A 115,343-nucleotide genomic window follows, 5' to 3' on the forward strand; every position below is an offset into this window, starting at 1 on the left:
TGCCGTGGTTAATCGTATCGTTTCACTTATGTCTGTAGACAAAATATACCGCGATGAGGAAATATCCTTGAAGTCTTTTTCCGAAAAGCTGCAGTTGACACCTCACCAGGTATCGGAAATCCTCAACAGCAGGCTGGGCATGAATTTCCCTACGTGCATTAATTATTACCGTATCGACGAGGCACGTGATATTTTTGGAAAAGACAGGGATGCCTCTATTGTCACCGTGGCCTATCATGTAGGTTTCAGTTCCCTGTCCTCATTTTATTCCGCCTTCAAGAAAATTACCGGTATGTCGCCGGGCACGTACCAGAAATTCATCAACAAATGATTCCAGGTTTATAAACCCGGTAGACCGAAAATGCGAAGTATGATAGGAACTGCATAATAAAATTCCTGTATTGCCGGTGCTGAACATGAAAAAAAGAAAAACGATCATAGCTGCAGTCCTCATTCTCCCGCTCCTGCTTCTTTTTTCTGCCGGAGCCCTTATGTATGTCAGTGATGTAAGGCAGGCAAAAAACATGGGGCCTGCTCCGCCTCTCATCCATAAAAACTGCCGGACCATATATCCCATCGTCATAGCCCATCACTGGGGACCTCCCCGGCACCGGGAATACGATTCCCGCGGCAAAGTCACGGAGTATTTTTATCGGCCCGTCATCGATGTACTCCGCAGTTGCGGCGCCGATATCCGCGTAGCCGTTTACAGTCACGATTATGACACCACCCCGGCGCGCGCCCAGGAATTAAAAAACTTCATCGTCGCAAATTTTACGGGGAATACAGAGTACATGCGTACATGGCGCCTGGCACACCCCGGTAAAATATTTAAAGTAAACCTGGTGGGACACTCCCAGGGATGCCAGGACAGCCGTTACATGATTTCAAACCTGGGCATGGCGCCCCTTGCAGCAAGCTGGACCGGGCTTGCCGGCGAAAGCAGGGGCACTCCCATGGCCGACCTGGGTATGGCCCTCTACGACAATCCCCTGTTCTCTCTTTTCGCAGACTGCCTTCTCATGTCGCTGTTCCACGACTCCTGCCGCGACAGGGATCACCTGTTCCGGTTCATTGAATCAGTACGCTGCCTGAGCGAGGATTACATGCAGGGCACGGGGGAATACAGCTCCGGTGGGCGGTTCGAGGGCCGGGGATTCACGGCACGGTATGGTCCGACGGTTTACTACCAGAACTGGGCAGCCCGTCTCAGGTGGATGCCCCATGAATGGTCCGCATTATATCCACTCTGGAAATATATCCAGCTCACCCGGGGTGACAATGACATTTACACTCCCCTGTCCTCGCAGATCCACGATGAAAAGTTTGTCAGGAACCGCGGCGTCCTGGACGGAGCGGAATGGTGGGGAGGCGTACACCACATGGCCTTTACGGGATCATTGAACCAGCCAAACCCCGGCTTCAGCCAGGAACAGTTCTGGATAGATATGATTGCCGAGTTGCGCGAAATGGGTTTTTAAAATACAAACAGGAGGAAAAAACATGTCTGAAAAACCGGCACAGATAAAAGGGGGATATATCCGCGCCATGATCGCCGTCGCTGTCATGGCCCTTTTCAGCTGCGAATCGACAATTACCGTACAACCGTCGGAATGGTCCGGGAAGGACCAAAACCTTCAGTCCAATAAAGAGATATTCGGCTACATAAAGGACCTGACCTCCTTCGGATTCCGGCGAACCGGAACGCCTGCGGGGAAAAAATCCGCTGAATACATCAGGGACCGGTTCCGGTCTTTCGGCCTGAAGAACGTAGAGCTGGAGCGATACGATACACACCGATGGGAGGCCCTGGAGTGGAAGCTTGCCGTTGACGGAAAGGCAATAGACTCCTTTTTTATGCCCAACACCATGCGCAAAGAAGAGTTCGGTTCGTTCTCCCTGGGCCCCCGGGGGCTCTCCACGGAAATCGTCTATGTGGGAGAGGGCTCCGACGATGATTATAAAAATATTGATGTGAAGAATAAAATCGTTCTCTGTGACATCCGCTTTTATGATGTGGAGTGGCGGGACTTCAAGGGCATGAGCTATTTCACCTATGATCCGGGAAAAACCCTGGAGAAGGGCATGAAGCACGAGAATCCCTATGTATCAAAAAATTATCCCTCGTGTTATTACCGCGCCCAGAAAAACGGCGCTGCCGCCTTTGTGGGTGTCCTGGTCGATTATTTCGACCGGAACACCTACTATAACGAAGACCTGTCGCTCTCATCGGAATTCGGCATGCATGGATACATGAAGATACCGGGCCTGTATCTGAGCAGATCGCAGGGACAGGCCGTAAAGAATATCCTCAACAACAAAAACAACAGGTGCCCGGCAAATCTGAAATTCTCCGTAAAAATAGAACAGGCCTCGGCGTGGAATGCCGTGGGATATATCCCCGGCAAAAGCAAAGACATCATCCTTATCCATTCCCATCACGATACAGCATTCACCGGGGCCGTGCAGGACGCCTCGGGAGTTGCCGTTGTTCTGGCCATGGCAAAATATTTTGCCCAGGCCCCGGCGGAGCTGCGTGATAAAACACTTCTCTTCGCCGCGCTGGACAGCCATTTCTTCGGTTACACGGCCAACAAGGGTTTCATCAAAAAGCATTCGGACCTGGGTGAAAACATAATCCTCGACGTCTGCGTTGAGCACATTGGCCTGGAGGCGAAGAATATCGACGGCAGGCTGAAGGTCACGGACAAATGCGAACCCCGGGGCCTTATCATATCCGAAAACAGGCAGCTCATATCCATAACAGAGAGCGCCGTGGTGAAAAATAATTACGGGCGTTTTACCCTCATCCCCACCTTTTCACCCCTGGGCGTATGCTCCGATGCCTTTTATATTCACAGGGCCGGCGTACCAGTTGTGAGCCTCATCAGCGCGCCCCTGTATATTTACGACACCTGCGACACCCTGGACATGGTGGCCATTGACGAGCTCAATCCCACGGCAGCGACACTCATCGACATCGTCGAAGCTGCGGATAATCTTCCCACAGAGGAAATAAAGAATACATCGTTGATTTTCCAGCACCGCATAACGTATTACTGGTGGCTCCTGGGGAAAATTGTTGAAATGGTTTTCGGTTGAGACTGTAAAAAAAGATCCCGGCGCTGCCGGGATTTTTATCGTTCACAGCTCTATTGGTTCAAGACTATATCATGTACACCGCACCCAGGGTAATGCCGAAAAAACGGTCACTGGATTTCGGAGGATTCGGCTGATCAGGAACGACCTGTACCTGCTGATACCGAAACCCTCCCTGTATCATGACGTTCTCCATGATAATGTAATTCAGACCGATCTCAGCATTGAAGCCGAGGCCGTTTTTCATGTTCATGGAATCATCGGGCTGGCCCGGAGCTTCCAATTTCAAATCACCCAGTACGGCATAGAGAAAACCGGCCTGAATGCCGGCAATGAGACTATCGGTTAAAGGGTACACAGCAGCAAGTCCCACGGTGGGTATATGCCCCATCATCTTCATGATAAATTTGTCTCCGGTCATAGTATATTCAGTTTTATAGGTCTGTAGTTTATAGCCGGCGAAAACCTTGAAGTACGTTAAAAAAGCATAATTTACGGCGAAATCGAAGTCCATGCGCCTGCAATCGGCATCCATTTTCACAGTGCCGCCGCCACCATCGGGCATCTCCATTTTTTGTTTAAAATAACTCAGTGCCATAATAGCCGCGCTGACAGACCAGGTTCCCCCGTCGGTCTGGTATCCCAGGACCGGTCCTGCCAGAATCCCGATCCCCAGTTCCGCTTCACCCCCAGCGTTTGCCTCCAGATTCTGCCCCATCCAGGAGTCCCACATGGCAGTCCAGGTCTTGACTCCCACAATAAAAGTCCCGGCCTTTCCCTGCGCCGGCATTACACAGATAATACAGGCCACTGCCAGGGCAATAATACTTGTTCTTTTTATCACACTCATCATCGAATACTCCTTGTTTAATTTTATCTTTCACGGCAGAAGGGTCGCCCGCACTGCCCATCATCGCCATTTTTGTTACTACAGTGTCATGGGCACAGCCAGGGCCATCCTGGAAAGGTTCTTCTTCGCCTTTTCATACTCGCTGTCGTAATCCAGGGCCTTTTTAAAGTCTTCTTTGGCCTCTTCCTTTATCTTTTTAACTTCCAGTGCAACGTCTGCTTTTTTCCCGACCTTTGCCTTATTTTCCAGGATTTGAATTTTCTCTAGTTTTTCCTCGCCGCGGTAATTGGCCAGAGACGCCTCCACAACCTTGGTGTCATGACGCTCAAGCAGGGTCTTTTTGGCAGCGTCGTTCATTGCGAGGTTCATCCCTTCGGTAATGGTGATGGCGATATCGTTCTGCAGGGTATAAAAACCGTCCAGCTTGCCTTGTTTGGACGTCTGCACCATTATTTCTCCCGACTCGATTGACATAACCTTGGCATTGATCTGCAGAGTCTCCCTGAAAACTGAAAAAGAGCCCACAACTATATATTGAGCGTTCAGGAGCCTGCCCAGTTCAACCACACCTTTCTGGTCCGTGGCGCCCAGGAGCTGGAATTCCTGCTCTTTGAGTACTTTTTTTACTATATACTCCCGTGATATCACTTTATAATAGGGAATGGCGCCCAACGACTCCATAATCATGTCGGGAATTCCCTGCTGCCATGGCGCATAGTCCTTTGTGCCGATGGACCTGTCCTCAAACCTGGATACCGATATTACTCTTTTCTGATTGTCCGGAACATTAATATTCATCACCGGATCAATTTTTACCGTATTTTCGCCGGTAGCACAACCGGCAAAAATCGTTACACTTAACGTCATCAAGACAATAATCATTTTTTTCATAGCGAAGTCCTTCCAATAATCAGTTATTCCTGCATACACGAAAACTTCAGGCATCTTGATAAAGCTGTAATTTTCCAACCAACGAATAACATACAATTTATTATTTGTATATTTCAAGTAAAGTTTTACCTGTATGTATTTTTTTCCTTGTTTTTAGCAAATTCTCAGGAGTGTATTTTTTTGTGGCGAGGGGGGCATACAAGAATTTTCCACCGTTAAAAACCGTCCCATGGAACTGAATATCTCGTGCCTCTGCCGTGGTTCGACAGTTTTACAAGCCGTTGTAAGCATCCATGATTATTTTTACATCCGCGATGTTCCATTATTGACAAAAGTTCCGGACAGGCAGCGGGATTGTATATCACGAGCAAAAAGGACCTGATTTTTAGAGGTGCCCATAATGAATACGGATAAACATGGACCGGAAATATCCGATCCGCGTTTATCCGTAAATTATTTTCAATAAATCTATTCCTCTCTGAAGGCTCTGACCGCGCGTACCCTCAGATGATTGGTCTTGGCGTTGTTGTCAACAGCGCCATCTTCGAATCCCTGGTACCATGCGTACGCTTCATCGCTTTCCGATGAACTCCAGTATTCGTTATCAGAAAAACCGCCGATCCCTTTTTTCTTCAGGTTGGTATAGAGCAGGCTCAGCTCTTTTTTGGATGGAAGATACCAGTCGGTTATACCGCCGCCCTTGTAATCAGCGCACACCTTGGCCGCATGGGCGCTGCTTCCGTGAACCTGTAAAATTTTTGAGGTATTGGCTGCGCCGGCGCCCAATTCAGTACCCGTTGCGCCCGTTACACCGGTGCTCCCCTCGCTCCAGGCGGCATCAGCACTCTGGTCAATTGGTGCTGCTTCAAGATAGCGCCATCTCTTGAGATCGATGGCCCTGGTGTCGATTCCCCTGTCAAAGAATATAAATCCCCCAGCCGGGCCCCTGTCGCCTATTTTGTAAGTTTTCTTTTCTTCGATCGCCCTGCCCGATACTACAGTTACAGCCGCAATTACCAGAACAGGTACGATAGCTTTGAGATAATGTTTCATTGTTCCTCCAGTATTTTTTTATTTGTCTATCAGAGAAATCACGACGCCAAAAACCGATCCATGAGACTGAATGTGTCTTACGTGCACCATTCAGGAAAGGCTATTTAAATTTTCAGTTTTATACCGTCCATAATACCGGCATTTTTTCCGGCATGTTGCGAAAGCAATGACAGCTCCTATACCGAAAATCAGCCTGTTATATTATGATTAATGCCCATGTCAATTACTTAAAAAGGAACCATTAAGCAATACAACATTTCCACACCGCGGATACTTCAGGCTGCCGGATACAAAAAAGGAAATGTTTTCCTTGCGCATCATTATAAATGCTCAGTTTTTTTATATACAATAAATTCCATAAAAAGTATGGTGCTTTATCTTTTTTATGGAGCCCGGACAATGGAAAAAATACTCATCCCCATCATCATCTTGATTCTGGTCACATGTTTCGCCGCTTGTGCAACTACAGGGGCGGGGGCAGAACGCGGCCGCGTGATAAACCGGACAGACGCCGATATGGATGACCTCTACTGGACCGTCCATTACTCGTGCAAGGGGCGGACCTGGTCCACCATCGGCTACAGCGATGTGGGACGTTGCGGCGAGAGACATCACATAGTAAAACTTGACCGAAAGGGGAACTTTAAAATTCCCTCGGCCATTTTCATCACCATGCTCCTGGAACCGAATGTGGACCGAAGCTGCGCCCTGAGACATCGAGACCAGGAAAATGCTATTTACTTCCCTGTAAGAATACTGAACCCGGAAATCTATAATAAAACCTTTTCACTGATACTCGAAAAGAAAGCCTTCACCTTTACCTTTGATGCAAGGATGGTATCCCGCATCCTGGCCATTCTTAAGAACAACGGATACAATGTTGATGAGGATTCATCGGTGATACTTACCTACAGTTTGAGTTATCATGATGATCAGGAAATATACGACGAATTTTACAGGAACAGTTTCGGGTTCACCTTCAAAGAGCTTCAGGGACAGTCTACAATTTCCTCAACGGGATATATTGCGCGCCCCGATATTAACGGCAGGATGAAGGAAACCTTCAAACTGGAGATAAACACCAAAAACAATTCTTGGCCGCGCTTTGAATATCAGTTTTCCAATGATATAAGCTCCAATGAATTTGCCCGCACCGTATCACTGTCCCCCGATAGTGAAAAACTGGTGGCCTCCTTCAATAAACTCATAGTACAGCGCGGAGCAAATTCCCTTCTTGCCGGCGCCGTTAATAAAGGTGATCTTACTGCCGCAAAAAAGGCCCTGCGTCACGGGGCAGATCCCCGTTGCCGCGAAGGACACGAGGATAACGATGTCCCGGTATTCTGGAGGGCTGTACAGAGACAAAACTATTCAATCATAAAACTGCTCATCGATGCGGGCGCCGATATCAACATCAAGTGGAGAAGTGATGACACACCCATCGGAGAGGCCTTTTTCCAGGCTGATTATAACCGTGATACCGGCAAACCGGTAGATCAGAAAAAAGCAGAAAGAATCATCGAGCTTCTTCTGAGCCACGGTGCCAGAGTCGAGCATGATACGGAACTCATGTGGAAAGCCTGTCAGCTGCATCGCTTTGATTTTATTACGCTCCTGGTAAAAAACGGCGCCGACCTCAATTATCTCCTCAGGGGAAAGGACCGCCGTGATAAACTGATTCCGCTGCACCGGGCGGCATGTTGTGAAAATCCGAAAACTGCACTTCCCATCATTGACTTCCTCCTCCGCAAAGGAGTCCCCGTTGATATCCGGGACGACGAGGGCCGCACCGCCCTGCACAGTGCCATGAGAAGTAATGTAATATTTTCATCGCCTCAACAGCTTGATGTGATAAAAAAACTTGTTTCATATGGCGCTGATGTCAATGCCATAGACAATGAAGGTAATACTCCCCTGCATACACTTGCGCAAAGAACAAGTTTGTACCACCTGGCATGGCTCCGCGGACTAAAACGTGATCCCTCAAAAATTAAGGAAGCCGAGGCGGCCATAGCACCCTTTGTATCTTTTCTTGCTAAAAAAGGTGCTGATCTCAATGTTTTAAACAAGGGAGGGAATACGCCGCTCCATTGCTGCGCCGAAAAGAATAATTCCGAAACAGCACTGGCCCTCATTAAAAACGGCACGAATATAGACAGGCTGACCTCCGGCCCCGGGTATTCATCGGGCTACAGTGCGCTCCACCTGGCCGGATATCGAACAAGCCTCGAGACAATGATGATACTGGCGGAAAATGGGGCCGACCTGAACCTTAAGACCCCGGAAGGAAAGACAATATTTGATATAGCACTATCCCATGACCATCCCGATAACCGAATGAAGAATTATTTACAAAAATTTAATAGAACAGACAAATCTCCCTGAGAATGGTGAACACTTCGAGAGCGCCGAAGCATCGGAACCTGCTCCGGGCAGGCACAGCTCTATAAAATTTGACTTTCTGTATTCTAAATATACTTTGTAAACAGGAGGCATTCCATGAAGCGTTCATTGATTATTATTGTGATCCTCGGCATTACCGCCTATCTTTATTCCCGGGGATTCGATGCCGGGAAATTACCGGACTTAAAAGCCCCGAACGGGCTGGAGCTGAACCGTGCCAACGGATATGACTCCTGGGAGCTGGTTGCAGCTCACATGCGCGTAGACAGGGACGAGATGCATGTAATATGGGGGAACGATACGGCGGCGCGGTCCTACAAAAAGGCCGGCACTCAAAAGCCCTTTTTTGAAAATGGGTCCATTCTGGTGAAACTGGGATATACCCTCGGCCAAAACCCGGATTTCCAATCTTCGATAGAACCGGTGCAGATCATGCGTATAGAGTATATGATCAAGGACGATAAAAAATTCAAAAAAACGGGAGGATGGGGATACGCGCGCTTTCCGTACAATCAAGCCGGGAATACATTTTCGGTTTACGGCGCGGATGCCGATTTTGCCCGGGAGTGTTTCAACTGTCACATGCGCGTAAAAGAGAGGGATTTCGTGTTTACCCGGCACCTGAGTTATCTGAGCGGGAAAGCCGTCGACAAGGTATCGCTTGTAGTTAAAGAACAAAAATGAGGGAGGACTAATTCATCCCTCATCTCCTGCAGAGCATATCTTTTATTGAATCTCTTTCCCGTCTAATTTAAAGAATCCGATTATCGTACTTAAATTTTGCGCTTCTTTATTTAACAATTCAGATGTAGAGGCGAGTTCTTCCGATGCCGATGAATTGGATGTAGCCACGAATCCAAGTTGCTCTACAGTCTCGTTGAATTGTTTAATAGCCGTATCCTGTTCTTCTGAAGAAGCAGCAATATCCTGAATGAACTGTGAGGTTTTATCAATATTAGGCAATATTTCTTTAAACCGGGTACTTGCCTTATCGGCAACAGAGACACCGTTTACTGCAAGCTTGCCGATATCCTGCGCGGCAATCTGACTTTTTTCCGCCAGTTTTCTCACTTCGCCGGCTACGACAGCGAATCCTTTGCCATGCTCTCCCGCTCGTGCCGCTTCAATAGCTGCGTTAAGCGCAAGCAGATTCGTCTGATACGCTATGTCTTCGATAAGAGTGATTTTTTCCGCGATCTGCTTGATTGCCGCGACAGCTTCCAGCACTGCTTTGCCGCCTTCGCTGCTCTGTTCGGCCGTTTTTTTAGCAAGCATGCCGGTTTCTTTTGTGTTTGACGTGTTTATTAAAATACTTGCTGCAATCTCTTCAAGGGAACTTGACATCTCTTCAATGCCCGCTGCCTGTTCATTTGCTCCCTGGCTTAAATTCTGAGCTGTTGCATTTAATTCATCAGACGCGTTTGCAATCGTCGCCGTACTTTGGGAAAATGATGAAATTGTTTCCTGTAATTTTTGTGTTGTGCTGAAAAAAGCTTTTGTTAGCACTCCAAGCTCATCATTTTGTTTTGCAATAGCTTCATCAAAATCAAAATTAATAATTCCTGAAGACATTTCATTGACGCTGTGTATCACTTTATCCAGAGGATTTTTCATTGTTTTCTTGATATAAATGTTGATCACTATAAAATGAGCACAGGCAATCGGAGCAGTCCATGAAATATGCACTAAACCCATGAGTAAGATTATATAGGCGTAATACAGAAGTGTTACTCCCCAGATTAAAAATAAAATAGATATTTTTGCTATAAAAGAACCGCGGAATATTTTCCATATACCATATATGGCTATAATACTTGATATGCCAACACCAAGGCTGTATATAAGTAAAATCGACATATGTTTACCTTCTTTCTGAATTTATTTTGATAAATAACTATTGTAAACAAAGATAATTTACATCCTGGATATTGAATATATTGAAAATTATAAATATATGATATCTCGGTTTAACTTCATTGTCAATAAATAGAATAACAATATTTTTAAACATTGTGCATATATAGTTTTCCCGTAAATCATGTATCTTTGTCACACAGGAATTTCCGCCGCAAAACACGATCCGTGAAACCGAATGCGTCTTATCTGAAACCGTTCCTGGCTACTGAAGAGAAGGGACCAGGTCCCCCAGGACCGGGAGGCATATCAGAATAGGTATCCACGCTAAGAAGAAACGTACTTACAAGCAAAGCAAGAGTGACCTTTATCATTCGCCATAAAAACATTTCTTTGCCTCCATAGTGTTTGATCAAAGTAAAAACACGGCCCCCTTTAAGGGGCCGGTTTTCCCTGCAGCCGCTCTGCATTGTTCAGGGCCTTGCCCCTTAATTCTCCCGTATAACCGGCTTCCGTATATGAGTTATACGCCTTTCTGTAATAATCGCCGGCTTGTTTTCTTTTTTCCCGCTTTTCATATGCTTCGGCAATCCTGAACAGTATGTGAGCATACTGCGCGGTATTCTGAAAATGGTGAATTTCATATAGTTTTGCCGATCGCAGGTAATATGCCAGGGACGTGTCATACCGGCCCTGTGCATACAGGGCGGCCCCCATATATTCCATAACACTTGCATAGCCCATGGTCTTCTGCAGCTTAAGCCGGTCTTTTGTCTCTTTCGATTTCAGGAAATACTCCAGGGCCGTGTCGGGCTTTTTTTTCAACATGAATATGATACCCATGTTGCTCATAAGAACAGCATAGTTGTCAGTATTTCCTATTCGGAGGGTTTCCTGAATTTTCTTTGAACGCGAGTAATACATCAGCGCCCTGTCAGGCATTTTTTTTATGGAGTACGCGTTTCCCATGTTCGTCATAAGACTCGCATATCCCGAGGTGTTCTGCAGGCCCAGATTATCCTGTATTTTACTGGATTTTAAAAAGTATTCCAGTGATTTGTCCGGCTGAGATATATAATAAATATTGCCCATGCTCATCAGGAGGATTGCATAGGCTCCGGTATTCTGCCGACCAAGGGAGTCCAGTATATTCCCTGACCTGGTAAAATATTCCAGGGCTTTATGGGGCTGCTTTTTATCCAGATACACGTTTGCCATATTGGCCATGATCACCGCGTAATGACCGCTCTTTTCCAGCCCGAGGCCATACAATATTTTCATGGAACGGGAATAACTGTCCAGCGCCCTGTCCGTCTCTCCCCGGCTGTGGTACATCATGCCCATGAGCTGCATTAAAACGGCGTATTCCCTTGTATTGGTTTCTCCTTTTTCCCGGTAAAGGATATCTAGTTTTGCCAAGTAACCGAATCCCTCATCATAAAGATTGAGAACATAGCCGGCGGTGAGCCCGGCCTTTGCAAGGGCTTCAGCATAATCGGATTGAATTTTAATCGCCTCTTTGAAATAGCGTAAGGCCCCGCGGGGGTTTGTGTGCAGTATTTCAAGCCCCTTTGAGTAGCGCTCATAGGCGCGCAGATCCGGTTTTGTTGAGGATAGAATTTTATTTTTATCGTTATCACTAACATGTATCCGTTTTATATCGGCGATTTCGATTTTTTCCGTCTCTGCCACAAGGGCCAATACTATCCTGTCCTGGAGGTCAAAAATCTTTTCAATAGTGCCGTCTATTTTTACCGACCTCTCCATGCTTCCCTTCGTCACATCCACCAGATGGGCATTGACGCGTATCCTTTTCCCCAAAACCAGATAGCTCCCGGTGAAAATAATATCGGCTCCCAGGATCTTTCCCGTTTTCCTTGCCTTTTCCTCATCGACAAGACCTGTCATGCTCAATTCCAGTTCTTGTATAGCTTTTAAGCGGTCGGTTTCGGAAATGACCGTGATGTTCCTGATCTTCCAGAGGTCCGATATCACCGTATCGGTCATTCCCGGGGAAATCCATGAATATTTCTGTTCCCCCGTGTTTTTAAAGGGATGCACCAGTATGGTCATGTTCTCCGCGAAAAGCGGGCATGTGATTAAGAGAAGAATGACAGACAAAAGTGTTCCTGTCATTGCAGATATTTCAGGTTGAGATGATGTTCCCAATCGCCTGTCCCCTCTGGAAGAATTTCGAAGGACTCCCCGTTATATGCGAGCCTCACGGGTTGTCCCTTGATCAGCGGGTCCCATCCATGCCCGATGCTGAAACGTATCGCTGACGCCACCATTTCCGGTGTGGGCAGTATATCATGATGGTAGGGATCGATAAAAAGCATTTGGCCATTCTCATGGTCTTTCCTTGCAACAACTATCCAGGAGTTCCTGGTTTCCCAATCGTCGTTCAGATGCCACAGGTATAGCAGGTCATCTACATGGATTTCACGTGTGTTTTTTTGTGGAAATGTCATTGTTCCTGTTTCACAGCGGATTCATTCGTTTTATTTAAAAATACTTATCCACTGGGGACGATCAAGTTTATTTTGGAATAAATGATAAAATTCCGGACAGGCGGAAATTCTTATAATTTTCATGCGCCGAAAAACAGAAATCATGCCGATTTTTTGCGTACTCTCCCGCCCATAAATATATTGACAGACCTCCCTCCCCGTGATACCGGGATATATCAAACTCACACACCGGCAGCAAACCACAACTAAAGGAGACCCCATGAAAGAATGGTTCTACGACGAGATGCGTCAGATCGGCACCGATTACGAAAGCGAAGAGGAAGTACAGAAATACGATGAACGCATGTCACGCTTTCGCAATATTGATGCTGAAATCGTCGAGATCATGGAAGCCACGGGATTGAAGGACGAAGATACCCTGGTGGAATTCGGCTGCGGCACCGGCACCTTCGCCATTGCCTCTGCCAGGATATGTTCCCGAGTGACAGCCGTGGACATCTCTCCGGTAATGCTGGGCCATGTGAAGAACAAGGCCGCGACTGCGGGCCTCTCCAATATCAGTTTCATCAATGCCGGATTCCTGAATTACGAGCATAGCGGTGATCCCGCCGATGTTGTGGTCTCACAGCTGGCCCTCCATCACCTCCCGGACTTCTGGAAAATGGTGGCCCTGAAAAAGATCGGTTCCATGCTGAAGACCGGCGGCAGGTTTTTTCTCAGGGACATTGTCTTTTCCATCAACATGGAAAAGTACGAAAAGAGCATTGATTACGCCGTGGGCCATATGCACGAGACCGCCGGGGAGGACACGGGAAAGAATTTTATCAACCACATTAAAAGTGAATATTCAACCTTTGACTGGATCATGGAGGAGATGCTCTACCGCGCCGGTTTCGAAATCCTTATGGCAGACTATCGTGATAATTTCGTTACCGTGTATTCCTGCGTGAAGGTCCAATCCGGAAAAGAGAAAGCGGCAGTATAATTACAGGTAGGGGGACGGCCATGGGAGAATGGAAACAGACCAGTTGCGTGCTCTGCGCGCAAAACTGCGGCCTTGAGGTTTTCGTCGAGAACAACACGATAGAAAAGGTCCGGGGCGACAAGAAGAATCCCAGGAGCAAAGGCTATGTGTGCAACAAGGGGACAAACATCGCCTTTCATCATCATCACAGCGACCGTCTCACCACTCCCCTGAAAAAAACCGAACAGGGCTTCGTCCCAATTTCATGGGACCAGGCGATCTCTGAAATATCTGAAAAACTGAAAAATATTATCGGCCGGCACGGGCCGCGATCCTTTGCATACATGGGAGGAGGAGGCCAGGGAACCCATTTCGAGGCCGGCTTCGGCATGAGCTTTTTGCGCGGCCTTGGCTCCCGGTATAACTATAACGCCCTCGCCCAGGAGCTCACGGGTTATTTCTGGGTCTGCGGACGCATGATGGGCCGGCAGAACCGTTTCGCCATACCACACGAAGACGGGGCGGATATGATGCTGGCCATCGGCTGGAACGGCATGCAGAGCCACCAGGTTCCCCGTGCTCCCCTGGTGCTCCGTGAATTTGCCCAGAACCCCGACAAACTCCTGGTGGTCATCGACCCGCGCAAATCGGAAACGGCGCGGATAGCCAATATCCACCTTCCGGTGAGGCCCGGCGCCGACGCCCTGCTCTTCCGGGCCATGATCGCCCTTATCCTTGAAAAGGGCTGGGAGGACAGGGAATTTCTGAAAACAAAGGTATCCGGCTTTGACCAGGTCGAGCTCTGGTTCAGGAATTTCGACATCAGGGCAGCCCTGGAAGTCTGCCAGCTCGAATACGACGCGGTGGAGAACCTGTGCGGGCAGCTTGCAACGCGAAAATGGTGCATGCACCCCGACCTGGGCGTGTGGATGAACCGGCACAGCACAGTGACGGCCTACCTCATGATGCTCCTCTCAACTATCTGCGGCAGGTCAGGAGTCCGGGGAGGGAACGTGATCCCGGGAACGGTAGTACCCCTTGGTTCGCACAGTGATGAGCGCGACCCCAAGACCTGGCGCACCGTTCACACGGATTTTCCCGCCATCCTGGGTGCTTTTCCGCCAAACGTTATGCCCGAGGAGATAATGAACGATAATCCCGAGCGGCTCCGCGCGGTGATCACCTGCGCCAGCAATCCCCTTCGCTCCTTTGCCGATACTACGGAATATGAAAAGGCCTTTGCCAGGCTCGACCTCCTGGTTACCATTGAACTGGCCATGACGGAAACGGCGAGAATGGCTCATTACGTGCTTCCCGCCCGAAGCGGCCTGGAGTCCTGGGACTCCACCTTCTTCCAGTGGAACTATCCCGAAATCTATTTTCACCTCCGCAGGCCCGTTGTGGAGCCGGAAGGAGAAAGACAGGAGTGCGGTGAGATATTTACACGCCTGGCCGAGGGCGCGGGCCTGGTACCGGAGATCCCCGAATACCTGAAAAAAGCCGCACAGAAGGACCGCTTCGCCTTTGCCGCAGCCTTCATCTCTTACCTGAAGGCGAACCCAAAAGCCATGAAAAGCCTTCCATTTATCCTGGCGCGGACCCTGGGCGCGAAGTTCGGATCCGCCCACCTTGCCGCGGCATGGGGCATCATCTTCGCCATGCCGGGCCCTTCATGGAAAAATGCCGTGCGCGCCGGGTATCCGATCCGTCCGGCCTTTACCGTACTGTTCCGCCCTCATCATATAGCCAGGGCTATTTTTTACTGCATCAGGTACAGAAGCATCGTGCCCCTTTTCGCCCTGAGCCCGAAAATCGAACAAAGCGAAAGAATATTCCAGGAGCTTCTGGACAAACCCGAGGGGATATGGATCGGCCGGCTCGATCCCGACAGAAACCAAGACGAACTCCGCACGGAAGACGGCAGGATCAATATGTTTATTCCCGAACTCAGTGATTGGGTCATCGGGATCACTCCCGCATCAGAAGCGGCGGAACTGGCCCCGGACCCTGAATATCCCTTCATACTCAACGCGGGGCGTCATACAAACAGGGTGGCCAACACCCTCATGCGCGACCCGGAATGGGTAAGGGGCAAGCGTGCCTGTACCCTGGCAATGAACCCGGAAGACGCCGCCTCTCTCAGCCTTGCCGACGGAGACATGGCCCGTATATCAACGCATGCCGGAAGCGCCGATATAGAAGTTGAATTAACCGATGACACAAGAAAGGGACAGGTTCTTATTCCCCATGGTTTCGGTCTGATCCACGGCGGAAACACCTACGGCGTCAACGTCAACACCCTCACAAAAAACATATGGCGCGACAAACTGGCGGCGACTCCCCTGCATCGGTATGTGCCATGCCGCATCGAGAGAATATCATGAACATGATTGCCGATTATACCTACGAAGAATACCTTGACAGGATACGATCCTTTCACGGCCACCTGGCGCCGGGCATGATAATAGGCGGGTTCATGGTGGACCTTGCCATGAAAAATCTTCCCCCGGGCGAGTTATTTGACGTCATCTGTGAAACGGAAAACTGCCTTCCCGACGCGGTACAGCTTCTTACTCCCTGCACCGTGGGAAACGGGTGGCTCAAAATCATCAATGTGGGAAGATTCGCCCTTTCCTTCTATGACAAGTACACCGGAAAGGGAGTGCGGGTATACATCGACCGGGAACGCCTTGCCGCCCGGCCGGTAATTTACGAGTGGTTCATGAAGCTGAAGACGAAGAAAGAACAGGACAGCGAAGCCCTCTTCAGCCAGATAAAAGAGGCCGGGGCCTCGATCCTCGGCACGTCTCCCCTTCTCATAAGGCGGGACTTCCTGGGAAAAAAATCCTCCGGTCCTGTGGGGGCCTGTCCCTCCTGCGGCGAGCCCTATCCCCTAAACCAGGGCGGAATATGCGGCGGGATGGTGTCGCTTCTGCTCCTGGAAAAACAGACCGCGTTATACTGGTCGGATTTTATAAACATAAATACATTGACACACTTTCTGTCCCGTGATACCGGTCAATAACGGACGCGCAAATCAACAGAAACCGTTGAAAAATCACCATGAAAGAGCAATCTATGACAGTCACCCGCGGCCTCCAGCGGCGGATAAAGCAGCACATAGCGGCCCGCGACCACTCCTTCTTCGCCATTGTACAGCCCGGCTTCGAGGCCGCAGCAGCCCGCGAGCTGGCCGAGCTGGGCATCGGCCCCATGAACGAAACCGTGGAAGGCGGCCTGGAGTTCACCGGGAAACTGGAAGCGTGCTATCGGGTCAACCTCTGTTCCCGAACCATCACGCGTCTTCTCATGAGGATAGCGACATTCCGGGCGGAATACTTCGACAGGTTCCACGACAGGCTGAGGGAAATCCCCTGGGAGCTTTATCTCCGGGACAGAGCCCCTATCTCATTTCACATTACTGCCCATAAATCACGGCTGTACCACACGGGCCGCCTGGCTGAAGAAGCTAAAAAGGCAATAACTTCCCGGTTCAGCGAGTACGGCATGACGCCCTCATGGGAAACCGTTAATGATGAAGCATGGCAGACCGTACACCTGCGCCTGGACCATGACCGGTGCCAGGTAAGCCTGGACACGTCAGGCGATGAATTATACAAACGCGGACAGAAACATCACGTTACCGGGGCGCCCCTGCGGGAGACCCTGGCGGCCCTTATCCTCACCGAGGCCCGCGTGAAGGAATACAACCTGGTCATGGACCCCCTGTGCGGCTCCGGAACCTTCAGCCTGGAAGCGGCGGGCATCCTTTCAGGACAGCTCCCGGCGCCCCGCCGGCATTTCCCCTTCATGGATTGGCCGGCCTTCCGGCCCGCGGCCTACAATCACCTGAAAAAGAGCCTGCAGGCGAAACAGGTCGTGAACCCGGAAGCTCCCTTTATCTTCGCCTCGGACATCAACGACCGGGCCATGGAGGCGGCACGGAAAAATATTTCCGGTGCGGGGCTGGATGGGATAATTTCCCTGGAGAAGCGGGACTTCTTCCGTGAAATACATACGATACCGGCGGAGAAAAAGTGCCTCATCGTATTGAATCCGCCCTACGGGGAACGGCTGCGCAACGATGACGTAAGGGACTTCTATCACCGCCTGGGAAAAACGCTCCGCGAGGATTACGGCCGGTGCGGTGTGGCCGTCATAGTTCCCGGTCTCGAGCAGGAAAAGGCCCTGTCCCTTCACCAGGACAGGAAGATTCTCTTCATGAACGGCGGCATCAGAGTAGCCCTGCTGATCAGGGACGGGTTGTGAATTCCCGTCCCTGGGACTGAATCTTACTTAATCAATACTGTGTTTTTCAATGATCCAGTTGAATGTCACGAAATCGCCATTAATAATGTATTCGTTGCCTGCAAGATACACATGTCCCGCGTTATCAAAAGCGAAGGAGACATAGTCTTTATAAGTGCCGGTCTTCACAAGGGTCAGTTCTCTGGTGAATGCCAGGATGCCATCAGCAGCATATTTTTTTATCACATAGGATGTTCCATCGACCGTCTCAAAATATCCCAGAACATAGACATTATCATCGCCATCGATATACAGGTCCAGGGCAATATCCGAACCTCCGTCAACGCTCTCCGAAGTAGTATTACCAATAAGCATCGAGGCTGGATCATCATCATTCAGGTCGCTATCATATTTTCTTACAGCCCATTCCTGATAAATCGAAGTATTTTGGGAATAATAAGAACCGACCGCATATACTGCATCCGAACCATTTAGGGAAAGTGCCTTTACCTCATCGGGAAGACTGAGAATTCCGGGATAATCCAGGGCTTGTGTGCCCAGGGTCCCGTCATCTCCATTTATCCTGATGATCCACCAGTCACTGTTACTGTTCACATAGGCCGTTCCGGCAGCATAGATATCATCGTTCGCGTTTACATCCAGCGCATAGAGATAATCATGCGTGGATTTATCAAAAGTTGACAGGTACCCGGTAGCCCAAACATATGAATGCGTTTCACCGGCAAATTTCATAATTCCATAATCAACCTCATGATCCGCCGCAGTATTGTAAAAATATCCCCCAACAACAATATTACCATCATGATCAATGACAATACTTGTAGAAATATCATCTCCTGACTGGAAATTATTTTTATAGTCCCACAGCTCGGTGCCCGAAGGATCGAACTCCTTTATCCACCAGTCCATATGGGTCACCGTGGAGCCGCCCGGTTCAACATTCGTTCCATATCCCACAACATAGACATTATCTTCGGCATCAAAAGCCAGGTCACGGATCTCATCGTTGCCGCCGTTGCCGTCGAGTTTCTTTTCCCACTTGAGACTGCCCTTTGGGCTGAACTTTCGCAGCCACCAGTCCATCTTCGTGTCGTCCCCGGCCAGGTTGAATCCCGAACCGGCCAGATACACATTTCCCTCCACATCAACGGCAACTTTTTTCAGGAGGGGGAAATAAACACCGAAATCAGCTACCGGCACCGCACCTGCCGTTACCGTGGTATCCCAGGACGGGCTGTCACCGCACGCCCCCACCGTTGCGGAAACGCAAAACAAGAAAGAAAACCATACAAAAAAACGTTTCATAAAGACTCCATGTATTTATTTTATTAAACTAAACACAATAATGATAATGAACACTATCAATTTTTAACCCATTATCATTATACTATTACCTGCTAAAAGCGACATAAGGACAAGATTTTTTTTATTTTTCCACCATCCCTGTGTCCCTCTTGACCTGCGTCAAGGACAGACTCATCCCTTTCATATTATATTTCAAAGAAATGAGGAGAATAGTATGGTAACCAGAAAACTGAAGGACGCACCGGTAATGGAAAACGCCCACAACGTGGATGCCCGGAACCTCTACAACGAAGAAAGCGCCATGGTGACGATAATCACCCTGAGGCCCGGCCAGTCCCTGAAGCGTCACATAACACCCGTTGACGTGGCCTTTTATGTTCTGAGCGGTACAGGGATCGTGGAAGTCGGCGATGAGAGGGAAGCGGTGAGTGCCAACACCCTGATAGAAAGCCCGAAGGACATCATGCACTGCTGGTACAATGAAAGCGGCGAGGACCTCCGCTTCATGGTCATCAAGGCGCCGAGACCGGCGAAGAAAACCGTTTTTGTGGCGGGATAAAATTTGTTAAATTTTTCCCTGGCTAACCAGCCGGGCGAAGTTTTCAAAAGAACGGTCATAGGTTCTCTCGGCGTCGGCCGGGAAGAAGCAGGCTGGGAGCTGCCTGGACCGGAGATGGTATGCCACACAGTCACAGCATATCCCCTTGCGGGAGCAGGGTTCATAGGAACAATTACAGTTCTTCAGGTTTGTTTCTTTTTTACATTCCATTCATCATACCTCAGGCGCGTTATCGCGGTCCCACAAGCTTATCCATGTTCAGTATATCGCGCAGGGCTAAATGGGAGTTGTGTACGTTTTCGGCGAGAAAATTATAGTTGAGCGTATCAGGCGTATCACCCGGTGTATGGTAATTCTTGTTCCGGTAGTATCCCGAGTCGGAAAGCATAATGGCGGGATATCCCCGGGCAACAAAGGATCGGTGGTCCGAGAGGTCCATGCCCGGAATTGAGGCAGGTCCCACTATATCATATATCTTTCGTTTGGCGGCGGCATTATAGACATCCTTCCAGAGACTGACATAGGGTGAGCTCGAGGGAAGAGAAAAGACTCCCAGGTAATCCCCGAAAGGGGGTTTGTTCCTCTTCATTTCCTCCAGGGGAAATTCCTGGGGACATTTTTTACTGCCGAAGCCGATCATCTCCAGGCATATCATGAGCTCGATATTCTCATTTCTCTTTTTACATCCCGCCGAATACTGCATGCTCCCCATGAGTTCCGAGCTGAAAAAAGGCGGCTCTTCAAGGGTAAAAGCCACGAAGCGCACGGTTTTCTTGTAACGGTACGGCGAAAGCAGCCGGTAGAGTTCCAGAAGACCGGCGATGGCCGAGGCATTGTCATCGGCACCGGGAGAATCTTCTATCGTATCGTAATGGGCACCAACAACGATAATATCATCGGGCCTGTCATAACCCGTGATCTCCACGGCCACATTGGCCACTTCCATGCCGTTGGCCGTGTATTTTTCGTCCCAGGGCTCATGACCGAATTCCCTGAAATAATCTTTAATGTAATACCTGGCATGGTTGAGATGGTCATATTGCCGCAGCGTCCGCTCGCCCAGTTCGCCGGCGAGAAAATATACATGATCCATAACATTGGCCACGAGCTCACGGCGGACCTTCTTGTTTTCCGTTAATAAAACTGATGCAAACATAGGATTACCCTGATTAAATTCTGTATGTACGTACCTGTAACCGGTGTGCACATTATCATAAAGTAAAGTATTATTAATCAAGAAATTAATTCCGACGGGCATATTTATTGCCTAAATACGAAATTCCTCGACTCCACAAACCACCCTTTTTGCTTGACAGTATCCCGCACGTATAAATATATCATTTCCGGATTTAATTTTCCTGAATAGGGTACGGACCGGTTAAATCCTTGACTAAAATGATGTTTCATGATAGAAAATCACTATACATGATATAGAAAACTGACAGAGCTGAGGCACTACAATGGAAATTTTTGATGGTTTCATATCGGCCGTGGCAAGCGAATTCAAAATACGCTTTCACAAGGACAACCAGGGCAACTATACTACGAACATCGAATTCGATAATAACCGCTCACAGGAAATTCTTATCACCCTCACCAGGGATGAGTCGGGCGACCGTATTATCAATTACTACTCAATAATCGGAAAACTTAAAAATGACCTGTGCGAACTTTATAAATACTGTCTTCAGCAGAACACCACGTTTGATTACGGCGGGATAGCGCTGCTTAACGATACGCTCATTCTCAGGAACACCGTCCTGCTTCAGGACTGCGATCCTCACCGCTTCATGAAGTCCCTCACCTACATAGCGGCAAAAGCCGATGAACTGGAGGAGCTTTTCATCAAGGACAATATTTATTGAACGGCGAATGTCCTGTATAAATAGGACAGCTTTTCCGTGATCATCCTGTTGTAAGACCTGTTCCTCGGCTCAACGGGCTTCATTCTCCATGCGGGGCTCACCGCTAAGAGCGCGTCGTAGAGCTGCCACTTGTACTGAAACTCCATCCCTTCAAGAGTCTTAAGGGTCTTCATACGTTCCGACCTGAGCCAGTTGTTTTCCAGTTCCCTGTCCAGGAGCGCGAGGTTCACCCGCATGGGATGGACCTCGGAAAAACCGATGATCCGATCGATTACCCCCTGTTCCAGGCCCATGTCACTTTCCTTAAGCCTTTCGCTGAACGATACGGCGTCATCAAACTCGACATTGACTAAAAGATCAATGGCAGGCACGTATACGTTCTCTTCATGCAGTTTTACCGCCACCTCTGGTGTTATGCGGTAGCTAACGGGATTATACACCACCATATTGAACACATTCTGTATAAAAAAAAGCGAGATAAAACTCAGGAGACAGGCTATTATCGGTGTGGTAACCCATCCCGACGCTATTTTCCCCACGAGTCGGAAGTTGATACCCCTCCCGCCCTGGACTATGCCAATTCCCAGCACGGCACCCACCACGGCCTGAGAGCTCGATACAGGCACCAGGGGAAAGCTGGGGAGATTATAGGCGATAAGCCAGGACTCAAGGGCTTCCGACGCGAAGATGAAGAGCACCAGGCTCGTGGACAGCACCACCACCAGGGCGGCAATGGGGCTCAGTCTTACGATACCACTCCCCACGGTTTTCATCACCCTGTATGAATACGAGGCCACGCCGGCAGCAATGGCTATTCCTCCCAGGATGAAGAGCTGATCTCCCGGAGAAAGACGGACCAGTAATAAATTCAGCGGCCTGAAGGGAGACACGGAGAGAAAGACGCCCATGACATTGGCGATATTATTGGCCCCCAGTGAATAGGAGCCGAAGGCACCGGCGACGATAAAAGCAATCCTGGTATATATGTCCAGTTTCAGCATGTGCATCTTTGACCGGTTCAGCATCCATTTTACGGCTAGATATATCACAATGGAGAAAAGGGCCGCCAGGACCGGAGAGGCTATCCAGGTTATGACAATGCCGCGCAGCGATCCCATGTCCGTCAGGGAACGGGAAAAAAAGTTCCAGCCTATGATGGACCCCACTATGGCCTGCGAGGTCGATACGGGAAGCTGAAGCCTGGTCATCCAGAACACCGTGACTGCGGCGGCCAGGGCAACCATGAAGGCCCCGGCAATCTCATTCACGCTGCCCAGGCGGTCCAGTGTGCCGGCGGCGCCGGCTCCCGATATTCCCGCCCCCAGGATGATGAATATGCTGCCGATTATAGCGGCCGTTCGGAACTTCAGCATCTTGGAACCCACAGCTGACCCGAATACATTGGCCGCGTCATTGGCGCCAAGGGACCAGCCAAGGAAAATACCACTGGATAAATAAAGAAGGAAAGCCACTATACTACCCTTTTAATCGTCGCTATGTTAAGCCGGTCCGCCACCTGCAGCGCCTCATCGGCCAGGTTGTCGATGCGCCTTATGAAACCGCCGAGCTGAGTCTTGCAGGCCAGTTCAATATCCATGGCAAAAAGATCGCGCTTGATTTTTTCCGTCTGCGTATCGGCCTCACGCTCATAAAACTTCACCAGGTGCAGATGGTCCTTCACGGCATTGATGTCATAAAAATAGGCGCGCACCGCGTAGACCAGGGATTCCACGGCCTTGTTCACGGGCTCCGCCAGCTCCAACATTCCTTTCCCGATATTTTCCGGCACCCAGGGTCTTTCGATGGAAAATTCCAGCATGGTGGACTTGGCACTGTCGGCAATATAATCCATGTTCTCCAGGAGGCCCAGAACATCACCGCGCGATTCCGGAATGAGGGTCTGTTCATAGAGCTGGCTCTCAATGTCCTTGCGCACGGCATCGGCCTGATTTTCTATCTGCTTCAAGGATATGAAACGGTTTTCGAACTCATCGTACCGTTTCTCCAGGTAGAGTTTCAGGGCCAGTTTAAAGAGCAGGCTCGATTGGGCCGTCAGATCTATGAACTGGTCTATTTTTCGAATGAGTTCGTTGGTCCGGTTAAAAAGCGTATGCATGGTGTCGCCCTTACCTTTTTGATGACTGTTAAAAACAGATTGTATATAGATGTTGAGGGGCGGTATATATACGTAGGGGCGGGTTTCAAACCCGCCCCTACGTATATATACCGCCCTTTATCATATTATTCTTTTGTCATATAGCTTTCAGCGTACCGGTCATGACCCTGTACCTCGTTGAGAAGTTTCAGGGCCTTGTCCTTCGATGACAGGGGCCCGATCCTGACACGAAAATACTGCCTTCCGTTAACCTTTGTTCCGTCCATGAAGGCGTCATACTGCAGCTTCTTCAGACTGCTTACCTCTCCCTGGGCTTTACTTTTTTTATCATAGGACGCCACCTGAATGACATATCCATGCCCTCCCCTTTCGGACTGGATTTCATCATTGGCCACGGGGACAATGGTGCTCTTCTTTTTCTTCGAGGCGGTGGTTTTATTCCTGTCGGTCTTATTCATTTTTTTCACCACTGCCTTATGCTTATCCGATTTTTTCGCTTTCTCCTTCGGTGGATCAATGACGGCATGGTCCGAACGGCCCACCTGCTTATCATCCCTGGCGGGTTGAATAATCTCATTTATATTATCCGTAGTGAGAATATCGCCATTGCCACGGTTCTCCGTGGCCACGAGGCTGTTATCCCCTTTTTTGTCCTTGCCATCGGTCTTTTCCAGCTCGGCAATGGCGCTGTCTATGGGACCGGGATTCATCTCACTGTGCGGTGGGTTGGGGATATTCTGGTCCGTCAGCCCGGGCACCCTCTGGTCATTAAAAAGCATATCGCTCTGGGAGAGTTTCTCCCCCTCATTTCCGCCATCCTTGATGAAATTCATGCCAAGGAGAAAGGAGATGACGATTAATCCCGTTATCACCGAAGCGAGAATCACGATGCGGGGCGTATCAAGGTGGAGCAGATACATGCTTTTTTCCCTTACTCTCTCGTTATTTGATTCAAAATGTTCCATATTTCCACAACCTGCCTTTTGGTATTTTCCATAGAGCCCGAATTATCTATTATATAATCGGCCATTTTCATTTTTTCTTTTAGCGGAATTTGATGACTCAGGCGGTCCCGTATCTCGCTTTCGGTGATTGCATCCCGTTTCATACCCCTGTCTATGACCTGAATCGGGTCGGCAAAAACAACGATATTCTTGTCCATTTTTTCATTAAAACCGGTCTCAAAGAGAAGCGGCGTATTTATCATATAAATATGGTTCGATTCGGATTCCTCAAGTACGGTTTTGAGAATAAGGGGATGGGTGATGCTATTGAGGCGCCGCACCTTCTCCTCATACTTAAATATCTCCATGGCAAACTCCCTTCTTTTCAGCGTACCGTTCTCATGAAGCCAGGAGTCGCCGAATTCACTGACGATGGCCGCAAGCCCGTCGGTTCCCGGCTCTACAATATTTCGGGCGATGATATCAGTATCAATGACCCGGGCACCCAGTTCCTGGAACATACTGCAGACCGTTCCCTTACCCGATGCGAAAATTCCTGTTACACCGATTCGCATATATCCTTGCCTCCTTTCGGCATGTCATTTCAACAGATCCCGGAGTTTTGTGATAGCCCTTTCGCGCCGGGTATCACGCCCTTCCCCGAGGGAATGCCTCATCACCTCGTCAAAGACATCCCTGTCCCCGAGCAGTGACAAGATGCGCTCACGGGACAGGAGGGAATCCAGTCCCGGCAATCGGCCCGCGGCCCTTTCCGCCAGGGCGGATTTATCCACGGCTGGAGGACATTCCCCGAGAAAATCCTCCATATCAGCATCAGCGGCTCCCCGCAGTCCGATGCGGGAGCCATGGAGCCTGTATATCCTGCCTTTACCGGCCCGGACAATATAATCCTCAAGCCTATCCCTATAATGAATGAAGGCCTTGCGGCTGAATATCCCGTCATGCCGGAATCCCCGGCTCGATTTCATGACATAGTTGAAGTTGGCCGTTTCCACGGGAGACAACCTGTTCTGAAAATAACGGGTGTAGCGGCGCTGATAGGCTGTGCCACGGGCATATATATCATAATTGATAAAGGAAAAATCAAATCCTGCCAGCGCTATGGTGGAAAATCCCATGGAAACGGCAAGACACAACGCGTCACCGGCCACGGACCCCGTTCCCGAATCAACGGACCCCACAACGCCGGGATGCAGTTCCTCCAGGACCTGGCTCAGGGGATGACTGTTCAGGGAAAGCCAGGTCCGGCGGCATTTAATGCGCGTCAGCACCAGGGGATTGGACGACACTGAAACGACAAAAAGGACATCAGGAACCGAAACATCCTGAAAATGCTCGGCGATATAGGGCTGCGGATCGATGCTGATGCATATGTCGGGAACAATACGGGCCTGCTGGAGCACCGGCAGGGCCGAGTCCACGGCGATAATAAAAAAACGACCGGCATGCTCTCTTATTCGATCCAGGCTCTTCTCCAGGGAAGGGCCGGGCGTTACAATGAGAACGGGCATTCCTGCGCAAAGCCCGAAGAGGGACCTGACGGGAAAGAATCCCTCCATGTGTCCCAGCATCTTTATTATATTCCGCATGAAAAGAGGACCGAAGGCCCGTACCGTGGCGCCGCTGCCGGCCTTCCTGTTTATCATGGACTGTATAGCCGATCGGACCCCCGTATAGTATTCGGGGAATATCCTCATGGATGCGGGATGTTCCACGACCCTGATCCCCCGTATCTCGCTAAAATCAATGAGGCTGTCCAGGATAGCCTGCAATTCATGGATGTCCTTTCCCAGGATGAAATGGACATTCCGTGATCCGGTCAGAAAAACGGTAAGGTTATCCCGGGCCACATGCTCCTCCAGGCCCGTAAGAAAATCGATGCACAGGATAAGCCTGTACCGGGAAAGATGTTTTTTCAGCGGCACCAGGTGATATCCCAGTCCTGTTCCCAGGACAATGAGAATATCATGGACACCGGGCTCCAGTTCCTTTTCAAGGGACGCGGCCTCCCGCGACGGATACATTTTACTGTGCAGAGGCCAGGTGCCTTTTTCATCGATTACGATAAGAGTCTGGTGGTCTTCCCTGCTCTCTATCAGCTGATATGTAATATTTTCCCCCATCATCAATCACATTATCGACGAAAGAGGTAAATCACGGAAGAATACGCCCATGATCCGGATAAAAAATCCACTCCTGCGAAAAAAATACCCTGTAGAATGAACTGGTATCGAGAAAATTAAGAATTCATTATTTTTTTAGAAACTTCTAAATAAATTAGTTGACTCTAATATTATTGCTGATTTCACATTTCCCTGATACGCAGTATATTATTAGATAACAAGGATAACAGGCTTTACCATGACACTGGCTGATCTGAAAAATGGTGAAAAGGGAACAATAACGAAAGTCCTGGGACGCGGCGCCTTCAGGAAACGAATCATTGAAATGGGCTTTGTCAGGGGAAAAGAAGTAGAAGTCATTAAAAACGCCCCACTGAAAGACCCCATTGAGTACCGCATCATGGGCTACAATGTATCCCTGAGAAGAAACGAGGCCCGTCTCATCGAAGTATACAGCCAAAAAAAACAGGAACCCCTTCCAAGCAGTCACACCGTGGAAGAAAATTCCAAAATACCGACAGAGCCCAATCCCCATGAGCGTCCGCGATGGGGAAGGCTCATCAACATGATACGGAACGGCGGAGGCAGGCATTATACCGACGAAGCTCCCGACGGCCCGCACACCTTCCGGGGAATTGAAAGGCACCGCAGGTGGAGGGGCCGCCGCTTTAACAGGCTCCACCCTGGCGAGGCTCCGGACCGGGATCTGAATAAAAATGCGCTGCAGAAAATCCGGACGATAAACATTGCCCTCGTGGGAAATCCCAACTGCGGCAAGACAACTCTTTTCAATTATCTCTCGGGGTCCCGTGAAAAGGTGGGTAATTACGGCGGGGTGACCGTGGAGGCCAAGAAGGCGCAGTTCAGGGTGCACTCATATCACTTCAACGTTATCGATCTTCCCGGCACCTATTCCATCACGGAATACACGCCCGAGGAGCTCTTTGTCCGCAATTATATATTCGATGAAAAACCCGATGTGGTAATCAATGTCATCGACTCGTCAAATCTCGAACGGAACCTGTATCTCACCACGCAGCTCATAGACATGGATATTAAAGTCGTCGTGGCCCTTAACATGTTTGACGAGCTGGAGGGGAAAGGTGACACCTTCGATTATGAAACCCTGGGAAGGATGATAGGCATTCCCTTTGTCCGGACCGTAAGTACACGGGGCGACGGTGTCGATGATCTCATTAAAAAGGCCATAGACGTATATGAAGACCGAGACAAAACCGTACGGCACATCCACATCAATTACGGAACCGAAATAGAGAGATCCATCACAGCCATCCAGGACAGAATAAAAATCGAGGAAAACTTTCCTCTGACCGATATCATATCCTCGCGTTTCCTCGCCATCAAACTCCTGGAAAAGGACAAACCCTCGGAAGAGAAAATTTTCCGGCACTGCGCAAACCGCACGGAGATATTCCACGAGACCGCGGCGGAGATCATGCGCCTCGAACAGCTCATAAAAGAGGACAGTGAATCCATCATATCCGACGCAAAATACGCCTTCATCGCCGGCGCGCTGAAGGAGACCTTCAGGCCGGCCCGGCGTCCGCGCATGACCGGCAGTGAAAAAATAGATTATATCGTTACACACAGTCTCTTCGGCATTCCTCTTTTCATATTCTTCATGTGGCTCACATTCCAGATGACCTTCACCCTGGGTGATTACCCCATGGCATGGATAGATACAGCCATGGGACTGCTCTCGGCCTTCGTGTCCCATACCATGCCGGCCGGCCCGCTGAAGTCACTCATCGTGGACGGTATCCTTGCCGGCATCGGTGGTGTTATCATCTTTCTCCCCAATATTCTGATTCTCTTCTTCATGATCTCCTTCATGGAGGACACGGGCTACATGGCCAGGGCCGCCTTCATTATGGACAAGGTGATGCACCGGATCGGGCTGCACGGCAAATCCTTCATTCCCATGCTCATGGGATTCGGATGTAACGTACCGGCCATCATGGCCACTCGCACCATCGAAAGCAGGAACGACCGGCTCCTGACCATGATCATCATACCCTTCATGTCATGCAGCGCCCGGCTGCCCGTATACGTCCTTTTCATCAGCGCCTTTTTTTCCGAAAACAAGGGAAGCATGCTCTTCCTCATATACGCCATAGGCATCCTCACCGCGGCGCTGTCGGGCATACTGCTGAAGAAATCCCTTTTTAAAAGCAGTGATATCCCCTTTGTCATGGAACTTCCTCCTTACCGGATGCCGAAACTACGGACCATCACCAGGCACATGTGGGAGAAGGGAGCGGAATACCTGAAAAAAATCGGGGGCATCATCCTTGTGGCCTCCATTATCATATGGGCCCTGGGCAACTATCCCCTTGATCCAAAGCTGTCCCGCGATTACGAAAAAGAAATTTTTCAGACCGGCGAACGCTACGATGTCATGATCACGGCAGCGCAAAAAAAGGCTGTGAATAACAACAGAACCTTCACCGCGCAGAATCTCCTGCGGGAAAAGGGCGAGAGGATAAATTTGCTAAAATACGATCGTGAGAGCGAGCGGCTTTCCCTGTCATACATAGGCCGCATAGGGCACCTGGTGGAACCCGTCATGCGCCCCCTGGGATTCGACTGGAAAATGAGCGTCAGCATCATGACGGGCCTGGCGGCCAAGGAGGTCGTCGTGGGCACCATGGGCGTGCTCTACCATGCCGGGGGCAGCGACAGCAAGGAGACCAGCACGCTGATAAACAACCTGCGCAATGCCGACAACCACCGTGAAGGCCGGGATCGCGAGGCGGCCCTTACCCCTCTCTCGGCATTCACGTTCGTGCTCTTCATCCTGCTCTATTTCCCCTGCGTGGCCGTACTCGCCACAATCCGCCGTGAATCGGGGACCTGGCGCTGGGCCCTCTTCTCAGCCCTCTATTCCACAACCGTGGCCTGGCTCATTTCATTCATGGTTTACCAGGCGGGAAAATACCTCATAGGGATTTTATGATGATTCAGAACATAACAACAATTATAATTATTGCTCTTGCGGCGCTCTATGCCCTGTGGAAATTGATACGCTTTGTAAGGAGGCCCGATGAAAGCGCCTGCACGCCGGAGAAATGCTCCACGTGCACCATGAAGGGGCCCGGCTGTGAGGAAAAAATAACAGCTACCAAAGATAGAGGATAATACTGCCGCTGACAGGGTAAACATTTTACTCTTTTTTGTACAAAAACATGGGGGGTTTCCCCATAAAAATAATATGCCTTTCCCCAATAAATTATTATATTTTCATCTATTGCTATTCACTACCTGACACAGTACATTAATATTGTAAATTTCTTAAGTTTAGTTTTACCCTGATTTTTTATTTTGTTGTGTGATACTTTTCACAGGGCTGAAGCAATTCAGCCCTTTTTTTTTCCCCGTGTACAACTGCAATCTCCCCAACAGCGCGACGTATAAAAACCAGGATTTTCCCTGTAATCCATAATGATAGATAAAAGGACTTACCGGCCCGGAAGAACACAGAGAATCATGAACAAGAAATCGCAGTTTAAAAACTAGAATTAAGGGGAATAAGCGTCTTTGCAAAAAGGTGACGAGGAATAGAGAAAGTATTCTGAAACAAAGGCGGCCGGCAGCGGGGGTCTGCTGTTTTACCGCCGGCCGCAATATATATTTTTAGAATTTCAGGGGCAACTACGCATTTCCTCTCCGGGTAATAATATTTCCGTCCTCCCCGCTTCGTTTCATCAAGGGAACCGGATCTAATCCGGGGAGGCCTTGTATGGATGATAATATATCCTCATGTCCGTTTTTACCCACTGCCGGCTCTGCTTTAGCACGGGTAATTTTAGCGGCAACATTTGCATAATGGCGTCCCCGGAAAACAAGCTCAATCGCAACAGGCAGCGTGAATATTCCGAACCTGAATGACTTGAGGATAAACCATAACGCCTGGACGCCGAATGATGAGAAGAAAAGTTTTACCAGCTCGATAATGAGCCTCGTCCTGTTGGGATTATTAGTAATCCTTGCCATTGCCAGGTCCCATTTCCACGGCACCGACCGGTCAAAGCCGGTAATTTTCATATCCGGCAGCCTGCTGATGAGCGTCAGTGCGCGGGCGAAATAGTTCCGGGGCTCATAGGTTTCAGATATGACACGACGGTAACCCTCAATCAGTTTGTCCGCCTGCATCCTGGGTATGAAATTAAGGACGGTATCAACGTTGTCGCCGCTGTGCGGGTTTTCCATCACCAGAAGCCTGTCTTCCCGCTCCAGCCGTTTGTACAGATCTGTATTCGGCATCGCCGCCAGCAATCCCGTCATGCTCTGTGCGATTCCATTCTCCCGGACAAACTCCAGCTGCCGGTCGAAGACGTCATCCGTATCGGTATCGAACCCCAGTATAAATCCAGCCATCACCTCTATCCCCGACCGCTGTATTTTTTCGATGGCGGCCTTCATGTCGCAGGAGGCGTTCTGTTTCTTGTTGGTCGCCAGCAGTGTGGCGGAATCGGGCGACTCAATGCCGACAAAAACTGAGGTGAAACCCGATCTCGCCATCAGGTCCAGGAGATCATTGTCAGCTGCCAGGTCAATGCTCGCTTCCGTGAATAAAAGATAGGGATATTTCCGTTCCTGCTGCCAGTCTGCAAGGAGACGGAGCATCTCCTTGACGGTCTTTCTATTGGCTATAAAGTTGTCATCTACGATGAACAGGCGACCGCGATACCCTGTTGCGTAAAGTGCTTCAACCTCTCTCATGAATTGGGCCGGTGACTTGGTTCGCGGAACGCGGCCGAACATCTGGATTATATCACAGAATTCGCAGTTGAACGGGCACCCCCGGGAGAACTGGAGAGCCATCGAGGCGTAATCGTAGGGACGTATCAGGTCAAAACGCGGCGGCGGGGTAAGGGCAAGTGCCGGTTTATCCTTATTATCATAAACCTTTTTTGCCTTTCCCTGTTCATAGTCACGCAGGAATTGGGGAAGATTATTTTCGGCTTCATACAGGATCAGGTGATTGATCTTATCCGATTCGAGATAGTCGCGGCCCGGTTTCCCATAGGCTGATTGAACAAAAGGCCCGCCGGCGACAATGGTTTTACCGAGTTCATGACAGGTGCCGACAATTTTCACAAAGGATTCCCGGTGAATCCACATGCCGGTGAGAAATACCATATCACTCCATTTCACTGCCTCTATGTCCAGATCACATACATTCAGGTCGATTATTTTGACGTCATAATTTTCGGAAAGCATGGCAGCCACGGTCATCAATCCCAGCGGAGGCATGACTGTCCTGAATCCGGCTGACTTAAGAGAACTGTCATGGCTCCAGAAGGATTGCGGTGTTTTCGGCTGGATCATTAACGTGTTTATTTTTTTCATTATGTTTTCCTTTCCATTGATTTCAGGCCCGACGGGTCATTTAATCCATTTTGCTTCATAAAACCTCCTTTTGATTAATCACGTTTATTAAAAGCATTCTCATATAGCTATCAAAACATAATATACTTATTGCTTGTTATTGCGTCAATATATTATGCTTTTTTTTTAGCATTTTATTTTGCTTTTACTTTAGCCAATTTTATAATTTTATTATTGACATCATCACTGCTTATATTATCAAAATAAAATTGCTGCAACACCATGTTACTTACGGAGGCATTATGGCTGTCATCAGGAAAGACCAGAAAGAACAACTGAAGAATGTTCTATTGAGGGTGAGCATACCGGCGGCATTGATGAGTGAATTGAAAAAAACTCAAAAGCTTTGCAAGGATAACAAGTTGTATTTTGATATCAAACCGGATATAATCGCTGCTCTTGAAAAGGCAATAGAAGAAGCCATTAATATAGTAAATTCTGAAAAGAAAAGCAAAAATAAGTAAATTCACTGCATACGTCATTTTCCCGATGAAGGGTCAAATAACGTATAAACAAATGGAAATTCAAATGTTCTGAGATCAATTATATTCATTGACAGTTTTTCCTTCAATGACAAAGATTGCGGCATTCCTTTGAGCTCCCGGCAATGTCCGGAGAAAAACATTAACCATGCTGAATACAATAAAATCAATTTTCGCAAAAATATTTGCGCCGGATCTCCTGGTAAAATTCGCCGATTTTCTCGACAACCGGTTCAAATTCCCCTGCATTCCCATGCGGTTCGGCTGGGACTTTATCATCGGGCTCGTGCCCGTGGCAGGGGATGTGGTTTCAGCGGTGATTTCGGGATATATCGTCCTGGCCGCCTTCCATCACCGCGTCAGGCCGCTGATCATCGGACGCATGATTTTCAATATCCTGCTGGACCTGATCATCGGGCTTGTTCCTGTAATTGGCGACTTCTTCGACGCGGGCTGGAAGGCCAATATCCGGAACGTGCGGCTGCTCATAAATGAGATTGAAAAACGCCAGGTTATAGTCGCACAGCCATCCAAAAGAATATCCCCATCATAAGCAAGGGTGATAAAATTTCCGGCTTTTTTAAAAATACGATCTGGTAGTCTGATTAAAAAAAGCCGGTCGCATATTATAAATTCAATTGCAAAAAACATCATTACAATTCTAAAGTAGTACTTTAGAATTGTAATACGAAATCAGTCTGCATTATTTATTGCTTGACGGCAATAAATTTCATGCATATTATTTATGCAGTTAAAAACAGTTATGTTGAAAATTCAAATCGATATACATGCATCGGAGAGAGCGGCTGAACGGGGCGTATCAATTGAGGAAATCGAAGATGTAATCCATACCGGCCATCCCGTTCCGGCGAAACAGGGAAGATCTGCGAAAAGCAAGGTCTTCGATTTTAACAGGGAAAGAAACGGTAAATTCTATAAACATAAATGTGTTGAAGTATATTACCTGATTGAAAACAATATAATAATTACCGTAACCGTTTACGCATTCTATGGAACATGGGAGCACCAAAATGAACATAGTATATAACAACAAAACCGACCTTCTCTATATGCGGATCGACGATTCAAAGCATGAAATTACAAATAGAAGGGTTTCCGAAGATGTAGTTCTTGACATAGGCGAAGATGGGAAAATTGTCGGCATCGAGATAATGGATGCCTCAAAAAATATCAATCTGAAAAATATTCTGCCCGTCAGCTACAGCGTTTCCGTGTGATGGATTTACCGGCCTGATTCTTTTTCATCCCATAATACAAATATTTCAGACTGACAGCGCAGGCATATCATGGCACTGATGAATCTCCAGAACATAACACTCGCCTTCGGCGGCCCGGTTCTTTTTGACGGCATCGGCATACAGATCCAAGCCGGGGAAAAAATCTGCCTCCTGGGACGCAACGGTTCGGGGAAATCAACGCTTATGAAAATCATCAGTGGAACCCTGGAACCGGACTCGGGACGGGTTATCCGCGATGACCATGTAACCACGGCATTTCTTTCGCAGGAAGTCCCCGATGACATCAGGGGAAGCGTTTATGACTGTATCGCCTCGGGATACCTTCCTCACCATGACGGTGATGATCATCTTGACACCCACCAGGAAAAACACAAACACACTCAGACCGACCGGATACTGTCCCTTCTTTCCCTTGATCCCGAACCGCGCTTTGAGACCCTCTCGGCGGGAATGAAACGAAGGGTACTCCTGGGACGGACCCTGGTGAACGATCCCCATATCCTGCTGCTCGATGAGCCAACGAACCACCTGGACATGGATTCCATTGAGTGGCTCGAGACCTTTCTCTCCCGCTATGAAAAGACCGTCTTCTTTGTGACCCATGACAGGATGTTTCTCCAGAAAATCGCCAACCGCATCATCGAACTCGACCGGGGGAAACTCTATGACTGGAAGTGCGATTACAAAACCTTCCTGCAGCGGAAGGAAGCATGGCTCGAATCGGAAGAAACACAGAATGCCCTTTTCGATAAAAAACTTGCCGCCGAAGAAATATGGATCAGGAAGGGAATCAAGGCGCGGCGCACACGCAACGAGGGAAGGGTCCGGGAACTGGAAAAAATGCGCCGCGACAGATCTCTGCGCAGGGAACAGCAGGGTTCCGTGAAAATGGAAATCCAGCAAACGGAAAGATCGGGCAAACTGGTCATTGAAGCGGAAAATATTTCCTTTGGTTACGGCGAGCAGGATATTATAACGTCCTTCTCGACAACAATACTCCGCGGGGACCGCATCGGCATTATCGGGCCAAACGGCTGCGGCAAAAGCACACTCATCAGGATACTACTGCAGGACCTGGCGCAGCGGACAGGAACCGTGAAGCATGGAGCCCGTCTTGAAACCGCCTATTTCGACCAGCTCAGGAACAGGCTCGATGAAAATAAGACCGTCAGAGAAAACGTTACGGACGGGAATGAGATTATTGATTTCAACGGCGGGAAAAAGCACATCATAGGCTACCTGCAGGATTTTCTCTTTACTCCGGACCGCATCAACATGCCGGTCAAGGCTCTTTCCGGCGGAGAAAAGAACCGACTGCTCCTGGCCAAACTTTTTACCCGTCCGGCTAACCTCCTGATTCTCGATGAGCCCACCAATGATCTTGACCTTGAAACGGTTGAACTGCTCGAAGAACTGCTCCTTGATTTCAACGGCACCCTCATCCTGGTAAGTCATGACAGGGCCTTTTTAAACAATGTAGTAACAAGCACCCTGGCCTTTGAAGAAAATGGCGCAATACGGGAATGCGTCGGCGGCTATGATGACTATAAATCCCGGAACACCTCTCCTGAAATTAAAAAACCAGGGAAGAATACCCGGGAGAAAAAAAATTCATCAAAGACAAAGCTCACTTTTAAAGAGAAAGAGGAGCTGGAATCCCTGCCCCGCATTTTAGAAGAAAAAGAAAGCCGCCGCGAAGAACTCTTCCGCATCATGTCAGATCCGTCATTTTATCAGAAAAGCGGGGACATGGTGACCGTGATCAAAGAAGAGCTCAGGGAACTGGAAGATGAACTGGAAAGCCTCTTTGTCCGCTGGGAAGAACTTGACCGCATGGAACAGCAGTTTTCTAAAAAATAATATCAGGAAACCGTCATTAAAATCCCGCCTCACCATGGCCGGTTTGTTCAGTATCACCGGAAAAACTAATATGTTTCTGTTTTTCACTGCTATTGACAAAAATCAGTATTTATACTACACTATATCCTCTAAAAGCTTCAGTCCAGGCTTCTTTTCCATGTCCCGTGAATTACCGAATCCATCTCCGTGACGGGACACATTTTTATGCTGGAACAATAAAATTAACACTACGATAGAGGAGGACCCAATGCAGCAATCAGCATCACGAAGAAAAACTCTTCTCGTCAATAAAACATTTCAAAAGAACATGATCTTCCAGTATGTCGCCATGAATATTCAAACGGCAGTTATTTTCGCTATACTCCTGTTTATCATCATGCAAAAATCCATAAGCTCCATGCTTCCTGCCGAAACCGCGCGAGACGTCGCGGCCGCCATGATTCTCCCCATGATCGGTTTCATAGCCCTGTACGTTCTCATTACATCGGCCCTCATAGCGTTTTACGTGGTTCATTCATCGAACAGGATCGCCGGTCCTATATACCGCTTCAACGCGGTGATAAAGGAAATGTCCCAGGGGAACCTCGTACCGGCCGTGTCCATCAGAGATGGCGACCACCTGATGGAAACATCGGAACTGTTCAAGATACTTTCCAGCAATCTTGCCGGTGACTTTTCAATAATGAAAAGGACTATACACGAATTGAACCAGCACGCCCTGTCGAAAGGCGACAACAGCCTTATAGATAAGGTGGGAAGGCTCCGGGACCTTACGGAAAAATACCGTGTTGAACATACCGTCCATGAATAGGCAGCCCGCTGCTCACCGTGACATTGATGTAATAGCATGATATGCCCATACCCCCCATGTGACGAATTTATCAACAATCATGAGGGGCGACCCGAAATCGACGATACTATTGTCCTTGACATATTCAGATATACAATTCGCCATGGTATGATACCATATAATATGGATAAAATTAGACAGGGATTAAATGATTACCTTATCCCTGAAAAAGAGGAATAACGCATGAGCATAAAAACCCAGGAAAAATTCAATTTTTATTCACATCTTACAGGCGCGGTTCTCTCCTTCGCAGGTTTGATATTTCTGGTGCTTGCAGCGAGAGGCTCCATGACGGCTTTAATTACCGCCCTCATTTACGGTCTTTCCATCGTTTTTCTTTTTACAGCGAGTTCCCTTTATCATGCTTTTAAAAAGAAAGAAAATGAGCTCTCCTTCTGGCGGAAGATGGATCGCATGGCTATCTTTTTCATGATAGCCGGAACCTATACGCCCGTTTCTTATTTTTACCTGGAAGGCAACTGGAGGTGGATCATGATAGCCCTGCAGTGGGGCCTTGTCGGTTTCGGCGTTTTTTCCCAGGTTTTCTTCCCCAGGGCCCCGCGGGGGCTTTACGCCTTTATCTATCTATTCATGGGATGGCTGGCTATTTTCCCCATAAAGCAGATAGTATCCAGGATGTCAACATATGAAATTTTTATGCTCTTCGGCGGTGGAATAGCCTTCACACTTGGCGGACTGGTCTACGCCATCAAACGTCCTCGGATGCTGCCGGGTGTATTCAGTTTTCATGAACTGTTTCACATAACGGTTCTCGTAGGCGGAAGTTTTCACTACGCCATGATATGCAATGCGTATTTCCGGGTTGCTGCATGACAGGCCCTGTTCTCCCTTCTCAATGCCGCAAACTGCTGCATGATGAAGAATCCCTATTCGAGCGTGAATATAAAAAATATTTTCTTGAAGGAGAAACAAAGCCGGGCCATATCGGGGCGCCCTACCTCCTTCACCGCCCTGAATCAAATTACGGCGTTCTTCTCATTCACGGCTTTATGGCCGCCCCTCATGAAGTGAGGGAATGGGCCGATCATCTTTTCTCGAAAGGATTTACCGTTTATGCGCCCAGGCTCGCAGGGCACGGAACCTCGGCTGATGATCTGGCACAGCACAAGTATCCTGACTGGATTGAGTCGGTGGAGCGTGGATACGGGGTACTTAACCTGCTCTGCAAGGATGTGATTGTCGCCGGTTTTTCAACGGGCGCCGGTCTTGCCCTGAGCCAGGCGATTCTTCACCCCGACAGGTATCGCGCCGTGGTATCCGTAAGCGCGCCTCTGCAATTTAAAGGGTTATCAACCCGTTTCTCCCGGGTGATGGAATTCTGGAACAGGAAAATGGAAGCCCTGGGCATTACCTCTTTCCGAAAATACTTTTCACCCAATCATCCCGATAATCCTGAAATCAATTATCATCGCTGCCCCGTTCACGGGCTCAACCAGGTTAAGGCACTGATGCAGAACGTTTATCGCGATCTTCCCGGGCTTTCCGTTCCAGCCCTCATTGTTCAGGGAAACCATGATCCCAAAGTGGATCCCCGGTCGGGCCCGATGATTTATGAAAGAATAGCCGGCAGTCAAAAGCTCTACCGGGAAATTAATTTTCACTGCCACGGCATTGTCAGGGGAGAAATCGCCTTTTCCGTTTTTTCATTCGTGGACGAGTTTCTTTCGAAGATCATAAAAAACCGGGACATCTGAACAGTTTATATCTGTCATTTCGCTTTTTCACAGGCCGGCGGGCTATTCTATTGCGGGTCTTAATGCTTATTTTTAACCGATGATTTTTTTTACCATAACCGACAGTTCTATCATTGAATAGGGCTTCTGGATATAACCATTAATTCCCATCTTCAGGCTCTCTTCAATCCTGCTGTCCTGCCTGAATCCCGATGCGAGCAAAACTCTGACATTCGGGTCAATCTTCCTCATCTCGGCATAAACCTCCTGTCCCGAGAGCCCGGGCATGGCCATATCAAGAAGAACGGCACATATTTCCTTAAAACGATCCCTGAATATTGACAGACCGGAAGATCCATTCTCCGCTGTTACAACATCATAGCCGCACTCCTTCAATATATTGGCGGCAGTTTTCCGTATAATCTCCTCATCATCCACAACCAGGATGAGGCCTTCACCCCGGACAACCGTTTCTCTCCTGTCATCCTCCCTGGCATCAGGCTCATTGTTTTCCGGGAGATACACGTTAAAGGTGGAACCGACGCCGGGTTCGGAATAGACATCGATAAAACCGTTATGCCGGCGGACAATAGTATATACCATGGCAAGTCCAAGACCGGTCCCGCTCTCTTTATCCTTGGTCGAGAAAAAGGGGTCGAATATTTTCCCCCTGATTTCCGGATCTATACCAATACCGCTGTCACCGTGGCTGATAACCCAGTAGACATCCGCCTTTGCCTGGGGATGTGTTTTTTTGAAATGCTGGTCAACTGTAATTTTTTTTACAATAACTGACAGTACCCCGCCCTGCCGTTCACCGGGTGATCGCATGATAGTCATTGCATGAGAAGCGTTGAGGCACAGGTTCAGGATGACCTGTTCAATCTGCGCCGGATCGCCCTTAACAGAGGCACTTTCCTTGCTATACTCGGGCTTGAGGAATATGGATTTATCAAAAGTATTGGAACAGATATCCATGACATTTTTTACGACAGCATTGAGATCAACGGTAACAGATGAAAACTCGTGCCTCCGGGACAGAGCCATGAGCTGCTGAACCATTTGCGCCGCCCGGTTCCCGGATCTTTCAATCAGATCGAGACCCTCCCTGATCTCCTCATCGATAGTCATATCGCTTCCGATGATATATTTCAGGAGAGTGACGGTGCCTATGATTCCGCTTAGAACATTGTTAAAGTCATGGGCCAGGCCCCCGGCCAGAGTGCCCACTGTTTCCATCTTCTGGGCCTGCCTGAGCTGCTCCTCTTTCATCTCAAGCTCGGTCACATCATCGATCCGGATAACGGCTCCATGGATGTGATCAAAAACAAGAGGGCTTACTGTCATGTTGAGATAATGCTGTCCATTAATATCAACGGCCAGACGTACAAGCTCAACAGGCTGGCTGGTTCCAATGACCTTCTCGATATCATCCCTGAATGCACTGATAAAGGGAATGACATCCCAGATACTCTTCGCTTTTGCCTGAGCGGCAGACACACCGGTATATTTCTCCGCAGCAATATTCCACTGAGTTATCTTTCCTTCAGCATCTATCGATATAAGCAAAGAAGATAAAGAATTGAATACATTGTTCAGAAAATTTCTCGTATTCTCCAGTTCTTTCTCTGTTTTAATCCGTTCCTCAATATCCCTGTCAAGAGCAACGTTCTTTACCATAAGTTCCTCGGATTTACTGCCCAGTTCACGGGCAAGACGCTTCTCTGCATGGAACGCAAGTGCATACCTTCCCGAAAGCAGATAGGCCTGGGAACAAATGAAAATAAAAAGCCCCAGGGCATTACTCATAGTATAGAATGGCATGATATTGTTATAACTCAGCGTATCGATAATTGCGGTTACAAGAAAAAAGATAAACCCGATGAGCATGATCAACGCACCCTGTCGTTTCTTCAGCCAGGCCCTTACGAGACAGTAAAAACTGTAGGTTAGTGAACCCAGAAGATACAGCAGAAAGAAGGCGAATGTCCAGGCATATATATATGTGGGAGTGACAAGGGCGACGACGGCAAACAGAACCGCCGCAAACCAGGTCACGCGTATAAATCGTTTGTTCATCTCCCCGGGAAACAGGGTTGCGATAAACATGAGCATGCTCGGGACAAATAAATACAGTGAGAGGTTTACGATTAAAAAGCGGAACGCCCATCCCATGTCTTTCAGGAACAATTTATAGAAAAAGAGCTCTCCGGAAAACTGGTTGAAAACGGCTATGGCTATGGATAACATGAAGAAGTACAGGGGGGATTTATCCTCCCTCATCAGGAGAAAAACGCCCAGATGATAGAGGGCTATGATTACAATACAGCCGAAGAGGAATACTTCGATGAAAACAAGTTTCCCCCATTCCGACAGGAGATCATCCTTATTCCCCAGTATAACCGCTTCCCCGACTCCCCCATGGTAATTGTCGAAATTTGAAACCTGGATTATGATGGTCATTTCCTTCCCTTTCAAAGAAAGGGGAGACACGCCGGGCTCATAATCAGGATCAGATGATTCCCTGTCACGGCCCACCACACCGCCATGTCTGACCAGGTTGCCGTTGACAAAGAGACGGAAGGATGTCGCAATGGCGGTGTTTCTTACGGCCAGGCTGCCATATTTTTCCGGAAGGAGTATTTTCAACCGATGTGTTGCATATCCCATAACAGGGAACTTTTCACCATTGACGTGAAAGTCGCTCCAGTATTCCGGGAGGGATATGTATGCGGTACGAACAGGCATGCCGGGCCCGTTAAAGTCCTCGGGATTGAGAAGCTGTCTCCAGTAAAACTCCCATTCTCCGGACAGTCTGACCGGGCCGTCAGAATTGAAATCCCAGTCCCTGAGATCCATAATTCCCGACGATGCGACGGGAGATTTTTTACCTGAGTATGACCTGCCGCAGCCCGCAGTGGAAAACAGCAGCATTATGAGAATTGCGAGAACCCAAGCCCATGGCCTCTTTCGCACACACCCCCCTTCACGATGCGGAATCATTTATTTAATTGTATTCATTTCTCCAGGTGCTTCAATTCTTTTTTTGACCTGAGCAGCAAATAATAAAAATGAACAGCCCTTCCCTGCACTTTAGTAACGTAATGACCGGCGCAGCAGCAGCGCCATGAAATAAAACAGCACCGGCGCCGCGAGCCATATGAGCTGGGGAATGAGTGTAATGTTGTGGCCATTGAACAGAAACATCACAGGGTTCCACCACAATGCATTATACTCCCATCCGTTATTGCCCGTACTCAGGAGTTCCACGGCAAGCTCCTGCACCTGCCCCCAGACAAGAAGAACAAGGAGTTCCTTCCACTTGAAGACATCGAAACGCGGTTCTTCGCAGAACAGGTTAACCAGCCACACGCCGAGAAGGAACAGACCGCCATCCCAGAGCGTATGGCTGATAATTATAACTGTGAAATGCACCGGCGGCGGCGAAGTGAAATTAAAGATGTCAACAACGCCCAGTCCATCAAGCGTGGACAGGGGGATTTCCCAAAGCAGCCCAATGAGACACCCAATCCAAAACATGTGCCAGGTAAACCGCGTAATTTTATTTACTCGGTAAAGCACTGTGACTGTCACGGGAACAGCAGCACCGATGAAAAAATCAATCATGAAAAAATTCTTTCCTATAAATTCCATATGATACCCTCTCGTGGTCCATCACCGGTTCATGCCCGGGTCCGGTAACTGTAGTACTGGTGTTTAATTTTTAATTATTGATAGAAATATCCGTATGGGCAAGGCTTTTTTCTACAATTGAATCTCTACAAAACTATCCAATCTAAGATCGCTTCGGCTATAACTTATAAGTCTTGACAAAATGGATTTTCACTGCAATTATTACTTGTCATCGCCAGCCGGAGAGACAATAACAGAAAGACATTAACGAGCATAGGACGATTCAGGATATGAAAGTACATAAGAAAACAACCAGTGCTTTGTGTCAGGTCACCGGGAAGGAACTTTCCGAGGACATGCTGGTTCCGGCCAATTCCATCCGTCTTCCCATTCTCGAGCTCATCAGAACGGACCACCCCGACTTTGATGAAAACGGCTTTATTTGCATCGATGAGCTGAACCGGTACAGGCAAAAATATCTCAACGAACTGGTCATCAGTGAACGGGGCGAAGTCACGGAACTGGAAAGGGAAGTCCTGGAAACCATGAAACAGGCCGATTTCCTTTCCCGCAACATCAATATAGAGGAAGAGGAAAAGTTTACCACGGGCCAGCACGTGGCCGACATAGTGGCCCGTTTCGGCGGGAGCTGGACCTTCATTATCTCCTTTTTCGTCATCCTGGCGGCCTGGATCATTACCAACGTTTTTCTTCTGGGTGCCAGACCCTTCGATCCCTACCCCTTCATCCTGTTGAACCTTATCCTGTCATGCATGGCATCCATACAGGCGCCGATCATTATGATGAGCCAGAACCGACAGGAGGCAAAAGACCGGCTCAGGTCGGAGCACGATTACCAGATCAACCTGAAGTCAGAACTGGAAATACGCCAGCTCCATGAAAAGATCGACCACCTCGTCTCGCGGCAGATGCACAAACTCTTCGAGATACAGGAGCTTCAGGTTGATTACCTGCAGGAACTGTTGAGTATTGCTGAAAATAAAAAGAACGACCGGGGTGATGCGGGATGAGTTTCGAAACGATCGTTCAGCACTTCGGATATCCCGCTATCATTCTGGGAAGCTTTCTGGAAGGTGAAACCATTCTTGTCGTGGGAGGTTTTGCCGCGCACCGCGGCTATCTCTCGCTGCCCCTGGTCATGGCCTGCGCCTTCGCAGGAAGCTTCATCGGGGACCAGATCTATTTTTTCATCGGCAGGAAAAAGGGCCTCGTCTACCTGGAAAAGAAACCCGCAGCCCGGGAGAAAATAGAGCGGTTTCAGGCCCTCCTGGAGCGCTATAACACGATCATCATCCTCGCTTTCAGGTTTCTCTACGGACTGCGGACCGTGGCGCCCTTCACCATCGGTCTTTCATCGGTTTCGGCGAAACGATTTTTCATCCTCAACATGATCAGCGCCCTTGTTTGGGCTGTTACCGTGGGCGGCCTGGGTTATTTTTTCGGTCATGCCTTCGAGATTCTCCTCGATGACCTGAAAAAATACGAGATATGGGTCATGGGTGCCGGCCTGATGATACTCGCAATACATCTTGTTCTACGTTACTGGAAAAACCGCAAAAAAAGCATAACCCGGGAGGAATAAGAATAAAATAACTGCATCCTTGATCTTAACCCCATCGCTGTCCGAAATTTTATTATTTTTTTTCCTGCCCTGAAACATTCCCATAAATTATGTGTCTCTTACATCGTGTTTTCAATTATGGATATTCCCCTGTTAACGCACGTTCCGTGCCTGATAACAAGGCGTATCCCTTTTGCATATCAACTATGGCATTGAAATTTCTAATTTTCATCTACAGGAATTTATTTTTATAAAAATATTCCGGAGGTACCATCCATGTTTCAAAAAATAAAATCACAGTATAAAATTTCACTGCCAATCCTGGGCATCTTTCTCGCGGTTTTTCTCGTCTACCATATGTCATGCCGGAGCGGTACCAGTTCCCTTTTCAGCGCCGGCAATAAATCACCCCTGGTGGGAACCGGTGAAGTCGCCGATGCCGTTAAAGTACAGGATGCGTTCCGTAAGATTTACAATCTTTACCAGAACAGCGTTGTATTTATCAGCACCGAGCAGACCGTAAAGCTTCAATCATCGCCTTTTTTTAATGATCCATTTTTCCGCAATTTTTTTGGACAAAATGCGGTCCCTCAGGGTAAAACGGAAAAACGTCAGGGCCTTGGTACCGGTTTTATCCTTTCCGAAGATGGTTACATCTGCACCAACTATCACGTGATAGCCGATGTTGATAAAATCAACATCAAAGTTAACAATGAAAACTATGTTGCCACGGTGGTTGGCTATGATGAAAGAACCGACATCGCCCTGTTAAAAATTTCAGCAAAAGGAAAGTTTCTGCCCGTGTTCCTCGGTGACTCAGACAAGGTAAATGTTGGCGACTGGGCTATCGCCATCGGCAACCCCTTCGGTCTCGATAAAACTTTCACAACGGGCGTTATAAGCGCCATCGCCCGCAAGGACCTGGACCTCATGGGCGATTCACAGACGCATATCCAGACCGACGCTTCCATCAACCCCGGCAATTCGGGAGGTCCTCTTATAAACATCTATGGCGAGGTCATCGGCATCAACCGGATGATCTACTCCCAGAGCGGCGGGAACATGGGAATAGGTTTCGCCATTCCCATTAACAAGGCAAAGGATGTCCTGGAACAGCTCAAGACCCATAAAAAGGTAAAACGGGGATATATCGGCGTGCAGATAGTGCCCATCACCGATGATTACGCCGGGCAGCTGGGACTTGCAAAAACAAAAGGCGCGCTTATCGGCGGAGTGATGGATAACAGCCCGGCCGAAAAAGGCGGCATACGGGTAGGAGATGTAATCCTGAAAATAAACAACAAGGAAATAGCGAGTTATACCGATGTCGTACAGGAAGTTGAAAAAACAGAAATCGGGAAAACCCTGAAAGTAACCGTATGGCGGAACAAGCAGGAAGTAAACCTGTTTATTACGGTCAAGGAACGACCATAATCCCGTTTATTAGGACTTTAATTTTTATGTGTATTGGCGCTAGTCATAATAATGCCGGCGACCTCAGGGGAGTTCCGCCGGCATATTGTTGAAGAGGATACACTTTACAGAGCGATTTATTTCCAGTCTAGAATCAATGATTTTTGCGTTGGCGAGAGGCTCCCGAACTTCGGCATTGCTCCTGATTTTACCGATTCCTGGATCAATGCTTTCCGGCTACAAATCTCTTCCTTTGAGGGGAAATCCTTTGCATGACAAAGATTGCATTTGTCCTTGATAACGGCCACCAGCGCATCGTTCGGCGGTGTTACGCAGGCTTCTTTAGTGAATGTGGAAAGCTTTGCGGAACAGGCAAGCATCACCGCTCCCAGAAATAAAATCGAAATGAATACTACATGTCTTTTCATAATTTTTGTACTCCTTATAAATACATAGCAGGGAAGGATTGGGAAAATAATTTTCAAGATTATTTATCTTTTGTTTAGATTAGAAAGTATAAATTGGAAAGTGTCAATACAATAAAAATGGCCTCTATTTTTTATTGACAGAAAATTCCCGGCAAACAAAGATTTTTAAATTCTCATTTATTCAGCAAAAACAGTACGGTTTACCGGAGGATTATAATGATGAGGACATGGCAATACAGAAAAATCAATGGATATTCAATTTTCATGATAATGATTACAATATTCATTTTTTTCAATTCAGCCGCAAACGATGCATTGGCAGAAACAAAAGGTTGGGCCGCAAAAGTTGGGAAAGAGGTAATAACGATCGATGATCTCAACCGGTTCTACTATGCCCAGAATAAAATAACCATGGACGTGGAAAAAAATGAAGATGTCGACAGGCTGGCCGGTGATCCCGCTTATTCAGATTCGCACCCCTTCCTGAACAAGGAATATTTTCTTGATATCCTTATCAATGGAAAACTTGCCTACAATGCCGCACAGGAAGACAAGAAAATCGACAGGGATGAACTGAACACAATAATTGAACTTTCCCGCTACCAGGTTGTCATGCAGTATTTCTTCATGCAGAAACTCAGGAATACAATTGTTGTAACTGATAAGGAAATTGATGAATTCTACAAGACACATGAAGAGAGTTTAAAAAATTACCCTGCTGATGAGGGTAAAGACCTGTGCAGAAAATATATCCGGGACACAAAACTCAAGGAAGCGATACAAAAATATATCGATAACCTGAGAATGAAAACAAGCATAGACAAAGACGGTTTCAGGGAATACCTGTCCAGCCAGAAAAAATAAAACTGATTCAATCATGAAACTCTGAAAGAATTCCCGGCAGAGAAAACCTGTCAGGAATTCTTTTCAATCTCACCGATACTACAACTTATTGATATACCCCTTTTCTTTGAACCAATTGAGCGCCTTCTCTATTGATTGTCGAATGGGTGTCTGCGGCAAACCCAGTTCCTTCACAGCCTTTGAGCAGTCATACCATTCCTGAGACTTGCCTATCCTCACCTCCGATGCCGTGACCACGGGAGGTTTCTTTGTAAAAAAAGAGCCCAGCTCGAAAACATATCCAAGAGCCACGGCCAGGTGATACGGTATTTTTATCCGCGGCGCTTGCACGCCCGCAACATCGGCTATCAGCCTGAAATAGTCCGAAACGGTTAAATTTTCATTTCCAAAAAGATATCTCTCTCCCACTCTGCCTTTTTCCGCTGCAAGAATATGTCCCCGCGCCACGTCTTCGACATCGATGATATTGGTCCCCCCCTCGATGTAGCCCGGCATTTGACCCGTGGCAATGTCGATGATCATCTGACCTGACGGCGTCGGCTTGATATCGCGTACACCGATGACCAGGGTGGGATTAACAATGACAATCGGCAGTCCCAGGGAGACAAATTTTCTCGCCTCGATCTCGGCAAGATATTTGGATATGGAATAATGGTCCCCCGATTTCCAGTGATTAAATTCGGCATTTTCATCTACAGGGATGGGTCCATGGGCCCCCATCGTATTGTTGGTACTTGTATAAACAACTTTCTGTACACCGGCATCGAGCGCCGCCTTCATCGATACTTTTGTGCCTTCAACGTTAACTTCGTAAGGCAATTTTTTATCAGGTACCCAGTGGGCAAAAAAAGCCGCTGTATAATAAAGCGTATCGCAGCCCTTGAGGGCCTTTTTCATGGAATCACCGTCGCGTATGTCCCCAAAGGCCCTTTCTACGTCAAGCCCGTCAATGTTCCGCGTATCACTGGTTTCCCTTACAAGAACTTTAACCTCCTCGCCGTCCCTGAGCAGTTCCCTCACGATAGACGAACCCATGAACCCCGTTGCGCCGGTGACAAGTTTTTTCATTACTGGTTTATCCTCCGAAAAAAAAGTAGTAGCGAATTATTTCCCTGACGAGCCTCACGTTTTGCATAAATCATCTATAATACAAGTTGATATACGAGGCTTTATGAATGGTCAAGATAATTATATATTTTTTACCTATGAGAAGTTCCAGTTTTCAGAATCCGGTCTTAACAGGCCTTTCCTCTTTTACTGCCTGCCCAATAATGTCCTGTGTTCCGCATAAAATTAAAAAATCCTTGCCTTCCCGGGACTCTCTGGAATTATCTGACCGTCTCCGAACATATAAAATTTCCCACGTTAAAATAATAGCCATGAACAAAGAACACTCGGAAAGATACAGGGCCCGCGACGGTATTGTGCTCGAAATAGCCCACCACCGCGCGCCCCGTGAAAAGAAGGTACTGATCGTGTGGCCCTGCACAGGAGGAGCCTTTCAGATGTACCGGGCCCCCGTTTCCTCTTTCACCGAAAGGGGTATATCGGTAGTTCTCTTCAACCCACCGGGCCACGGTTCCTCCGGTGGCGAGAGAAACTATAAGGCTGCCATACACTATTTGACCGAATACCTGCATGAACATGTCGATTCCTCCCTTGAACACATCTTCGCGGGACACAGCGGCGGCGCCGGGGCCGTGCTTGTCGCTGCCCCCGATTCGGCAGTGATGAAAAAATTTTTCCTGGTCTCACCGGTCCTTGATTCACGCGAATCCCTGTTTTTCATGTACAGAAAAAACACCATTCATGAATTCAATATGCTTATAGCATCCCTGGCTGTTGACAAAAAGAAAGTTCTGGAAATACTCTCGGTGAGTAAATGGATGGACCCTGTCATTTGGCAGAAGCGGGGCTACCGGGAACTGCTCGATGGCATCTCGGGCGCAAATCTCATCGGAAATTTCCTTGAGAATCTCTTTATACAGGGCTTCAACACCTTTGAAGAACTGAAAAAACACCGGGAACACTGTCGTATCCTTCTTGCCTCAAACGACAACTGGTACTGTCATGAATCAATCGAAGTCCTGGCAGGAGAAAATAATATCCCCATCACTGTCATGAAAAGTGCCCGCGACCACTACTTCACCGGTGCCTGGCCGGAAGTATGGAAATATATCCTTCATGAATCATCACCGCTCTGAAACGAATTAAAAGCCTATTAATTATCTTCGCATTTATACTGCCTCATATCCCTCCTTTTAATGCATTATTAACTTGACAAAATCTCATTTATTTAATTGATTAGTTAATTTATTTGATTAATTACATAAATAGCCTGAATAAATAACCAGAGAGGATGGAACTATGAAAATCGTGTTTGTCATTGACAGTTGGAATGACGGGAATGGCGGTGTTGTTGCCACCAAGAGACTCGCCAGGGAATTACTCAACCGCGGACACAAAATATCCATAGTCGCGACCGGTAATCATACGGGAAACGGGGAGTTTGATTTTTTTGAAATCCCCGGATTTTATCTGCCCGGGATGAAGGAATCCCTTGATAGCATGGGCTTTCTTTTTGGAAAAGCGAAAAAAAAGATTCTCCGCAAAGCCTTTGAAGGGGCCGACCTGATACAGCTTCAGTTTCCCTTTTTCATGTCCCGGAGAACCGTGAAGATTGCCAAAAAAATGGGGATACCGGTCTTCGGTGCGGCTCATGTTCAGCCCCAGAATGTCATCGCTGCACTGGGGAAAGAGAGCGCCATGATGGAATGGATGTTTCATCGACTTTTCAACGCCTGTCTTTTTAAGCAGGTCAAGGTGCTTCATTGCCCCTCGGCATTCGCCGCCGATCTGGTCACCAGTCACGGCAGCCGGGCGCATTGCCGTGTTATCTCCAATGGAATCCCCCGGGAATACACACCCCGGCAGATGGAACGGCCGAAGGGTTTCGGCGACCGTTTTGTCATTGCAAATATCGGTCGCCACGCCCTGGAAAAGCGCCAGGAACTCCTCATCGATGGAGTGCTCAGGTCAAAATATAAAGACAATATCCAACTCCTCCTGTGCGGGAAAGGTGAAGATTCAGAAAAACTCCGGAAGAGAGGGGAAGAACTTCCGGTAAAGCCCTTAATTGAGTACGTATCCCCCGAGGACAAGCTGCTCTACCTGAACACTTCTGACCTGTACCTCCATTCTTCAGTGGTGGAACTGGAAAGCCTGTCATGCCTCGAGGCAATAGGCTGCGGCCTCCCCTGCCTGATCGGCAACTCGCCCTACAGCGCCGCGCCCCAGTTTGCCCTGGATGAACGGTTTATCTTCACCGTGGATGATGCGGAGTCCCTTGCACGCAAAATCGATTACTGGTATGAAAACCGTGCGGAATTGAAAAAACTGAAACAGGCAACTCTCGCCATGGCTGAAAACTACCGCATGGATGCATGCATCGATGAAATGGAGGCACTGTATCACGATGTCGTGACAGGCCGGCTGGAGCATGATAAAACCGCCGGGGTCATATCAGGAAAAATTCTTCATGGCGTACCCAATCCTGATTATAAAGAAAACAAGATTCCCGTAAGCCGCGTATCATGAGGTGAAACCATGAACAAAAGAATACGACCGGAAATCGCCAGAGAACAGATAATACAGGTCAACAACTCAAAAAAAATTGATTTCGACAAACCCTTCAAGTTCATCTACATGGACTGGTGGTATGATATTGTGGTTATTTTCCCCTTTCTCATAAGCTACATGATAACCATCGGCGCGGCTGTTTTTTTCAGCTTCCGTTCATACGGCAGAAAAAACCTGAGGATTCTTCGCAGACAGGGCTGCATTACCATTTCCAATCACTGCCACTATTTTGATACGGTTTTCGCGAACTTTGTTGTGCTGCCCCGGGCCCTGCACACGGCCGTGGCGCAGCGTAACTTCGAGGTCCCCTATGCCCGGCGCCTCCTCCGGTGGCACCGGGCATTCCCCATTCCCGCCAACGGCAGGGGTCTGGCGATGATAAGTGATCCCGTGGGTGAGGCCTTGAAGAGAAAACATCACATTCATTTTCTGCCCGAGGGAGAGCTGGTCATGTACAGCCAGACAATCCACCGCTTCAAGCCCGGCGCCTTCATCCTTTCGTGGCGGCACCAGGCACCCATTATACCCATGGTATACATAATCAAAAGACGTAAATGGCGCGGCAGGGAAATGGGGCCGGCCTGGGTAACAATTAAACAGGTCATCGGTGAGCCGCTGTTCCCGCCTCCACTGACGCCCGACGGTACCGTTCCCACGGCGGAACTGGATGCAATGTCCGACAGGGCAGCGGGATGGATGGAACAGACTATTGCCCTGCATCACCGGGGATAAATGCCCGGCATGCATCAGGTATGCCATATGAGAATAATCGCCAGGTATCAGACATGTTTCGGAAATTTTTATCAGCGTTTTTCGCCTTTCTTCTTTTCAGTTATTGCGTAAGCGGAACCGCACCGGCCTTCGGAGCGGATAATGATTATTTAGAAAGAAAGCACGTTATCCCCGGCACGGCCGATTCAGACCGGCCTTCCGGGTATGACGGGGAAAGATTTTCTCCGGGATATATCACCATCTCGGTTCCGGGAGTGAATATTCCGGCAGTTTACCGGAGCATGCTCATACATGAAGGTAATGCCGCTAACGGAAATGCCGTGAGCACGGCCCCTGTTGAATCAACGGGCATCTTCAAACAGAATATCAGTTTTGAAACACTCGATGAGGAATACGGGGAAAATACTGAAAAGCTGGCAAGGGCCACGCGAAATTATATTGTGGCCGGAAGCATGCTGCTTATCACCGCGCTCTGCTTTGCCCCGCCCGAGTCCACCAAGTGGGACGACAAGGCCGTGCTCAGGGACCCCGGGGGGTTTTATAACAGCAATATCACACGCCCCCCCGTGATGGATATAGACCCCTGGCCCATGAACTACATTGTCCATCCCTACGTCGGTTCGGGATACTACCTGGCAGCCCGTGATACGGGATACACTGTTTTTGAATCATTTATATATTCCACACTCATGTCGACCGTGTACTGGGAATACGGCCTCGAAGCCATTCCGGAAAGGCCATCCATCCAGGATCTCTGGGCCACTCCCGTTATAGGCTCTCTTCTCGGTGAATTATTCAGAATCATGGAAACAGGAATAAAAAACAATGACGGAAGGGTATTGAACTCACAAAATCTGGGTTCACTGTGCCGTGTTTTATTGAATCCCGCCCGTTATATCGGAGAAAAGATGAACGTCTTTTTTGATGACGAAATATTCTCCCAGATACAGGGAAATATGATCTACATTGTCAGGCCGGCACCCGTAACACGGGGGCCTCTGGAGTATTTTATCGGGCTTGAACTATTTCTATCGGCTGAGTTCGGCACGGCAGTGAGATAAAACTTCCCGGGAACAGTCCTCAGTTCAGAATACCACCGCTTCCTTTCTGCATTCCTTCAATGAGTTTTTCAGCCGACATGGTCTCGCGTCGTTTCGGGTCGATAATAACAAGTCCGTGGCTGTAGGAGCGCTCCGTGTAATAGATCGCCGTTCCATGGGCGTCATTCACCTCCTGCGCATTGAAGCGGTGTTCGAAAGAGATGATGAGGTCCGCAAAGGATGAATCATTCGATACAATCCCCCAGGTGCTGATTCCTGCCAGGACAACGGGGATTCCTTCACCGAGAGATGCTTCCTCGAAGACGCGCCGGTACTGGAGATACAGGAGGAGCTGGTGTTTTCGGCTCATCCTTCGCAGAACGGAAGGAAGAGGATTTATGGCAAAACAGTGGAAAAAAGGCCCGGGAGCGCCGCCGTATGAGGCTATGCCTCTCAATGATTTTTTCAGCAAAGCCATGCCGATGATCTGCCTGTCATCATGAGAGACAAGCCGTATGTTGCATATCCCCGGTTCACGCATGACCTCGGGAAACATGGACAGACATATCCCGCCCATGTCACCGTAATAAATATCCACGGGCGATTTGGATGTGTATAAAGAACAGGGGATTCCCGAAGCGCCGCTATCCGCCGGGGTCTCGATGAGTTCACGCCACTTCGCCAGTATGGACGTCATTTTCCCGAAGGACATCATCCTGCTGAAAGCGGCATTGACAGACTCGGCATCGATCTCCTTGACACGGGTAATGATGAAGGGCGCCATGAGGCTCTGCAGGTCCTCACGGAGTGCGCTGCTTTTCTCAAGAATGACTCCAGCCTCGACTGTGAGTTTTGCCGTAAGAACCTCGATGGTGTTAATGATTCTTTCGGCCTGTTCTATGGTAAGCAGCTCGATGGCGACATCTTCACGGAGATACCCAATCCGTTCCTCGACAGCGGGATCGTCACCATATCGCTTCACTATATGCGCAAAGAGTTCCAGGCAAAAATCATCACCCGTTTCCGCCCTCGCCCCGGCCATCATGACGAATATCAGAAACTGTATATCCTCAGAATAATCGGCCATGGCGTCCAGAACGATTTTATACTCATCTCTCTGCCGCGAAAGCGCTGTCATCGACCTTAAGGTTTTGTCGGCCTCTTTCCTTTTTTTATCCCGGGTTCCGGGATCGGTTTCCCCGGCGAGTTCGTCCCGCAGTACGAGTTCACGGTTCTGCAGCTTCTCCAGGGGCTCACGAAGTTTCATGAAGAGCGCATTGATAAAACGAATCATGGAGCCGGGCTGTGCTCCCGGTGCCGCATTGAGGCAGCTCCACGCGGCGGCAAATACTGTGAGGTCCAGACCCTTTCGTATCTCCTGGTTCCTCTTACGGTCCCGCGGGCCTTTTCTCTCCTCCGGCGCCGGCAGGAAAAAATCCCTGCGGACCGGCTGGTAGTCCTTTCCCTCTCCGGACCTGAATCCATCGACCAGGGACAGGAACGATGATGATTTATCCGCGCCATATCTTGCCGATATCCCGGGTATGACTGTTTTCAGCAGGGGCTGGTGGAGTTCCGGCCCCAGACTGTCGAACTGCACGGCTTCGCTTCCGTCCCAGACCCTGTCCAGTCCCCCCGTGACATCATTTTTAAAGCGGTCAATTATGCCGGCCCTGGCTGGGTCCTTCGCGGCGATGGTATTGATGATATGGCCCCATGAAATCATTTTCCGGTCCAGTTTCTCAGACGAGATGTGAGCCTCAGCGGCGATATCTTCAATCGTTATATCATTACGTTTCAGTACAATATCAAGCTGACCCGGATGAATGGTGTATTCCTGGTCCTGCCCGCGGAAGAGTTCCGTGTAGCGGGGATACAACGGGTCTATGCCGCCATGGGCGACAACATAATCGATATATCCCCGCTGCTGGTCCGTGCCTCGCCGGAGCATTTCCCTCGCGTGCCAGACATAGACATGTTTGCCGCCCGTATCCTGAAGGCCCTCGATGAGGAGCGAAATATTTTCGGCAATTCCCGGGTCCCTGGCTGCGGCGAGCCGTCGGGCGAAATAGCCGCAGAGGTAAATGCCGGCCCCGGTATTGAGCAGTGCTATGATGACCTTGATATAGGCCTTCAGCTCGGCGATGAAATCAGCCTTTTGAAAACCCTTGTCCCTGCGCGATCGCACGGATTTCGCAATATCATAGTCATAGAGATTGATATCAACACCGCGCAGGTTGAGATTATACAGCTCCGCCGGAAAGTTCTCCCTGAAGGCCTCCTCGATCTCCGGCAGATGTGTAAGGATGGTGATAATCTGCCGCAGGCTGATGCGTCCCGACATATGATAAAGAAAATTCAGAATATTGGTCTTCATGAACAGAATGGTAAAGGCATTGTCCAGGTTCAGCTTTCTCCACGACTCCCGGTACTCCCGGGAAATTTCACTGTCGCTGAGCTCATGAAGCGGGGCATTGGCCAGGGGCCTCCCGCCGTATTTGACCAGGACAATGTCCCGGCTGAGACGGTTCAGACCGCTGCCCAGGACCGCCCTGTCAAAAGGAGGCCCTTCGCGAAGATGGACCAGTGTCTGGGCGATTATACGCAGGGATTCCAGATGCCGCTCTCTCCATTTTCTCCAGTCCTGATCCCTCATGAGGCGCGGAAGTATGACATACTGCAGGAATGCCGTGGGATTTACTCCCTTACGGGCGATGTCGATGAGCAGTCCTATGATAGGCGTCATGGTCTCCCCCCGGTCCCTGCCGCGGCAGGCAAACCTGAAGAGGACCGCATCAAGTTCTTTTATCCAGGGCATCGGGTTAAGCCAGTAGCGGCTTCCGGAGCGGCAGTAAACGATAAAAAGTCCTTCAATGCCGAGACGGTCCTCGGGCTTTCGCAAAAGGTCCAGCTCTGTTTCGGCAAGAAAGGCGTCGCGCTGTCGGGGAGAGAGCCGCGAGTCCCGCGCCAGGTCCCTGAGGCGCTTCACCTCCCTTGCGGGGGGACCTGTGTCAACGGCAGGTGCTTCATCGGGATAATCTTCTGAATCAGCCGCATCGAGGGTATCGAGGAATTCCAAATCGTCCTCTTCACCGGTATGAGTATTTTTAGAGTTTTCCGCCATAATCTCTTTTATCCCGGAAAAAACGCAGCATTACCGGGACTCCCTGAAGAACATGAAATCGGTTTACTCTAATAGTCAAGGCAAATTATGAGGGAGGTTCACAGTCACCGTTGCATAATTTAACTTGACTGTTCCGGTTTCCTGAAGGCGTCGAGCCCCGAACTGAACATCCCCCCGGCGACAAGCAGGACACCGAGTGTTGCGATAAGAATGAACACTACGAATGACGACTGGCTGTAATCATGTTCGTCGTGGATATACCAGGAATTCATCGTGGGCAGGACCCTGTCGGCGCTGCCTTTCAGCTCCCCGTACCGGGCGAGAATGTAGTCCCAGTCCGGGGTTCCGTCTTTTTTCAACCGGTAGGTGACGGGATGTTTCGCATTGAAGTCCGACATGTCCTTTGCGTGAAGCAGGGTCATCTGCATTGACTCTCTTTCACCGAAATCCTTCACGATTCCCCTCATAGTGATTTTCGTATACGCCGGCGGCTCCCATGAAAGATCGTCCGTTCCGTAATAGATGCAGGCGCTCCGATCGTTGTCGCAGAGCGGAAAAAAATGACGTGTGTCCTTTTCCGGTGTGATGCTGCCCACCCGATCACCCGTCTCCACGATTCTTCGTGCCTGACGGGGCATAAAAGTCCCGGTGAGCGATATGTATCGTTGTGAAGGTTTGTTAGCCGAGACCTCGTCAATTGCAAGCTCTGCGGGTTCCGTCCAGCGGACCAGGTAAAAGGCCCGCACCTGCGGGACCACGACAAAATAGAACCAGAATGCTGCCAGCATTATGCTGCCCGTGATTTTTAATAATGCCACAGCGCTCACTGCTATCCTATCTATTTTTTCTGACATTGATTCTCCGGCGATGCATATGGTGAGTGATATGACAAAAAACAAATCTAAGGGATCACCCTGTAATTGAAAAGGATAAACTGTTTGACATTCAAAAATTTTCTCTGATATCCTTACGCTGATTCACAAGTTCATCTTCACTTGAACAGGTATTATCTATGCGACTGAAAAGAATACTATCCGCCATAATACTCTTGTCCATTATCGTTTTGCCTCTTTATACCGATAAAATTATAGTTTATTACAACAGTTTCACAGCAATAGATCATCAAAAAGCAATAAATAACTATTATCATGACTCCAATATTTCATTAAACGACAAATTTCACATTGCCGTTTCCGAAGACGATATCGTGAAAATGCGAATATTCATAGATCAGGGAGCCGATATCTCCGTCCCCGACAACATGGGAGGCAATGCCCTTCACGTTGCCTCCATGAAAGGTCATCTTGATATTGTGGAATATCTTACAGAAAAAGGCGCGGGAGTAAATATCAGGGATTCCTTTAACCGTACACCTCTCATGCTTGCCGCCCAGTACGGGAAATTCAAGGTGGTAAGACATCTCATCGATAAAGGGGCTGCCATTAATGCGAAAGATGTGTACGGCCACACTGCCCTTTCATCCGCACTGGAGACGGGCGAAAGGGAGATTGCCGCATACCTGGCTAAAAGAGGCGCATTAGGAATAAACAATAAATAGATTGCGGTACTTCCAGGAATTTTCAGTCACCGGAACATTTTTCAATGAAAAAACTGTGTCTCAAAAATCATCTTTCTTTGATTTTTTGTTCTTCTTATCCTGCCTTTTTTCTTTCAGTGACTTGGTCGCAACCTTTTTAACGTCTTTTTTCTCAGATTTTTCTTTTTTTCCCTTCATCATTTCCTTACCTCGCAATGTAAATTTTAAATCCGGCCCGACATTTGAATACAGCTGTTTTATATACCATGCATTTTGAAAATGATACTATAAAATACTCTAAATTTCATGAAAATCAATAAATAGTGAATTATCTGTTAAAAGCGTGCCGTGAGGGATGCGCGGTAGATCATCTCATCGCCCTCGCCGGGAAGAGCATTCAGCGAGAGGACCGGCAATAGCGTCCCGCCCCGCAGTTCATAGCGGCGGAACTCATAGGCCGGATCGGTGAACCAGGCGTGAACCATCTCCAGGATTTTCACCGTACCCAACGCGGAAAGGGCAATGGCAAGCTTTTTGCCGTCGCGGTAATTGTAAGCCGCAAATCCCGCCAGGGGCATCTCAACGGCATAATAGGCCCATCCCATAACGCGATATCCCTTGTACATGAGACCGCCGCCGGGAAAAAGGAGCGAAAAGGCCAGGGCCGTTTCGTCAGGGTACTGGAAGAAGGCCGGCAGGTGCTCCGTGGTGCTGAACTGGTACGCCAGCTGGTCAAAATAGGACACCGTGACAGTCACGGGGAGAGAACACCAGAGGAACATATGCAGGGACTTCATGCTGTCGCTCTTATCGCCGTCCTGCTTCCAGGGGAAAAAATTGCTTTTAAAGCCCGTCATGTATTCCGTGAGCAGCAGGTGATTCAGGAAAAGGGCCGATGAAAGTACGACCCCGGGCAGGTGCGGTTTGGCGTTTTTAAAGCCCAGGTACTCCGTGGCCAGGAATGAGCCGTAACCAGGAACACACACATTGGCACCGGGATTGATGACACAGATACTCTCGATGAATCTCCGCTCCGGGTCACTGCCCTTAAGCAGGGTGTTACCCAGGCCGTACCGGTACAGGGTATTGGCCTCAATGCGTTCATCAAGCCGTTGTATGACCTCGTCAACCCGGGGATACAGGACCAGGGTTACATATTCTCTTTTTTCGTCCATACCCGGGGCCTCGGCCATGGAAATATACCGACCCGCCTGTTTTACCGTCACAGCCCTTCCATCTGCCGTGGAATAACCGCCCGCCGTAAGCCCATGCCACTGGCCCGCGGCCAGGACCAGACTATCTCCTTTTTTTCCCATGATGCGGGCGTGGAGGGGCAGGTTCCGGTGCAGCAGGGCAATCTCCCGGGCAAGCTTCAGGGGAATATTGGCAAGAACCCGGCTTTTCACGACTATATTTCTGCGCAGTCCCTCATACAGGGGATTCAGGGGAACAACCTTCATCTCTGCCACAATTTCATTGCCGCCGTGATATATTGAAAGGACAATATAGAGGGACACCTCCAGGTCTTCCGCGACGTTGTGAAATTCATCAAGGCTGTAATCATCCTTGTGCGGAAGCGCCTGCCTGAGGCTGTTATTTTCCACGGGAAGAAAGCGTCCCAGGGAGTTCAGGACACCCGCTATGGCCGCTTCCGACTCACCCACAAGGGCCTTGAGCTGCACCGCCCCCTGGGGAACAACGAATATGGCAATTTCACCCCTCACTTCACTCAGATCATTACTCCATGCCCCGGGGGAGAAGGAAAGCAGAAGAATCGCAGTGAGGACTATGCCCCCGAATGTTGATAGTAGGGATCTCATACCTGTATAATTGAATGGGAAAATATGCATAAGGATAGAAAGTGCAGGATCAGGGTCTTGCCGTCAACACATTAACAATGCTACACAGTGTAAACATTCAATTATGAATACCCGCTGTAGGGGCAGATTGTGATTGCCTGCTGCCTCGGGCAGAATCGAGAAGGTATTTTATATATATAGTATTTTATTTATTTATTTATATCTTAAATGTTGAATTTTTCATATAAACAGGTATATTTGTATGTGTACGGGAATATGACAAATTCAGGGCAGGTGAATCCATGAAGAATACTATTGTGATAATATTATCCATATGGTTTTTTGCAGCCTGTGGTGTGGATGTAAGAACAAGCAAGGTAATAACCCTGGCTGATGTGGGAGGCAATCCTGACGGGGTAACTGTGGCCGAATCGGGGAATATCTACATCACTGATATTGTGAATGGCGATGTTAAAAAAATTGATGAAAACGGAACTGTCACATTAATTGATAACCTGGCAGGAACCAATCCCGACGGCATTACAGCAGTAACTGACGGCACTAACGAAATTCTTTATGTAACGGATACGGGCGGCTTCACAGCGGACGGGACCATTATTAAAATTACTGTCCAGTCCAATGGGACCGTGACAACAACAACTGATTTTGTAGACAGCACCGAGCTTGATAACCCCACGGGTATAGCCGTTGACGGTTCAGGAAACATATATGTGGCGGACCAGGGCACCGGTGATGTTTTCAGGATTACTGATCCGGGAGAATTCACCCAGACCATTGAAAGCCTGACCGACCCCCATGTCGCTTCAGCCGATCTGGGCGAGCCCCACGGCCTCACCCTGGTGACCAACGAGGATGATTCCATAACGCTTTACACGACTGACCAGGATACCAGCAGCAATAATATAGTCCAGATCGAGATTCCTGCTTCGGGAATCATAGCCGATATTGTGGTGCTGGAGTTGACGGCGGAAAACACGGGCGGGACCGATACAGGAACACTGGACAGCGCAAAATTCGACAAGCCGCACGGAATTTCCACGGACGGGAACGGCGCGATATTTGTGTGCGATGAAAACAATAACCGGGTCCAGGTAATTACACCGTCGGGGAACGTCATCACCTTCGCCGGAGACGGCACTGCCGGCGATATCGATGGAAAGGCCGGCACAGCTCAATTCAACCTGCCGCGAGGCCTTTGTGTCGATGCCGACGGCGATCTGCTGGTCTGTGATTACGGCAACGGCAAGGTTAAAAAGATTATTCGCTAATCATGCAGCAACCAGCCTGTGACCGTTCACACCGCCTGCCATCACCCGAGAAAAATATTCACATCCACGGAATCCCTGGTTTGCCACAGGAAGGCGAGGAAGATCAGGGACCAGATCAGGTCGCCCGCCACGGTGAGAAAGGCGAATATGGTGGCCATTCCCAGGATAAAATACCAGGTAAACATGAAAAAGAGAATCATTTTGCTGAGCAGGCCGAGCCATACAAGACCCCTGTTGAGATAGAGGGACCGGGAAACCATGAAATATCCGATACCGAAAATGATAACGGCCAGCATGACGATTCTGAACATAAGCAGGGCAAAATAGTTATCCGTGACTGCCACTGCCCCGAAAAAGAGCCCGATGGCGAAATCGGTAAAAACAAGGCCGATGAGACCGACACCCCAGTTCCAGAGGGCGCCCAGGGTGAAGATATTTTTAAACAAAGGGCTGTTTAGATTTTTCATAATGTTTTCCTCGCCGTTTTTAGATACAGTATAGTAGCATATAGAATCTTTCCTGTCTTACAGTAGATAAAGTCGGGTATTGACAAAATTGACTCAGTGTATGTATCATTACTGTATTGTCATTGCCATTTCTTCACATGTAATACATGTATGTACCATAGTATTTCACGGGCAAGAAAATTTTCAATTCATTAATAGTGTGCGACAAATGATAGAAAAGAAGATCATACTGCGGCTTTCGTATATCCTACTCGCATTCCTGCTTTTCTCCTGTGGCGGTACGGGCGGGCAAGCCGTCGTTGATATTTCCGGAGAATGGAAACTTCTCAGCGAAGACAACGCGGCGCAGGCCGTTATTGCTTATAACGATGAAGGAGCAGGTACCATTGCACTGCCTGGGAGCTGGGAACACCTCATCAGGAAAAGCCCCAATCTCGATGCCACGGTATGGCTCCGGAAAAAAATACTCATTGATGACCGGCACCGCGGGAAAACACTGTACCTCTCCCTGGGCCGCATCGCCGTTGCCGATGAAACCTATTTCAACGGGGTAAAAATAGGCTGCAGGGGCACCATACCGCCCCGCGGTTCCCTGAATTATCATTTCTCCTGGCAGAGTCCCCGCCTCTACTTTATTCCGGAAAACCTGATCCATTACGGCGGCGACAATTATATAGCCATCAGGGTTTACTCTCATATTCTCAGCGGCATCACGGGACGCCTGGCCGTCATCGACTATGACCGGTCCTATGCCGGCTACCATTACGCCGGTTATGTTCCCCTCATCATCAACATCTCTTCCATTGCACTCAACATGTTTTTTTTCCTGGGACTTATCATCCTATTTACCACACGCAGAAAAAAACGGGAATATCTTTACTTTTCCGTGCTGGTCCTCCTAACCATCGTGGGAAATTTCACCACACTGGACCTGCCCTTTCCGCTGAACGGGCTTCTGCGATTCAAGATATTCCTTTTGACCCTGGTCACGGTCAATTTTATGGCCCTGCACACTGTTAAACTCATATTTTCAAAAAACAGCCCCTCCATTTCCTGGATATCGGTCATACTGGCCATACCCCTCTCTCTTCTTATTATACTGTCGCCCGATTCGGGAACTCTGGTCTTCCGCGCCGGCCTTGTATCACTGGGCTTTGTCAACTTCTGCATCATAACATCGGCGGCAATCTTCTTCATCACCCTGCGCAACGACCCGCGCCGGTACTGGTACTTTCTCTTCGTGGCCATACCGGTGCCCCTGTCGGTGATCCGGAACACCTGGTACCTCATGAGCTTCAACTTCAGCCAATTCCCCATGATTATCTTTTTCCATGTGCCCCTGGTATGCCTCATATTCACCCTGTACTACATCTACGATTTTGAGAGAACCCGGGGCGAGATGAACTCCCTGTACACGGCGCTCATGAAAAAATCAAAAAACTACGAGCGGCTGCTGAAGTCCCTGCAGAAAACAAACACCAGGCCCGAACCCCGCGATATCATTCACGAGGTCATCGATTACCTCGACAACAACTACGGCGAACGCTATGACAGAAAGGAGCTGTCCCGGAAATTCAGCCTCAACGAGGATTACATGGGACAGATATTTAAAAAGGTCACGGGTATGAGCGTATCCAATTACATCAACGTGCGGCGGATCGACGCGGCCAAGGAGCTTCTCATCGAGACAGACGCGAAGATCATTGATATCGCCTATCACATCGGCTTCGACAACCTGACCCATTTCCACCGGCAGTTCAAAAAGCAGACTAATCTCACTCCCAACGAATACCGGACACTCATGACCAAGGATATGGGGAAGACGACTTTTTAACGATTGACATTATACCGGAAGCGACTTTTCATGGGGATGTAATCATGGCAATCAAGACCATAGAAAAGAGGGTACATCAATGAGCAAAGAGGAACTTGAAGGCGCGATTTATGAGACCATTGAATATCTGACCAAATACGAACTTTCCCCCACGGCGCAAAAGCTCATTCGATTTTATTTCAATGAATCCACGGGCGATTCTTCGTACCTCCGGGCCCTGGACGCCATTGAAAGATACTTTCCCGAAAGCCTGCCTCCCGTGGAGGAACAGTCGCCGCGCCTGCAGAAACTTCTGGAAACCCTGAAGCTCGAAGCGGACCGCTGGGACCTGGAATAGTGAGGCATTAGAGGGGTCTTTTCATGGGCGCCGTAACGGGAGCCATGGCGGTCCTGTTATATTTATCCAGCACAGTGCACAGATGCGGCCTCACCACTTCGTTTGCTATCCAGAACTCTTCTTCCTTTGATGGATTCATATCATAATAATCATTGAGATACACGGGCTTTCCGAATTCCACGATGCACTTGAAAGGGAGCGTAAAAGGAAGGCAAATGAGATCATCGGGCCTGTTTTCATGGGGAATTACTTTCATGATAGGGTTTGCCTTGTCGAATCCCACCATGGCTGCGGGAACAATGGGCACCCGATACCGTAAGGCCATGCGGACAACGCCGGGATAGAACATGCCCAGGACATGGCGGTCCCGGTAGTGCGGAACATTTCCCTCGGGAAAAATAGCCACAATACCCGGATACTTTCCCCCGCCCGGCGCCAGGAAAGGATCAAGGTATTCATAGTTCAGGCCCGTACCGGTCCATACCGGCATGCCCCAACCCACGTACCAGCGGCCCCAACCACTGTTGATGAAATGCCAGCTGTCGATGATCATGGGTGTTATCTCCCGTACGGGATGGCTGAAATGACTTACGGCCAGGAGATCCAGGTCGTAGCCTCCGGAATGATTGGGAGCGATGATGACAGGTCCTGCCGGAATATTCTCCGCCCCCCTCACTTCAAGGCGGTGATATATCCTGAAATACCATTCAAAAAATTTTTTCTTCCGCCGGTTATAGGTCCTGAATTTTTCATGATATTCCTGCGAGACCTTTTCATACTCCGCGTAGGGCATCATCTCACGCATAGGTCCTCACTTCCTGATCATGGTATCGGGTATTTTGACCGCCACGACCTCGCCACGGACGCATTCCTGCCCGTCAACGGACAGGCTTGTGGCAATAACCACCTTCCGTCCCTTTATTTCCGTTATAGCTGAACGCAGCACCAGGGGTTTATCCAGGGGCGTGGGCAGGATATAATCAACTTTAAGTGAAGCCGTCACAAAGCGCAGGGGCGGATCGGTGTCCATGGCCCGCCCTTCATTTCTGTATGCGGCGGCAGCGGCTGTGGCCGTACTGTGGCAGTCGATCACCGACGCGATGAGGCCGCCGTAGACAAAACCGGGAAATGATGTGTGGTACGGCTTCGGCTGGAACGTACACAGGCTTTCATCGCCGTCCCAGTAGCTTTTTATGCGCAAACCATGCTCATTCAGGACACCGCAGCCGTAGCAGTGGCTGAAGTGTTCCGGGTAATATTCCTGAAAAGCCTTTTCCGTCATGTCTTTCTCCCTGCATGCAGAGTTACAATAACCTCCGCGACTCCCGTCAATTATAGGTGGCTGTCACGGACAATCCGCCGTAGAGGCCCGACATCTCATTGTCATTGCTCTTGCGTTTCATTGTGGTAAAGCGCCCGACGATGGCTACACCGACTCCCCAGTTATCACTGGCCCACCATTCCTTGCCGAAGGACATGCTCAGGCCCAGGCCGTATTTGCCGCTGCTGGTGTTGTTATCAATTTCCATGGTTGATTTAACGATCCCCATCGATGCCGAGGCATATATATTCACGGGCATGAAGTAATAGGTAGCGCCGGCCCCGATCCCGATGGTGTTAACCCACGCCTTGTCAGTCGCATAAGATCCCCCACCGAGCTTTACACCGGCATCGGGCATGAAACAGGCGCTTATTTCGCCGAAGAGAATCAGGTTGCTCCACACGGTATTCCCGAGCTGGAGAACAATGTCGCCGCTGAAACCGGTAAACACCATGTCCTTCCCGGAGAGATAATCCTCGCAGGTAAATTTCTGATAACCGGCCCCCAACATGAACCGTGCCATGTAGCCGTCATGCACGCGGGGCTGGCTCGATTCCTCGTCCTGGGCGAAACATTCTGCGGAAAGCAAAAGGACCAGAATTATAAGCGCCCCCTTGAATACAGGTTTTACTCTCATATGATTTTGCACCTTTTATATATTTATTATTATGAATATTTTTCAGTCTGTCAGATAACTTTGATAACCGACGCGACAAGATCGCTGTAGAAAAAAACCGTGGTAGTCCGTATAGAAAATAAAGTCTTATTAGACCTGACCTATTTCATAGACCAGCCTTACAGGATGCCGCTGAAAAGATCAATACAATTTTAGTCATTCTTTCTTTGTATCCGCTCTGCTCACTATAAAAGAAAAGGAATAATGCGCCCATTATCCCTTTCATAAAATGCAATGTATATGTGATCAGTTATAGGTCGCGGAAAATGCCAACCCGATATATATATTCGACATCTTGTTGTCGACACCCTTGTCTTTCATTCTTGAATAATTGCCCACGAGTGCGAGTCCAAGACCCCAGTTTTCCGAGACCCACCATTCTTTGCCGATTGCTACATTAGTCCCGAACCCTAATTCGCTGCTGCCGCTGCTTCCACTCACCTCGAGTGTTGCCCGTGTTGCCCCAAGCGAAAGGGAAAGGAAAAAATTAGAGGCAAAATAATAGGAAAGACCTCCACCAAATCCCACTACTGAAACTTGCGTATCATTCGTGTCGTAGGAACTGCCACCCAGCTTCAGAGTGGGATCTGTCATGACACAGCTGCTCAGTTCCCCGAATAGAATCAGGTCGTTGATAACGGCATAGCCGATCTGCATGGTAAAATTTCCCGCAGCCCCGGTAAATTTCATATCAGAACCGGGCACAAAGTCTTCATAGGTCAGGCTCTGATAGCCGACGCCAAGTTGAAACCTGAGATAAAAACCGTCATGCATATTGGTTCCATCGGATTCCATATCCTGGGCAAAAACAGCGCTGAAGCTGCAAACAATGATAGCTACTAGAAAGAATTTAAGCAAAGAGCTCCTTTTCATAAAGATAAATCCTCCATAAAGTGTTTTTATTTTTTCATATCTATTATTTTAGAGCTTTTTGTCAACACTTTAATCAATTGTCTAAAGTGCTGATTCTGATAAACCAGCAAACAGTTTTAATTTGATCCATACCGTCAGAACACCCAGAAAAAGCGCCGCTTCACCTCACCCTTGTATTCGGTCTGCTTGTACAGTCCCTTCAGGATGGAAAACTTTTTAAATCCCGTTTCCTCCTCAGTCTCATAATCCCAGAGGATGCCCCAGAGCATACCCCGGGCATGGTATTTCCTCTCGGGTTTTTTCACCTCGTTCCACAGGGTTCCCAGGAGCCACATGCGCCGGTCGCTCCAGTACCGGGCCTCGTTGTTCCGGTAATAGAGAAGTCCCAGCAGGCCCATATCAAAGTCGCCATCCGTGCCTTTGCTGAGGTAGGATAGACCCGCTATGCTGATAAATTTCCATTGGTCCTCCTCTCCCCGGTAATACCAGAGGGGAAACACACTGTTGCTCTTAATGACTCCATTGCGCTTTGCCGTCACGAGAAACGTGCCGAGATCGAATTCATAGTCGGGCCTGTTCTTGTAATTGGTGTAGTCCATGAGAAGTCCCAGGAGCAGTTCCGAGTGGGTCACTTCGGGCCTGGTACGATACTGACCCATGCCGAAAAGGAAATCATAGGTGTTCTCCTCGTTTCTTTTCACGTACTCATGGTCGAAGAGGTACAGCAGGTTCTGGCGGGACCCGTACTCGGACCTGCGCCAGTAGGTACCCAGGAGAAATGTTTCTTTCTCCCGGGGACTGCGGATGAACCAGCCCAGGAGGGGCGGAATCACGAGATGGTTCTTGTAACCGGGAACCCATACATAGAGGGGCAGAACCATGGAATAGTCAAGAACGCCTGTTCCGGAGCGCTGCCAGTCCGCCAGGCCGAGTATGTTCACGTGCCGCGCTCCGTTATCATTCCGATGATAGAACAGGGGAAAGAGGAGCGTTCGCCGGTAGTTTTCATTTTTGGAATAGGTATGGTCCAGGAGAAACAGGGTATTCCAGTGCACCTTTTCATTGTCGCTGTAGCGATAATACAGGGGAAGGACGGGAAACCAGAAACGGGAGTAATACTTTTCAACATCTCCGATCTTCTGCTTCTCCCGGTCGATATACCAGAGGGGATTCCAGTGAACGCTCCGGGCATAAGACATGTCCTTCTCCTCACCCGTGATGGTGCGCTGGAAATACAGGGGCATTAACCAGTGTCGGCGGTTTGCCACAGGCACATATCCCGCTTCACCCTTCACAGACATATACTGGTCTTCATGAAAGGTCCCCAGGGAGCCCAGGCCCCAGCCCAGGTAGAGCGATGAATCTTTTTTTTCATTATAGCGGTTATGAATGAACGTCCCTGCCAGGGCCGTGATCCGCCGCATTTCATGGTCGCGCCTATACGAATAAACCGGCAGCAGCCAGGTATTCGCTTCTTCAGGCGACTGGTAGCCCCGCATGAGCCCATATAACAGCCTGTATGACGACTCCCCGCTCTTTTTGTCCTTTTCCGTTTCGTAGAGTCCGAAAAGAATGCTGTTCTTTATCCTCTCGTCTTCCCGCTTGCGGTAATAGCCCATGAGGAAAAAGCGGCTCATACTGGACGTAATGTTTTTAGTATTTTTTTCATTACTTCCTTCGGAGCGCTGGTACGAATCACGATAGAGAAAGGGAAGGCCCACAAGCATGGATTCCCTTTCTTCCAGGCCCGATTTGACCGTGGTAGCGGTGTTCCGTGAATAATAGTAGAAGGGGAAAAACCAGTTATATCCATGTTCCCTGGTTCCGGAAAGAACCGGTGATCCCGGAACGGTCTTTTGGGAAGAACCTTTAACCGCGACACGCGGCCTGTCATAGGAATAATACTTCTCCGTCGTAAAGGACATGAGGGGAAGGAGCGGAATCTTCAGCGTTGAGTATTCGCTCCCCGTACCGGCTGTTTTTTTATGATAGAACAGGGGATTCAGGCTGCGCCGGTACTTCAGCTTACCCGTGTCCTCTCCATAGATCGACCGGTGATAAAAGAGCGGGCTGATATAGCGGCGCGTTCTATCGCCATCCTTCAACGTCTCGCGGTACCACACAAGGGGCATGACGCGCCACCCGCTTCGCACCGGCGAGTCATACCAGTTCACCAGGGGCCAGAGTATGCTTTTTTCGCTTCGTTTCTCCGTATCATCATATTCATCCCAGAAAAGATTCAGGAGATATGCCCGGGCATAGGACTGCCCCTGTCTCTGGCTGCCGTAAAAGGGAAAGACCACAAGATAGCGGAGATTGTCAATGCTGTTGTTGTAATACATAAAAAGGGGCGGCACGACATAAATACGGTCATCACTCGCCTGGTCCCAGGTCAGCCAGGAAAGCGGTATGAGACGGACATGCCTCTTCGTGTCGCCCTTTTCAATGGCGAACCAGCCGAAGAGCAATTTCATGCCCCAGAAGGACTCGCTGTTCTCCCGGTCAAAAGTCTTTTTCTTATGCAGGGCCGCTTTATTGTCATTCGTGTCGACATTGGTCTCCCCTGTCACGACATCATCATAAGCGGCGGCAGGGGCGTCCTTCGTTTTAAAGGGATTGTCAATGGCCACCCGTGTGGAAATGCTGAATACATTGTATAGCCAGGAAAAATCCATATCCAGGTACCACTTGCCATGGTACTTTGCCGGGAAGATCGAGGGATTGAAAGGCCCCATGGTCATGCTGCGCGAGAATCCCGTGGCATTGAGATGAATCGAGTGGAACTTGGTTTCGTAGTTAATGGACAGGGGAAGAATAAAAGAACCGCTGCTCTCCTTCAGCTTCCAGCTGTAATATACAGGCAGGAAGTGACGGTAATACCGGTCCTTTTCTTTATCCTTCCATGAATAAAAGGGCCAGGACCAGATGGTTCGCGATTCCTTTGACCAGCCGTGATAATGGAAAAGACCTGCGCTCCAGCCGTCATCTTCAGTGTTTTCGCCGGACCTGAAATAAAAAGGGACAAAGGCACGATAGCCGTCGCTGCCCCCGTAAAAGAATAAGGGTATCAGCCAGAAACGCTCCAGTTGCCCCTCATCGTCGCGCTTCCAGTCGGCGAGCCAGAGAAGGTTCCGGTGCGTTTCATCATCGTCATTACGTCCGCTGAAGTACAGGGGGATGATGGGAACCCAGAGGTATTTCCAGAGCAGTGTATCTTCAGATCCTGTCATTTCCGACTGTTTCCGGGCATAGCCGCCCAGGGGCGAAAGGATAATCAACCTGTCGGTGTGAAGGTCGTCCTTTTTGGATTTATAGGTGCTGGAATACCATTCCTTTTTTCGCCAGGACATGAAGAGAGGCGGCAGCACGTGATGATAGGCCCGGTCTTCCACTTTTGATTCGGTTCGACCGCTGAAATAAAGAGGCGCAAGCACATGACGATATGAGCTTTCCGCATAATCTGATTTTTTCCGGCCGCTGAAAAAAAGCGGCGGCAGAACATAACGGTAGGAACTGCTCCCATAAGAATCTTTCTCCCAGCCGCTGAGATAGAGCGGCGGAATTATATGACGGTATCCATCGTCGCCCCCCTTTCCGAAATACAGCGGCGCGGCCCAGAAACGTTTATTGACATTCCCCAAGTCACTGCCCCAGTCAAGGAGCCACAGTACATTGTAGTGAGAGCTCTTATCTTCGTCTCTGCTGCAGTAAAAGAGGGGAAGCAGGGGGAACCAGAAAGACGAAGCGGTGATGTCGCTCTTACCGTCCTTATGATACTGCCTGTCCCGCACTGATCCCCATAGGAGGGAATAGGAGTGTTCCCGCATTTTCAGATCATTGCGTATCAGCTGCCCGTCGCTTCCTCTTTCACCGTGGTAGGATACGACACCTTCCCAGGTCATGTACAGAGGTGGCAGGATATGCCGGAATGACCCGCCATGGTTCTGTTTGCCGCTCATGTATAGCGGCGGCACGATATGGAGATAGGAATCCTGATCCAGACCCCGGTCGCGGGACCAGAACAACAGCGGCATGAGCCAGAAGCGATCCAGGGTCTCATCACCGTTTTTCTTCCGCCACGAATAATCGAGCAGGCCGAGATAATTGCGGTGCCCGCCTTCCGGTCCCACATAGTGCCAGGTGAGCGGGACCAGGGGTGCCCACCAGGTGACCCTGCGGCGGACTTCTCCGCCTTCCCGCCATTCATGTATCACCGTTCCGTTCAGGGGTGTGATCCATTTTGTTTCAGGACCGTTTGTATGCTGATAAAGAAGGGGGGTGATATATCTTCTGCGGTTGTCAATTTTGCTGTGGATAGAATAATAAAAGGGGAAGAACCGGAACGACCGGTATCGCGGATAATCGGTCTTTCTGAAAAACCACAGGATCATGAGAGAATCATGGCCCTCCCATTCTTCCTTTTCAACAAAGAAGGCGTTGATTGCGAACTTCTCCTCTTTTTCGCTGCCATAAATGCGGTGATCTTCTTCAAAGAGATCATCCCAGTCCTTTTTTTGCTCCTGGGCGGCCAGTCTCTGTACCGAGACGAGTGTGAAGAGTGAGCAGACAAGCAGACTCAGGCATAATATCCGTTTCATGGTGACAGTATTCTTCCTTTTTTTATTTTGACAATCAGTGATGACCTGGATATACTATATCAGTCCTTTGCCGGATATATCAAGCATTAGAGACTGGTTAGCCGAACTGAATATAATCACCGTGAAGATACAGGGAAAAGTAAAGAAAAAAATATTTACATACCGGGGTATACGTATATTCATACCAAAATCCGGTTTTCATTCATATCTATTTATTAATATAAACAAATTTATTTTATCTGTTAAAAAAATTAATCGTATTCCCATATCCATCCATATCATCCGATATGCGCTCCTTTGCCTCACAGTGCTTCCTGTCCTGATCGTTCCGGCATGCTCACCCGAAAACAACGGGGAGTCAAAACCCACAGCAGTAAGGGGCGTATTGGATATCTCCCCATGGAATTTCACTAAAAAAGGAACCATTAAGCTCGACGGGGAATGGGAGTTTTACAGAAACCGTTTCATCGACCCCCTGATGAAACCGGTGCCGGGGTCCCTGGAGGTACCCTCATATATAACCGTTCCTTCACGGTGGCCGGAACACACCGTCGACGGCCGCCCCATTACATCCACGGGGTATGGCACCTACCGGCTTAAAATACTGATCCCCCGGGACGCGCCGCCCCTTTCACTGAAATTCAGAAGCATCCATACGGCATACCGGGCCTACATTAACGGCCGGCTCATTTCTGCCAGGGGGATCGCCGCCGAAACCGCCGCCGCATCACGGGCTGAAAATGTCTACTGCATCGCAGACCTCATAAACAATGAACCGGTCCTGGACCTGGTAATCCATGTATCAAATTACAGCCATAAGAATGGCGGCATTTTCATTTCCCAGTTGCTGGGAACGGAAGAGGAAATACACCGCGACAACGATATTCTCCTGGCGATCAACTTTTTTCTTTTCGGCAGCATAATCATCATAGGCTTTTACTATCTTCTTCTTTTCCTTCTCCACCGGGAAGACGTGGCATTTCTTTTTTTCTGCCTGTTCTGTATTCTCATCGCCATACGGATTCTGGTTATGGGGAACGTGGATTATACCAACAGGTTTATAACTTTTTCCTGGGACGTTATCTATCACATCGCCATCATAACCTTTTACCTTGCCCTTCCCGTCTTCAGCATATACCTGTCCCTGCTGTATCCACGGGAATTCCACCGGCCGGTATTGTATGTCATTATAGCCGTGGGCTCCCTCTTCAGCCTCATGGCTCCTTTCTGCAACAGTCTAATCCTGTCCTGGCTGGTTCCCGTCTATGATTTCTTTGTCATTGCCTGTTCTTTTTACATGACATCCGTCATAATACTCGCTCTTAAGCGGAAAAGACAGGGATCTCTTATATTCTTTTCCGGATACCTGATCATCCTGCTCACTATCATCAACGACATTCTCTATGACAATGCGTTCATCAAAACGGGCTTCCTGTCACCTTTCGGCCTTTTTATCTTCATTCTATTCCAGACCATACTGCTGTCGCAGCGTTTCAAATGGTCTTTCCTGTCCCTCGAGGCCATGACAAAAGAATTAAAAAATAATAATGATCATCTTCTCAAGGTGCTCATCAATCTCAGGGGAACCCAGGAACTGCTTATCAGGCAGGAGAAGAAGGCCGTTGTGGGCAACCTGGCTTCTGGCCTGGCCCATGAGATCAAAAATCAGCTCCATTCGCTGTCTGTCCTGGAATTCATGGATGATAAACTCAATCACGAGGACCGCGAATATATACGCTATATTCTTGAAAGCCGTGACCGTATCAGCAGCATGGTGGATGAGGTCAGGGCCCTGGGAAAAGAGGAGGAAACCTCGTATACTTTTACGCCGGTGCCCCTGTCCCGCATTCTTAAAGAGACCCTGGTGCTCATTAAAATTGATCCCGATGTTAAAAACCGGCATATCATGATAGCAGAGCACTTTTCCGGTGAGGTCATGGCCGATAAAAACAAGATCATCCAGGTCCTCTTGAATCTTGTGAGAAACGCCGCCCACGCCTTAGAAAACAGAGAAAAGGGAATGATCACCATCCGCACGGACAAGCTTGAGGCAATGGCCGTTATCCATATAACGGATAACGGAAGGGGAATTAGCCCGGAGATACTGGATACGATCTGGGAGCCCTTCTTTACCACAAAGGGCGAGGAAGGGACCGGCCTGGGACTGCATATATGCCGGAGGATCGTGGAAGGACATGGCGGCACAATCGGCTGTGAATCGGTCAGGGGAGAAGGCACCACCTTCACTTTCTCGCTCCCCCTCGCCGATGGGAAAGAAAAGAGATGACGGACAGCATAAAAATATCATTCCTTCGCAGAAGTCTCCTTATCCTGGCCGCATCCATCACGGCGGCACTGGTGGCGATGTCCTGCACCGATACGGGCGCCGGGCCCGGGGCCGTCCGGGGAGTCATGGACCTGAGATCATGGGACCCGTCAGTCGATGAGCCCCAGTCCCTCGCGGGGGAATGGGAGTTCTACTGGGGGCATTTCCTTTCTGAAGCTGAAATGACGCAGAAAACAATACCTGTTGCCATGGAGTATGTGAAGGTACCCCACATCTGGACGGGAACATCCTTCCGGGGCACGAGCCTTCCCGGAACGGGTTACGGCAGCTACCGGCTCAAGGTGCTCCTGAAAGACACGGGCGGCAAAGACATATCATCCTCCTGTCCGGATCGGAAACAGCTTGCACTTAAAATTTTCGATTCGGCATCGGCCTACACTCTTTACCTGGACAGGAAAAAAATCGCATCAAACGGCGTCGCGGCGACCTCTGAAGAGAATGCCGTTCCCCAGGAAAAACCCGTTATTGCCCGCTTTCTTCCATCATCGCCATTCTTTTATATTACCGTTCATGTCTCAAATTATCATCACCGCAACGGAGGCCTGTGGAAAGAAATACAGATAGGGTCAAATAACAATATAAGCTCACTGCGCAGGCATAAACTGGCCTTTCAGTTATTTCTCGCGGGAAGCCTGATCATTATCGCCTCTAATTATCTGATCATGTATCTCCTGGGGAAAAAGGAAAGAGGCTATCTCTATTTCAGCATTTTTACCCTGCTCATCGCCTTCCGGAACCTGGTCATAGACGAAAAATTTCTCATGACCCTGTTTCCTTCTCTCGATTATGAAATTTTCATCAAGGCGGCCCACCTGTCGGTCTATCTGCCCATGCCCTTTTTACTCCTGTTTTTCCGATCGCTCTACCCCGAAGAAGTTCGTCCCTGGCATGTTAACTCCCTCACGATCTTCACGGCCATTATTTCATCAGTCGTGCTCGTGCTGCCGGTGCGGTATTATTACTGGACGCTGAACCTTTTTTTTATCGGAGTAGCCGCAGCAATCACACTGACAATTTACATCATCATAACAGCCATCATCCACCGTCGTAAATGGGCCCGGATGATTGCAGCCGTTACGGTTCTTTTCTCCCTTTTCGTCGCCCACGACATCCTGATATACCGCTCGCTGGTTTCCGAAACCAGCCTGCTCCCCCTGGGATGGCTCATCTTCGTCCTGTTCCATGCCTACATCCTTTCTTTCAACTATGCAAAATCCTTCAAGGACCTGGAGCTTGTTTCCGGCGTACTGGAAAAAAATAACGAGGAACTGGAAAGGTCCCTTGATGTGCTGAAAAACACCCAGGGCCGGCTTATCCTCAATGAGAAGAAGGCCGTCGTGGGCAGCCTGGCAGCCGGCCTCGCCCACGAGATAAAAAATCAGCTCAGCACCATATCATATCTGGAATTCATCGAGGATAAATTCAGCGAGGATGAAATGGTATTCGTGCGGTTTATCTATGACAGCCGGGACCGCATCAGCAGCCTTGTCAATGAAGTACGGGCCCTGGCAAAAAACGAGGAGATCCATTACCCTCTCCAGCTTCTCACCATGAAGAATGTGATCGATGAAGCAGTGGTCCTGGCCCGGATGGACCCCGATGTTAGCACCAGGGAAATCGTCATGGAACACGGGTTCACCGGCGAGCTGGAAATCAATAAAAACCGGATTATCCAGGTGCTGCTAAACCTCATCAGGAATGCCGCCCATGCCATAGCAGACCGTGAAAACGGGAGGATACTGATACGCACTATACAGGACAACATACAATTAAAACTGGAGATAATCGATAACGGTTCCGGCATGGATAATGTCACCCTGCAATCCATCTGGCAGCCCTTTTTCACCACCAAGGGAGACCGGGGCACCGGCCTCGGCCTCGATATAAGCAGAAGAATCATCGAAGGCCATAGCGGGTCAATTTCCTGTATCTCTGAATCGGGAAAAGGGACAACTTTCACCATCCTGCTGCCTCTTCCCGATTATTCATCAGTAAAATAATAACATCAACGAATATCCGCACTGAAAATTGTACTGCATCAATACAATGCGGCTCATCTTCAATCAGTATAGTATTTAAAAAAGAAAAATATTGCTTTCCCATCCCTGCCGGTTCATGATGTACCGTGAGAATAAACCGGGTCCCGGCCCGTTCAGTAAATCCCAGGACAACGATAAACAGAGAAAAAGGAGCAAACCAATGATCAGCACAATGCAAAAATCAATCATTTTTATCCTGCTTTCATTCTTCACCGCAATGCAGCTGGGAGCACAGGATACCTGGAAACCCGTTATGGAAAAGGACGGCATCACCGTTTACACGCGCCCGGCCGAAGGATGCCCCCTTGACGAATTCAAGGGAGAAACCATAATCAAGGCAAAACTCGAAACCTGCGTGGCAGTGCTCAGGGATGTTCCGGAACAGCCGAACTGGATGGGCGATTGTCTCGGCTCCCGGCTCCTCAAGACATTTGACAGAAATCATATTGTAGCCTACAACATCCTCAACGCGCCGTGGCCCCTGAGCAACCGGGACCTCCAGATCGACACCCGGTTCGAGGAAGACTACAAGAACGGGAAGGTCGTCGTAAGCATGACGGTTTACCAGGAAGAGTTGGTCCCCGCAACAAAATATGTTCGGATCAAGGACTTCAGGGCCCAGTGCATCCTGGAAAAAATAGACGATACCACGACAAAGGCAACCTATATTAACCGGGTGAATCCCATGGCTCCCGTACCCGGCGCCATCGCTAACATGTTTGTAAAGAACAATCCCTATATGACACTTAAGGGATTCAAGAAAATGGTGACACTTAAAAAATATCAGCAATAAATGCCGCATCCCGTTAAATAAAGGGATGCCCATAAAACATTTGACAGCCCGTGGTCCCGGTGAATAGATATCATTTTGTTATGGTATCTTAAAACAATGCGGAATATTTTCATGAAGCACACAAAAGAAACGGGCATCAATGAGGTATATCCTTATATATATCGCGTCACTCTTCCCCTTCCCGGGAAAAAGCCGGGCCCCGTCAATGTTTATCTTTTTATCGGCGACACCATCACTCTCCTGGACACGGGCACCCTGCAGACTTATCCCATTCTCATGAAAGCCATAAGCAAGCTGGGCCTGGGACCGTCGGACATTAAACAGATCGTGTTCACGCACGGCCATATAGACCATTACGGCGCCGCGAAAACTATTTTAAGCCATCAGGAAAAAGCGGCGCAGACCGTGGCCCATGCCGACGATGTACAGAGCATCGAAAAGGGCTACGAAGTGACAAAAAAGGTCACCAATGCTTTTCTGAAAAAAATGGGACTCCCGTATAAATACCGGGCAGCCATGATCTTCATGTCCCGGGTGTTCACGAAAATGTCCCGCCCCTGCCCGGTAACCCGCTACATCAGCGACGATGAACTTATCCAGTTGGGCAACTATACGGCCCGCGTGATACATACACCTGGACATTCCCGGGGATCGGTATGCCTGCATATTGAAAAGGACAACATTCTTTTCTCCGGCGACACGGTCCTCCCCCATATAACACCCAACGCCTTCGTGATGCTGGACCCTCATCGGAAACTCCCCGTCCGCTCAAGCCAGGCGGAGTTCTATCATTCCATCGAGCGGATCGAGTCCCTGAAACCCGACACGGTGTTTCCGGCCCACGGCAAAACGATCGAGGACCTGAAGAGCATCACGGACATGTACCGCAAAAATTACGCCGAACGCGACGCCGCCATTTTATCATTGCTGAAAAACGACGAGCACACGGTCTATGAACTGGCCTGGTCCCTCTTCCCCAATGAACTGGGACGGGGCGGAAGACGCCTTATCCTGGAGCTCTATCTTGCCATATCGGAAATATTCACCCACCTGCAGGTCCTGGAAAAAAGGAACCTTGTCCACATGGATATTCGAAGGGGAACGGTTGTAGTTCGCAGGAAGTAAAAGTTTTCGATCTAAAGGAACCGGTCGTATGGATAGCATCCGATATCACTGATTGTGCACTGTGCGGTAAATGTGTTGAAGTCTGCCCTGTAAATGCAAGAAGCAAGGGACTATTTTTACGGAATAAAGCTGGAAGTCTGATGAAAGGTTATGCTCAGGGAAAAGGGAGTAAAGGCGACTGTACTCCAGGTCAGGATGCATAAAAATCATTTGACATAGCAGGCATAGGAATGTCATTTATGTTAGTTAATAATAACTAACATAAATGACAACAAGGAGAATCCCCCATGGATTTAAGCAGTCAGTTTTTAACGATCAATGGTATTCGGTTAAAAGTAGTGATTGAGGGCAACGGGCCCGATGTGATTCTGCTTCACGGTTTTCCCGATTCGTCCCAGGTATGGCGGAACCAGATCCCAGCTCTGGCTTCGGCGGGATTCAGGGTTATAGCACCCGACCTGAGGGGTTGTGGTGAATCTGACGCACCGACGGGGAAAAAATGCTATTCCGTCGATGCCATAATAAGCGATATTATTGAACTGATGAGGCAGTTGGGAATCCAAAAGACACGCCTGGTGGGTCACGATTGGGGCGCCAACATCGGATGGATATTTACCAGCTGCCATCCCGGACTCGTGGACCGCTACGTAGCCCTTTCAGTGGGCCACACCCTGGCATATCGCAGATCCGGGTTGCGACAGGTTATGCGCGCATGGTACGCGGCCCTTTTTCTTGTGCCGGGTATTTCCGAGGCGGCTTTCCGGGCTTTCAACTGGCGCTTCCTGCGAAAGATATCGAATGATCATCCAGAAACCGAACAGTGGATAGAGAACCTGTCACGACCCGGCAGATTGACTGCCGGGCTGCGATGGTACCGTGACAATACCATTACTATGCTCACCATGAAAGTGCCTAAAATAAAAGTACCCTGTATGGGAATCTGGAGCGACCGTGACGCCTTCCTGACGGAAAAACAGATGCTGGACAGTGAAAAATACATGGATGCACCCTGGCTGTATGAACGAATCGAGAACGTGGGCCACTGGATGCAGATGGATGCACCGGATTTGATAAACCAGCTGCTGAAGCGTTATCTTAAGCTGAACCTATAAAAAAGACGATATGGTTATGCAAGGTTAAGGCTTTAAAAAGAACCATTGCAGCTTATAATTTAATGTTTGCCAAGATTGGCCTGCAGGAAGTCCTCCATTTGCACAACGAGTTTTTCAAAGGGCTCACCCACGTACGGCTCAAAATGCCCCATGGGCAGGCCGATGTAGGTGGCATTTTTCATCAGCTTTGCCGCCTTGCGGGGACCGTCGGGTGGAAAGAGCGAATCATTTTCCGCCCCGATGACCAGGGCCGGGCACGTAATCTTCGCGGCATCGCTGATAGGCCGATAGAAGGTCAGGGTAAAGACGATATTGGCCGGACAAAAGTTATCCTTCCCGAATGGCTCGGCATCGCTGCCTAATAAGTTCATCATGCCGGTCCAGGCATCGGCCGTGCTCATCATGCCGAACTCGCCGTCCGGCGTACTTGTGATAAGTACATTATGGCGGTGATCGGTGAATACGGCATCAAAAATATCCCAGAGGCCGTGGTATATCGCCCTGATCTGAAAGGACAGACTATAATTAAAGGCCGTGGTTATACCATCGGTAAAAGGTACCTGGGCAACAATTGCCGAAATGCCGGGATCGCGGGAAGCGATGACAGTCACATGCCCGGCGCTGAAGGAGGTGCCCCACAGGGCAATGCATTTGGCATCCACAATATCCAGGGTACGCACAAACCTGATGGCCGCTTCCCAGTCATCAAGATGCCGGGAGGGGTTGATGTAATTGCGGGGAAGACCTTCGCTGTCGTTGAAGCCGCGATAATCGAAGAGAAATACCGCCATGCCCCGCCGTGCGAACCGTTCAGCATAGGCTGGCAGCCTCATCCAGCGCTGGCCGCCGAAGCCATGGGCCATGATGACTACCGGGGGCTTGACTACGCCTTTTGGCAGATAAAGCCATGCCATGCATTTATCGCCCTGGCTCACGAAGGTTTGATCAACCCGGTTGAAGCGAAATAAGCCGGTGCGGGATTGGCTTTTATTGACAGACGCCTCATTGGCACTGGATATGAAAGTAAAGAATAAGAACACGAGAACCAGCCCTACTCTCATCATCATAAACCTCCATTAGTCATAGCATGAATTTTCTATATGCTCATTTAAATTGTTATGCCAGCACGGATAGAATTAACGTGCAAAAGCTTTTTTATCTAAACATGAAAGATATTTCATATTGTCAAGCAAAATATGAAAATAATTTCATATTTTGCTTGCCTTATCCGGCATTCTATCTTCAGGTGAAAAAGCAGGAGAACATTCGTGTCAGAGCAAAAGAATAAAGCCAGGAACCCGGTACAAAAACGGGGAATAGAAACAAAAAAGAAGATCATTGAAGCCGCAGAGGCCCTCTTTGCTGAAAAGGGGTATCATAAAACAAATGCGCTGGAGATAGCAGCCCGGGCCGAGGTGGCAACCGGCAGCTTTTACGGCTATTTCAATAATAAAAAAGAAGTCCTTGTTGAAGTCATCAGGAATTTTTACGCCCATGCGTCAGAAAAGGTTCTCAATAGATACCAGGCCCAGGTTCAGGGCACCACTGCCGACAACTACCGGGAAGGGAAAAAATTAATCCATTTCATGATAGAAGCGCTCTATACAGCCCATGAAGTCAATCCCGCTCTCCACCGGGAGCTCCTTGCCATGGTATTGCTGGACAAGGAAATCGAGCACATAAACCGCGAAGAGGAACAAAAGGTCATTACCGCCATGACATCATTATTGAACGCATACAGCGGGCATGTCCGCGTGAAGGATGTTGAGGCTGCTGCATTTCTTCTTTACCGGGTCAGTGAGGAAATCATTCACCGCATCAGGATACTGGGAACTGATTTTGACAACAGGCGATTGATCACGGAGCTGGAGGATATGATCTGCCGGTATCTTCTCGAGGAGGGGTAATGCGTATATCCATTTCCCATAAGTGTCTTCCCGTGACACCGGGTCAGGCAATTTTTCCATTCGAAGTTGTGAAATCATTTTTTTTGAATTAATTTTTTACATAAAGGGATTACAGAGTGTATCAAAAAATGGGTTAAGGAGAGAGACTTCCGTTAAAAAATCAATATATCTCAACTTTTCAATGTCAAGATATATTGATCAATTTCTGTGATTTTAGAACTTTTCCTAATAGCCTGTCTCGATGCCGGTGTAGCTGAAAGTAGCAGCTCCGCCTGTCGTAGTAACATCGCCTGAAATAGAATACATTGTTCCATCAATATTTACTGAAATTGTACCGCCAGTAATGTCATATAGTATGTATGTAGGTGTGGGAAAAATAAAATCAGTATAGATTTCAGCATCTTCGTCACATTTAAATTTTCCACTTTCTGGAGCTCCAGCGCTGAATTCATAAACACCTGAAGGTAAATCTGGAGTAGAAGAAGAGAAGAGTGTTAACAAGATATACTCACCGGAACCGGTTCCTGCACCTACATCTAAATTAGCAGATGTGATAGTTACGTAATATTTGTAAACCCCCACTACAGAAGATGCTCCATCATAGTTTATATCAAGCTTTGACAGGCTGTAGCCTTCACCCCCGATTTTCAGCCAGCTGTCGCCCAGTGATTCAGTAGTGTCATCACAGCCTGATAGTAAAAAAAATGAAAGGACGGCAAAAATGAAAATAATTCGTTTTAAAGAAAATAATAATTTCATACACGTATCCTCCCGAAATTTAATTGTTTTTTAATACATGGGGATTTCAGTCACCTGTCACCGGTTCAATAAACGGAATGCGATTTATCTAAACCTGTTCCTGATGACCGATATGTAAGAATATTGACAAAACATTCCCGGAAGGCAAGGCTTTTTTTATTTTTATTTCTATCACGGGACCATCAGGGCATGCGAGGAGAATATTCCGACGATGATCGCCACCACTGCCAGGGCGGCAAAGCCTTCTTTCCGCAGAGTTATTTTTTTCATCGATACGAGGTTCTGCATCAAGACGCGCCGATGCATGATTATGTGAAAAATGGAAAAAATGGTGAATAAAAAGGCGGACATGTTATGGACCGACATCCAGAGATGTCTCTGCTGTGTCATGTGTGCAAGCTGCAGATTATGATTCATTAATCCCGAAACAGGCAATAATAATCCCGAGAACAAGAGTGCAATAGAGATAAAGGCCCGCCTGTTGAAAACTTTTTTTGTTCTGCCAGTAGCGCCGTTAATATCCTCCGGATTTTCCAGGGAAGCAATTGTATCGTATGTATTTTTTTTCATATGTCATTCCTCCTCGATAATGATATAAAAATAACACCCGATATGGATGAATGACGTTAACAATTGTTAACAAGACATGTTACAGCCGCTTTTTCAACCGGCTCAGGGAAACGGCAGTGATGCCGAGATAAGATGCGATGTAATGCTGGGGGACACGGTCCACAATGTGAGGGTAGTTTTTTAAGAGATCAATGTAGCGTTCCATGGGACTGTCTTTAATTCGGGAAAGGAAAAGCCGGGCATAGTGCCCAAGCCGCTGGATGAGAATTTTCTGGAAGTTTTCTTTCAACTCCGGTATTTCCTGGAGCAGCAGATTAAAATCATTTTTACTGACTGCGATAATTCGGGACGGTTCAATGCTTTCCAGGCTGAACAGGCTTGGTTTTCCATCAATAAAGCTTTCAATGGAAGATACTGACTGGCTTTCAAAGAAGAACTGAAAGGTGATGTCCTTCCCGTCTTTATTGAACCAGAGGCGCAGACATCCTTCCCGGATAAAATACATATATCGGGCCATCTCTCCTTCCAGAAGGAGCGTGGTTTTCGCCCCGATACTCTTCTCTTTTAAAAGATGCCCGTATTTGTCCCGGAAGCCGGGAATACTGTCTGTTAACCTGTCCAGCATGGTGATGTCCTGAATTTCCCTGAAATCGGGGAGTTATGTATCTTCATGATGAATAATGCAAAATCCCATGTCTAACCGTGCATACCTTTCCAGAGGCCGTTAAAAAAACTCCTGGCATTGGCCCCTAAAACCCTGTTATTGTAACCGCCTTCCTGTACTACAAGAGTTGGAAGATCCAGGCGTCCAATGACCAGCCCGTTGTTGTAAAAGTCCTTTCTGAGGAGATTCCAGGTCCCGGTTGGATCCCCCTTGGCAGTATCAAGCCCGAAGGCAAGAACAAGAAAATCAGGTGAATATCGCTTTATTCTTGCAATAGCTTTTTTCAGCGTTTTTAAATATTCGCTGCCGGTGATATTTTCCCGTAGCGGATAATTTATATTATATCCCTCCCCGGCGCCCTTCCCTTTTTCGTCCCTGAATCCGGAAAAATGGGGATATTCAAAATCAGGGTCCGCATGGATCGAAACCGTCAGGACATACTGCTTTGCATAAAAAATATCCTGCTGGCCGTTACCATGGTGATAATCCACATCGAGAATAGCCACCTTTCCGTAATAACTCAGATAATTCGCAGCGATAGCCGTAGAGTTAAAATAACAGAAACCACCGAAGGAATTTCTATCCGCGTGATGTCCCGGGGGACGAACGAGCGCATAGGCGATCCTGTTGCCTTCCAGTAATTCAAGGGCTCCAGTGAGAGCGCAATCAACGGCGCCCCGGGCCGCCAGGTAGGCGTTCCGGTTAATGGGACTGTAAACATCGATACAGTAATACCCTGCCCGCGCTGCCAGTTTTCGCGGCGGCTTAACGGATTTCCGGATGGGGAATACGTCGGGATAGAGTGTCTTTCCCGGCTCCAAAGCCATGGTAACCTGTTTAAAATAGTTTATAAAATCTGAATCATGCACTTCTTGCAGATACCTTTCAGGAAACTTTTTAATTTTAACTCTCCGGAAAAGTTGCGTTTTCTCAAGTTCACGAAGGATACTCTTTATTCTGACAGGAGATTCAACATATCCCCGCTCGCGTATATGATGAATTTCGTGCCCATCATTGTGAATAAGAGAAATTTTGTTATCCTCTGAAAGGAGACGAATTTTATAGTCGGGCTCCTGTTTCATATAACGGGGCTCCCGAATGGACACCGGATCATCCTGTATTGACCGAATAACCGACTGAATATCGCGGCGGCCGCATGAGGGGTCGTATTTCCGCTCAAGAATGGAACGTATAATCAGCTTTGCCTCGGCCGCCGGAAGCCCGCTTTTTCGATCAAGATTATCATAGAGGAGAAAATATGGGTTGTGATAGTGATTTCTGCTGTTTGATTCGTATGATGTATTGATTATTGGACGGGCCCCGTGCCGCTCATAAAACCTGATTCTTGCCCTGTTTTGTCTCAGTATCTTTTTATCTCTGAAAACTCTGCCGTCATCGGTCATGCATTCGATAAAAATACCCGCCGACTTCAGGTTCAGAGCCTCTTCCCTTACGCGTTCATAGAGCGCGCTGCCGGCTCCGCCCCCCTGCTTTTCCTGTGCCAGGGCCATGAGGTCAATAAAACAATAGTTCAGGTCCGGCGCATAAGACATTTGAATAAACCCCTTCATGTATCCCCGGGTATCTTCAGCCACAAAAAACATATACTTCATTTTTTTATGATAAGGATCTCTGAAGAACCTGCGTATATCTTCGAAAGATTCTTCCGTCATATCGGCAATCTGGTTACGGGTGATCTCAACAATGCGGTCAATCGCCTTTTTGTTTATCGGAAGAAGGTCGTCATATATTCTGCGGATACTGAAGCTCATGTGTTATCCTTTGTTTAGCAATAAACAGTATACTACAAAAAAATACTTTATACGTTGCAGCAATGTACGTCAATATAATTTACAAGAGAACCGGTTTTCTTGTCGTCAATTAAACAAGGCGGATTCACCGGCGCGGATAAAGGGCTGGGAGACCTTACTTATTTTATCAAGGATTGTCTCCCTTTTGGTTAGTTGGCAGGGAAGTCTTCCCTCTGGCAGACCATTGCGGGGTTTTCACAAGCACATTATGTACCGGGGATGAGAAAATCATAAAGCAATACCTGCTGCGCATTCCATTTATTACCGCCGAATAAAAGTCAGTGAAATTTTGATTGGTAAAATTGCCTCTTACTAAAAGTAATCGGAGTGCATACTATTACATTATTGCAATAAGCATTCGAAAATAAAATATTTCCATACATGTTAGATACAAAGAAATTCCGTCACCTAAAACCGGTTCATGAAACACAAGACATCTTATCCGAAACTCATCCCGACAACCGGCAGGTTAAGGCAAAGCTTTTTTAAATTTTTAATCTTTTAATAAACTTTCATTCCTGCCATGAGGAAATATCAAAAACTTCAAGCAGTCCATTCCCATTCGGTGATGACGAATCCGTGCTCACTGCATATACATAATTTCCAGAGACGCACATATCCTGCACGGTAAAAGATGTTTTACATATGCCTTTTACAACAAAATTATCCACTCCCGATGAGGCATCAATTACAATTACTCCCGAATCCTGGTCTGCGAGGAATACCATACTGCCTGCTGCAGTTATCTTTTTGGCGTAACCAGGTTCATCATTGAATTCTATAAATGCAGGGTTGTATTCATCCGAAATATCGATTATTGCCACACCGTAACTACCGCTGCTAAGCAATGCATAATTGTCATATATGTATAGATCCTGTGGCGCTGATCCGAACGGATTATCATAAGAACCGATATGCTCCGGAGACTCCGGATCAGTTATGTCAACAATTTCAAGAGCTACAGACTGTCCAGAGAGGTATGCCCTGCTGCCGTTCACCCTGATATGATAACTCCCGTTATCCAGCGGATATGTTTCTTCCTCTGTAAATGTTGACAAGTCAATTATCCGCATCGAATCTGTTGACGAATCCGCAAACGAAATAAATGCATACCCGTTTGATACAGCCACACCCGTACCGAAATTGTCAAAATCAATTGAATCTGTTGTTGGATCAAGAGATGCATCATATGCAATTAGTTTAGAATACCATTGCCTTCCTTCATCCCAGTCAAGGTGCAGGACATAAACCTTATCACTGTCAAAGGCCAATCCTTCAACATTATCTGGAGTTGTAATTTTTTTGTTTAAAGATGGAGTGGCAGGATCGCTGATATTGATTGCATAAATACCATATTCCAGTTCTAAAGAATATTTTCCATACGTAACATAAATGGTGCTGCCGGATAAAAACGACTTGTATGCCATACCATCTATCGGGAATGATCCTATCGCGGATTTCTCCGGATATTTACTGTCACTGCTGCCCCCGCTGCTGCAACCGGCTGAAAAGACAAATATCAATGCTACAGCCAGTAATGATGAAATTCCAATAGAATATTTTTTCATATGATTCTCCTGTTATTTGGCAATAAAAGTATTGCTGTTTAGGCACTTGCCACTTGGAAGTTTCCTTTGCTAAAAAACGTCCCAGGCAACACAAGACAACCTTTACGAACCTGTTTCAGACAGCCCCAAAGATTACAAATGACATAAATTGTTAGAAATGCAAGGCTTTTTTGATTTTTCGCGCGCCGAAGGAAGGGTCCGGCGGATGAGGTCCCAGGCACTGACGCACATAAAAAAGGCCGCCGGATATTCCCCGACGGCCTCTGCCTTTTCAAAATGTTGCTGATACTGCCCTACTTCTTCCCGTACCCGATGCCCGACAAGGCATCGTCGATCTCCGTTAGAATGGCGGGATCATCAATGGTGGAGGGGACTGAGTATTCCTGGCCGTCGGCTATCTTCCGCATGGTGCCGCGCAGGATCTTCCCGGAACGCGTCTTGGTAAGGCGCTTCACGATAAGCGACTGCTTATAGTAGGCCAGTGCGCCGATCTTCTGCATGACTTTCTCATCTCGCCGAATCTGGTGGACAGGAATTTTTGTAGATTATCGGCTATGGCGCGAACTTCAGCGGTTTGTCCGCCCTTCTCGCCATGATTAACACATGCGCCCCTGGGATCACGACGGCAACTATCGATAATGGTTTTAGTGCAGGATACGCTGCTGCTGTAATAAACAGCAATTCAAAAAGCAGAAACAGTAAGAACTATTAAAGATGAAAATCGTTTTATACTGTTTCTCCGTGATCAGCAGGAATAAGTTCCCAGGCTCACTCATTCACTACAGCATTGATTCCGAACAATTTACACCGAAGCTGAAAAACCTGACCCCGAGGATATAATTTTTTCTTGACTTTTTTATTAAATGTATTACTTTGTAACCAATCGTTCACTTGTGAGAAATTTACCATGGCAGAAAAAACACGCATAAACGCTGAAGAACGCAGGCAAAGAATCATTGAGGCCGCAAAACCACTCTTCGCCGATTTCGGATTTAACGGCACGTCGATCCGTGATATTGCAAAAGCGGCTGATGTATCAAATGCCCTGCTCTACAAGCATTTTCCCAGCAAGGAAGCCATGTATGAAGAGATATTAAGTTATACCGACTATATAATTCCTAAATTAAAAAGAAAGCTTGAGGAACTTGAGCCTTCAACGCAGACACTGGTTTTTTTGAGCTTTGCCTTTTTCAGGTTTATCCTGTTCGAAGCCCAAATGGTCAACCAGGATCAGAAAAGGCATGAACGGCTTCTTTTTTACAGTCTCCTTGAGAACCTGAACTATGCCCGTAAAACCTTACGCAGAATACATGATGACTTTGAAAAGATGATAAAGGATAACTTTATCGCAGCGGAAGAGAGCGGTGATATTATCAAATCAGAGAATAATGTAAAAAACCGTTTCTGGTTTATGCACCATCTTGCCATGGGCGTTAATCTCTGTCATGTTTCAGGCGAACCAGCCTTTAACTATGATACTTCCTACAGGGAACTTGTTGAAGACGCCGTTTGCTTCGTGCTGCGCGGTATTGGTCTGACTGACCGGGCAATAAAAAAGTACTACAAGCCGGAAAAACTTGAGCAGCAGATAAATTCTATTTTTTAACCATATTTTTTTACGCATTAAGTGAACGTTTGGTTACCACTTAAGTCATACATTGCACATATGTCAGGAGAGAATCATGTTTTCTAAAGTCAGTTTAAAAGGATTATTCGTTACCGGGTTAGTGATTGCATTTCTGGCGATTTTTACGGCTTTTATTCTGCAGGATCAAATTCTTGAAGGTCTGATAAAAAGCCGGCTGGATCGCTGTGATGAAAGCGTGCTGTCAGACCCGGGGATTCATGTTATCATGGTGGGAACGGGAACTCCCAACTATGATCCTGTTCGAAATGCACCCTGTGTCGCCGTCATTGCCGGCGGCGAGTTTTTACTCTTCGATACGGGCGACGGTTGCGCCAGGACACTGGATTCCATGAATCTGCCTTTCTTAAAAATTAATACGGTGTTCCTTACCCATTATCATTCCGATCACATCAATGGATTGATTAATTTCATCAGCCACACATGGATCCATGGCAGAAAAAAGGAACTTCATGTTTACGGTCCTGTCGGAGTTAAAAGCATTACTGACGGCGCCATGGCCTTTCTAAAAGAAGACATAGGCATCCGGGCAAATCCCCAAGCGCTGTTTCCTCTCGACAGGAAACTTGTCGTGGTACAGCCCCATGAATTTTCTTATCCTGGCGATGGATCGCCCCTTGTTGTATGGAAAAAAAACGGTCTGATTGTCACGGCATTTAAAAATGACCATGCCGATGTGAAAATATCCTGTGGCTACCGGATAGAATACGCGAACCGGAGTGTTGTCATCAGCGGTGATACCGTGAAAAGCGACTATGTCATTCAAAACTCAAGAGATACGGACATCCTGATTCATGAGGCGGTTAACCTCGATATGATAAAACGGATTATTGCAGTTTTGAATACAACTGCAACGACCGATGCAGACTGGACCGCTGAACATTTATCTCAGGTTTCCAGACATCACTGCAGCACGCGGGATGTGGCGAAGGTTGCGGCGGAAGCAAATGTAAAAAGGCTGCTCCTCTATCATATCGGGCCGGGCATTCCGGACAACTGGTTCTTTGAAAAGATGTATCTCAAAGACATGAGAGGAATATACGATGGGCCTGTGAGCATTACTACAGACAGGGATCGTTTTTACCTTGAGCCGGGCAGAGTATCTCATGATATATAAAACCATTTATTTCCAGTTTTTTTATTCATTAAGTGACCATTTGGTTACCTGTTAAATACAACAAGTCTGACAAGGAGGAAAACATGGCATTAGGAAAGTATGCAGTAGACTATGAACAGCGGGTCAATTATGACCGGCTGCGCAGGGAAAGGCTGGACAGGGCAAAGGAGCAGTTAAACAAGTCAGGGGCAGGAGCCATTATAACCTGGGATGAGGCTAATATCCGTTACCTTACATCCTACTATGTAACGACCCCCATGCGCCCCGCAGAGATGCAGTGTGTATTGCTTCCCCGCAATGGAGAACCGATCCTCTTCGGCGGCGGCACCCCCTCGGAAACAGAGCGTCGCATGCCCTGGCTGCAGGGACGTGTACAGCCGGGATTACCGCCTTTTAAAGTAGTAGCCCATAACGAGGATCACATCGCGGTTCAGGTCACTGTTGACATTATCGGCAAACTTCTTGCGGAGTACGGTCTGGAAAAGGAGCCCCTTGCGATAGATGGCACGGTCTGCGGTGTTATCCTGGAAAGGGCATTCAAAAAACGCGGCATTGAGGTCATTCACGGAAAGCCCATCCTGGATGCGGCCCGGGTGATCAAGACACACGATGAGATTGAGCTCATGCGGATCACCTGCCAGAATTCCGAATCAGCCTTTGCTGCAATTGCTGAGGCTATCAGGCCGGGCATTCGCGAATGCGACCTGGTGGGTATCGGAGTAAAAGCGCTCTACCAGGAAGGGGCCGATCACACGGAAGACCTGGTCTGCTGCTCCGGGTATAATACCAATCCCTATGGCTGGTCGTTCACAGATAAACCGCTGCGTCCGGGAGACCTGGTTTATATTGATGTGGATGGCAACTCCTATCAGGGCTACAAGTCCTGTGTTTACCGGACTTTCTGTGTAGGAAAAGCAACCCAGGAGCAGAAGGAACTCTACCAGGAATGCTACGAGATGATCTATGGTGCCATAAGCGTGATAAAAGAAGGCGCCACCAACCATGATGTCGCATTAAAATGGCCCGATTCACCGCAGTACTGGGGATTCAAGGACTGGGCTGAAGTAATGCCCTATGCAGTGGGTCATGGCCTGGGCCTCACACTTCACGACCCTCCGGGAATCAGCCGCTACATGATGGCAGTGGGCCTGCCTCCCACAGAGTTGAAGGTGGGGATGGTAATCGCGCTTGAAACCTATGCCGGTCATAAAGGAGGCAAACACGGCGTGCGTCTGGAAGAAGATGTTCTGGTTACGAAAGACGGTTATGAAGTTTTAACCCGCTGGCCCGTGAAGGAATTAATGGAGTGCTGGCTGCCCTATAATTAAAGTTTAACATAAAACAAAACCGGAGATATATACATGAAAATTATAAAAATAAATACCATTCTTGTTCTGGGGTCGGGAGTCATGGGACATGGCATCGCACAGATCTTTGCCCAACATGGTTACTCTGTGCGCCTTGTTGATACTGACAAGGCCATGCTTGACAGGGCCCTTGATCTTATCAAAGGCAGTCTCGAAGTCTTAGCCGAAGAAGGTGTTATAGAGGAAAAAAGTATTACCGGGACAATCGGCCGCATTGAAATGACAACTGATCTTGAAGGCGCGGCAAAGGGCATTGACATGGTAATAGAAGCTGTTCCTGAAGTTGAGGATATCAAAAAGAAAGTATATGCCCGCCTGAATGATATCTGCGACAGTGATGTAATATTCGCCACCAATACATCGGGACTTGATGTCTTCAGTTTTGCCGGTGTTTCCAATCCGTCACGACTTCTGGCGACCCATTTTTTTGCGCCGGCCCAACTTATACCGCTCGTAGAGGTATGTCCCGGGCCGGAGACAGACCCGCACATTACGAATACCGTTGTCACAATGTTACAGAATATGGGGAAAGAACCCGTTGTATTGAAAGGCTTTGTCCCCTCCTTTATTGTAAACCGCATTCAGAACTACATTGCCATGTCGGTATTCGAGATACTCAATAATGGATGGGCAACGCCGGAACAAATAGACAGGGCCGTCAAAGCGAGTCTTGGCGTGCGTCTCCCCATTGTGGGCGTAGTCCAGACAATGGACTTCACCGGTCTTGACCTGGTCAATGATATCATGAAAAGCAAGGGGATGACCATGCCAATAATTGATGACAAGGTGAAGGATAACAGGCTGGGAGTCAAGACATCCCGGGGATTCTATGATTATAAGGGAAAGAGCGAAAAAGAAATATGTAAAACAAGAGATCAATATTATCTGAAAATGATAGGTCATCTCCGTACTATTGACGCCTTCAAACCAATATAACACAAGTGAGGAACCATATGAAAAACAAAGTAATAATAACAGCGGCAATGTCCGGCGCCGGAACATTCAAGCAGAACAATCCCGCTGTCCCCTATGCTCCCGAGGAATTTGCCGCTGAAGCCGAGAAGGCTTATAAAGCCGGGGCTGCCATGGTCCATGTTCACGCAAGGGGGGATAATGGCATTGCAACCCATGAGATAGACCGCATAAAGGCTACCCATGATGCTATTAAGGAAAGAATTCCTGAACTGATTGTCAATTTAAGTTCCGCAGTAGGGCCCGCCGCCACTCCGGAACAGCGTATTGAGCAGATAATTGCAATCAAGCCGGAAATGGCATCCCTAAACACGAATACAATGAATTTCGCCGTGGCTGACAGAAAGGGAGGTAATGTCCTGGTTGAATTCATCTTCACGAATACCTTTGCCATGTTCAGGGATTTCGGCAAGGCGATGGAAGAGAATGGTGTTAAACCGGAGATAGAAGTCTATGACATCGGGGGCCTTGATAATTTCTTACTGATTAGAAAACAGGGAATCTTCACAGAACCATATAATGTCAATTTCGTATGGAGTGTTGCCGGGGGGCAGGCTTTCCGGCCCGATGCTTTTGTCACCATGGTGAATTCATTGCCCGGCAATGCCAATTTTACCGCGTGTGGCATAGGACATGACCAGTTTTTTGCAGGCATGCAGTCATGTATTCTCGGCGGGCATATCCGTGTCGGCCTTGAGGACAATGTCAGAATGCCCAATGGAGAGCTGGCCAAAGGCAGCTATGAACAGGTTGAATGGGCTGCTGAAATTGTCAGGTCCCTGGGAAAAGAGCCTGCTACCCCTGATGAAGCCAGGGAGATCATGGGACTTGCAATACAGGGATAGACAGAAAGTCTCTGTCTGTAATTCCTTTACCCTTCAGGATCGGAATGAGTTTTCTTTTACTCATCTCGATCCTGAATATCCCGGCAATCATTACACTTTGCTGAGGAACTGATTTTTTGAAAGGATAAAAGATATGACAACTAAATCAAAAGTAGCTGTAGTTAAGGGTGACAACCCTCAGAAAATGATAGAAAACGCATTGTCCCTTCTGGGAGATATTACAGAAATAATACCTCTGGGTAGAAAGATTATCCTGAAGCCCAATGCCGGGCATGCAAGCGGTCCGGAAACCGCGGTCAACACCTCCCCTGAATTTTTAAGAGGAGTAATACGTGTCGTAAAGAAAACCAATCCCACAGAAATCATTCTTGCTGAGTCGTCCGCTGTCGGTGAGAAGACCATGAAATGCTTTAAAATAAGCGGCTTAATGAAAGTAGCGGAGGAGGAAGGTGTTGACCGAATCGTTGATCTCAAGTCCTACAAACCCCTGATTCGAAAGCCCATTGATATTCCCAGCAGTGAGATCGATTATGTTGACCTGCCCGATATTCTGTTGAATGATGAATACTTTTTCATCAACCTGCCGATTTTCAAATCTCATACCAGCATGGTGTATAGTTGTGCAATGAAGAACCTTAAGGGGATTGTACAGGACCGCCATCATATTATCATGCATGCCACCAACCTGGTGGGCTCACTGGCCGATCTGAACGAGTTGATCCAGCCGGACCTGACTATAGTTGATATGATCAATCCCCAGGAAGGATTTGGCCCCCATGCAGGCACACCGGTTCATGTAGGCTGTGTACTGGCAGGAACAGATACCCTTGCAATCGACGTTGTGGCATGCAAGATTGCCAGTCTTCCTTTGGATCGAATAGAGTATTTCCCTGACATGGCCGGGCGCAATATAGGCAATTACAAGGATGAAGATATAGAATTGCTGGGTGAGCCGATTGAAAATGTAAAGAAAAAATTGTACCTGCCCTACCTTGAAGGATTCAAGATATTCCCCGAATACAAGGTGCATGTGGGTAAAGCCTGCAGTTCCTGCCAGGGCCTGGTTTCCTTTAATATCGTCAGGTTGAAATCACTGGGGAAGTATGAAGAGTTATCGGGAAGCCAGATAATTACCGGCACACTGCGTGACAAGAAAGTTCCCGCAGAATTCGATTTAAATAAACCTATATTCCTTATGGGACAGTGCGGCATTAAAAACCAGAAATTCCTGGAGGAGGCAGGAGCTAAGAAAATATATCGGGTCTTCGGATGCCCTCCAGGAGAGCCTACCCTCTCATGGACAATGATGGATCGGAAAGAATGGGATACGAGAGCAATAAACAAAAAGAACCTTTCTCTATTGGATAAATTGAGGCTTGCACCCATGGTAGTGAAAGTAAGAGCCAGGATGGCTTTTGAAACCAAACTATTTATGAGGTGGCTGGAAAACCAGAAGAAAGCTGAATGATACTATAAAAAGAAATACATAAGGAGTGACATTATGGATAGAGAATACATATACATAGCAAAAAAGTTGCTAATTAATCCTTTAAGGGTTCCAAGGCACAATGGAGAATTTACAGCTTCTTTTATAGAGTATCTGAAATTGCTCTATACACCGGAAGAAGCAGGCATTGTAAAACATCTGTCGCCACTACCTGTTTTCACTTCCACTGAAGAGTTGGCACATAAAACGGGCCTTGAAGAAAAAAAAGTCACGGAAATTCTTGCTTCTCTTCTCAAAAGGAATCGCCTGACAGGTATGGGCAACATGTTTGCCCTGTCGCCAATACCGATTTTGTTAAACATTCATCAATTCCATAATGAAACAGAAGCGGATGACCTGAAAGCGGCAGCGCTCTACCTGGATTTTTTTATAGAGAAGACATACAGCAGGTACTATGAGACATCAGAAAAAGGCACTCCCATTTTCAGAGCAATTCCTGTCGGCAAAACAATTGAAACAAAGGAGAGAGTTCTCTCATATGAAGAGGCTGAACAATACATCAGATCAATGAAACATGACAACTTTTGCCTGGTTCCTTGCCCCTGCAGAAACCGTATGGAGAAGCTGGGAATTCGTGAATGCAAGAATAAATTCGATATAGCATACTGCCTGATGCTCGGTATTTCAGCAATACATTTTCAGTCCATAGGCATGGGACAGAAGGTGACCAAGAACGAGGCGGTCAGCTATGTGAAGGAGATGATTGACAAAGGTCTTATCTGCAATACCGACAACGCCATGGCAAAGAATTCCATAATCTGCCTATGCTGTGGATGCTGCTGTTCACAGGTTCGTGGAAGAACCCGGTGGAATAACATGGACGCTGTTGCTCCCTCTAATTTTATTCCCCGGTCCGATGATAACTGCCTTGCCTGTGGAAAATGTGAAAAGCGCTGCATGCTGGGCGCCATTACCATTGATAAGACGGAAAAGAAAGTTATCATTGAAGAAGAGAAATGTATTGGTTGCGGTGTTTGCGCTGCCGGCTGTACCAGGAATGCCCTGAAACTGGTAAGACAAAGAGAAAATGAGCCCTTTGCCACATCGGGCAAAATGTTGAAAGTAATCGATTCGGAGAATTTATTATAATTATCAGCAGAAAGTTCAGGGCAGGCGGGGCTTTTGGTAAATTTTCATGCGTCAAAAAATTCAATTTTCCCGACACCCAGCGTTCCTTGTCCCAGCCCTGATCCCGTGCCGTGCACAAAAAGGCCGCCGGTACTCCCGGCGGCCTCTCGTATCTTTCTGCAATAATTATCCGCCTTTACTTCTTCCCGTACCCGATGCCCGACAACGCATCGCCGATCTCGGTAAGAATAACCGGGTCGTCGATGGTTGAAGGAACCGTGTACTCCTGGCCATCGGCGATCTTCCGCATGGTGCCGCGCAGGATCTTCCCGGAACGCGTCTTGGGAAGGCGCTTCACTATCATGGCCTGCTTAAAGGCCGCCACGGCGCCTATCCGGTCGCGCACCATCTGCACCAGGTCCTTCAGAATATCATCATGACTCTTCGTCACCCCTTCCTTCAGGACAACGAACCCCATGGGAAGCTGGCCCTTGAAATCATCGGCAACACCGATGACGGCGCACTCCGCCACATCGGGATGCGTGGAAATGACCTCCTCCATGGCGCCCGTGGAAAGGCGGTGACCCGCCACATTGATGACATCATCGACGCGTCCCATGACATAGACATAGTCGTCCTTGTCGATATATCCGCCGTCTCCCGTGAAATAATAGCCAGGGAAGGGGTCCATGTACGACTCCTTGTACTTCTGATCGTTCTGCCACAGCGTGGGAAGCGTACCGGGAGGCAATGGCAGCTTTATGACAACCAGCCCCTCGGTGCCCGCCGGAAGTTTTTTACCGTCGGCATCGATGATCTCAACGCTGTAACCGGGAACGGCCTTGGTGGGCGAGCCCGGTTTTATTTCGAACTGCTCCAGTCCCATGCAGTTGGCGGCGATTGGCCAGCCCGTCTCGGTCTGCCACCAGTGGTCCACAACGGGCCGCTGCAGCATATCGCTGGCCCAGTGATAGGTGTCGGGATCGAGGCGCTCACCGGCAAGAAAGAGGGTCCTGAAGCAGGAAAGATCATATTTCTTCAGGTATTCGCCGTTGGGGTCTTCTTTTTTTATGGCCCGGAAGGCCGTGGGGGCTGTAAATAAAACCTTTACGTTATGCTGGTTGATGATTCTCCAGAATGCCCCGGGGTCCGGGGTTCCCACGGGCTTTCCCTCGTAGAGTATGGTGGTGTTCCCGTTCAGGAGCGGCGCGTACACGATATAGGAATGTCCCACGACCCAGCCAACGTCGGAAGCGGCCCAGAAGACCTCGCCGGGCTGTACATTGTATATGTTCTTCATACTCCACTTCAATGCCACGGCATGGCCGCCGTTATCGCGGACAACGCCTTTGGGCAGACCCGTGGTGCCCGAGGTATAAAGGATATAGAGCGGGTCCGTGGCCTTGACCTGGACACAGGGTGCCGGGGATGCCTTTTCCATTGCTTCTGTCCAGTCCAGGTCCCTGCCGGTCGCGAGGGATGCCGTGGCCTGCTCGCGCTGAAGGATGACGCATTTCCCCACCTTGTGGGAAGCCAGGCTGATGGCCTTATCAAGGAGCGGCTTGTATTCTATGATCTTCTTGCCTTCGATGCCGCACGAGGCCGAAACAATGAGTTTCGGTTTGGCGTCATCTATCCGTATAGCCAGCTCGTTTGGAGCGAATCCACCGAATACGACGGAATGTATGGCGCCGATTCGCGCGCAGGCCAGCATGGCCACGGCAGCTTCGGGAACCATGGGCATGTACACAATGACGCGGTCGCCCTTTTCTATCCCCTGGGAACGGAGCACTCCGGCAAAACGCGAGACCAGGTCCAGCAGTTCCCTGTACGTATATTTTTTGACAGTCCCTGTAACAGGGCTGTCATAGATAATAGCGGTCTGATCGCCGCGGCCCTTTTCCACGTGAAGATCAACGGCATTATAACAGGTATTCATCTCACCATCGACAAACCACCGATAAAAGGGAACATTGCTGTCGTCCAGAACCTTCGAATAATTTTTTGTCCAGACAATATCTCCGGCAGCCTTTCCCCAGAAAGACCCGGGGTTGCTTATGGACTCTTCATACGCCTTCTGGTATTCTCCCATAAAGAACGCCTCCTGATGTTTTATTTTTTTATTTATGTAATATTTTCCCGGGTCCCTTCATCTGAACCTGAAACCTGAGGGGTTTCTATTCATCAAAAACAACCCTGAATTTATATTTGTTTTCCACGAAATAAGTCCAGACGATCTCCACGGGGCCGCCCTCTTTATCATACACCGACGTATTAACCGTGAGGACCGGATCGAGCACCGCTATCTGGAGGCAGTCCGCTATCTCGGAGCTGGCCCGCGTCACTTCAACTTCATGCCTGACAGTGCCGAGCCTGATATTGCAGACGCTTTCCAGGGTCTCCAGCATGGTCATATCCCTGAGATGCTGCTTTTCTATCATGCCGCCGATGTGCCGCGGCAGATAATTCACCGTGTAGCTCATGGGCTCCTGCTTGCTGAACCGCAGACGCCGGAACACCGAGACTTTTTCATCGGCCGAGAGACCGAGAAATTCCGTTATGTCAGGGCCCGCATTCTGCACCGTGTTTGACAGCACGCGCACCGTGGTTACATCTTCTATATTGAAGATCTGGCGGTTAATACCCACCAGCTTCTCCTGCCGCACCCCCCGGGCCTCCTCGGTCCAGAAGGTCCCCTTTCCCTGCTTGCGGATAATGAAGCCTTTACCGTGAAGATGATCCAGGGCCCTTCGTATGGTCGTGCGGCTCACACTGAATATCTCCCGCATTTCCTCCTCGGGCGGAAGATTTCCTAGGGGCTTCATCTCTCCCCTTTTCAGCATATCAAGAAGGTAATCTGCTATCTGGTAATGCAGCGGGATCTGTCTGTTATCGAACCTGACTTTATCCATATTCATCGTATTGTTTATTTGTATCTACATTGATACAAATAATAATCCTCCTTTTTCATGTCAATAAATATTTCTGATTCTCAATATCTGCTTCACATTCTTCCTGTAAACTCTTCTTTTTATTCATTTCAACCCGTTGAATCGGGCGAAATCAGTCAACATATTCCCAGGTGCGGTAAATAATTACATTAATACTATTGACACAGGGGCTATCTTTTCTACTCATAAGTTTAAAATTTACTGGTTTTGCCGTATAATTGATGCATAATTGACTAACGACTTCAGGCAGGACAACAGTTGCCGAACCAATACAGGAAGAGTATACCATGATAAAAAAGGGAATCCGCGATAAAAATACTGCACCCGGCCCCAGGGGCGATAAAAATATTACCTACAGGAAAGACCTGGAGAAAGTCCTGTCCATGATGCGAAAGGGAAAGCTTGAGGGAGCCCTGCCCGCTGCCCGGGATGGCCATGCCCGTGGAATTGAACTGAAGGACCCGGCGGGAACATCACAGCTCCTGTTCATTCTCAACGAGCTCCAGCACTATGATGAATCGGCGCTCCGGGCCCGCGAGTTCTGGGAGAAATCTCCCGTATGGGATGAGACTGTCTTTGCCAATTCACTCTGCGCCTGGGTCTCGGCCGGCGATAGTTTCCTGAAGGACGCCCGGGCCCTGCTGAAAAAATACCGCTTCGATTCCCTGGACGACTGGCGCCGCAAATTCGAATCCTTTGAGTACACTCCTTCGCAGATAACCTATATTTTCAACGCGGCCCTGGTGTTCCACCACACCAAGCAGGATACAAAAGCCCGATCCCTCCTTACGGAGATTCTGGGCCACATCGTTTATCACATTGATACAACCACGGGAGGCAGCCGGGATCTGACCGATGATCAGGTTGAATACTTCGCCCTGTTCCTGTCCCTCATCGGAGACAGCACTGAATTCAGCTCACTGACTGAAGATAACGGATTCATTGAACTGCATGATATTATTTATGCGGAATAAAAAATAAACCTCCATTAACTCCGTGTCTCCAGCGAGCTGCTGCGAGTGGGTGGTGATATTAAAACACTACATCGGTAACACGCCGGCTCCATATATTCTCAGTATAAACTCTCAACGGGGATAATTTTATGAACACAATCTTTCGCCGGGCCTTCAGTCCCGCCATCATACTTGTTACGGCCGCCATGATTATCACGGCCTGGAACCCGCTTATGGGGAGGGAGAAAAAATTTTATTCCGATCCGCGTACCTATGCCAGGGCCGAAGTAATGAAGATTGAAAAAATTGACGGTGCACCGGGATCGCATGATGTGGAGACCAGGGTCCATCTGAAAATAGTAGACGGCGACCGCAAAGGCGAGACCTTCGTTTCTGTTTACCGCGGCGCGGACGAAATGCCCGAGGGAATGTTCTACCGTGAGGGAAACACGGTCTTCATCGGCATTTCCAAAATCGAAGGTTCCGATATAAATGAATTCATTTCCCTGTACGATGTTGATAACACCGGGGGCATTATCGCCCTGGGAATTCTTCTTTTCATCACGATCATCATCGTGGGCAGACTCAGGGGCATCATGTCCATGATATCCCTGATCGCCACAATCATCCTGATCTTTTTCATCCTCATCCCCATGACACTCAAAGGTCACTCACCGCTGCCTATCGCCGTAGCCATCTCCCTCTTTGCCATGGTCGTCACCATACCTATCATTGTGGGATTCAGGATTAAAGCAGTGGCCGCCATCCTGGGCGGCTCACTGGGCATCATCCTCGCAACAATACTTTCCCTGTTATGCGGCCTTTTTATGCACCTTTCCGGCATAGTAACCAATGAAATGATGACCGTCTTTTACGCCTCGAATGTCGACGTTGACCTGCGGGGACTTGCCCTGGCCGGAATCGTCATAGCGGCCCTTGGGGCAATCATGGACGTCTGCATTTCCATCGCCTCGGCCGCCGAGGAAATATTCCGTGTGCATCCGGAAATATCGACCCGCGAAGCCTTCAGGTCAGTCATCACCGTAAGTTCCGACATGCTGGGTGCAACGGTAAACACTCTTCTTTTTGCCTACGTGGGAAGCGCCCTGCCCATGGTTCTTCTCATCGCCATGCGCATCCAGCCTGATATGCCTATCTGGCTCATATTCAACTACAATCCGGTTTTAAGTGAGCTGGTTAAATCCGCCGTGGGGTGCATAGGAATGTTTCTCAGCATGCCGGTAACGGCGTTTATTTCCATACACCTGCACAGGAGACGGCAGGCCCGTACTTCACAGGCATAAGAATTCACGAACAGAAAAAAGAGAAGTCAGCCACGGAGACACAGGGACACAGAGAGTCTGGATGTATAACAGCGTATATGCTGCAACTAAAAATGAAAAAGCAGACCGGAAAAGGCAAGATATACGAAGACAATAGCAAACGATGTATGCTGGATACGCACTGATATAAACATTAATTTTTATATAGGAAAAGAATTCCTCACTAATAAAGCGGCCTGATAACGTCGAATTCCACAATGCCCTGAATTATTTCCTCAACCTCGGACTGTTTCTGCGAAGGAAAGCGGATGCAGACGCCGCAGTTGGAACTGATATGGCGCGGCACCGGGATGAGTTTATAGGGAGTCCCCTTCTGCTTCAGCAGCCGGTCGGCATACATGGCGCAGTTCACGGAGTGAAAAAGGACCACGTGATATGATTCGGTGCTTATCATACCGATATGACCTTCCCGGACCCTGTCATTGCCTCGGCAATATCATACATGTTCGATACGATTCCGGCACCAAGCTGGTCGGTGATGCCGAAGAAGTTCAGGCAGGTGCCGCAGACCAGCACTCTCACACCGCTCTCCTCCAGGGCCTTGATGTCAGCTACGACGGGTGAATCTTTCACGGTCAGCTTCACACCTGTGTTAAAAAATATAAGAATGCCGGGTCGGTTGTCTATTTCCGTCACGGTGTGCATAAAGCTTCGCATGAGGATCGCTCCCAGTTCCCGGTCGCCGCGTCCCATGACGTCTTCGGAAATCACCACTACCGGGGGTCCCGATACCGCTTCACCGGGCGCAGGCGATTTCTCAGCGACAGCTGTCTCGCCTTTTTCGGCTGAAATATAGATGCCATCAGGTTTTTCGGCAATATTGAAGGAACATCCCAGGGAGGACAGGAGCCGCTTCACATTTTCCCGTGCTGTTTCATTGTCCACTATAACCGTCAGGGAATCGTGCTTTTCCAGTGCCTTTTTCGTATTAATAACGGGCTGCGGACAGGCAAGACCGCGGGCATCGACCTGAAATGACATGATTGACCTTCCTTACTTTCAATATTCAGTATTTCACGCTACATGAATAAGGTGCTGACACAGGGGAAAACTGTCAAGATAATAATCGATTTTTAGAATACTTAGTATTATATTTTATTGACTTCCTTGAAAAAACAAAATGGAACAACTACAAATAGTGTTGACTATGATCAGTCTTTTCTGATATCTTTGAACCCGGAAACGGAGGACTATGAATACTTCACCAGGACCACATCAAATGAGAACAATTCTATTTATACTTATACTCTGCTGCCTCACGGCAACCATGCCCCGGTGCAGCACCCCGCAGGGCAGGATAGCGGGCTCCTGGCACTGCCTGTCCCGCTCCAATCCCGATCCCTTTTTCGCGAAATCCCTGGAGGGAACGGGGTGCCCCATCATTGTCGAGTTCACGGAAAAGGGGGCCTTTACCTGGCGCGAAGGCACGGACCCGGTGATCACAGGAATCTGGCACAGCGAAGGAAACGTCCTGGTCATGGAAATACCCGGCGAGGAAAACATACCGCTGAAGATCCGCTTCGAGGGAAAACAACTCATCCTGGATACCAATGACGGGTTTACTTTTGTGATGACAAGGAAAAAGTGAAGGGAAAGATATCTGCCGGTACTATCACGCCCGCAGGCGCTCCCTGATAAAACTGCGGACCAGTATCCCCAGCAGCAAGGACATGATTATTTTATAGGCCATCATGAAAGGATTCCCGGGACTGTCCAGGCGGAAGCTGTATGCGTTGTAACTCACGAGATAGATGATAATCCACAGGGCCAGGAAGGAAAATATCGTTGTATAGATAGTCCTGTGTTTCGTCTTATTCACGGCGAAGATCAGGGCGGTGGAGAGCACTATCACCACCTCACCGGCATTGATGACATTGAACATATCCTTCCCCTGCAATGCGGATGGCCAGAAATATCCCGTCAAAAAGATGAAGCCGGAAATAAAAACGGGGATACCGGCAAACCGGGCAAAGACACCGTTGAAGACATGAACCAGGTGTACATATAAAACCAGATGTCCCAGGGCATACAGGGCGCAACCGAGAGTCATAGGCTCGCCGTGAACAAAATATTCACCCCCTATCCAGCTCGCCAGTACCAGGACAAAGGGGACAACATATCCCCTGTTTTTTTTCACACTGAGGATGATAAAAACCAGAACAAGGGCCAGGGCACAAACATAGATTATTTCAACGGCCTGCATCAATATACTCATGGCATTCCCCGCCTCATAACATTTTCCGCACCGAAATGATCCCGATGAAATTCTCCAGCAGCTGTTTCTGCAAATCTTCAGGCAGGCTTCCCAGCTCGCGCAGAAAATGAATATGATCATCGCTGACCCATGAGGGCAGTGATGATTTCAGCTCCGTGGTCCCATCTATGAAAAACCGCCAGAGCGGAATATCAAGCCTGCCGCAGACCTTTATAATCCCCTCCAGGGGAGGCAGGGCCATGCTCTCCCACTGCGACAGGTTGGGCGGCGTAATGCCCAGCTCCACAGCCAGATCTTTCTGGCTCAGTCCCGCCCTCTTGCGCAGATCTTTCAGTTTCTGTCCCAAGTTTTCCATATCAGGACCAGATAATCAGCAGAATGAAATAATTTAAAGCAAAATATTAAGATTTATTAAATTTTATAATTTTAGTTGACAAATTAATATTTATTTAATTATATAATATTTATTAAGATTTTATTATTTTTAACAGGGTGAAGGAAATGAACAAAGTGAAAAATACAATGAGCGAAATATCTATCATTGGGGCCATCGAAGAAAACCTCTTTGAGTATATCAGGCTTTTCGCAAAAAATGGTGTTAATGATTTCCATGAGGACAAGGAGGTGCTGCGTTTCATTTCGGATATCAATATCCCGTCCATGCAGTCCAATTCCATCTACAAACTGCATTTCAACGAAAATCAGAACATTGACAGTGCTCTGTCCCTGGCGCTGAAACCCTTCCGGGACGGGAAAAAACCTCTCTTCCTCACCGCAGGTCCCTCATCAAATTTCGCTGAAATAGCTCCTTATCTAAAAAAACAGGGGCTTATGCACGCACAGACCCAGAGGGGTATGGCCATGGATCTGGACAGTTTCAACAAAGAACTGTCACTGCCCCGGGAACTCACTGTAAAGGAAGTGGCAACCACGGAGGAACTACGGCAATGGCTCCGTATCTATACTGACGGATTTGACTACTCATCAAAACTGGCTGATTTTATCTTTAACAATTACGGGGAGATTTTCCTCGGCACTAAAAAGCCCGCACGGCATTATATCGCCTATTATAAGGGAAAACCCGTGGCCACGTCATCTCTTTTTGTCACCGGTAATGTAGCGGGCCTGTACAATATTGTTGCGGTACCGGAAGCCCGCCACAGGGGATTCGGTGAGGCTCTGACCCTCATACCCCTCATTGAGGCAAAAAAACAGGGATGCGTACTGGCCATTCTCCAGGCCACGGATATGGGGGCGGGGGTATACAGAAAACTGGGATTTGAGGAACTCTGTTCGCTGGAACTGTATATGAAACTCTATGGATCATCACAGATTACCTTTATCCTCTCCTATATGAAGAAAAAAATCATCAACTACCTCAGGTCCCTTTTCCCATTATGAATAACAATTACATTCAATACAAAAACATTTAAACAGTAAATAATTTTCCCCGCGACAGCATTGCTGTCATTTCACTCCACGCAGACACACAAAGGGGGCGTCCCTTTCAGAACACCCCCTTTGTAAATATATCGAAGGATAGTAGTGTTTGCGTCACATTCCTCCTTTTTGCCATAAAGGATTATTAAAGCCGCTGCACCTCAATTCGGACATTGCCGTTTTTGTTATTGTGGTTTACACAGTTCAGAAATGCCCGGGCCTCTGCTTCGTTATCATTAATCGCCTCGAGTGTCAAATGCTCAATGTGCTCCCCACTGGCATTGTCTATGCATATTGTTGTATATTTATCGGGTACGTCCCACATTAGTTTCATTGCTGATCTCCTTGTGAAAAAATATGGTGTTTTAGTATTATATATAATACTAAATTTTCATGCATTTGTCAAGCATATCAGGATATTTTTAATGCATTTCTGTAAAATAAGGAGCAGCCTTTCCTACCGTGGTCGAAGTTGTTCCGGTATGCCCGATTCACAGGGAACGCCCGTGGCGCAGAGGCCGCATCCATAGATAAAAATATGATATTTGCTGTTGCAGTAACCGAGAGTGCCCGCCACTTTTTTATAGCAGCCCTCCTTGTCGTGTCCCCCATCATCAATGGCGCCGACGGGACATCGCCGGGCACATTTCAGACACGGAATCCCCTGCCGGTGAAGACACCAGGCATGGATATCCCGGGGCCGCACCCTGTTTGGAGCCAGCTTCAGGTTTACCACAAAGCTGGCAAGGCGGTGGGCCACACCCTTTTCCGTAATAAGGAAATCCTGCATGCCGAAAGTCCCCAGGCCTGCGGCATAGGCTATGTGGCGGTGTGACCATGGTGACGCCCATCCCACGCCGGGGTATCTTTTTTTATTGAACATGGGTGTTACATCGGGGGAAACGGCCAGGACTCCATGATCCATGAAAAAGGTTACCAATTCCCTGACAAGGGTCTGGCTGAATATTTCTCCGAGAAGACGCGTCTGGGCCCACCGTTCCGCGGGCCATTGGGTCATATTCCTGTTGTCCTTCCGGGTCGCGGCCGATGCGGGAAGCACCAGGGCCACAACGGCAATGTCATCGGCGGCGGGAGCATCCACACCGTTCCTCTTAGCCTGCCATGCCATGATCTCATGGGGAGTAAAATGGTGGGGCCCGATGCTTGTTTTATATTCCTCAAAGATGGGATCACTGCCCGGAACAAATCCCACCAGGGGTTCATCAAAAATCCGCTCTCCATGAAAGGGATATTCAAAACAGTTCTCATCGTGAGAGAGGACCTTTTCCGCGATAGTCATTTCAAGCCACTCTTCGGTAAACAGGGATCCGTGCAGGCCCTGCGCCTTTTTGTTCAGCAGGGGCTGGGGCGGAAAACCGAATCCCCGCATTTCTCCTATGGCGTTCCGTATTCCCCTCAGATCGGAAAGAAAGGAAAAGCGGCGATATGCTGTTCTTTTTATCGGCATTACTCCTGCGTTCTTATCTTCCTGATTTTAGTACTTATTTACAATGCTGCAATTCTTCAAGAAAGATAGCATATTCATTGGATCGATAAAAGGCAATCGATTTTTCATGACTGCCATCCTCATATTATCATTTACAACACCGGATACCATATGATATTCTCCCTCCGGTGCCTTCATCGTCATTGAAAGCATGTGTTGATGTCGATAGATTTATTTACAGGGGTGTCCACGATGAAAGAGCGGCTGAAAACCCATGTCTTTGATTTGCCCGTCCAGGAACTGCGCCGGGGATATCTCAGCGACATTTACTTCTGGCGTGAAAAAGTAACCCTGGAACAGCACGGGCTCCACCCCGAAGTGACCATGCAGGTTTTCCAGAAAAGGGACGCAATCCTCTGCGGAATAGACGAAGCCATCGCCGTACTCAGGGTGGCCAGCGGCCGATACCGGGACTATCCCCGGGCCTTCAAACTTTTCGACAGGCTCATGGAACTTAAAAAAGAGGGGCGCCACTGCTACCTCCATGACCGTGATAAATATCTACGCGTCGTTTCGGAAAAAATGAACATTTCCAGTGAACTGGAATCCCTGTGGGACGACGGATTCCATGATCTCCGGATCGAGGCCCTCCATGACGGAGACGCCATCACTCCCTGGGAGACTGTGATGCACATTACCGGCGACGCTTCCCTCTTTGCGCATCTGGAAACCATTTACCTGGGCATCCTGGCGCGACGCACGAAAATTGCATCCAATGTCAGGAAAGTTGTGGAAACGGCGAAGGGGAAAATAGTCCTCTACTTCCCGGCTCGCTTTGACCACTGGGCAGTTCAGGGGGGTGACGGCTATGCCGCCCACATCGGCGGTGCAACGGGCGTATCCACCGACGCCCAGGCTGAATGGTGGGGGGCCCGGGCTTCGGGGACGGTTCCCCATGCCCTAATCGCCGCGGCAAAGGGCAGCACGGTCGAAGCAGTCCGCATGTTCGGCGAGACCTACCCCGAGACCAATCTCGTGGCCCTGGTAGATTTCGACAACGACTGTATCGGCACATCCCTGGAATGCGCCCGGGCCCTGGGCTCTAGGCTCTGGGGCGTCCGTTTCGATACATCCGAAATGCTCGTGGATAAATCGATCATACCCCGCATGGGGACCTTCAGGCCCACGGGTGTTGGACCGGAACTGGTATTCATGGCACGTGAAGCCCTGGACCGCGAGGGATTTCAGCATGTAAAAATAATTGTTTCAGGGGGATTCGATGCAGAAAGGATATCGCAGTTCGAAGCTCAGAAGGTACCCGTTGATGCCTACGGCGTTGGAAGCAGTCTCATGCAGGGCTCCAATGACTTCACAGCCGACATCGTCCGTGTCAACAAAAAGGACCTGGCCAAGGTAGGCCGGCGATTCATCACGAATCCGCGGATGAAGAAAATACTGACATAGGGAGAACATCATGAAACAGGCGCTCATTATTGTTGATATACAAAAAGATTTCTGTCCCGGCGGATCCCTGGCGGTGAAGGAAGGAGACAGTGTGGTGGAACCGTCAAACCGCCTCGTCACATATTTTGAAAAAAAGGGCCTGCCCATTTTCTTCACCCGGGACTGGCATACCGCAGACCATTCTTCTTTCATGGAGCAGGGGGGCATCTGGCCCCCTCACTGTGTGGCCGGCACGGATGGCGCCCGCTTTCACGAAACACTGCACGTTCCGGGACAGGCCGTGATCATTTCCAAGGCAGCCGAAAGGAGCGCCGATGCCTACTCCGGCTTTGAAGGAACTGACCTGGCCGATCGCCTCCGAAGCCTGCGGGTCCGGGACCTGGTGGTGGCAGGCCTGGCCACGGACTATTGTGTGAAAAACACGGTTCTGGATGCCCTCAAAGAAGGATTTTCCGTAACCGTCGCCCTGGACGCCATACGCGCTGTTAACGTGAATCCCGGTGACGGAGAAAGGGCGATTGAGGAGATGAAGAAGGGTGGGGCAGATTGTACATCTACAGAGAAAATTCTGAACCGCTAAAGCACACAGGGCCTCATATTTTTTTGCTGGTGTCAATACAACATATCCTCGTCCGACAGAGTGTGGTCATTCACACTCATACCGGGAGGACATATCGTCGGAAAATTTGTGGTAAATCAGTAACGGAGGTTTCATAAAGCCGGCGGTTCCATACCGATGATTCTTTTTATCGCGATAAGATAATTGATATTTTCGTACTCTTCAAGTCTGAGCATTTCCCTGGCCTTTGCAAGATCATCCAGTTCCGTGCTTTCGATACAGACCGTCTGTATTTCAGCCCCGTTTACCAGTAACATCGCCACCTCCGCGATGGTGTTATTTACGGTGAAACCGAAGCGTCTTTTAAAGACATTGACGGCAACAAGGTCCTTATGGGACCTGATGAGTTCCTCAAGAAACTGCTCCAGTGAATATTCTTCCCTTTGGAGATCGGAAACCATCTTTTTTAAAATCATATCCAGAAATAAATGATTGCATTTGTCATAAGACCGTTTTACTGTTTAAACAGGCTGTTAATCTCCTCACACTGTTGAATATTGTTTGTTTGGCGACTTTGACAATACAAAACAACAGTGAGATTAATAGCATTTTTTATTTACCATCCCATTTTGTTGGGACAGCCGTGATTATTAATAATTAAACAAGGGTAAGGGTTTTTCTGTGACAGATAAAACTGAAGGGACTCATTTGTCTGATATGATAGAAGAGAAAATTTCTCTCCATGGCCATTTTCAATTTGAAATAAAACAGTATTACAAATTTATTATGAGCAGGGGAGATAATTCATTTTTCATCAGAACCTATTTCTTTATACCGAACAATCTGAATATTAATGAAGATACCTACAGCCGGAATGATTTTTACTCCGACCTTCGGACTTATATCCGTCTGAGAACCCCCACCGTTTATCTTAATAGCCTTGCAAGTCACTCTGACATATTTCTGCGATTAACAGACAGCATGCGAAACACCGTCGATGCCTTTGCCGGATACGAATATCATATAAAGCTATTTTGTCTGATATTAAAAAGATCACTGCGGCTCCAGATACGGGCAATCAAACATACCGATTCCTCTGATGCTATTATTCCGCTCCTGGAGGATTATATATCCAGCACAGAAATCATCTTGAAGAAATTCCGGGCACTGGAACAGGTACTTGAGGAATTCGACGGCACAGAGGAGGCAATGACAATTTATCATTTCGCCGATGAATATATAAGTCTTAAAATAGAATCGCACGCATTCAGGCTTATAAAAATACTTGAGGGGAAAAATGCGACCCTGCTTCAAATCAACAGACTCGTCACTCTCGCGTATAATGAAACAGAGTACAGAAAGCAACGCGGATACCCTTCAATACCGTCGGCGGAAAGCAACAACACCGGTTTCATATACCGGGAGGGTGTATTGAAAAAATATATAAGCAATGTTTTGTTTCTCGAAACACGAATTGAAAGAGAAGGAAAACTGCTCGAACAGATGGTTTATAGCATTGCCGCGGGACTTGCCATGGTCTTCGCAACGGCAGTGGCATTCATCGGCCAGAACACCTACGGGAACCTGTCACTGCCTTTTTTTGCCGCCCTTGTTATAAGCTATATGTTCAAAGACAGGATAAAAGAACTTACCCGAAAGTATTTCGAACGCGGATTGAAAAAATGGCTCTACGACAGAAAAAGATTTATCTACCACAGTTTTAAAAACAGAATAGGATTCTGCAAAGAAAGCTTTTCCTATATCCCCGAGTCAAGAATTCCTGAAGAAGTAATGCGGATAAGAAAGCGTGACAGGTTTACCGACATTGACAACTCTCTTGCCGGAGAAAAAGTGATTCAATACAGAAAATATATAACAATAAGCTCTAAACGATTCAGTTCAATTAAACAGAAATATACAACTGAAGGCATTATAGACATCCTTCGTTTCAATATAGAAAAATTTTTACGCTATACCGACGACCCTGAAAAAAAAATAATCATAACGGAAAACAACACATACAAAACAATCCACGGGGAAAGGGTATATCATATGAACATGATAACACACCACATAATCGATAAGAAAGACCATTATAATAAATTCAGAATCATCTTCAATCGTAGTGGAATCAAGAATATAATCAAGGTGTATTAATTGCTTTCTTATTCACTTCCCCTATGAGACTGCCATACATACCGACAATTTAACGGGAGAATTGAAAAATGGATGGGACGGCCAGCATGTTCTTTTCTTCTTGTCTGTATTGCCTGAATTGTTTATTTTTGCATCGTGGATATAAACATCTTTCAGAATGCGTTATGGGAACATCCCAATAATGATTTATAGAGGTTCCCTTATATAATACAAGAGATAAAGAATTGGCATGAAACCCGATCTCCTCATCAAAGACTATTACGGCATGCTTGGCATCGCCAGGGACGCTTCACCCGACGAGATCAGGGCCGCCTTCCGAAAGGCGGCCAGGCTCACCCATCCCGATGCCACGGGCGACACGCGCAGTTATAATAAGTTCATCCTGATACGCGAGGCCTACGATATTCTCAGCGACAAAACGCGTAAAAGGGAATACGACAGCCTCCTCTTTGCTGCACAGCCAAGGGAGGACGACAGTGCAGATCAGTTTCAGCGGGCCTTCAGTGATTTTACTGTTTCCGGTGAACCCTACCGCCATGAATGGGAGTACTTTGTCCGCCACCCCGATGACTACCTCGATCTTTTCGACAGCATCATGAAGGCTCTTCTGTCATCAGCCCTGTCGGCCCTGGCCGGTCTTGTCATAACCCTCCTGGTTTTTCTCGCTATTTTTATACTACTGCCCCTGGGTGCTTCAGCCGCGATATTGCTCCTGGGCCTATCCACGGCGGGATCACCGGAACCCCTGGTGCTATTGATCATGGCCGTACATCTCTTCAGCATGAGAAGAAAATTATTGGATACTCAATTGCAAACCCTGGTAAAAGCTCTGGCGGGAATCACCGTACGGCCTCTCAGGGGAATTCCCCGAAAGACGGGCAGGTGGTTCATCTACTTCAATTATTGTGCCGCCCTTTCCCTGTTTATTTTGTCCGGCTGCAGTATTGCACTGTGGATAACCGGAAGGAGTGTGCCATATGGGCATTACGGCACAGCTACAGCGCTTCTTTTATCCACCGCGCTGGTCATTCTCTTCGCCGTTTCCATTCCCCTGAGTTTTAACGTAATCAGGGAAGCGCTCTTCAACTATCCCGTTATACGATGGTCCAGGTTCACTGTCGCGAGCGGCGGCTCTATAGAATATACACAAAACAAATACATCCCCCGATAAAATATTTATTCTAAAATTTACAAAAATTTTTTCCGGAAAAATCTTGACATATTATACCGGTGTAGTCATATATCCAACTAGATGACGCAAGCAGCCGGGTAGCAGTAGCTGCAAACATAATCGGGAAGCTTGTACGTAAGTACAGTCTATATATATCCATGATATAAAAAATGCCTTGTCCATGTGACGAGGCATTTTTTTTACTCCACTCTGTTAGTTCCCTCCCGCGTTCCGACAATCGCACAACACCATGCAGTCCTTACCAGTACTTTCATCAACGGACCTACCGGTCAGTCAGGCAGAATATATAGAATGATCTTAAAACTCCATTCTGTCTTGACAAAATGATTATAATGTTCAACAATCATTTCCATAGCTGTATATTATTCATTGATAGTGCTCGAACCGTCAGGCGGTCATGACAAGGAAAACCCGGTCTTCATGTTATTAAAAAAATATGGCATCATGAAAATTCATATGGCCGCACTGCTTATCATGGGATGTATACCCCTTTCGGCCCGCACAATATCACCTGCCGTGCTCCTGGAAGCGGGAAAAAACGAATATCCCCTGGGCACACACGTGGATTACCTGGAAGACAGGGACGAGCGGTTTCTCATCGGTGATATCACGGCCGGCGGCAACGAACTGCCGATCATGCACAGCACAAAAGAAAACATCAACCTGGGATTCTCCTCATCGGCCTGGTGGTTCCGCTTCACTGTTAAAAACCTGGATCATGACAACGGGAGATGGCTCCTGGAACTGGGATATCCCCATCATGATTATGTGGAATTCTATGTGCCTAACGGCAAAGGAGGCTATTCATTAAAAATAGCCGGAGACCAGCGCCCCTTTGTCATGCGCGAAGTGCAAAACCGCAATTTTCTTTTCAACCTGGATATACCGCGGAACCGGTCCATGACGCTGTACATGCGCATAAAGACCGAGAGTTCCGTCCAGGTGCCGCTCAGGCTCTGGGAGCCCGTACGGTTCGCCGAAATGGTCAATAGCGAACAGTACGGACTGGGTCTCTACTACGGTATCATGCTTGTCATGATTCTCTATAATCTTTTTCTCTTTTTCGGCATCAGGGAGAAGACCTATATACTCTATGTGGCATACATCACCGTACTCACCCTGGCGCAGATGTCTCTCAACGGTCTGGCATTCGAGTATCTCTGGCCCAACTGGCCCTGGTGGACCAATAAAAGCGTTCTCCTCTCACTCTTCGGCAGCATCTTTTTCCTGACACTTTTCGGTCGTGCCTACCTGGACTCACGGACCCATGTACCGCGCCTGGACAAACTGATGATCGCCCTGGCCGCGGCATCGTTCCTGGGCATGGTAATGTCCTTTACCGCGCCTTATTCCGTGGGAGTAAAATTCGTTGCCATCCTGGCTTCGCTCCTCATCATCGCCTCTCCCATTGCGGCATTTTTCTGCTGGCGGAAAAAGGTTCCCTCGGCACAATATTATCTCATTGCTTTCATGTTTTTATTATTCGGCGTCATGTGTATCGGTATGCGAAACCTGGGACTTCCGCCCACGGGCTTTATCACAACCTATTCCATCCAGATTGGGTCAGCACTCCAGGCGGTTCTTCTCTCCCTGGGTCTCGCCGACCGGTTCAACATCTTAAATAAGGAAAAGTTACTTGCCCGGAAGGAGATGCTGGTATCCCATCTCACGGAGAAGGACAGGATCAAGGACGAAATGAACAAAGACCTGGAAAACGCCCACCAGAACACGAAAATTGACATGATGATGGCCGGCAATATCCAGAAGACCCTCTTCCCCATGGACCCGCCCCGGACCGACGAATGGGACACGGCCTTCCTGTTTCATCCCATGGCCGGCGTGTCCGGCGACTTCTATGATTTCTATCAGCAGGAGGGACAGCTCCACGGTGTCGTACTCCTGGACGTATCAGGCCACGGCGTCGCCTCGGGCCTCATCACCATGATCGCCCGGACTGTCTTCCACCGTCTCTTCTATAAAATGCGGAAGCAAAATTTAAACGATGTAATCGTGAGTGCCGATCAGACCCTCATTGCTGAAATCGGGAGGATAGACAATTACATCACGGGTATTATGCTGCGCTTCGAGGGCGATATGGTGGAATACGTAAACGCCGCCCATCCCCACATGTACCTGCGGAGGGGCCGTTCCCTCAATGTTCACACCATAAACAAAAAAGCCGGCGATTTCCGGGGACATTTACTGGGCCTGGAGGTCATGGACAAAACCTATGAAAGGCTCCGGTTCCGCATGGAAAGGAACGACACGCTGCTACTCTACACCGACTGCCTCTCCGAGGCCTATTCAGCGGCACATGATGAACAATACGGTGAAACGCGCATTATTGACGCCCTGGGCAATGCGCCGGCAGGGACGGCATCGGAGATTCTTGATCACATCATGGAAGATTTTTTTACCTTCACGGGCGACCGGTCCCTGAACGATGACCTGACGGTGATACTGATACAAAGAAAAATCTAATCTTCATTTCCCGGGTTTATTCAGACCCGGACTTTTCACCAGTTTTTCGCGCCAGGAGCAGATTTGATCTTCCAGGCCCCAGTTTGGCGCCGTAACCAAAGTTGAAATCAAGGGGAATATTCTTCTGCCGGTAGGCGGCGGCAAGGTCGGCCTGGCGTGGAGGAACTAGTATATCTTTCAACGAAACGGGTGTATCGTATTTTCCAAAAAGAGTTATCTGAAACCCGCCCGACTCGAGGAAATACCTGTAAGGAACCCCCGAATCGTCCTGGACCACCATGCAGCTCCGGTCAAGGAGAGTATGACAGAAATCACGGTAATTCCGGTAGTGCAGGAGATAGATAGCTGATTTCAGCATGGTATTTAAATCTCCCGCATTTTTTAGATACCGCGCCAGGGAAGCCTGTTCCGCCAGCGAGTCGCCCCTGAGACGCATCTGGAAATAGACGATGCTTCGTTCAGTCCGGTCCCCGCGAAAAAAGCGTATCCTCAGACCCTCTGCGGTGTCCTTTTGGGATCGCACCTGTCCCGGCAATTGAGGGATAACCGTTCCATCGGGAAGAAGAAGTATCCGCTCCACATCGCGTATGACAAAGCCGAGCCTGGCGGCAAAAATCAGGAGCACCGGCGCCACTCCCAGGTCCCGGGAACCCTCGATTTCACTTTCCATTGTGTTGCTGATAAGATAATTTCGCGATGCAATGGACATTATGAACCTGCGGATGGAATGCAATTCCCGTTCAAGCCTGGGACCGGAGAAAGAAGCGGGATCATCTATGGAGCCGATGCGCTCCAGGGCAACCATGACATAAGCAGGGGCATGGGGATAGATAGAATAGAAGTTGACCAGGTCAGCACCGCTCAGAGGGTAGAATGCCGTATTATCCCGGCAGAATTTGCCCATATGGGAATCGCGCCATGAGGCGATTCGGCTTATATTGCCCTCGCTGACACTCTTCCAGAAACCATCCATGAAAGCGGCGTGCTGCTGATACGCCTTGCTCTGTGTGAGCCCGTAAAGTCTGCTTGTTTCCTCCACGGGCATTCCGGCAAAAAACCGGGAAAGTTCCACCCATCGCGGGTCTCCCGTAACAGCCGCGGAATACCGGGATTGAGAACAGGCCGATAAAACAAGCAGCGCGGCTGCAAGTATCCCCGTGAAACATTTTCTATAAGACATCTATGCACCCCTGTTAAAATTTCGCGTAATGATACCGGCTCAGGTACTCCGGTCAATCCTTTTATATACCGAGTAAAGGGATCACGGCGATATGCCGGTACATACACTTTTTTTCTTCAGCTTTCACAACAGAACAATCGATACTCTCAAAAAGAGCCTGTTCAATTTCGGAGGTATTCCCCATGGAACTGTCGCATCCCCTTCCCTGCATCATTGGCAGCCTGACCGTGTTTTTCATTGTACGGCAAATATCGGTCATTTTTAAATTTAAATTTGTCCGGCTCATCACGACGCCTCTCATTACCTACTGCATCGTGGCCCTGGCCGTTGTGGGCATTTTCCGAAGCGGCGGCAGCGGCTGGATGATACTGGCGGCCCTGGGACTGTCCCTCATCGCCGATGCCGTTCTCATGATCCCCGGTGCAGACCTTTTCGCCCACGGACTCATCTTCTTTCTCGGAACCCATATTTTTTATACCGTTGATTTTTCCCGCGGATATGCTTTCCTGTGGTGGGATATACTCACCATCGTGATTCTCCTGGCCCTCATGATCTTCCTGGTCATGCGTTTTCACCGGGGAGGCAAACTGGGGAAAATGATGGTCCCCGTTATTGTTTATATCACGGCCCTTTCATGTATTGTATTCTTTTCTTTCAACGGATTTCTGCGCGGGGGGGATACGGTACATTTGCTGACCGCGGGAGGCGCCATTCTGTTTTATGTTTCCGATGTGATTCTTGGCTGGGCGCAGTTCGTGAAGTATCACCGTCTCAGCACTCTCTGGGTGTGGTTCTTTTACGCACCGGGACAGTTTTTCATTGCCCTGTCACTGGTCATATAAATAATTCATCCGGGACATCTTTTTATCGATCTTTTGCTCTTTCACATCGGCATAAGCCCGGATGAAGGTTTTATACCATTAATTATACCGCCCTTGTTGACAAAATAGCGTCTGCGTAGTATGCTTGATTCCATATCACCTGATTCACGAACCATGAAACAGTGTAATGGATCACCAAGCTATGCCGGAAAATAAATCAGACAGAAGAAAGCTTTCCCATAAAAAGAACGATATGTATCGCTCCATGATGGAAACCACCGGCGATGTCTATATGCGCTTTGATTCTGAGTTCCGCCACATCTATGTAAGTCCCACGGCAGCGGCCTATTCCGGTATGGAGCCCGATGCGATGACCGGTAAAACCCACCGCGAACTGGGATTTCCCGAGAATCTCTGCCGATTCTGGGAAGAACGGCTGAGCGACATCTTCCGCTCCGGCAATCCCGTTGAAACGGAATTCGAGTTCAACTCGGCAAAAGGCCCGGTAATCTTCAACTGGCGCCTTTACCCGGAACACGACGATGCAGGAACAATAACAACTGTTTTGTCCGTAGCCCGCGACATGACCCGCATAAGGCTGGAGCAGCAGGAGAAGGAAAACCTGATGCGCTTCCAGAATATCATCATCGAAAGTGCCGATATATGGCTCGACGTTCTTGACCGCGAGGGCAATGTCATAATCTGGAACAGGGCGGCTGAACGAATTAGCGGATACAGCGCCGGGGAGGCAACGGGTCACGGGAAAATATGGGAATGGCTCTATCCCGATGAAGAATACAGGAAAAATATCACGGCGACGGCCATGGAGATAATAGAAGGGCTTCGCGTGGCAGAAGGATTTGAGACGACCATCCGCTGCAAAAACGGCGAAGAAAGGATCATATCATGGAACTCCCGGAACCTCGTCGATGACAGGGGAATCATCATGGGAAGCGTTGCCCTGGGATTCGATGTTACGGAAAAAAATTTGATCGAGACGGCCCTAAAGGAAAGCGAGGAACACTACCGCAATATATTTGAAAACGCCGAAGCCGGCCTCTTTCGTACACGCATATTAGACGGGAAGGTCCTTGACGTCAATGAAAAATACGCGCAACTCGCCGGGTATGATTCACGGGAGGAGTGCCTCAGTGAATTCGTTTCATCGAAAAGTTATGCCGATCCACGCCAGCGAGAGTACATCATACAGGAACTGAAGGAGAAGGGGTTTATCCAGAACAAGGAAATTGAAATCATCCAAAAAAACGGCAGCAGGATATGGGTGAGTTTTTCCGCCAGGGTATTCCCTGAAGACGGTTTAATAGAAGGGGTCCTTATTGATGTCACAGAACGCATTAACGCCGTACGTGCCCTGAAAGAAAGTGAATCTCTGTATCGCAGCCTCTTTGAGGGAAGCCGTGACGGTATCATCTTCATAGACGGTACCGGACAATTTCTAGATTTCAACCAGAGTTACCTCGACATGCTGGGTTATTCCCGGAATGAACTGCTGGCCATGAACTTCCGCATGATAACACCTGAAAAATGGCTGGGCTGGGAATTCGAAACAGTATTTGAAAAACAGCTGAGAGTCAAGGGTTACTCTGATATATACGAGAAGGAGTACATCCACAAAGACGGTTCAGTATTCCCCGTTGAACTGAGGGCCTATCGTCTCAACAAACCCGGATCCGGTTCCGAAGTTTTCTGGGCCATTGTGCGCGATATTACCGAAGAGAAAAAGGCGCGGGAAGAACACCGGCTGCTGCAGGAGCAGTTCTTTCAGGCGCAGAAAATGGAGGCCATCGGAACCCTGACCGGGGGACTGGCCCATGACTTCAACAATATACTGGGGGGAATCATAGGGAGCCTGAGCATCCTGGAAATGATATTAGCCGAGGAATCGCTGAAAAAGGAGGAAAAAATATGGAAGTATCTCCGCACGGCCATATCGTCATCCAACAGGGCCGCGGAAACAATAAAACAACTTCTTATGCTGACCCGCCGGGAAAGCCTGCGTCTTGTTCCCGTTGATATAACCCAATCACTCCGCAATGTCATACGCATATGCCAGAACAGTTTTCCAAAATCGATCAACATTGATTCAGCCTTCCCTGACAAACCCGTACGGATAATGGCGGACCCGACACAGCTTGAACAATTGATCCTCAACCTCTGCGTCAACGCTTCACATGCCATGACAAGCATGCGGGGCGATCATGAATCGGAAGGAGGAATACTCTTCACCGGCCTGGAAAGTCTATTGCCTGATGTACGGATCATGGCAACGCACGGAGAAACAAAACAGGGATATCCCTATGCGGTCCTGACTATCCGTGACAATGGCATAGGCATGGATCAGGAAACACAGAACAGGATATTCGAGCCTTTCTT

The 115,343-nt window shown here is 48.4% G+C and carries 103 protein-coding genes and 1 pseudogene (2 of these 104 running past the window's edge); 58 read left to right on the forward strand and 46 right to left on the reverse strand.

What is annotated here, in order from left to right; all coding sequences use genetic code 11:
* The 3 genes from CVV44_10860 to CVV44_10870 form a co-directional block, all read left to right on the forward strand.
* Positions 1-331, forward strand: the final stretch of a protein-coding gene (locus CVV44_10860; protein ID PKL38379.1) for a hypothetical protein. Its footprint begins 779 nt before the window's first position; 331 of the gene's 1,110 nt are visible here — the last part of the coding sequence; its start codon lies off the left edge, out of view; its stop codon occupies positions 329-331.
* Positions 332-416: 85 nt separating this feature from the next.
* On the forward strand, positions 417-1,481 hold the full coding sequence (locus CVV44_10865; protein PKL38380.1) for a hypothetical protein: 1,065 nt from the start codon (positions 417-419) through the stop codon (positions 1,479-1,481).
* Positions 1,482-1,503: 22 nt separating this feature from the next.
* Positions 1,504-3,102 carry a hypothetical protein gene (locus tag CVV44_10870; GenBank protein PKL38381.1) on the forward strand — a complete coding sequence of 533 codons (1,599 nt, stop codon included), beginning with the start codon at positions 1,504-1,506 and terminating at the stop codon, positions 3,100-3,102.
* A 64-nt stretch (positions 3,103-3,166) separates the two neighbouring features.
* On the opposite strand, the gene CVV44_10875 is transcribed toward CVV44_10870, so the two are convergent.
* From CVV44_10875 to CVV44_10885, 3 genes are all read right to left on the reverse strand, one after another.
* Positions 3,167-3,952 carry a hypothetical protein gene (locus tag CVV44_10875; GenBank protein PKL38382.1) on the reverse strand — a complete coding sequence of 262 codons (786 nt, stop codon included), beginning with the start codon at positions 3,950-3,952 and terminating at the stop codon, positions 3,167-3,169.
* A 75-nt stretch (positions 3,953-4,027) separates the two neighbouring features.
* Positions 4,028-4,957 (reverse strand): hypothetical protein, encoded by a 930-nt coding sequence (locus tag CVV44_10880; protein PKL38383.1) that lies wholly within the window; start codon positions 4,955-4,957, stop codon positions 4,028-4,030.
* A gap of 351 nt (positions 4,958-5,308) precedes the next feature.
* Positions 5,309-5,893 (reverse strand): hypothetical protein, encoded by a 585-nt coding sequence (locus tag CVV44_10885; GenBank protein ID PKL38384.1) that lies wholly within the window; start codon positions 5,891-5,893, stop codon positions 5,309-5,311.
* A 366-nt stretch (positions 5,894-6,259) separates the two neighbouring features.
* On the opposite strand from CVV44_10885, the gene CVV44_10890 reads away from it, so the two are divergent.
* Positions 6,260-8,278 (forward strand): hypothetical protein, encoded by a 2,019-nt coding sequence (locus CVV44_10890; protein ID PKL38385.1) that lies wholly within the window; start codon positions 6,260-6,262, stop codon positions 8,276-8,278.
* A 114-nt stretch (positions 8,279-8,392) separates the two neighbouring features.
* Positions 8,393-8,980 (forward strand): cytochrome p460, encoded by a 588-nt coding sequence (locus CVV44_10895; GenBank protein PKL38386.1) that lies wholly within the window; start codon positions 8,393-8,395, stop codon positions 8,978-8,980.
* 42 nt (positions 8,981-9,022) lie between these two features.
* Here the strand turns inward: CVV44_10895 and CVV44_10900 are convergent, their stop codons facing one another.
* The 4 genes from CVV44_10900 to CVV44_10915 form a co-directional block, all read right to left on the reverse strand.
* Positions 9,023-10,153, reverse strand: coding sequence for a hypothetical protein (locus tag CVV44_10900; protein ID PKL38387.1), 1,131 nt, complete (start codon positions 10,151-10,153; stop codon positions 9,023-9,025).
* Positions 10,154-10,585: 432 nt separating this feature from the next.
* On the reverse strand, positions 10,586-12,286 hold the full coding sequence (locus tag CVV44_10905) for a hypothetical protein (GenBank protein PKL38388.1): 1,701 nt from the start codon (positions 12,284-12,286) through the stop codon (positions 10,586-10,588).
* Entirely contained in the window at positions 12,283-12,621 is a 339-nt protein-coding gene (locus CVV44_10910) for a hypothetical protein (GenBank protein PKL38389.1), read from the reverse strand. The genes CVV44_10905 and CVV44_10910 overlap by 4 nt, the downstream gene beginning before the upstream one ends.
* A 30-nt stretch (positions 12,622-12,651) precedes the next feature.
* Positions 12,652-12,840, reverse strand: a complete 189-nt coding sequence (locus tag CVV44_10915) for a hypothetical protein (protein PKL38390.1) — start codon at positions 12,838-12,840, stop codon at positions 12,652-12,654.
* A gap of 40 nt (positions 12,841-12,880) precedes the next feature.
* Between CVV44_10915 and CVV44_10920 the strand changes: the two genes are divergently transcribed.
* The 4 genes from CVV44_10920 to CVV44_10935 are packed head-to-tail and all read left to right on the forward strand — an operon-like array spanning position 12,881 to position 17,854.
* A complete protein-coding gene (locus CVV44_10920) occupies positions 12,881-13,606 on the forward strand; it encodes a class I SAM-dependent methyltransferase (protein PKL38391.1) in 726 nt (241 codons plus the stop codon).
* A gap of 20 nt (positions 13,607-13,626) precedes the next feature.
* A complete protein-coding gene (locus CVV44_10925) occupies positions 13,627-15,969 on the forward strand; it encodes a molybdopterin dinucleotide-binding protein (GenBank protein ID PKL38392.1) in 2,343 nt (780 codons plus the stop codon).
* A complete protein-coding gene (locus CVV44_10930) occupies positions 15,966-16,610 on the forward strand; it encodes a tRNA CCA-pyrophosphorylase (protein ID PKL38393.1) in 645 nt (214 codons plus the stop codon). The genes CVV44_10925 and CVV44_10930 overlap by 4 nt, the downstream gene beginning before the upstream one ends.
* Positions 16,611-16,648: 38 nt before the next feature.
* Positions 16,649-17,854 carry a hypothetical protein gene (locus tag CVV44_10935; GenBank protein PKL38394.1) on the forward strand — a complete coding sequence of 402 codons (1,206 nt, stop codon included), beginning with the start codon at positions 16,649-16,651 and terminating at the stop codon, positions 17,852-17,854.
* 27 nt (positions 17,855-17,881) lie between these two features.
* Here CVV44_10935 and CVV44_10940 read toward each other — a convergent pair whose 3' ends face one another.
* Positions 17,882-19,159 carry a hypothetical protein gene (locus tag CVV44_10940; protein ID PKL38395.1) on the reverse strand — a complete coding sequence of 426 codons (1,278 nt, stop codon included), beginning with the start codon at positions 19,157-19,159 and terminating at the stop codon, positions 17,882-17,884.
* A gap of 214 nt (positions 19,160-19,373) precedes the next feature.
* On the opposite strand from CVV44_10940, the gene CVV44_10945 reads away from it, so the two are divergent.
* Positions 19,374-19,718 carry a cupin domain-containing protein gene (locus CVV44_10945; GenBank protein ID PKL38396.1) on the forward strand — a complete coding sequence of 115 codons (345 nt, stop codon included), beginning with the start codon at positions 19,374-19,376 and terminating at the stop codon, positions 19,716-19,718.
* A 6-nt stretch (positions 19,719-19,724) separates the two neighbouring features.
* Here CVV44_10945 and CVV44_10950 read toward each other — a convergent pair whose 3' ends face one another.
* Both CVV44_10950 and CVV44_10955 read right to left on the reverse strand, forming a co-directional pair.
* Positions 19,725-19,928, reverse strand: a complete 204-nt coding sequence (locus CVV44_10950) for a cytosolic protein (GenBank protein ID PKL38397.1) — start codon at positions 19,926-19,928, stop codon at positions 19,725-19,727.
* Between the two features lie 19 nt (positions 19,929-19,947).
* The gene (locus CVV44_10955) at positions 19,948-20,976 is read right to left on the reverse strand and encodes a hypothetical protein (GenBank protein ID PKL38398.1); all 1,029 of its coding nucleotides are present in this window, start codon (positions 20,974-20,976) and stop codon (positions 19,948-19,950) included.
* Positions 20,977-21,178: 202 nt separating this feature from the next.
* Here CVV44_10955 and CVV44_10960 point away from each other — a divergent pair, with 202 nt between their 5' ends.
* Positions 21,179-21,583: a hypothetical protein gene (locus CVV44_10960; GenBank protein PKL38399.1), complete on the forward strand. Its 405-nt coding sequence runs from the start codon at positions 21,179-21,181 to the stop codon at positions 21,581-21,583.
* Here CVV44_10960 and CVV44_10965 read toward each other — a convergent pair.
* The 5 genes from CVV44_10965 to CVV44_10985 all read right to left on the reverse strand — a co-directional run bounded on the left by CVV44_10965 (position 21,577) and on the right by CVV44_10985 (position 26,790).
* Positions 21,577-23,058, reverse strand: coding sequence for an inorganic phosphate transporter (locus tag CVV44_10965; GenBank protein PKL38400.1), 1,482 nt, complete (start codon positions 23,056-23,058; stop codon positions 21,577-21,579). The genes CVV44_10960 and CVV44_10965 overlap by 7 nt on opposite strands.
* Complete coding sequence (locus CVV44_10970) at positions 23,055-23,699, reverse strand: DUF47 domain-containing protein (GenBank protein PKL38401.1); 645 nt, start codon at positions 23,697-23,699, stop codon at positions 23,055-23,057. Before CVV44_10970 ends, CVV44_10965 begins: the two co-directional genes overlap by 4 nt.
* 125 nt (positions 23,700-23,824) lie before the next feature.
* On the reverse strand, positions 23,825-24,664 hold the full coding sequence (locus CVV44_10975; protein ID PKL38402.1) for a hypothetical protein: 840 nt from the start codon (positions 24,662-24,664) through the stop codon (positions 23,825-23,827).
* Positions 24,631-25,218 carry a dephospho-CoA kinase gene (locus tag CVV44_10980; protein PKL38403.1) on the reverse strand — a complete coding sequence of 196 codons (588 nt, stop codon included), beginning with the start codon at positions 25,216-25,218 and terminating at the stop codon, positions 24,631-24,633. The genes CVV44_10975 and CVV44_10980 overlap by 34 nt, the downstream gene beginning before the upstream one ends.
* Positions 25,219-25,242: 24 nt before the next feature.
* Positions 25,243-26,790, reverse strand: a complete 1,548-nt coding sequence (locus CVV44_10985) for a hypothetical protein (GenBank protein ID PKL38404.1) — start codon at positions 26,788-26,790, stop codon at positions 25,243-25,245.
* Positions 26,791-27,025: 235 nt separating this feature from the next.
* Between CVV44_10985 and CVV44_10990 the strand changes: the two are divergent.
* Together CVV44_10990 and CVV44_10995 are read left to right on the forward strand one after the other, a co-directional pair.
* Positions 27,026-27,259: pseudogene (locus CVV44_10990) on the forward strand (hypothetical protein).
* Positions 27,260-29,763: 2,504 nt separating this feature from the next.
* Positions 29,764-29,946, forward strand: coding sequence for a hypothetical protein (locus CVV44_10995; protein ID PKL38405.1), 183 nt, complete (start codon positions 29,764-29,766; stop codon positions 29,944-29,946).
* A 513-nt stretch (positions 29,947-30,459) separates the two neighbouring features.
* Here the strand turns inward: CVV44_10995 and CVV44_11000 are convergent.
* Positions 30,460-32,160 carry a B12-binding domain-containing radical SAM protein gene (locus tag CVV44_11000; protein PKL38406.1) on the reverse strand — a complete coding sequence of 567 codons (1,701 nt, stop codon included), beginning with the start codon at positions 32,158-32,160 and terminating at the stop codon, positions 30,460-30,462.
* A gap of 281 nt (positions 32,161-32,441) precedes the next feature.
* Here CVV44_11000 and CVV44_11005 point away from each other — a divergent pair, with 281 nt between their 5' ends.
* The 8 genes from CVV44_11005 to CVV44_11040 all read left to right on the forward strand — a co-directional run bounded on the left by CVV44_11005 (position 32,442) and on the right by CVV44_11040 (position 38,365).
* Positions 32,442-32,663 (forward strand): hypothetical protein, encoded by a 222-nt coding sequence (locus CVV44_11005; GenBank protein ID PKL38407.1) that lies wholly within the window; start codon positions 32,442-32,444, stop codon positions 32,661-32,663.
* A 166-nt stretch (positions 32,664-32,829) separates the two neighbouring features.
* Positions 32,830-33,234 carry a DUF4112 domain-containing protein gene (locus tag CVV44_11010; protein PKL38408.1) on the forward strand — a complete coding sequence of 135 codons (405 nt, stop codon included), beginning with the start codon at positions 32,830-32,832 and terminating at the stop codon, positions 33,232-33,234.
* A gap of 192 nt (positions 33,235-33,426) precedes the next feature.
* A complete protein-coding gene (locus tag CVV44_11015) occupies positions 33,427-33,729 on the forward strand; it encodes a hypothetical protein (protein PKL38409.1) in 303 nt (100 codons plus the stop codon).
* Positions 33,692-33,919, forward strand: a complete 228-nt coding sequence (locus tag CVV44_11020) for a hypothetical protein (protein ID PKL38410.1) — start codon at positions 33,692-33,694, stop codon at positions 33,917-33,919. The genes CVV44_11015 and CVV44_11020 overlap by 38 nt, the downstream gene beginning before the upstream one ends.
* A gap of 69 nt (positions 33,920-33,988) precedes the next feature.
* A complete protein-coding gene (locus CVV44_11025) occupies positions 33,989-35,800 on the forward strand; it encodes an ABC transporter ATP-binding protein (protein PKL38411.1) in 1,812 nt (603 codons plus the stop codon).
* A 247-nt stretch (positions 35,801-36,047) separates the two neighbouring features.
* A complete protein-coding gene (locus CVV44_11030; GenBank protein PKL38412.1) occupies positions 36,048-36,611 on the forward strand; it encodes a hypothetical protein in 564 nt (187 codons plus the stop codon).
* Positions 36,612-36,833: 222 nt separating this feature from the next.
* A complete protein-coding gene (locus tag CVV44_11035; protein PKL38413.1) occupies positions 36,834-37,484 on the forward strand; it encodes a hemolysin in 651 nt (216 codons plus the stop codon).
* The gene (locus tag CVV44_11040; protein PKL38414.1) at positions 37,454-38,365 is read left to right on the forward strand and encodes a hypothetical protein; all 912 of its coding nucleotides are present in this window, start codon (positions 37,454-37,456) and stop codon (positions 38,363-38,365) included. The genes CVV44_11035 and CVV44_11040 overlap by 31 nt, the downstream gene beginning before the upstream one ends.
* Positions 38,366-38,437: 72 nt before the next feature.
* On the opposite strand, the gene CVV44_11045 is transcribed toward CVV44_11040, so the two are convergent.
* Positions 38,438-41,347, reverse strand: coding sequence for a hypothetical protein (locus CVV44_11045; GenBank protein PKL38415.1), 2,910 nt, complete (start codon positions 41,345-41,347; stop codon positions 38,438-38,440).
* A gap of 90 nt (positions 41,348-41,437) precedes the next feature.
* Positions 41,438-41,998: a hypothetical protein gene (locus tag CVV44_11050; protein PKL38416.1), complete on the reverse strand. Its 561-nt coding sequence runs from the start codon at positions 41,996-41,998 to the stop codon at positions 41,438-41,440.
* 269 nt (positions 41,999-42,267) lie between these two features.
* On the opposite strand from CVV44_11050, the gene CVV44_11055 reads away from it, so the two are divergent.
* From CVV44_11055 to CVV44_11065, 3 genes are all read left to right on the forward strand, one after another.
* A complete protein-coding gene (locus tag CVV44_11055) occupies positions 42,268-43,008 on the forward strand; it encodes a hypothetical protein (protein PKL38417.1) in 741 nt (246 codons plus the stop codon).
* A complete protein-coding gene (locus CVV44_11060) occupies positions 43,005-43,580 on the forward strand; it encodes a DedA family protein (protein PKL38418.1) in 576 nt (191 codons plus the stop codon). The genes CVV44_11055 and CVV44_11060 overlap by 4 nt, the downstream gene beginning before the upstream one ends.
* A 255-nt stretch (positions 43,581-43,835) precedes the next feature.
* Positions 43,836-44,993 carry a serine protease gene (locus tag CVV44_11065; GenBank protein ID PKL38419.1) on the forward strand — a complete coding sequence of 386 codons (1,158 nt, stop codon included), beginning with the start codon at positions 43,836-43,838 and terminating at the stop codon, positions 44,991-44,993.
* A 116-nt stretch (positions 44,994-45,109) separates the two neighbouring features.
* Here the strand turns inward: CVV44_11065 and CVV44_11070 are convergent, their stop codons facing one another.
* On the reverse strand, positions 45,110-45,400 hold the full coding sequence (locus tag CVV44_11070) for a hypothetical protein (protein PKL38420.1): 291 nt from the start codon (positions 45,398-45,400) through the stop codon (positions 45,110-45,112).
* 216 nt (positions 45,401-45,616) lie between these two features.
* On the opposite strand from CVV44_11070, the gene CVV44_11075 reads away from it, so the two are divergent.
* Positions 45,617-46,264, forward strand: a complete 648-nt coding sequence (locus tag CVV44_11075) for a hypothetical protein (protein PKL38421.1) — start codon at positions 45,617-45,619, stop codon at positions 46,262-46,264.
* Positions 46,265-46,342: 78 nt separating this feature from the next.
* On the opposite strand, the gene CVV44_11080 is transcribed toward CVV44_11075, so the two are convergent.
* Positions 46,343-47,332, reverse strand: a complete 990-nt coding sequence (locus tag CVV44_11080; protein ID PKL38422.1) for an epimerase — start codon at positions 47,330-47,332, stop codon at positions 46,343-46,345.
* 107 nt (positions 47,333-47,439) lie between these two features.
* Here CVV44_11080 and CVV44_11085 point away from each other — a divergent pair, with 107 nt between their 5' ends.
* The 4 genes from CVV44_11085 to CVV44_11100 all read left to right on the forward strand — a co-directional run bounded on the left by CVV44_11085 (position 47,440) and on the right by CVV44_11100 (position 51,696).
* Positions 47,440-48,468, forward strand: coding sequence for a hypothetical protein (locus CVV44_11085; GenBank protein ID PKL38423.1), 1,029 nt, complete (start codon positions 47,440-47,442; stop codon positions 48,466-48,468).
* Positions 48,469-48,631: 163 nt separating this feature from the next.
* A complete protein-coding gene (locus tag CVV44_11090) occupies positions 48,632-49,861 on the forward strand; it encodes a hypothetical protein (GenBank protein ID PKL38424.1) in 1,230 nt (409 codons plus the stop codon).
* 9 nt (positions 49,862-49,870) lie between these two features.
* On the forward strand, positions 49,871-50,635 hold the full coding sequence (locus CVV44_11095) for a hypothetical protein (GenBank protein PKL38425.1): 765 nt from the start codon (positions 49,871-49,873) through the stop codon (positions 50,633-50,635).
* A complete protein-coding gene (locus tag CVV44_11100) occupies positions 50,596-51,696 on the forward strand; it encodes a hypothetical protein (protein ID PKL38426.1) in 1,101 nt (366 codons plus the stop codon). Before CVV44_11095 ends, CVV44_11100 begins: the two co-directional genes overlap by 40 nt.
* A gap of 19 nt (positions 51,697-51,715) precedes the next feature.
* Here the strand turns inward: CVV44_11100 and CVV44_11105 are convergent, their stop codons facing one another.
* Together CVV44_11105 and CVV44_11110 are read right to left on the reverse strand one after the other, a co-directional pair.
* Entirely contained in the window at positions 51,716-54,799 is a 3,084-nt protein-coding gene (locus CVV44_11105) for a hypothetical protein (protein PKL38427.1), read from the reverse strand.
* A 119-nt stretch (positions 54,800-54,918) separates the two neighbouring features.
* Positions 54,919-55,698 carry a hypothetical protein gene (locus tag CVV44_11110; protein ID PKL38428.1) on the reverse strand — a complete coding sequence of 260 codons (780 nt, stop codon included), beginning with the start codon at positions 55,696-55,698 and terminating at the stop codon, positions 54,919-54,921.
* Between the two features lie 113 nt (positions 55,699-55,811).
* On the opposite strand from CVV44_11110, the gene CVV44_11115 reads away from it, so the two are divergent.
* Positions 55,812-56,357 (forward strand): hypothetical protein, encoded by a 546-nt coding sequence (locus CVV44_11115; protein PKL38429.1) that lies wholly within the window; start codon positions 55,812-55,814, stop codon positions 56,355-56,357.
* Between the two features lie 314 nt (positions 56,358-56,671).
* On the opposite strand, the gene CVV44_11120 is transcribed toward CVV44_11115, so the two are convergent.
* Positions 56,672-58,060, reverse strand: a complete 1,389-nt coding sequence (locus CVV44_11120) for a hypothetical protein (protein ID PKL38430.1) — start codon at positions 58,058-58,060, stop codon at positions 56,672-56,674.
* A 377-nt stretch (positions 58,061-58,437) separates the two neighbouring features.
* Between CVV44_11120 and CVV44_11125 the strand changes: the two genes are divergently transcribed.
* Entirely contained in the window at positions 58,438-59,424 is a 987-nt protein-coding gene (locus CVV44_11125) for a hypothetical protein (GenBank protein PKL38431.1), read from the forward strand.
* A 41-nt stretch (positions 59,425-59,465) separates the two neighbouring features.
* Here CVV44_11125 and CVV44_11130 read toward each other — a convergent pair whose 3' ends face one another.
* Positions 59,466-59,891 (reverse strand): hypothetical protein, encoded by a 426-nt coding sequence (locus tag CVV44_11130; protein PKL38432.1) that lies wholly within the window; start codon positions 59,889-59,891, stop codon positions 59,466-59,468.
* A gap of 100 nt (positions 59,892-59,991) precedes the next feature.
* Between CVV44_11130 and CVV44_11135 the strand changes: the two genes are divergently transcribed.
* Together CVV44_11135 and CVV44_11140 are read left to right on the forward strand one after the other, a co-directional pair.
* The gene (locus tag CVV44_11135; protein ID PKL38433.1) at positions 59,992-61,725 is read left to right on the forward strand and encodes a hypothetical protein; all 1,734 of its coding nucleotides are present in this window, start codon (positions 59,992-59,994) and stop codon (positions 61,723-61,725) included.
* A gap of 79 nt (positions 61,726-61,804) precedes the next feature.
* Positions 61,805-62,062 (forward strand): hypothetical protein, encoded by a 258-nt coding sequence (locus CVV44_11140; GenBank protein ID PKL38434.1) that lies wholly within the window; start codon positions 61,805-61,807, stop codon positions 62,060-62,062.
* Positions 62,063-62,069: 7 nt separating this feature from the next.
* Here CVV44_11140 and CVV44_11145 read toward each other — a convergent pair whose 3' ends face one another.
* The 5 genes from CVV44_11145 to CVV44_11165 all read right to left on the reverse strand — a co-directional run bounded on the left by CVV44_11145 (position 62,070) and on the right by CVV44_11165 (position 69,530).
* Positions 62,070-62,867, reverse strand: coding sequence for a hypothetical protein (locus CVV44_11145; GenBank protein ID PKL38435.1), 798 nt, complete (start codon positions 62,865-62,867; stop codon positions 62,070-62,072).
* A gap of 6 nt (positions 62,868-62,873) precedes the next feature.
* Positions 62,874-63,344: a thioesterase gene (locus tag CVV44_11150; protein PKL38436.1), complete on the reverse strand. Its 471-nt coding sequence runs from the start codon at positions 63,342-63,344 to the stop codon at positions 62,874-62,876.
* A gap of 46 nt (positions 63,345-63,390) precedes the next feature.
* A complete protein-coding gene (locus tag CVV44_11155; GenBank protein ID PKL38437.1) occupies positions 63,391-64,020 on the reverse strand; it encodes a hypothetical protein in 630 nt (209 codons plus the stop codon).
* A gap of 285 nt (positions 64,021-64,305) precedes the next feature.
* A complete protein-coding gene (locus tag CVV44_11160) occupies positions 64,306-64,932 on the reverse strand; it encodes a hypothetical protein (GenBank protein ID PKL38438.1) in 627 nt (208 codons plus the stop codon).
* A 134-nt stretch (positions 64,933-65,066) separates the two neighbouring features.
* Positions 65,067-69,530, reverse strand: a complete 4,464-nt coding sequence (locus CVV44_11165) for a hypothetical protein (protein PKL38439.1) — start codon at positions 69,528-69,530, stop codon at positions 65,067-65,069.
* Positions 69,531-69,567: 37 nt separating this feature from the next.
* On the opposite strand from CVV44_11165, the gene CVV44_11170 reads away from it, so the two are divergent.
* The 6 genes from CVV44_11170 to CVV44_11195 all read left to right on the forward strand — a co-directional run bounded on the left by CVV44_11170 (position 69,568) and on the right by CVV44_11195 (position 76,946).
* Positions 69,568-71,817: a hypothetical protein gene (locus CVV44_11170; protein ID PKL38440.1), complete on the forward strand. Its 2,250-nt coding sequence runs from the start codon at positions 69,568-69,570 to the stop codon at positions 71,815-71,817.
* Positions 71,814-73,877: a hypothetical protein gene (locus CVV44_11175; protein PKL38441.1), complete on the forward strand. Its 2,064-nt coding sequence runs from the start codon at positions 71,814-71,816 to the stop codon at positions 73,875-73,877. Before CVV44_11170 ends, CVV44_11175 begins: the two co-directional genes overlap by 4 nt.
* 115 nt (positions 73,878-73,992) lie before the next feature.
* Positions 73,993-74,709, forward strand: a complete 717-nt coding sequence (locus CVV44_11180; GenBank protein PKL38442.1) for a hypothetical protein — start codon at positions 73,993-73,995, stop codon at positions 74,707-74,709.
* A 96-nt stretch (positions 74,710-74,805) separates the two neighbouring features.
* Positions 74,806-75,834 (forward strand): hypothetical protein, encoded by a 1,029-nt coding sequence (locus CVV44_11185; GenBank protein ID PKL38443.1) that lies wholly within the window; start codon positions 74,806-74,808, stop codon positions 75,832-75,834.
* On the forward strand, positions 75,741-76,037 hold the full coding sequence (locus tag CVV44_11190) for a hypothetical protein (GenBank protein PKL38609.1): 297 nt from the start codon (positions 75,741-75,743) through the stop codon (positions 76,035-76,037). The genes CVV44_11185 and CVV44_11190 overlap by 94 nt, the downstream gene beginning before the upstream one ends.
* An 84-nt stretch (positions 76,038-76,121) precedes the next feature.
* A complete protein-coding gene (locus CVV44_11195; GenBank protein PKL38444.1) occupies positions 76,122-76,946 on the forward strand; it encodes a hypothetical protein in 825 nt (274 codons plus the stop codon).
* A gap of 59 nt (positions 76,947-77,005) precedes the next feature.
* Here CVV44_11195 and CVV44_11200 read toward each other — a convergent pair whose 3' ends face one another.
* Positions 77,006-78,013 (reverse strand): alpha/beta hydrolase, encoded by a 1,008-nt coding sequence (locus CVV44_11200; GenBank protein ID PKL38445.1) that lies wholly within the window; start codon positions 78,011-78,013, stop codon positions 77,006-77,008.
* 201 nt (positions 78,014-78,214) lie between these two features.
* Between CVV44_11200 and CVV44_11205 the strand changes: the two genes are divergently transcribed.
* On the forward strand, positions 78,215-78,853 hold the full coding sequence (locus CVV44_11205) for a hypothetical protein (protein ID PKL38446.1): 639 nt from the start codon (positions 78,215-78,217) through the stop codon (positions 78,851-78,853).
* A 225-nt stretch (positions 78,854-79,078) separates the two neighbouring features.
* Here CVV44_11205 and CVV44_11210 read toward each other — a convergent pair whose 3' ends face one another.
* The 6 genes from CVV44_11210 to CVV44_11235 all read right to left on the reverse strand — a co-directional run bounded on the left by CVV44_11210 (position 79,079) and on the right by CVV44_11235 (position 84,725).
* Positions 79,079-79,612 carry a hypothetical protein gene (locus CVV44_11210; protein PKL38447.1) on the reverse strand — a complete coding sequence of 178 codons (534 nt, stop codon included), beginning with the start codon at positions 79,610-79,612 and terminating at the stop codon, positions 79,079-79,081.
* Between the two features lie 171 nt (positions 79,613-79,783).
* The gene (locus CVV44_11215; protein ID PKL38448.1) at positions 79,784-80,182 is read right to left on the reverse strand and encodes a hypothetical protein; all 399 of its coding nucleotides are present in this window, start codon (positions 80,180-80,182) and stop codon (positions 79,784-79,786) included.
* A gap of 79 nt (positions 80,183-80,261) precedes the next feature.
* Positions 80,262-80,807, reverse strand: a complete 546-nt coding sequence (locus CVV44_11220) for a Crp/Fnr family transcriptional regulator (GenBank protein ID PKL38449.1) — start codon at positions 80,805-80,807, stop codon at positions 80,262-80,264.
* A 71-nt stretch (positions 80,808-80,878) separates the two neighbouring features.
* Complete coding sequence (locus tag CVV44_11225; GenBank protein ID PKL38450.1) at positions 80,879-82,618, reverse strand: acetylpolyamine amidohydrolase; 1,740 nt, start codon at positions 82,616-82,618, stop codon at positions 80,879-80,881.
* A gap of 551 nt (positions 82,619-83,169) precedes the next feature.
* Entirely contained in the window at positions 83,170-84,225 is a 1,056-nt protein-coding gene (locus tag CVV44_11230; protein ID PKL38451.1) for a hypothetical protein, read from the reverse strand.
* A gap of 293 nt (positions 84,226-84,518) precedes the next feature.
* On the reverse strand, positions 84,519-84,725 hold the full coding sequence (locus tag CVV44_11235) for a hypothetical protein (protein PKL38452.1): 207 nt from the start codon (positions 84,723-84,725) through the stop codon (positions 84,519-84,521).
* 407 nt (positions 84,726-85,132) lie between these two features.
* On the opposite strand from CVV44_11235, the gene CVV44_11240 reads away from it, so the two are divergent.
* The 7 genes from CVV44_11240 (at position 85,133) to CVV44_11270 (ending at position 92,767) form a co-directional block, all read left to right on the forward strand.
* The gene (locus tag CVV44_11240) at positions 85,133-85,831 is read left to right on the forward strand and encodes a hypothetical protein (GenBank protein PKL38453.1); all 699 of its coding nucleotides are present in this window, start codon (positions 85,133-85,135) and stop codon (positions 85,829-85,831) included.
* A gap of 76 nt (positions 85,832-85,907) precedes the next feature.
* Entirely contained in the window at positions 85,908-86,987 is a 1,080-nt protein-coding gene (locus tag CVV44_11245) for a hypothetical protein (GenBank protein ID PKL38454.1), read from the forward strand.
* Positions 86,988-87,070: 83 nt separating this feature from the next.
* Positions 87,071-88,315, forward strand: a complete 1,245-nt coding sequence (locus CVV44_11250; protein ID PKL38455.1) for a hypothetical protein — start codon at positions 87,071-87,073, stop codon at positions 88,313-88,315.
* 33 nt (positions 88,316-88,348) lie between these two features.
* Positions 88,349-89,290, forward strand: a complete 942-nt coding sequence (locus CVV44_11255) for a hypothetical protein (protein PKL38456.1) — start codon at positions 88,349-88,351, stop codon at positions 89,288-89,290.
* 17 nt (positions 89,291-89,307) lie between these two features.
* Positions 89,308-90,171 (forward strand): 3-keto-5-aminohexanoate cleavage protein, encoded by an 864-nt coding sequence (locus CVV44_11260; protein PKL38457.1) that lies wholly within the window; start codon positions 89,308-89,310, stop codon positions 90,169-90,171.
* A gap of 133 nt (positions 90,172-90,304) precedes the next feature.
* Positions 90,305-91,639 (forward strand): hypothetical protein, encoded by a 1,335-nt coding sequence (locus CVV44_11265; GenBank protein PKL38458.1) that lies wholly within the window; start codon positions 90,305-90,307, stop codon positions 91,637-91,639.
* A gap of 33 nt (positions 91,640-91,672) precedes the next feature.
* Positions 91,673-92,767 carry a hypothetical protein gene (locus CVV44_11270; GenBank protein ID PKL38459.1) on the forward strand — a complete coding sequence of 365 codons (1,095 nt, stop codon included), beginning with the start codon at positions 91,673-91,675 and terminating at the stop codon, positions 92,765-92,767.
* A gap of 175 nt (positions 92,768-92,942) precedes the next feature.
* On the opposite strand, the gene prpE is transcribed toward CVV44_11270, so the two are convergent.
* The gene (gene prpE / locus CVV44_11275; GenBank protein ID PKL38460.1) at positions 92,943-94,838 is read right to left on the reverse strand and encodes a propionyl-CoA synthetase; all 1,896 of its coding nucleotides are present in this window, start codon (positions 94,836-94,838) and stop codon (positions 92,943-92,945) included.
* A gap of 85 nt (positions 94,839-94,923) precedes the next feature.
* Positions 94,924-95,664: a hypothetical protein gene (locus tag CVV44_11280; protein PKL38461.1), complete on the reverse strand. Its 741-nt coding sequence runs from the start codon at positions 95,662-95,664 to the stop codon at positions 94,924-94,926.
* A gap of 320 nt (positions 95,665-95,984) precedes the next feature.
* On the opposite strand from CVV44_11280, the gene CVV44_11285 reads away from it, so the two are divergent.
* Together CVV44_11285 and CVV44_11290 are read left to right on the forward strand one after the other, a co-directional pair.
* The gene (locus tag CVV44_11285; protein PKL38462.1) at positions 95,985-96,671 is read left to right on the forward strand and encodes a hypothetical protein; all 687 of its coding nucleotides are present in this window, start codon (positions 95,985-95,987) and stop codon (positions 96,669-96,671) included.
* A 128-nt stretch (positions 96,672-96,799) separates the two neighbouring features.
* Positions 96,800-97,954 carry a hypothetical protein gene (locus tag CVV44_11290; protein PKL38463.1) on the forward strand — a complete coding sequence of 385 codons (1,155 nt, stop codon included), beginning with the start codon at positions 96,800-96,802 and terminating at the stop codon, positions 97,952-97,954.
* A 202-nt stretch (positions 97,955-98,156) separates the two neighbouring features.
* Here the strand turns inward: CVV44_11290 and CVV44_11295 are convergent, their stop codons facing one another.
* Complete coding sequence (locus CVV44_11295) at positions 98,157-98,384, reverse strand: hypothetical protein (protein PKL38610.1); 228 nt, start codon at positions 98,382-98,384, stop codon at positions 98,157-98,159.
* On the reverse strand, positions 98,384-98,974 hold the full coding sequence (gene yedF / locus CVV44_11300) for a sulfurtransferase-like selenium metabolism protein YedF (GenBank protein PKL38464.1): 591 nt from the start codon (positions 98,972-98,974) through the stop codon (positions 98,384-98,386). Before yedF ends, CVV44_11295 begins: the two co-directional genes overlap by 1 nt.
* Before the next feature lie 238 nt (positions 98,975-99,212).
* Here yedF and CVV44_11305 point away from each other — a divergent pair, with 238 nt between their 5' ends.
* The gene (locus CVV44_11305; protein ID PKL38465.1) at positions 99,213-99,581 is read left to right on the forward strand and encodes a hypothetical protein; all 369 of its coding nucleotides are present in this window, start codon (positions 99,213-99,215) and stop codon (positions 99,579-99,581) included.
* A gap of 24 nt (positions 99,582-99,605) precedes the next feature.
* Here CVV44_11305 and CVV44_11310 read toward each other — a convergent pair whose 3' ends face one another.
* Positions 99,606-100,196, reverse strand: a complete 591-nt coding sequence (locus CVV44_11310; protein PKL38466.1) for a hypothetical protein — start codon at positions 100,194-100,196, stop codon at positions 99,606-99,608.
* A 25-nt stretch (positions 100,197-100,221) separates the two neighbouring features.
* Complete coding sequence (locus CVV44_11315; protein PKL38467.1) at positions 100,222-100,563, reverse strand: hypothetical protein; 342 nt, start codon at positions 100,561-100,563, stop codon at positions 100,222-100,224.
* 146 nt (positions 100,564-100,709) lie between these two features.
* Here CVV44_11315 and CVV44_11320 point away from each other — a divergent pair, with 146 nt between their 5' ends.
* Positions 100,710-101,609, forward strand: coding sequence for a hypothetical protein (locus CVV44_11320; GenBank protein PKL38468.1), 900 nt, complete (start codon positions 100,710-100,712; stop codon positions 101,607-101,609).
* Positions 101,610-101,793: 184 nt separating this feature from the next.
* On the opposite strand, the gene CVV44_11325 is transcribed toward CVV44_11320, so the two are convergent.
* Positions 101,794-101,982 carry a hypothetical protein gene (locus tag CVV44_11325; GenBank protein ID PKL38469.1) on the reverse strand — a complete coding sequence of 63 codons (189 nt, stop codon included), beginning with the start codon at positions 101,980-101,982 and terminating at the stop codon, positions 101,794-101,796.
* A gap of 123 nt (positions 101,983-102,105) precedes the next feature.
* Complete coding sequence (locus CVV44_11330; GenBank protein ID PKL38611.1) at positions 102,106-102,972, reverse strand: epoxyqueuosine reductase; 867 nt, start codon at positions 102,970-102,972, stop codon at positions 102,106-102,108.
* Between the two features lie 375 nt (positions 102,973-103,347).
* Between CVV44_11330 and CVV44_11335 the strand changes: the two genes are divergently transcribed.
* Positions 103,348-104,559, forward strand: coding sequence for a quinolinate phosphoribosyl transferase (locus CVV44_11335; protein PKL38470.1), 1,212 nt, complete (start codon positions 103,348-103,350; stop codon positions 104,557-104,559).
* 10 nt (positions 104,560-104,569) lie between these two features.
* Positions 104,570-105,139 carry a nicotinamidase gene (locus CVV44_11340; protein ID PKL38471.1) on the forward strand — a complete coding sequence of 190 codons (570 nt, stop codon included), beginning with the start codon at positions 104,570-104,572 and terminating at the stop codon, positions 105,137-105,139.
* Between the two features lie 131 nt (positions 105,140-105,270).
* Here the strand turns inward: CVV44_11340 and CVV44_11345 are convergent, their stop codons facing one another.
* Positions 105,271-105,594: a hypothetical protein gene (locus CVV44_11345; GenBank protein ID PKL38472.1), complete on the reverse strand. Its 324-nt coding sequence runs from the start codon at positions 105,592-105,594 to the stop codon at positions 105,271-105,273.
* Between the two features lie 241 nt (positions 105,595-105,835).
* Here CVV44_11345 and CVV44_11350 point away from each other — a divergent pair, with 241 nt between their 5' ends.
* The 3 genes from CVV44_11350 to CVV44_11360 all read left to right on the forward strand — a co-directional run bounded on the left by CVV44_11350 (position 105,836) and on the right by CVV44_11360 (position 110,948).
* Positions 105,836-107,275, forward strand: a complete 1,440-nt coding sequence (locus CVV44_11350) for a hypothetical protein (protein ID PKL38473.1) — start codon at positions 105,836-105,838, stop codon at positions 107,273-107,275.
* 229 nt (positions 107,276-107,504) lie between these two features.
* Positions 107,505-108,446: a hypothetical protein gene (locus CVV44_11355; GenBank protein ID PKL38474.1), complete on the forward strand. Its 942-nt coding sequence runs from the start codon at positions 107,505-107,507 to the stop codon at positions 108,444-108,446.
* A 441-nt stretch (positions 108,447-108,887) separates the two neighbouring features.
* Complete coding sequence (locus tag CVV44_11360; protein PKL38475.1) at positions 108,888-110,948, forward strand: hypothetical protein; 2,061 nt, start codon at positions 108,888-108,890, stop codon at positions 110,946-110,948.
* 16 nt (positions 110,949-110,964) lie between these two features.
* Here CVV44_11360 and CVV44_11365 read toward each other — a convergent pair whose 3' ends face one another.
* Positions 110,965-112,128: a hypothetical protein gene (locus tag CVV44_11365; protein PKL38476.1), complete on the reverse strand. Its 1,164-nt coding sequence runs from the start codon at positions 112,126-112,128 to the stop codon at positions 110,965-110,967.
* 182 nt (positions 112,129-112,310) lie between these two features.
* Here CVV44_11365 and CVV44_11370 point away from each other — a divergent pair, with 182 nt between their 5' ends.
* Positions 112,311-112,970: a hypothetical protein gene (locus tag CVV44_11370; protein PKL38477.1), complete on the forward strand. Its 660-nt coding sequence runs from the start codon at positions 112,311-112,313 to the stop codon at positions 112,968-112,970.
* A 166-nt stretch (positions 112,971-113,136) separates the two neighbouring features.
* On the forward strand, positions 113,137-115,343 hold the 5' portion of the coding sequence (locus tag CVV44_11375; protein ID PKL38478.1) for a hypothetical protein. Its footprint extends 577 nt past the window's final position; the window shows 2,207 of its 2,784 coding nt (coding positions 1-2,207); it begins with the start codon at positions 113,137-113,139; its stop codon lies beyond the right edge, outside the window.

Source organism: Spirochaetae bacterium HGW-Spirochaetae-1 (assembly GCA_002839375.1).
Classification (GTDB): Bacteria; Spirochaetota; UBA4802; order UBA4802; family UBA5550; genus PGXY01.

What these genes read in the sequence shown, in the direction of transcription:
- CVV44_10865 (PKL38380.1), top strand. Translation starts at nt 417, where the DNA reads ATGAAAAAAAGAAAAACGATCATAGCTGCAGTCCTCATTCTCCCGCTC.
- CVV44_10870 (PKL38381.1), top strand. Translation starts at nt 1,504, where the DNA reads ATGTCTGAAAAACCGGCACAGATAAAAGGGGGATATATCCGCGCCATG.
- CVV44_10875 (PKL38382.1), bottom strand. Translation starts at nt 3,952, where the DNA reads ATGATGAGTGTGATAAAAAGAACAAGTATTATTGCCCTGGCAGTGGCC.
- CVV44_10885 (PKL38384.1), bottom strand. Translation starts at nt 5,893, where the DNA reads ATGAAACATTATCTCAAAGCTATCGTACCTGTTCTGGTAATTGCGGCT.
- CVV44_10890 (PKL38385.1), top strand. Translation starts at nt 6,260, where the DNA reads ATGGTGCTTTATCTTTTTTATGGAGCCCGGACAATGGAAAAAATACTC.
- CVV44_10895 (PKL38386.1), top strand. Translation starts at nt 8,393, where the DNA reads ATGAAGCGTTCATTGATTATTATTGTGATCCTCGGCATTACCGCCTAT.
- CVV44_10900 (PKL38387.1), bottom strand. Translation starts at nt 10,153, where the DNA reads ATGTCGATTTTACTTATATACAGCCTTGGTGTTGGCATATCAAGTATT.
- CVV44_10905 (PKL38388.1), bottom strand. Translation starts at nt 12,286, where the DNA reads ATGACAGGAACACTTTTGTCTGTCATTCTTCTCTTAATCACATGCCCG.
- CVV44_10910 (PKL38389.1), bottom strand. Translation starts at nt 12,621, where the DNA reads ATGACATTTCCACAAAAAAACACACGTGAAATCCATGTAGATGACCTG.
- CVV44_10920 (PKL38391.1), top strand. Translation starts at nt 12,881, where the DNA reads ATGAAAGAATGGTTCTACGACGAGATGCGTCAGATCGGCACCGATTAC.
- CVV44_10925 (PKL38392.1), top strand. Translation starts at nt 13,627, where the DNA reads ATGGGAGAATGGAAACAGACCAGTTGCGTGCTCTGCGCGCAAAACTGC.
- CVV44_10930 (PKL38393.1), top strand. Translation starts at nt 15,966, where the DNA reads ATGAACATGATTGCCGATTATACCTACGAAGAATACCTTGACAGGATA.
- CVV44_10935 (PKL38394.1), top strand. Translation starts at nt 16,649, where the DNA reads ATGAAAGAGCAATCTATGACAGTCACCCGCGGCCTCCAGCGGCGGATA.
- CVV44_10940 (PKL38395.1), bottom strand. Translation starts at nt 19,159, where the DNA reads ATGAAACGTTTTTTTGTATGGTTTTCTTTCTTGTTTTGCGTTTCCGCA.
- CVV44_10945 (PKL38396.1), top strand. Translation starts at nt 19,374, where the DNA reads ATGGTAACCAGAAAACTGAAGGACGCACCGGTAATGGAAAACGCCCAC.
- CVV44_10950 (PKL38397.1), bottom strand. Translation starts at nt 19,928, where the DNA reads ATGGAATGTAAAAAAGAAACAAACCTGAAGAACTGTAATTGTTCCTAT.
- CVV44_10955 (PKL38398.1), bottom strand. Translation starts at nt 20,976, where the DNA reads ATGCCCGTCGGAATTAATTTCTTGATTAATAATACTTTACTTTATGAT.
- CVV44_10960 (PKL38399.1), top strand. Translation starts at nt 21,179, where the DNA reads ATGGAAATTTTTGATGGTTTCATATCGGCCGTGGCAAGCGAATTCAAA.
- CVV44_10970 (PKL38401.1), bottom strand. Translation starts at nt 23,699, where the DNA reads ATGCATACGCTTTTTAACCGGACCAACGAACTCATTCGAAAAATAGAC.
- CVV44_10975 (PKL38402.1), bottom strand. Translation starts at nt 24,664, where the DNA reads ATGGAACATTTTGAATCAAATAACGAGAGAGTAAGGGAAAAAAGCATG.
- CVV44_10980 (PKL38403.1), bottom strand. Translation starts at nt 25,218, where the DNA reads ATGCGAATCGGTGTAACAGGAATTTTCGCATCGGGTAAGGGAACGGTC.
- CVV44_10985 (PKL38404.1), bottom strand. Translation starts at nt 26,790, where the DNA reads ATGATGGGGGAAAATATTACATATCAGCTGATAGAGAGCAGGGAAGAC.
- CVV44_10995 (PKL38405.1), top strand. Translation starts at nt 29,764, where the DNA reads ATGATTCAGAACATAACAACAATTATAATTATTGCTCTTGCGGCGCTC.
- CVV44_11000 (PKL38406.1), bottom strand. Translation starts at nt 32,160, where the DNA reads ATGAAAAAAATAAACACGTTAATGATCCAGCCGAAAACACCGCAATCC.
- CVV44_11005 (PKL38407.1), top strand. Translation starts at nt 32,442, where the DNA reads ATGGCTGTCATCAGGAAAGACCAGAAAGAACAACTGAAGAATGTTCTA.
- CVV44_11010 (PKL38408.1), top strand. Translation starts at nt 32,830, where the DNA reads ATGCTGAATACAATAAAATCAATTTTCGCAAAAATATTTGCGCCGGAT.
- CVV44_11015 (PKL38409.1), top strand. Translation starts at nt 33,427, where the DNA reads ATGCAGTTAAAAACAGTTATGTTGAAAATTCAAATCGATATACATGCA.
- CVV44_11020 (PKL38410.1), top strand. Translation starts at nt 33,692, where the DNA reads ATGGAACATGGGAGCACCAAAATGAACATAGTATATAACAACAAAACC.
- CVV44_11025 (PKL38411.1), top strand. Translation starts at nt 33,989, where the DNA reads ATGGCACTGATGAATCTCCAGAACATAACACTCGCCTTCGGCGGCCCG.
- CVV44_11030 (PKL38412.1), top strand. Translation starts at nt 36,048, where the DNA reads ATGCAGCAATCAGCATCACGAAGAAAAACTCTTCTCGTCAATAAAACA.
- CVV44_11035 (PKL38413.1), top strand. Translation starts at nt 36,834, where the DNA reads ATGAGCATAAAAACCCAGGAAAAATTCAATTTTTATTCACATCTTACA.
- CVV44_11040 (PKL38414.1), top strand. Translation starts at nt 37,454, where the DNA reads ATGCAATGCGTATTTCCGGGTTGCTGCATGACAGGCCCTGTTCTCCCT.
- CVV44_11045 (PKL38415.1), bottom strand. Translation starts at nt 41,347, where the DNA reads ATGATTCCGCATCGTGAAGGGGGGTGTGTGCGAAAGAGGCCATGGGCT.
- CVV44_11050 (PKL38416.1), bottom strand. Translation starts at nt 41,998, where the DNA reads ATGGAATTTATAGGAAAGAATTTTTTCATGATTGATTTTTTCATCGGT.
- CVV44_11055 (PKL38417.1), top strand. Translation starts at nt 42,268, where the DNA reads ATGAAAGTACATAAGAAAACAACCAGTGCTTTGTGTCAGGTCACCGGG.
- CVV44_11060 (PKL38418.1), top strand. Translation starts at nt 43,005, where the DNA reads ATGAGTTTCGAAACGATCGTTCAGCACTTCGGATATCCCGCTATCATT.
- CVV44_11065 (PKL38419.1), top strand. Translation starts at nt 43,836, where the DNA reads ATGTTTCAAAAAATAAAATCACAGTATAAAATTTCACTGCCAATCCTG.
- CVV44_11070 (PKL38420.1), bottom strand. Translation starts at nt 45,400, where the DNA reads ATGAAAAGACATGTAGTATTCATTTCGATTTTATTTCTGGGAGCGGTG.
- CVV44_11075 (PKL38421.1), top strand. Translation starts at nt 45,617, where the DNA reads ATGATGAGGACATGGCAATACAGAAAAATCAATGGATATTCAATTTTC.
- CVV44_11080 (PKL38422.1), bottom strand. Translation starts at nt 47,332, where the DNA reads ATGAAAAAACTTGTCACCGGCGCAACGGGGTTCATGGGTTCGTCTATC.
- CVV44_11085 (PKL38423.1), top strand. Translation starts at nt 47,440, where the DNA reads ATGGTCAAGATAATTATATATTTTTTACCTATGAGAAGTTCCAGTTTT.
- CVV44_11090 (PKL38424.1), top strand. Translation starts at nt 48,632, where the DNA reads ATGAAAATCGTGTTTGTCATTGACAGTTGGAATGACGGGAATGGCGGT.
- CVV44_11095 (PKL38425.1), top strand. Translation starts at nt 49,871, where the DNA reads ATGAACAAAAGAATACGACCGGAAATCGCCAGAGAACAGATAATACAG.
- CVV44_11100 (PKL38426.1), top strand. Translation starts at nt 50,596, where the DNA reads ATGGATGGAACAGACTATTGCCCTGCATCACCGGGGATAAATGCCCGG.
- CVV44_11105 (PKL38427.1), bottom strand. Translation starts at nt 54,799, where the DNA reads ATGGCGGAAAACTCTAAAAATACTCATACCGGTGAAGAGGACGATTTG.
- CVV44_11115 (PKL38429.1), top strand. Translation starts at nt 55,812, where the DNA reads ATGCGACTGAAAAGAATACTATCCGCCATAATACTCTTGTCCATTATC.
- CVV44_11125 (PKL38431.1), top strand. Translation starts at nt 58,438, where the DNA reads ATGAAGAATACTATTGTGATAATATTATCCATATGGTTTTTTGCAGCC.
- CVV44_11130 (PKL38432.1), bottom strand. Translation starts at nt 59,891, where the DNA reads ATGAAAAATCTAAACAGCCCTTTGTTTAAAAATATCTTCACCCTGGGC.
- CVV44_11135 (PKL38433.1), top strand. Translation starts at nt 59,992, where the DNA reads ATGTATCATTACTGTATTGTCATTGCCATTTCTTCACATGTAATACAT.
- CVV44_11140 (PKL38434.1), top strand. Translation starts at nt 61,805, where the DNA reads ATGAGCAAAGAGGAACTTGAAGGCGCGATTTATGAGACCATTGAATAT.
- CVV44_11145 (PKL38435.1), bottom strand. Translation starts at nt 62,867, where the DNA reads ATGCGTGAGATGATGCCCTACGCGGAGTATGAAAAGGTCTCGCAGGAA.
- CVV44_11150 (PKL38436.1), bottom strand. Translation starts at nt 63,344, where the DNA reads ATGACGGAAAAGGCTTTTCAGGAATATTACCCGGAACACTTCAGCCAC.
- CVV44_11155 (PKL38437.1), bottom strand. Translation starts at nt 64,020, where the DNA reads ATGAGAGTAAAACCTGTATTCAAGGGGGCGCTTATAATTCTGGTCCTT.
- CVV44_11160 (PKL38438.1), bottom strand. Translation starts at nt 64,932, where the DNA reads ATGAAAAGGAGCTCTTTGCTTAAATTCTTTCTAGTAGCTATCATTGTT.
- CVV44_11165 (PKL38439.1), bottom strand. Translation starts at nt 69,530, where the DNA reads ATGAAACGGATATTATGCCTGAGTCTGCTTGTCTGCTCACTCTTCACA.
- CVV44_11175 (PKL38441.1), top strand. Translation starts at nt 71,814, where the DNA reads ATGACGGACAGCATAAAAATATCATTCCTTCGCAGAAGTCTCCTTATC.
- CVV44_11180 (PKL38442.1), top strand. Translation starts at nt 73,993, where the DNA reads ATGATGTACCGTGAGAATAAACCGGGTCCCGGCCCGTTCAGTAAATCC.
- CVV44_11185 (PKL38443.1), top strand. Translation starts at nt 74,806, where the DNA reads ATGCGGAATATTTTCATGAAGCACACAAAAGAAACGGGCATCAATGAG.
- CVV44_11195 (PKL38444.1), top strand. Translation starts at nt 76,122, where the DNA reads ATGGATTTAAGCAGTCAGTTTTTAACGATCAATGGTATTCGGTTAAAA.
- CVV44_11200 (PKL38445.1), bottom strand. Translation starts at nt 78,013, where the DNA reads ATGATGATGAGAGTAGGGCTGGTTCTCGTGTTCTTATTCTTTACTTTC.
- CVV44_11210 (PKL38447.1), bottom strand. Translation starts at nt 79,612, where the DNA reads ATGAAATTATTATTTTCTTTAAAACGAATTATTTTCATTTTTGCCGTC.
- CVV44_11215 (PKL38448.1), bottom strand. Translation starts at nt 80,182, where the DNA reads ATGAAAAAAAATACATACGATACAATTGCTTCCCTGGAAAATCCGGAG.
- CVV44_11220 (PKL38449.1), bottom strand. Translation starts at nt 80,807, where the DNA reads ATGCTGGACAGGTTAACAGACAGTATTCCCGGCTTCCGGGACAAATAC.
- CVV44_11225 (PKL38450.1), bottom strand. Translation starts at nt 82,618, where the DNA reads ATGAGCTTCAGTATCCGCAGAATATATGACGACCTTCTTCCGATAAAC.
- CVV44_11230 (PKL38451.1), bottom strand. Translation starts at nt 84,225, where the DNA reads ATGAAAAAATATTCTATTGGAATTTCATCATTACTGGCTGTAGCATTG.
- CVV44_11235 (PKL38452.1), bottom strand. Translation starts at nt 84,725, where the DNA reads ATGCAGAAGATCGGCGCACTGGCCTACTATAAGCAGTCGCTTATCGTG.
- CVV44_11240 (PKL38453.1), top strand. Translation starts at nt 85,133, where the DNA reads ATGGCAGAAAAAACACGCATAAACGCTGAAGAACGCAGGCAAAGAATC.
- CVV44_11245 (PKL38454.1), top strand. Translation starts at nt 85,908, where the DNA reads ATGTTTTCTAAAGTCAGTTTAAAAGGATTATTCGTTACCGGGTTAGTG.
- CVV44_11250 (PKL38455.1), top strand. Translation starts at nt 87,071, where the DNA reads ATGGCATTAGGAAAGTATGCAGTAGACTATGAACAGCGGGTCAATTAT.
- CVV44_11255 (PKL38456.1), top strand. Translation starts at nt 88,349, where the DNA reads ATGAAAATTATAAAAATAAATACCATTCTTGTTCTGGGGTCGGGAGTC.
- CVV44_11260 (PKL38457.1), top strand. Translation starts at nt 89,308, where the DNA reads ATGAAAAACAAAGTAATAATAACAGCGGCAATGTCCGGCGCCGGAACA.
- CVV44_11265 (PKL38458.1), top strand. Translation starts at nt 90,305, where the DNA reads ATGACAACTAAATCAAAAGTAGCTGTAGTTAAGGGTGACAACCCTCAG.
- CVV44_11270 (PKL38459.1), top strand. Translation starts at nt 91,673, where the DNA reads ATGGATAGAGAATACATATACATAGCAAAAAAGTTGCTAATTAATCCT.
- prpE (PKL38460.1), bottom strand. Translation starts at nt 94,838, where the DNA reads ATGGGAGAATACCAGAAGGCGTATGAAGAGTCCATAAGCAACCCCGGG.
- CVV44_11280 (PKL38461.1), bottom strand. Translation starts at nt 95,664, where the DNA reads ATGAATATGGATAAAGTCAGGTTCGATAACAGACAGATCCCGCTGCAT.
- CVV44_11285 (PKL38462.1), top strand. Translation starts at nt 95,985, where the DNA reads ATGATAAAAAAGGGAATCCGCGATAAAAATACTGCACCCGGCCCCAGG.
- CVV44_11290 (PKL38463.1), top strand. Translation starts at nt 96,800, where the DNA reads ATGAACACAATCTTTCGCCGGGCCTTCAGTCCCGCCATCATACTTGTT.
- yedF (PKL38464.1), bottom strand. Translation starts at nt 98,974, where the DNA reads ATGTCATTTCAGGTCGATGCCCGCGGTCTTGCCTGTCCGCAGCCCGTT.
- CVV44_11305 (PKL38465.1), top strand. Translation starts at nt 99,213, where the DNA reads ATGAGAACAATTCTATTTATACTTATACTCTGCTGCCTCACGGCAACC.
- CVV44_11310 (PKL38466.1), bottom strand. Translation starts at nt 100,196, where the DNA reads ATGCAGGCCGTTGAAATAATCTATGTTTGTGCCCTGGCCCTTGTTCTG.
- CVV44_11315 (PKL38467.1), bottom strand. Translation starts at nt 100,563, where the DNA reads ATGGAAAACTTGGGACAGAAACTGAAAGATCTGCGCAAGAGGGCGGGA.
- CVV44_11320 (PKL38468.1), top strand. Translation starts at nt 100,710, where the DNA reads ATGAACAAAGTGAAAAATACAATGAGCGAAATATCTATCATTGGGGCC.
- CVV44_11325 (PKL38469.1), bottom strand. Translation starts at nt 101,982, where the DNA reads ATGAAACTAATGTGGGACGTACCCGATAAATATACAACAATATGCATA.
- CVV44_11335 (PKL38470.1), top strand. Translation starts at nt 103,348, where the DNA reads ATGAAAGAGCGGCTGAAAACCCATGTCTTTGATTTGCCCGTCCAGGAA.
- CVV44_11340 (PKL38471.1), top strand. Translation starts at nt 104,570, where the DNA reads ATGAAACAGGCGCTCATTATTGTTGATATACAAAAAGATTTCTGTCCC.
- CVV44_11345 (PKL38472.1), bottom strand. Translation starts at nt 105,594, where the DNA reads ATGATTTTAAAAAAGATGGTTTCCGATCTCCAAAGGGAAGAATATTCA.
- CVV44_11350 (PKL38473.1), top strand. Translation starts at nt 105,836, where the DNA reads ATGATAGAAGAGAAAATTTCTCTCCATGGCCATTTTCAATTTGAAATA.
- CVV44_11355 (PKL38474.1), top strand. Translation starts at nt 107,505, where the DNA reads ATGAAACCCGATCTCCTCATCAAAGACTATTACGGCATGCTTGGCATC.
- CVV44_11360 (PKL38475.1), top strand. Translation starts at nt 108,888, where the DNA reads ATGTTATTAAAAAAATATGGCATCATGAAAATTCATATGGCCGCACTG.
- CVV44_11365 (PKL38476.1), bottom strand. Translation starts at nt 112,128, where the DNA reads ATGTCTTATAGAAAATGTTTCACGGGGATACTTGCAGCCGCGCTGCTT.
- CVV44_11370 (PKL38477.1), top strand. Translation starts at nt 112,311, where the DNA reads ATGGAACTGTCGCATCCCCTTCCCTGCATCATTGGCAGCCTGACCGTG.